Origin of the sequence: Yinghuangia sp. YIM S10712 (genome assembly GCF_051388935.1) — a bacterium.
Classification (GTDB): domain Bacteria; phylum Actinomycetota; class Actinomycetes; order Streptomycetales; family Streptomycetaceae; genus Yinghuangia.
In genome coordinates, this window is the sequence record NZ_JBPKBI010000003.1 from 497,905 (window position 1) to 584,486 (window position 86,582).

Consider the following 86,582-nt stretch of genomic DNA (forward strand, 5'->3'; position numbering starts at 1 on the left):
GTCGCGGCGCCCCCAAGTCCCGTCGGCGCCGCGGCGGTTCCGGTCTGCCGGGGCTGCGGTCGATCCGGGCCCGCATCGTCGTGCTGGTGCTGGTGCCGAGCATCGCGCTGGTCTCTTTGTGGGTCACCTACACGAGCAGCCGCTACGAGCAGGCGTCCGACCTGCGCCAGACCCTCCACGATGTCCAGCGGGTGGGCGTCAAAAGCGAGATGGCGATGGTCGCGATGCAGGAGGAACGCCGCCTGAGCATGGAGTTCCTGGCCGGGCCCCGGGGCGACCGGGCCCGCCTCGACCAGGCGCGCGGTGCCACCGACCAGGCTCTCGCGGTCATGCAGGAGGCGGCCGGCCCGGTGGTCGAGAGCAACCCCCCGGAGCTGAAGGCGATCTTCGGCCGCATCGCGGCCGGTCTGGCGGCGCTGCCGGAGTTCCGCCACCAGGTCGACGCCAGGCAGCCGGGCGCCGAGGCCGCGTACGAGTTCTACACGAACGCCCTCGCGGTGGCGATGAGCTACTTCGAGGCCGAGGCGGGGCTGACCAAGGACACCCGGACCCTGAACGAGGGTTCGACGGCGGCGGCGCTGTTCCGCGCCCTCGAATACCTCTCGCGGCAGAACGCGGTGCTCACGTCCGCGCTCGCGTCGCCGGCCGGGATGACGCCGCAGTTGCGCGCGCAGTTCGACCAGCTTGTGGGTGCCCAGCGGGCCCAGTGGTCGTTCGTACAGCCTCGCCTGCGCGGCGCCCAGGCGGAGCACTACGCGCGGATCACCGCGAGCCCGGAGTGGGCCGTACTCGCGAAGGCGGAGACGTCGGCGTCCGCGAGCAACGGCAAGGTGGCGATCGACGCGGCGGCGTGGCAGGCGGCTTTGCCCGTGGTGACCGCGCAGTTGCAGGAACTGACGCTGAACCAGGTCCGGTTCGCGGAGGACTTCGGCCAGGAACGTGTCGACGAGCTGACGAACTCGGTCATCCTGGTCGGTGCCCTGACCCTGGGTTCGATCGTCCTGGCCCTGCTGATCTCGGTGTTCGTCTCGCGGGCACTGATCCGGCGCCTGCACGGCCTGCGCGACTCCACCCGGCGCCTCGCGGGCGAGCAGCTTCCCGACGTCGTCGAACGGCTCAAGCGTGGTGACAAGGTGGAACTCGCCGACGTCACCACCGACTTCGACCACGGACACGACGAAATCGGCGAGGTCGCCGGTGCGTTCGACGACGCCCAGCAGATCGCCGTCCGGGCCGCGATCGAGCAGGCGGAGACCCGGCAGGGCGTCAACCACGTGTTCCTGAACCTCGCCCACCGCACGCAGGGCCTGGTGCACCGCCAACTCGCCCTGCTGGACGCGATGGAGCGCAAGCACGAGGACCCGGACCTGGTCGCCGAGTTGTTCCGGATCGACCACCTGGCGACCCGCATGCGGCGCAACGCGGAGAACCTGTCGGTGCTCGGCGGAACGATGCCGGCCCGCCGCTGGCGGCGGCCGGTCCGCCTCGCCGAAGTTCTGCGTGGTGCCGCGTCGCAGACCGAGGACTACTCGCGCGTCAAGCTCACCGCGGTTCCCGAGACCGCCCTCACAGGCCCGGTCGCGGGCGACGTGATGCACCTGCTGTCCGAACTCGTCGAGAACGCGACGACCTTCTCCCCGCCGCACACCGAGGTGCGCGTCAGCGCGGAACTGGTGCCGAACGGCCTCGGCATCGAGATCGAGGACCGCGGCCTGGGCATGACCCCCGAGGCGCGCGAGGAGGCCAACCGACTCCTGCGCGAGACCCCGGAGTTCAACGTCATGGGGTTCACCACGGACACCCGCCTCGGGCTGTTCGTGGTCGCGCGCCTCGCACTCCGGCACGGCATCTCGGTGCAGCTGCGGTCGTCGCCGTACGGGGGCACCTCCGCGGTCGTACTGCTGCCACCCCGGCTGCTGACCGACGACGCGCACACCGTCGCCGACGACTCCGCCCTCGGCGACGACGGCGAGCCCGGCCGCGAACACCCCTTTGCCGCCGCCGCAGCCCGGCGTCCGGTGAACGCCCTCCCCGCCCAAACGCGCATGGCCACGGTCGCCCCGCTGCCGGGACCGGCCGACCCGGGGCGTCCGCCGACGTCCACAGTGCCGGCGCGTTCCCCCGGCCGGCCGCCGACGGCCGGGGCCCCCTCCGCGGACCGGCCGCGGCCGATCGTGACCGCCGGTGCGGCCGACGGCCGGTCCGCGAGGGAAGCCGGCGCCCCGTCCGGCCGCCGGCTCCCGCGACGGGTGCGCCAGGCGAGTTTGCAGCCGCAGCTCCTGCGGTCCGCGGACTCCGGTGCGGCGCAGCCGGACACCGGACCTGAGCACCGCCCCGCGGAGGAGGCCCGCCGCATGATGGCGGCCTTCCAACGCGGTTCGTACAAGGGCCGCACGGAAGCGGGGCGCCACGCGGACGACGGCGATTCCCCGTACCGCCACGGCATGCCCGACGACCCTGACGGACAAGGACTGCGATGAGTACGACGACGTCGGCGACGAGCGACAACGCCGAGCTGAACTGGCTGCTGGACGATCTGGTCAGGCGGGTCCCGCGCACACGGAACGCCATCGTGCTCTCGGCGGACGGCCTGTTGATCGGGAAGTCCCGCGGTCTCGACCGGGACGACGCCGAGCACATGTCGGCGGTCGCCTCGGCGTTCCAAAGCCTCGCGCGCGGCGCGGGCCGGCATTTCGACGGCGGCCAGGTCCGGCAGACCATCGTCGAGCTGGAACGGGTCTTCCTGTTCGTCACCGGCGCCGGAAGAGGGGCGTGCCTGGCCCTGCTCGGCGAGGCGGACATCGACGTGGGCCTGGTGGCCTACGAGATGAACCTCATCGTCAAGCAGGTGGGCGACTTCCTCGCCGCGGCGCCGCGCCGGGCCGTCGCGGACCCGCGGCAATCGGGCTGAGGCCGGGCCATGGCCCCCGACAACGCCGACGACACCTGGTGGGACGAGGACGCCGGACCGGTCGTCCGGTCCTTCGCGACCACCGGCGGCCGGACGCGCCCCAGCCGGGACGAGTTCAACCTCATCACCCTGATCATCAACGCGGGCGAGGACGACGCGCTGCCCGGCCTGGAGCCGGAGCACCGGTCCATCCTGCGGCTCTGCACCGGCAGTCCGCTGTCCGTCGCGGAGATCTCCGCGAAGCTGAACCTTCCCGCGACCGTGGTGAAGGTCCTGCTCGGCGACCTGCTCGACATGGGGGCCATCCGCACACGCGCACCGATCGCGCTCGCGGAGGCCCCGGACATCCACGTACTCCAGGCGGTTCTCGATGGCATTCGGCGGATCTGACGCCTCGTTCGGCCCCGACCTGCCCCTGGCGGTCAAGATCCTGATCTCCGGCGGATTCGGGGTGGGCAAGACCACCATGGTCGGTGCGGTCAGCGAGGTGACACCGCTGCGCACCGAGGAACTCATCACCCAGGAGAGCCTGGGGATCGACGACCTGACCGGCGTCGAGGGCAAAACCACCACGACCGTCGCGCTGGACTTCGGGCGGATCACCCTCGACCGGGGGCTCGTGCTCTACCTGTTCGGCACTCCGGGTCAGGACCGGTTCTGGTTCATGTGGGACGAGTTGGCGCTCGGCGCGCTCGGCGCGATCGTCCTGGCCGACCCGCGCCGCCTCGCGGACGCCTTCCCCGCCGTCGACTACTTCGAACTGCGGGGCCTGCCGTTCGTGGTGGCCGTCAACTGCTTCGACGGCGTGTGCGAGTTCGGTGTCGACGAGGTCGCCGACGCTCTCGATCTCGACCCGCACGTCCCGGTCGTCATGTGCGACGCCCGCGTCCGCGACTCGGGCAAGCTGGCCATGACCGCGCTCATGGAACACGTCCTGGCCGCCCACACCCCGGCCGGCGGAGCCAGGTGACACCGCGATACCCGGGCGGTTCGGCGGAAAAATGCCCGGTGTGAAGTAGGCACGTTCCGACGGCGCCCCCCGCGACACCCGTGAGATCCTACGGCGAGCGCACGTGACCCGGTGGACGGCAACGGTCCCACGGCGGACGGGGAGTCATGCAGCCTTTGGGACCGGGTGATCCGCAGCAGTTGGGACCGTTCCGGCTGCTCGGGCGGCTGGGCAGCGGGGGCATGGGGCACGTCTACCTCGGGCGTGGGGCGGACGGCCGCACGGTCGCGGTGAAGGTCTTGCGGCTCGACCTGCACGCTGGGCAGGAGGCCGAGTTCCGGCGGCGGTTCGCCAGTGAGGTGAGTGCGGCGCGCGCGGTGGACGAAGCGTTCACCGCCCGCGTGCTGGACGCCGATCCCAACGCCGAAGTCCCGTGGCTGGCCACGACGTTCATTCCCGGGCTGACGCTGGGAACGGCGGTCGAGCGGCGCGGTCCGCTGCCCGAGGGGACGCTGCGTCATCTGGCCCGTGGTCTGGTGGTGGCGCTGCGGGGCATCCACGCCGCCGGGCTGGTGCACCGCGATCTGAAGCCGTCGAACGTCATGCTCGCGGTCGAGGGGCCGCGGGTCATCGACTTCGGTGTGTCGCTGGTGCCGGATGCGAGCCGGCTGACCCGGAGCGGCCACGCCGTCGGCACGCTGGGGTTCATGGCGCCTGAGCAGCTTGAGGGCGCGTACGGCCCGGCGAGTGACGTTTTCGCGTACGGAGCGGTCGTGGCGTTCGCCGCCACCGGCAGACCGCCCTTCGGGCGGGGGACGTTCGCCGAGGTGCTGGGGAACATGACGTTGCGCGAGCCGGATCTGACGGGTCTGCCCACGGCATACCGGGGACTGGTCTCGGCGTGCCTGGCCAAGCGTCCCGAAGACCGGCCGCCCGTCGGGGCGTTGCTCGACGGGATTCCGAACTCGGGTGCACATGCTGTGGATCCGCCGCGCGCCGAGTTGGACGCGCGCTGGCTGCCGACCGAACTCGCACACGACATCCTGGCGATCGCCGTCCAGGCGTTGGACGCGGCCCGGGACACCGGGATCCATCAGATCCCGGTGCAGTCGGGGCCTCCGCCGCGACCGGCCGAACTCCCGGCGACAGTGGGTCGTGCGGCCCGCACGGACCACGCCGTTGCCGGGCCCCCTCGGGGGCATGCCACCCCGCCGCCCCCGGGCTTCCCACCGAACCCACACACCCGGCCCGCCGTCGAACCACGAAGCCCGGCGCGCGGGCCGTCACGGCGCCAGGCGCTGCTCGGTGTCGGCGGCGTGCTTCTGGCCGCGGGCGCGGGCGCTGCCGTGTGGGCGGCCGTGCGCGACTCTTCGTCGCCGGGCGCTCAACCGTCTTCGCCGCCGCCGAGCGGACCGCCCAAACCCGAACGCCAGTTGTGGGCCTTCTCCGCGCAGGGGCCGATCGTGTCCCCGCCCGTGCTTGCCGGCCAACGGGTGCTCGTCGGCAGCGCCGACGGACCGCTGCACGCCGTCAATCTGCTCGACCCCACGCAGTCGTGGACGTTCCCCGCTCCGGGCGGGAGGGTGCAGCGCTGGAACATCACGGCCGTCGAGAACACCGCGTACGTGAACGGCGGCGACACGACGGTCCACGCGCTCGACGCGGGCTCGGGGGAGGAACAGGCCGCGTACGCCCTGGACGGCGTCCCCGGGCCCGTCGTCGGGAACGCGCAGAGCGCGCTGTACGTCGGCACCGGCAACGGAACCCTGTACTGCCTCGACCGGCGGCAGTCGGACGTCCGGAGTGCGACGTATTGGGACTGGACGTGGAAGTCGGGGATCCCTCTCGGCGAACCATCCGTCTGGGACACCGGCCGCGGCCTCGTGGTCGCGGTCGGGGCGCAGGACCGCAGCCTGCACCTCATCGCGGCCACCGCGTTCACCGACAACTCCGGGAGGGAGTACCACCAGGGCTCCCGCCTCCGCCAGTCCCAGGACGCGGGCCGCCTCAGCCGTCCGATCTGGTGGGGGCGCCGCGTCCTCTACGGCGTGGGCACGACCGTCGTCTGGGGTCTGGACGTCGATTCGACCACCGTGATCGGCGTGGACACCAAAGGACCGGTGGTCACCGTGCTCGCCGCCCTGGACGACGTGGTCCTCGTCGACAACGGCGCCGGCAAGCTGCGGTGCGTCTCCTATCCGCAGGGCAGGGAGCTGTGGTCGGCCGACGTCGGCGGCACCGTCCTCGGCTGTGCCGCGGCGGACGGCTGGGTCATCGCCCGGACGGACGACACCCTGCACGTCCTTCCGCTGACCGGACCGCCCGGCTGGTCGTTCGAAGCGCGCGGAACCACGCTGTCCACGGCGATCGTCAAACTGCCCATGGTGTATTTCGGGACGGGCGACGGGAACGTGTACGCGTTCGATGTCGGCGGCGAGGGCAAGCCGGTGTGGACCTATCCCGCGGGCGCGCCGGTCACACAACCGCTGCAACTCGGCGACGGCATCCTTTTCGCGGGCACGGACGCCGGCGTCCTGCATGCCGTGACCATCCGGTGAACCGGTCGCGCGGTACAGGCCGCGGGGTCAGCGCGTGGGTGGTCCGCTCGTGGGTGCGGGTGGGCAAACGAGTTCGCCGCGGGCGAGTTGGAGCCCCTGGGGGGAGCTGACCACGGTGGTGACGACCACGCAGACGTCGGTGTCGTCGAGGACCACGGTCAGGTCGCTGTCGCGCTCGACCAGGTGGCGCTGCTCGACCTCGCCGGTGCCCGGGGTCTGGGCGATGACGAAATAGCCGCTGACCGTCCCCGGCGAGCGCGGCGGGTCCCAGGTGACCTGGAGTTGGCCGTCGAAGACGCCGACGGCGACCGCCTGCGGGCGCAGCGCGTCCAACTCCTCGGCGGGGACCGGGCGGGCGGCGACGGCTTCGGTGGGCATGGCCTGCGGTGGCAGCGCCGACGCGGGCGGGGTCTGGGCGGTGCTGTCGCCCTTGCCGCCGTCGCCGCCGGCAACGAAGATCACCGCGATCACGATGATGAGGAGGACCAGCGAGCCGGCCATGGCGATCAGGTGCCACGGCCGCTCCTTGGGACCCTCGTCGAACCAGTGTTGCCCGGGGAGACCGGGTACGGCGTCGGGCGGCTCGGCGACGGTCAGCGGCGGTTCGGTGATCTCGGGGTTCACGTAGTGCGGCTCGGCCGGGGGTTCGGCGCCTTCGGCGTTGGGGATGCCGAGCGGTACGTACTCCCAACTGTCCGCTTCCGCACCCGAGTCCGTCTCTTCGCCGGACGGCTCGCCGGGGGGTTCGGCGGGGGCTTCGGCGGGTGGGGCCGGGGGCTCGGAGGCGGGCGTTTCCGGCTGACGCTTGGTCAGGTCCGGTGCAGGCGGGGCCGGTGAGGAGGCGCCGGTCGGCGGGGATGCCGCTGCGGTGGCACCCCCGGCCGCGACGGTCTCCCCGACCGGCGCGCGGACCGCCTCGCCGGCATCCGGCAGCCATGCGGGAGGAGCGGGCAACTCCTGTCCGGCGTAGGGGTCGTCACGCGTCCAGTCACGTTCCGTCGTCGTCACCCGTTGTTCCCGCCTTGATCAGTCGTGGCCGAACGGCCCTGGCCCGGCCGCCCGGGCCGCATGCCTGTTCGACTGGGCCCAGGGCACACGGGCATGGGGAGCCGTGTCTATCCGGTTCAGGAAACCTCACGGTTGGGCAGTGGGGCCGACGCCTCGGCACAGGGGATCCGGGGCACCGGCGGCCCGATGCGGCCTGATGCGCGTGCGACGGACCGGTCGTGGATCAGCAGTGCCAGCCACAAGTCGTGCCGTGCGCCTGGAAGTTCGAGGAGTGAGCGGCCCAACTCGCGGCTGACGCGGGCGAGGCGCTTGCGGACGGCCGACGACGACAGGCCCAGTTCGACAGCGGTCGCGGTGATGCTCGCATCAAGGGCGAGCCACGTGCGTACCGTTCGCACACTGGCGTCCGATGCGCGCCACAGCAGCGGTTGCAACTGGCGGCTCGCCCACGCCGCCGCACCGGGACCGTCGAGCAGTGTGGCCAGCTCCGGTGCCGGGGCCCGCAAGGCCTCGGGAGCGATGTACGTCTGTTCGTACACCCGCAGCGCGAGCGACACCACGGCCTGGTCGGCCATGCGGTTCAGGTCGGCACCCAGAAGTTCGCCGATGAGCCGCAGCCGGTCGCGGGCGGTGTTCCGGTGGATGTCCAGGTTGCGCGGGGCGTGTTGGGCCAGCCGCAGCCAGGCGCGGGCAGTGCGCACGAGTTCGTCGGCGTCGGGCGCGGTCCGGCGCGGGGGCTCGTACGTCAGCAGGGGGCCGAGCAGGTGTGTCGCCCACGCCCCGGCCGACGGGCCGAGAGCGAAGCTGAGTTTCGTCCGCGACTCGAAGCGGTTGCCGTTGCCGGGTCCGACGCGCGGCGCGTACAGCGCGTGCAGGGCCTGCTCGACGCCGGTCCCGGCCTCACGCAGGGGTACCACGGCGCTCACCCCCACGCGGCAGCCCCCGCCGGCGGTCACCCGTGCGACCGCTTCCTCCAGCCCCTGCTGGTCGCCCGCGGGGGCGAGGAGCAGCACCGCGTCGTGCTGCGCCGTCGTGCGGAAGGTCCAGATCGACGGGCCCAGGCTCTCGGGATGCCGCAGGTGCCGCTCACGCTCCTTGGCGGGCAGCCCTTCCACCGCGGCCAGCCGGATCGGATCGGGCAGGCTGCGGCGCAGAACCGCCGCGGTTCGCCGGGCGGCGGCGCTGTTGCCCGCGCACAGCATGTCGATGACGGCCTCGCGGACGCGCATCCGCACGTCGACGAGGACGCGCTCGGCGCGCTCGGCCCGCAGGGCCCGCAGGTAGACCCCGATGAGCCAGGTCGCCTGCGCAATGGCCGGCCACAGGTCCTCCACGGGGCGCTGGGGGTCGACGATCGCGAGGATCGTCTCCGACGCGGGGCCGCCCACCGGCGCGATCTGCACCCTGCTGCCGCGCGAGGTCACGGTCACGACGGCCGGCCGCGCGGAGCGGACGCGGTTGAGGTCGGCGCGGGACAACAGGAGGTCCACGTCGCCGAGTTCGCCCGCGATGGTGCGCGGCGCCGGACCGGACATGTCGACCAGCGCGACCCGTCCGCACAGGTCGGACCCCAGGCGGCGGACCAGCCACCGCAGCGCCTCGGCGTGATCGGTGAAGCGCATGAGTGCGGAGACGTACTCCGCGTATTCCGGACGGTCTGCGGACGATCCGGACGCGCCGGACGACTGGGAGTCCCGGCCGTCGGCGATCAGGCGGGACACGGCTGCCTCCCCTCGCACGACCGGGCCGAACGGACCGGCAACAGACATGACTCCCCCAATTGCGTATAATGAGCCCCCATCTCGGAAGTCTGCCACCCCAGTTCGAGTGCGGGAGCGTCCCCGGAAGAGTCGAGGGATCTCCCTCGACAGCGGCCAAACCCGTATTTCGCACCGGAGTTTGCCGCCCACGACGAGCGTCGCAATCTGGACAGTCGCAATGTGTATGTCCGAACTTTCTTGCGGCGCCTAGGGTCTGACTCAGGACCAGTTGACGATTCCCGTCTGCCCGCCGTCCGCGAGACCGGCCGGGAAGACGCGGCCGAGCCGAGCTCACCGACAAACGCTCAGTGGTTCGCGCCCGAGGAGCACCATGCGCATGGCGAACGGCGGCGTACCACCGGCCGCGACACCCGGCCGCGTGGCACTCACCCGTTCCGGGCAAGGCGTGCTGGCCACCGGACTCGCCCTGGTCGCGGCGGGCTGGGCGGCCGGCTACCGCGAACCGGTGGCGTTCGGACTCGCCGGGGTGTTCGCCGTGCTCGCCGCCGTCGGGTGGACGCTGGTCCCGCCCGGCATCGCGGCGTCGCGGCGCCTGGCCCCGACGCACACCACGCGCGGGGGCCACACGACTGCGACCGTCACGTTGCGGCGCACGGGCCGACGCGCCCGGCGGGGCCTGCGACTTGTGGATTCGTGCGGGGAGGTCTCCGTGGACGTGCCGGCGCCCACGCCGGGTTCGGGGGACACGGCCACCGTCGACTACACGGTGCCGACGCCGCGCCGCGGCCGGATCGCGGTGGGTCCGCTCAGGTTGGTCCTCGGCGACCCGTTCGGATTCTGCCGCCGCACCCACGCGTTCGGCGATGCCGAAGCCCTGGTCGTACGGCCGTGCACCGTCCCGATCGGCGCGCCCGCGTCGGGACAGGATGCCCACCTGGACGGCACCACTTCGGACGCCGTGAACGGCGCTCCGTCCGCCTTCCACGCACTGCGGCCGTACGTCCCCGGCGACGACCAGCGCATGGTCCACTGGCGGTCCACCGCCCGGGCAGGGACGTTGATCGTCCGTCAGCTCGCCGACCTCAACCGCCCGCACACCACCGTCGTGCTCGACACGGACCCCGCGCACTACCCGGACATCCCGGGCGATGCCGCCGACGCCCAGAGCGCGCTGTTCGAACTCGCGGTCGACGTCGCCGCGTCGGTGGCCTCCGGCGCCGCGCAACTGGCCTTCCCCGTCCGCTTGGTGGCCGACGGCACATGGCTGCCGACGGGCGGCGACGGCGGCACCGGCGCGATCCTCGACGCGCTGGCGGTCGTCCGCCCCGGTGCGCCCGGCTCGCTGGGGCAAGCCCTCGGCATGCTGGGGCGCGCCCGTACCGGCGGCTCGCTCGTCGTCGTCACCGGCGACGGCGCCGACGGAACCGTGTTGCGCCGGATCGAATCGGTGCGGCAGGTGTTCCACCGGATCCGTGTCGTGCGCGTCGGAAGCGAGGCATTCGGCGAGCCTCGCAAGCCTCGCCCGGGAAGCGGCCACATTGTCCTGGACATCACGGCGCTGGCGGAGTTGCCCGGTGCGTGGAACCGGGGACCAGGACGGTGACGATCACAAGGACCGCAGTCCGGACGGACACAGGGACCGGCACCGGCGCCCGCCCGAAGGCAGACGATCGGGCCCGGCGACCGGAGGCCGGCTCCCCCGTTGAGACCGCCGTCGGGCACCCGCAGAGCGCAGCCTGGTCACTGCTCACGGTGACGTTGTTGGCCTGGTGTACCGGCCTGGCCTACTTGCCGGTGTTCGGCTTCGACGCCCTGCTGCCGGTGATCACCGCCGCGTCGGTCGCCCCGGTCGCCCTGGCCTTCGCAGTGTCGGCGGTGCTGCGGTATCCGCTGTGGTCGGCGACCGCGCTGAGCGCCCTGGGCGCGCTGGTGGGCGTGTGCGCGACGCTGTACCGCGACCAGGCCATCGGTGGCACCCTGCCGACGCCGTCTTTGGCGCGCGAGGTGGGACGGGCACTCGTCGACGCGCCGCCGTCGCTGCTCGGCGTGATCCTGCCCGCGCCGCCCGAACCACGGCTGCTCGTCTTGGTGTTCACCACCGTGTGGGCCGTGGGGTACGCGGGGGCCGAACTCGCGCTGCGCACCGGCGGACGCGCCCTCCCGGTGCTGCCCGCCGTCGTGCCCCTGGCCGGCGTGCCGCTGCTCGGCATCGGCGGCGAGCCGCCCAAGGCACCCGTGCTGTGCGCCGCGGTGGTGGCGGCGGGTGCCGTGATCCTCGTGCGCTCCCCCGCCGGCCCCGAGCGCGCGGCGAGGCTCCTCCTGGGTGTTCCGCTCGCGGCCGGGGCCGCGCTGATCGCGGTCGGTACATCCGCCGTGCTGCCCGGCGCGTCCCGGCAGGCCGTGGACCTGCGCGGACATGTGGACCGCCCGCCTTCCGTGGAGGTCCGGGGGCTGAGCCCGCTCGACCGCATCTCGGCCTGGCTTCGCGACCCGGACCGGCCCATGTTCAGAGTCGCGGCGCCCGACGCCGCCCCCGACCAACTGTGGCGGGTCACGGTCTTCGACCGCTACGACGGAGTCGCCTGGCATCCGGTCCAGGACCTTGAGCCGTCCGGCGGGCGCGTGCCCCCTGCGGCCGAGGCGACCGCGTCCAGCCGCCGGTTGACGCAGGACATCACCCTGCGCCGGCTGCCCGGCCCATGGCTGCCGGCCGCGGAACGGCCCGTGGACGTCGACCTCGCGGGCGATGACGCCGGCATCGCGGTGGACCGCGACAGCGGCGTGGTCGCGGACGACGCCGACTTCACCGAAGGCACGCGATACACCGTGGTGTCGGACGTGCCGGTGTACGACCCCGAACGCGTGCAGTTCGCGCTGGCCGCCGACGATCCCGGGCACACCGCGCTTCCCGCCCAGGACGCGGCCGGCGGCGAGATCCCGGCGCTCGCGGCGCTGCGCGACCTGGCACAGCAGGCCACGGCGGGCAGCGGGTTCCCGTACCAGCAGGCGCTGCGACTCGCCGAGTGGCTGCGCGCGAACCACACGTTCGACCCCGAGGCGGTCCCCGGGCACGGTTACCGCAACCTGCAGTTTTTTCTGGAGACGAGCAAGACCGGAACGTCGGAGCAGTTCGCGGCGGCCTTCGCGGTGCTCGCCCGGACACTCAACCTCCCGGCCCGGGTCGTGGTCGGTTTTCGTTCGCCGCCGGCCGTCGACGGGGTGGTGGAAGTGCGTGCGGGCGACGTCCTCGCGTGGGCCGAGATCCGATTCGCGGGAACCGGGTGGGTGCCCTTCTTCCCGACTCCCGACCAGGGACAGGCGACGAACGCGGTTCCGCCGCCACCGCAATCGACGCCCGGTGAGGCCCGGCCCGAACAGATCGCACCGCCCGAGCAGCGGCAAGAGCAGACCAGAGCCGATCTCGACGCGCAGATCCGCGACGCGGAACGCCCGTCCGCCGCCCAGGGTGTGGCTCGCGACGACGGCGAATCACCCTGGTGGACATGGCTGGTGGCGTCATGCGCGATGGCCGCCGCGGCGGTTCCTCTCGGCACGCGCGGAGTTCGCGCGCTGCGTCGGAGGCGGCGTCGGCGCGGGTCTCACGATCAGCGCATCCTCGGTGCGTGGGCGCAGGCGGAGGAACGGCTCCGGCGGATCGGCATGCCGTCCGCCGATGCGATGACGGCGCATGATGTCGCGGCGTACGGCCGTCGGCGACTCGGCGACCGAGCCGGGGAGGCGCTGGTCGTACTCGCCGGAATCCACAACGAGTTGCTGTACGGGGAGCCCGAGGACGCCCGTCCCGACGACGGCGCGCGGGCCAGACTCGCCTGGCGATGCTGCCGCGAGGTCGAGATCGCCGCGCGCGCGGCAACGGCGGTCCGCACACGGTGGCGGCTTAGCCGGATCTGACAGCGAGGTATCGCACCTGGACGGCTGGGCGCGTTGCGGTGCCAGATGCGCCCGGCCACGGACCGCGAGTCGATCGCTCGGCTCGCGACGAGTCAGTGACGTGACGGACCATCATGATGCGTTGTCCAACGGGCTGTTGGTGTTGGTGCTACGCCGCCTTCGGCACCGGCACACGGCCCAGCACTTCGGTCACCAAGTCGGCGTCGGTCACACCCGCGAACTCCGTCTCAGGCGCGAGGAGCAGGCGATGTGCGAGCACGGGAACCGCCAGAGCCTTCACGTCCTCCGGCATCACGTACGCACGGCCGGCAGCCGCCGCACGGACCCGGGCCGCGCGGATCAGCGCGACGCTGCCTCGGGGCCCGGCGCCCAGACGCACGCCGGGCAACTCGCGCGTCGCGATGGCGACACGCACCGCGTAGGCGGCGACCGCCTCCGGGATGCGTACGCGTTCGCGCGCGACCTGGGCGAACTCGCTGACGTGCGCGGCCGAGGCGATGGTCGGCAGCGTCTCCACCGCGGCGCCCATGACACCCGTGGCGACCTGGAGCTCGGCCGCGAAGTCCGGATAGCCGACGGTGAGCCGCATCATGAATCGGTCGAGCTGCGCCTCGGGCAACGGGTATGTGCCCGCCGTCTCCACCGGATTCTGCGTCGCGAACACCAGGAACGGGCGCGGCACTTCGTGAGTGATGCCGTCGGCGGTGACCCTGCCCTCCTCCATGACCTCCAGCAGCGCCGACTGCGTTTTCGGTGACGCGCGGTTGATCTCGTCGCCGATCACGAAGTTCGCGAACACCGGGCCCGGCAGGAACTCGAACTGCCCGGTGTTCTGCCGGTAGACGGACGCGCCGGTGATGTCGGACGGCAGCAGGTCGGGCGTGAACTGCACGCGGTGGCACGAGCCGTCGAGCGACGCGGCCAGTGCGCGGGCGAGCGTGGTCTTGCCGGTTCCGGGCACGTCCACCACCAGAACGTGCCCTTCGGCGAACAGGCAGGTCAACGCCAGCTCCACGACGTCGCGCTTGCCCTTCACCACCCGCTCGATGTTGTCCGCGAGCGCCGCGTAGCACTCGGCGAACAACTTGAGCGGGCTCTGGGTCGGGGCGGCGCCGTTGGAATGCACGGGCACGGACGTCACGGGCGGGCAACTCCTCGTCGCTGCGGGTTCATTCGCACTGCCACAGCTCGCGCGAGTAGGCGTTCTTCCCGGAGTTCGACGTCGTGACGTACACGTCGCTGAGGTATCCGGTCGTGCCCTTGTAGGTGACCTTGTCCCAGATCGCGCTGTCGCCGCCCGTGCCGTCGAGCCGGTGTTCGGTGCTGCCCTTCACCTGGCAGTGCACGGTGATCTCGCCTTCGTACCCGGGCGGGATGGCACCGGCCCGGCCGCCTTCCTGGGAGTCCGGGACGTTGCGGATGCCCATGTCGACGTTGTCGTCGCGGTTGTGGTGCACCTCAAGGGTCTTCTTGGGCGGGGTCATGTCGACCTCGGCGGTGGCCGCCGCGCTCTTGCCCGCCGCGTTCACCGCCGAGACGGTGACGTCGTAGACCTTGCCGTTCGTCAGCCCCTTGATGGTGTACGACGTGGCGCTGGTCTCGGCCTCGCCGTCCGGCGCGGACCCCTCTCCCTTCCAGGTCACGAGGTACGTGAGCCCGGTGCCGGCGGGTGCCTTCCAGTTGACGACGACCTGGTGGTTGCTGCGGGTCTGGCCGGTGATCGTCGGCTTTCCGGGGGCGACGCACGGGCGTACGGCCGGGGACTCCGACGAGGGGAATCGCTCGGTGCCGTAGACGGCGACGACTTTGAAGCGGTACTCGGCGTCCTTCGTGCACGTGAGGCCGGTGATGTCGAACCGGAACGGGCCCTTCGCGGCCACCCTCGCCGGCTTCACGGTGGCCCCCTTTGGCGCGCCCTCCAGCTCGTACCGGTCGGGCGTCGCACCCGCGCTCGGCGTGAAGGTGATGCTGATCCCGGTGCTGCCGGTCTGCGCCTTCGGTCGGCCCGGCGGGCCCTTCGCGGGGGGCGGGGGCGTCGTCTGCGTCGGCGTCGGTGCCGGGGTGGTCGCGGGCGGGCGGCTCGTGGTCTCCGCCGGTACGACCGGGGCGGGTCCCGGGGCCGAAGTCGTCGCCGAGGGCTGGGGATTCACAGGCTGGGGATTCGCCGGCGCGGTGGTCGCCACCGGCGCGGGCGGTGCCGGTGCCGTGACCGTCACCGTCACGGCGGGCTGCGGCGGCTGTACCGGCTCGTCGGACTGTGCCGATGGCTCCTTCGTATCCCCGGCCGACGCGTCACTTCCCTGGTTCTCGGACGACGACGTGTCCGCAGGAGCCTGCGCATCGACCTGCGGCGCGCCCGCCGGGTCGTCGTACGGCCGGTCGACAGGCGCGTCGTCGTCCGGTGCGTCCGCGGTCTCCCGCGGATCCGGCTCTCGGCCCGGCGCCGACGTCGGGGGCACGGACGATGTCGGGACCGGGGAACTCCCGACGTCGGGGACATTGGTGTCGTACTTGTCGATCAGATGGACGACGCCGTCCTCGTCGACGACGGCCGCGGTCGCGTTCGCCTGGTCGTTGACCCAGAGCCGGTCGCCACGCGTGTACGCGTCGAGTTTGCCCGGCACCCCGGTGACCCGGACCGGCTGGTCGAACTTCGCGGTGAGCGTGTCGTAGACGACCAGTTGCCCGGCCGCGAGATCCGGGACGTAGACGCGCGGGCCGTGCGCCTGCGGCGGACCGTACGACTTGCCGGCCAGCTCCAGGTCGGCCGCCTGCACCACGCCGCTGTCGACGTTCGCGACCACGAGGGCGCCGGTGTCGGGGGCGAGGAGCGGCACCAGCGGGCTCACGTTGTTCTCCGGCACCAGCAGCTTCGCGGGGTCGGCGGCGAGCAGACCGCTGGGCAACCGCATCGTGAGGCCGGCGTCCTCCGCCGACAGGACGGCGAGCGTCCCGGCCTTGACGTTGACCACGGCGGCCCGGCCGTCCGCGACGGTCAGGCTCACCGGGTCGCCGGGCGCACCGACCTTCACCGGCGTGCCGGCCTTCTCCTCGCCGATGGGCACCGCCTCACCGCGGTCGGGAAGCAGCACCCACAGCACACCCTCGCCGTCGACACGGGCCGCACCGATCGGCCGACTGGCCATCGTGATGGCGTCCGCGACCGGCGCGAGCGTGACGGGGTCGATCCGCCGGACGGTGCCCGCGAGTTCGTCGACGACCCAGGCTGTGTCCTCGTCGCCGGCGACGATGCGGAGGCGACCGCCTTCGAACGACTGCGTCTGCGCGACGGACAATTGCGCGGGATCGATCCGCGTCACGACTCCCGTGGTCTGGTCGAGTACGAGGACGGTGTTGCCCTCTTCGACCACTTCGAGCGGTCCTTCGGTGCCGTTGCCCAGCTCGACACGGCCGTCGACCTGCCCGGTCGTTCCGTTCACGTGGACGAGCGACCCGCTCTTCAGGCTCGCGAGCCACGAATCCGCCTCGGAGACACGGGTCTTCGTGTCCGCCGACCCGACGCCGACGACCATCGACGTGACGATCAGCGCGCCGACGACGGCCGTCGAGATCCCGCCGACCAACCTGCCGCCGAAGCGGCGGCCGGTTCCCCTGCGCGCGCCCAGGCGCCCTCGAAGTCCGTTCACTGCCATCGTATTTGGTCTTTTCGCATGGGTGTGCTCCCGGGGCGTGCGTATTCAACTCGCGGAGCGCGCAGATGATTCGGAGATTGGCAGCCGAAACACACCGGGTCAATATCCATTAGGCGAATCGCACCCCGGATATCCGATGCCGCCCGGCCGTTGCCCGTGCAAGACGGCACCGGTCAACGGTATTCGCCGTGCGAAACGTCCCTCGCTGCGGGCGCCCCGGATCCGTAAGGTCCCATGCTGCTCAGAGTTTTCGGATCCCGCGCCTGGTCAGCCGCCCCGGCCGACCGGATATTCCGCGCTGTGCGATCGGATGGAGTTCCCGCATGAACAGATCTGCCGCCGGCGGACTTCAAACCGTCGCCGCCCCCGCCGACTTCGACTGGTGCGACCGTCCGCCGAAACACATGCGCGTTCTGCGTCGCGAACGTTTGACCACCATCACTCCGAACCGACCGGGAGTGGCCGCCGTTCCCCGCCAAAAGCCGCGTCCGGTGACAGGACCGTCCGGCCTCGGATACACCGGCAACGACATCAGCCTCTTCCAGGACGCCGTGGCCGAGAGCCTCGCCCCGTTCCGGATTCGGCCCGTCAGCCCGGGCCCTTTTCGGGGCCGTGTTGCCGTGGCCCGCTCCAGCGACGTGGTCGTGGCCACGATCTGTTGTGACGTCACCGTGCAGGCGAGCATCGAATCACTGCCGGAAAACGCCTACTTCGTCACCCTCACCGGTGACGGCGTGGCCGCCCTGGTCGACAGCGTCCCCGTCGAACACGGCTCGAACGTCGCCGGCCCCGGCCGCCAGGTGCGCATCCGCTGGGCCGCGTCCCGCCCGGTCACCGTCATCAAACTCTCGCGCCGCCTCCTCGAACGCGTATGGCGCGACCAAGGCGGCCGTTCGGCATCAGGCCCGCTGAACTTCGCCGTCCCGCTCAACCCCGTCGCCGTCCGCAGCGGCATCTGGGAAGCACTGGCCGACGCGTTCGTCGCCGCGTGCGAGTCCGGCCTGCTCGACTCCGCCGCCGTCAACGCGCACTTCGGGCAGCTCCTCGCCCAATCGCTCCTCAGCATGCAGCCGCAGACGCGCCCCCAGCCGGTGCCCGACCCGGTCGGCCACGCCCCCCATGCCGACCAGGCACCGCACGGAGCGGGGACCGCCGAGGCCAACGACGTCCTCCCGGTCCCCGCCCCCGTGCTCCGCGCCCTGGAGTTCTGCCGCACCCACGCCCGCGAACCCCTGACCGTCGCCGACATCGCCGACGCCGCCGGCATCAGCGTCCGCCGCCTCCAGGCCACCTTCCGCACCCACGTCGGCACCACCCCCATCGAATACGTCAAACGCCTCCGCCTCGCGGGCGTCCACGCCGACCTCCGCAGCATCGCCCAGGGCAACACCCACGAGACGGTCACCGACGTAGCCCTCCGCTGGGGCTTCACCCACCTGGGCCGCTTCAGCGGCACCTACCGAGCAGAGTTCGGCCAACTGCCGTCCCAAACGGCGGGGAGAAACCCTTCGGGGCGTAAGTGAGGAAACTTCTCCGGCGGATCCTGCTCTTCAAGCTCCGCTTCTGGGCGTTCGTAGCGGGAGTTCTGGCGACGGTCATCGTCGCCACGCTGCTCGCCATCACCGCGAGCATCAGCCACATGGCCGCGAAATTCGCTGAAGACTATTCCCTCGACGGCGGCACTTTCGACGTCAACCTGCTTCCCGAGCAGGCCACGCCGTATCGCCAGTGGATCTCCGGAGTCGGATCCCGCTGCACGGAAGTGACCCCCGAGATTGTCGCCGGGATCATCCAGGTCGAAAGCAACTGGAACCCCACAGCGAATCAGGGGAAGCAGGGTGTGGGCCTGGGAATGGCCCAGTTCCTGCCGTCGACGTGGGAAAGCTTCGGCGTGGACGGGGACAGGGACGGAAAGGCGGACATCTTCAACGGAGCAGACGCCATCAGCTCCGCGGAGAACTACCTCTGCTATCTGGCAGAGGCTGTCCGCAAGCACCTCTTGGATGGCAACGTCCCGAACGTCCAGCCTCCCGGCACCGAGAAAAACGTCCGAGACCTGATGATCGTCGCCTACAACAAAGGCCCGAACATCTGGCTGCTGGAGACCTGGGACAACCGCGAAATCACATTCGATGCCAACGGCATCCCGGACGCCACCCACAGCGATGGCATGACCGGACAGAAGTACCTGGAACGCGTCAACGACGCGATCCAGCAGTTTCTTCGGCCCACCGACACCAACATTCTGGGCAGCGGAGCAGTCGACGCAAGCACCTTGGGCGGGAGAGCACTCTTGGAAGCCCTGAAGGTGGTCAGGGGCGATCCGATTCGGGGGTCTTGGCCAGGTGGCCCTGTCCCGTATTCATGGGCGGGGGGCGACTTCGACGGACCGACGTACGGGACCAAACAAGGGGCTGGAACGATCGGGTTCGACTGCTCTGGACTAATGATGTACATCTTCTACCAGGCTTCCAACGGGAAAATGAGACTGCCTCACTACGCAGACAGCCAGGAGAATTACGGCACCTTCATCACGCAGGGCGTGGGTAATGTCGATACAAGCGACATGGAACCCGGGGATGTCATCTTCTTCACGGCAAGCGGGACGAACGTGGCTCACCACGTCGCGATCTACAATGGAGGAAAAGAGGTCGTCAACGCCTTCAAAACCGGCACAGTTGTGCGCGTTGACCCTTTCAGCAATTTCAGTAGAAGCGACACCTGGACCGTCAAGCGCTTCGGTGCCTCGTAGGAGTCCGCGCATGGGTGGCTTGTCTTCGTTCCCGAGACTGTTCTCGATCACGTTCGCGGTGCTCCTGACCGGTGGATGCGTCGTCGGCACACAGCCGAACGGCGAACGCACTCTGCCGTCCGATGCAAAGTCCTCCCATCGCGCCGGCAGCCCACCTCCTCCTGTGCCAGGTGCCGCCCCTGGCACCCAGCCCGCCGGCCTCACCGAAAGACCGCCGAGCCCCCCGAACTTCTCTGTTCCCCGCATCCAGGACGTCGACGGAAAGGACCCGATCGCCGTCGCGGAAGCGGCGGCCGTGACCATATGGTCGGTCGACACACTGTCCGATACGACGCTGTGGGACGCGGCCACCCGCGCCGCGCCACTCCTGGCCCCCGGATACCTTCTGCAAAACGATTGGCTCGGCACACAGGCCGCAGCCCTGTGGAACATTTGGACCTATCACCAGGCGATCACAACGGTCACGGCCGAACTCGCCGACGACATGGGCAAGCCGGAGGACACGCCGACCGAGGCATTCCACCTCTTCGCCCTCGACGTCCGCCCCCAGGGCCGCGACGCGTGGGTGGGAGAACCACTGGCTGTCATGGCTTACGTAACCCTGGCCCGGTCCACTCCGGACGACCCCTGGCGCGTCACCTCGATCAAAACCATGTAACGGGAGACGGGCGGAAAACGTCCGGCAGCGACGAACGAGGAGCACCCACATGTCCGATGCCATCGATCCCTCCGATGTACCGGCCTGGCCGGTGGTGGTCGTCGAGTTGAGGACCGACGGCCAAGTCCGCGTGGACGGCGACATGTTCGCCGTCCCGCAGGGAGCCGACGTGCGCCAGACCGCCATCGCCGCCGTGGCCGCCACGGCCTCCCTGATCGGCCGACCGGTGCGAGCCGAAGCACGCGAGCCGGACGGCACAGTCTGGCCGCTCATCGTCACCCCCAAAGGCCAGGCGATCGCAGCCGGCGCGGCGCGCCGCACGCCCCCGGCTGCCAAACGGCGCGGCTTTCGCAGCGGCGTCCTGCGTCGTCCCTCCGCCCCGCAACCGTCGGCACCACCGCCCCCGGTCGCGACGACTGCCGATGTTGCGGCGGCTTCTCATCCCGAGCCCCCACAAGGCCCGCCTGTCCCTTTGCCGCCCCCCGCGCCCAGGCCGCCCGCCGCTCCCGTATCGCCCGTACTCCCCCACGAACCGGCGCCGTCTTCCACGTCGGCTCCGGGGTCCTTTCCCGAACCTGACGACGAGGCCCGATCCGCGCTCGACCGAATCCTGGCGGAGTTGCGCAACAAGCGTCTGGCCGCCGCCCGCAGCCGGGCCCAAGCCCTGGTCGACCGACTCACCGAACAACGGGGGCGTGACAACGTCACCACCGAAGCGGCCCGCGAAGTCCTGGCGTACACCATGTTCTTGGCAGGTGACGCCGCACGCGCGGCCCGCCTGTACGCAGATCTCGCAGCTCCTCGCGTCGCGTACCCAATGCGATCTGACACGGACGGCGCCCGCCTCGCCGACAACGCGCACTTCTGCTGGTACCGGGCCGGCAGCTCACCCGACACCCAGGAAACGGGGATGCGCATTCTCGCGTTGCGCAGGGCGGGGTGGGGCGCGGACAGCGGACCGGCCCGCACCTTGCAGCACAGACTGGCGGTCGGCGGAAAAGATGAGTAATCAAGGGCCCACCGCAGGACCGACCCGGGTTAGCTCAGCCTAAAATAGTCAGGGTTTTTCCTTTTCAAGTCTGTATGCCCGGCGGACTCCGGGATCCGCCGGCTGCCTGTCTTCCGGCCGCTTCAGTATTCTGTCTCGCGCGCGACTCGCATCGCGATCGGCAGCCGCCTCCATATAGCGATGGAATTGCCCTTCCAGATGGTACAGATCACGCAGATATCCCCAGCGCTCACGCCCGGGTTCAGTTCTTGCTCGCCGGGCCTTCCGCTCCGCACCTGACTCCACCGCACCCCAATACTTGGCCTCTTTTCCCCTGGCCGCGGCCTCTTTCATCCAATAATCAATTTCGGCCAGGTCCCGGTCCCCACTTGCCTTGACATATTCTTCCGGGCTGATCTTTCGATTTTTTCGGGCGAGCCAGGAGGACAAACCAATAACGCTCAACGCCCCAGCCGCGGTGGCCGCGACGCCGCCCTTGAGCCCCGCCTCGATCACGGCATTGTCAACACCGTTCAACGCAACAAACGCGATTCCTGCCGAGGCGCCGACACCGAGCGCCGCCTTGAAGTTCCCGGAAGTCTTCGATTTCCCTGGCCGAGTATCGGACACGACGAAATTCCAAACGCTTGGACCGATGGTCTATTTCTGCAATTCAGGGGCCTTTCTCCAACATTTTCGCGGACGTTTTAACAAGGCGCCCGGCTCGGTGCACGGCGGGAACCAACCTGCCCAGCCGGGGCGCCGCGCTCAGCATCTCGGTACGTGCCTCACTAACCTTGCCAACGCCCTCCCGTACACGCTCACGCGCCTCCGTCGCGGCAGAGTTCGCATTCTCGCGCTGCTCAAGAAGGGTATTATTCCACTTCATGGCGACACGAACATTCTTTCTGAATCCCACGTCATCCCTGACATAAACTCCCAGATTCCCCATATACGTGTTGTTTGACGTGTTCTTTTCAGACTCCGACTTAATGGTGATCCTGTCGATCGCCGGACGATCCTTCGCGTAGCGTTTATCCAGATTCCTCGCCGACTTCTCGGTACCTTTGGCAGCTCGTACGAGATCATTCTGGTCCAGCACAGCGGCACGCAATTGCTGCACTTTGGGTCCGACAAATACTGCGACTATTTTCCCTACGAAACCCTTGTCGTTCTCATAGCCCTTGGCCACGCCGAACTCCATTCATCAGAAACCACAAGACTCCAGCCGTCTCGGGGTTTTTTCGGGCGTCGGAGAGCGCATCATCACTTCTCCAGACGCCTGGCCCTGGTAAGCACGGCGCCGGGTTGTTGCGTCGGCAAGTGAGCGAACCCGAGTCCCGCCGTCATTTTGGGAAGCTCGGTAGTGGTTCCGTGCCCAATGGCGACCGGAAGAGGCCGGGGAGACAGAAGCCGTTCACCAGCACTCTTATCCATTATTTGAGAAAAAGAATCACCTTTGACGTTCTTCGGCCGGTTCGCGGCTTCTTTCTTTGAAACCCCGTCCTCCAAAGACTCGACTGCTGCCTCATCCTCCACACGCTCGGCCTTTGAAGGCTCAGGGGCCTGGGCGGTCGAGGCGTCGACAGCCGGAACGCGGGTCTGCGCAGCCTCGACAGCCGGGGTCGCGCCGCTTTGTGGTGCCTCGGTATTGGAGCTATCCGCTCCCGAAACACCCTCAGTCCTGTCGCCGTCGGCGGTGTCCTCCCACCCACCATCCGCCGAAGCCTCCTCAACGTTCGAAGCCTCAGCCTTCGGAGTTTCAGCCCCCGGAGCCTCGACAACAGGAGCCCCAGCCGTCGGAGTCTCGACCTGCGGAGCCTCACCGCCCGGCGCCCCGGCATCGGAGGCACCGGCACCCGAAACATCCCCGGCCCCGCCACCCTCGCCGGCACTCCCTGGCCCACCGTCCGCCGCAGCCTCAACTCCCGAAGCCTCAATCACGGGAGGCTCAGCCATCGGAGCCTCGACCGCCGGAGCCTCCCGCGTCGGGGTTCCGGTCCCGGAACCATCGGTTCCCGACACGTCCCCGGCCCCGTCGCCCTCAGCAGCGTCGACGGGCCCAGCGTCCGCCGACGCCTCAACGTTCGAACCTTCAACCGCCGAAGCCCCCCTCTCCGGCTCGGAAGAGCCGCCGGTCTCCGGACCGTCACGCCCTGACTCCTTGGCCTCCTCGGCAGTTGTGTCGCCGGGCTCAGCGTCGCCCTCGTCTCCCCCAGACGGCGGATCGTCGTCAAGCAGCTCACTGGCGACGACCTCGCCCTCGATAATGACGGCGTGACCGTGACCGTTACCGCCGCCACCACCGCCGCTGTTGCCACCACCGCCACCACCGCCACCGTTCCCATCGCCGCCAGCGTCGTTCCCGCCGGCACCGCCGCTCCCGCTGTCGGGGAAGTTGTATGTGTAGTTGTATTGATTCACCGTGAGATTGATTTGGGTGGGCGTAGTGGGCGGAGGATTACCACCGGCATTCTTGCCCTTCTTATTTTTCGCCAAACTCTTCTTTATGAGAGCCAGGAGTTTTTTGAACCTCGCCATGAGGTCTTCGCCGATCTCGGCGGCAGCCACCTCGCCGATGGATTTGTATTCGGCGACGGGCCTGGCCATCAATCCGACGTATTCTTCCGTGAAGTCACCAGACATAACGTCGATCAACCCCTTCCGGAATCATCGTCAGTGATTCGATACAACGGGTTCTCCCATGTCCCCTCAGGGGCCGGTCGAACGGGGAGCGGTTCCAGTGGGTGCCTCGCGTGGCCATCTTCCGGATCGCACAGGGCGAATGGGCCGAAATCCGGATCGAGGATTGCGCGCAGATGGGGGTCGGCGTGGTGCAGCCACCATGTCGAAACCCCCGTTTCCGTGTCCACAACGAAGTATTCGAACGCGCGCCACAAGCCGTCGAAGCGCACGACCGCCTCCGGGTGACGCCACCATTCCGGACACCACATCGCGGTGCCCTGGCCGAGGCGACGGCAGACGACACGGGATAGGTAGGTGTTGACAAACACTTCCACTGATGCGAACAGCGGTGACGAGGCGTTGTTCGCTTGCGCTGTCGAATTCTGAGGAATCGCAGGGGCCGCCGGCGGGTGAAGCGCGTACCTTCCCTGCCCCCAGGGGTCCATGAGGTCAGCGGTCATGACGCGACCTTTGTCACAGGCACCGCCGGTTGTGGTTCATAGCGGGCCAACGATGCCCGGATCGCGTCCGCATACGGCCCTTCCCACCAAGGAACCGTGCGCACCAGCGTCGGTCGCGTTCCGCTCAACTGCACAAAGGCCCGACCGCGTGGCATGGACAGCAAGTCTGCGGAATCCAGGACCGGTTCGGATCTCGACGCGATACCGAACGAGCGGTGGTCGCCGTACTTCACGCTCATGCTGCCGGTGCGTGGTTCGAAGATGCCGCTCGTCTTCGACAAGTCCTCAAGGAACTTCATGTCGGACACCCCGCCGCCGTAGACCCGGACATTCGCCGAGCCCCACAGTTTCGACATACCCGACTCCCCCCAGGCAACCACCCCTTGGGCCCAGGACTGGAGGATCACCATGACGATGATGCCGCGGGAACCGAAGTGCGTGTATTTGTCGGGCAATGCGGTCCACGGGCAGACGTTGGCCGCTTCGTCGAGGACGAACAGTGCCGGCACCGGCAGCCGTCCGCCCGCCGAAGCCGTGGCGTAGTTCTCGGCCGCTTCCGCGATGGAAGTCGTGAGCGCGAGGACCAGCGGCGCGGCGACCTTGCTGGTTTCCTCCGACATCAGGTAGATCGTGTCGCGGTTGCGCAGGAACTCGTCGATGTCGAAGTGCGGTCGCGTCGGATCGCTGCCCGGGGTGACCCACTCGTTGATGTTGTCGGCGATGAGAAAGGACGCCATCTGGATCGCGGTGCCGTACACACCCGCGCGTTGCTTGTCGGGAGCGGTGACGACGGAGGTGACGGATTTTGCGGGAAGACGATGGCCCGCATCACGCAGAATGCGGGCCGGAGTGTCGTCGGTGGGACGAGTGAGCCACTCGTAGACCTGGGTGATCGGCTGCCCGTCGATGGACGCCGCCAGCAGAAGGTTCGCGAACAGGTCCTGAGCGGCGGGCTCGAAGTAGCCGTCGCTGCGCGCGTGGTCCTGTCGGTTGATCGAACTCATGCGTCCCGCGAGTTTGACGGCCCGCACGATGCTGTCGCCGACATACGTGAGCGGGTTCCACCAGAAGACCGGCTTGCCACCCGCCTGGTTCTGGGGATCGAAGATCCAGACGCGGCCGAGTTGTTCGCGGATGCCCCGAGTGTGGTCCACGACGTCGCGCTTATTGGAGGTGACGATGACGGCCCCGGGTGCGGCAACAATGTTGGGAATCGCGCGAGTTGCCGTCTTTCCGGTGCGTGGGCCCCAGATGTCGACGTGCATATCCTCCCACGAGCCCCACAGATCCATCCCCCCGCGAACCGTGCGTCCGACGTAGACACCGGGTGTCGCGTCTTCACGGATGCGGAGTTTTCGTGCGGTGGCCACGACACCTTGTGTGGTCATCGGTTGGAGATCCCGCGTCGAGGCGAGATACCGGCACGCCCGGTCAACGCGTTCCCGTCTGCCTATGCGTCGGGACCACAAATACGACGCCAAAAGCACGATCAACAGCAGCGCGCTGCCCATCGCCACCAGGGCCAGGGTCGCGTGCGTACCAGGCCACGTGTACTTGCCGCTGATCAGGCGTATGAGCGTCGTCACGGGGAATTTGGGCGGCCCTTCGCCCCCGGTGCGCGCGGCGCCGATCGCCGCCGCAATCGTGATGAGCAGGGAAAGACCGACGAGACCACCAAGCACGGCGAAAAGCGCAATCAGCTCACCGCGATAGTCCGGACCGCGATGACGATTGGTGGCACTCATCAGCTGCCTCCGCCACGCATCTTGCGGATGGCGCCCTTGGCGACCGTTGCGCCCGTCACCATGGGCACCAGTGCCTTTGCCGCGCCCTCACCCTGCGCCGCCGCAGATGTGAAGGGGAAGACCAGGCGCGTCAGCGTGGGCAGCAGAACTGTCCCCATCGCCAGGAATGCAGCCGATGTGAGCTGAGCCCCGTACGAACTTCCGTTCACCCTGTCTGCGAAACGCAGGGAGGTGACAAAGATGATGACGGCACAGGGTTTCATCAGAATGAAAGCGAACAGGAGGGATATTTGTTTCCCGAACCACTCCTTCCCCGCTGCCGTCGCGGTGGAGGCGGCTGACAGGGGCAGCAGCGCCGCCACCAACGTCACCACCAAAATCCGAGCAATCATGATCAGGTAGAGCACGAATGCACCGACGAGGAACAAAGCGGCACAGATCAGGAAGAGAAAGAAGTTCATATCCTTGAACTCCGTCGGAATCTCCTCTATATGATAATCAAGGATGTCGCAAGGGCCGCCCCCTCCGGAATCCGCATCAGAACCAGGCTGCAACGAGTTCACTATGAAATAGTCGCCGAACGCGTCACTCGCCTGGATCAACAGTTTGGTGAAAACCAGACCGGCTCCGGTGACCACTACAAGAATGAGCATCGCACGCACAAGTTCGCGTGCCGGTCTGGCATCGCGCTGCAACGCCATACGTCCGGCCACGAACAACAAAGAAATGACCGCCACCACGCCGGCCAAAAACAGCGTGCTGCCCAGTATGCTGGTGTAGATGGGATCCTCATACGGCACGTCGCCGCGAGCGTCCCAGAACTGGTTTATAGGAGGACACAGGACCTGCGTAAGAAGGCCGTCCGGCTCCTCACAAACCCCCGGACGCGTTCTTTGGCGCAGCGGGTCGTCGACTTCCGTCCACCAGTGAATGGATGTATTGACCAATGCGCTGAGTTCGTAACGAATCCATTCGAGTGGCTCTTCCAGAAATTTGTACGGTTCCTTCCCCGACGCTACGGCGTCGGCCCAGATCTGATTCCATTCCCCCTCAGAGTATATTTTGCATTCAACGACATTGGGCATGCCAGGAATACTCAGGAGGTCGGCCGTCGACAGTTCCGGGCCATGGTAGCCAGGGATGATATCAGTCGTGATAATTTCCGCGGGAACACGAACCTGTTCCGGCCACTCGTGGTCTTCAAGAACCCGGACACGGTTGCCATGGCAAGCCTCGTCCCAGATCATTTCGTTTCGCCCATCACCTGCAATCCAATTCCCGTCTCCCAGGATGCCGCCCAGCGTTTGTCCATCCGTAAAGCCATACATCACCGGAACGTAATCCGGCTCCGTACCCAACAGTCCCGTCGGCCTACAGCTACTCATCGGACCCACCGCCGGTTCGTGTCGTTGATCGCGTATTCGTCCTCGGTCAATTCGACATGCACCGGAATCCCCGGGCGTCCGCCCACCTTCACCATGAAGTTCCCGAGCCCCGGTGGGGGTGCGTCCTCGCCTGTACTCGAATCCCAGCTCGGCGGCGTCGACCAGTCCTCGATCATGCTTTGTTCGGCGTCGGTCATGGCGACAACCTGGTTGAGCTGAGGCATCTCGGCGGCAGGCAGACCACCGCAGATCACCATTCCGGCGCGCTCCACGAAACCCTTGGCCTTCATACGGTCCTCCTCCTCAGGCAAGGCGAGGAGGTCGGACATCGTGTGCGTGATCATCGCCATGCCCACACCGCGCTGGCGGTTGAGCCGCGTCAGCGCATCGACGCGGTCCACAAGGCCACGGGCCGCGCGCAGCACCCTCCACAGCTCGTCGAGGATCACGAAGTAACGGCGCTGTGGCTCCAGTCCGGCATCCGCAAGGGCCTGCGCGGCGGAGATCGTGCCGAAGCCGTAGCTCCAACACGAGAGCAGAGCGGCTGCCTGCATCTGGCCGTCGGCATCGTCGATGCTGCTCACGTCGAAACACACCGGCCTGTCGTGGCGCATGGGTTCGGACGTCTGCTGGGAGAACATCTCGCCGAGTCGTCCCCGCCCGAGAAGAGCAATGAGGGACGACTCCAGGTTCTCCGTGATTTCGCGGTACTTGACGATGTCTCCGCGGTCCAGCGCCACGGCACGAAGCTCTTCCGGGGCTTCCCGAATCAGGTGCAACAAGTCAGCGAGCACCGGAACTCCGACATGGCGCTCGTCCAACAACGACAACGCGGCGTTGAGGATGGTCTCTTCACGGTCGGTCGGCGGGGTGCGACGCAGGACGGTGATGAGCGAGGCCACGGTGTTGAGGCGGCGGCCGTGCGCGTCGGCCAGCAGCGCCTGGCGCTGCGTTGCCGGCAGCCGCGCCGCTGTGGCAATCACTTCACCAGGGTCGAGAACGTTGAGGAATCCTCGCCCGCGCCCGAGCGTGATGACCTGTCCGCCGAGCGCCCGAATCAGGTCGACGTAGTCCGGTTTCAGGTCGCCGAAGACCACCGGGTTGACGCCATATCCGGCCAGACCGAGGGCCTGACGACGGACCACGGTCGACTTGCCGAGCCCTGGTTTGCCGAGTACGAACTCGCTGGGGTTCAGGATGAGTTTGGCACGCTGGAACCAACTGATCGGGTCGCAGCACAGGGTCGTGCCGCCGATGAGCGACCGGCCGAGCGGAACGCCCGCCATGGGGGTGCCGGAGCCGGCGGAGAACGGCCACAGCCCGCAGACCTGCACCGACGTGCCGCGCCACTCTGGAACCGGTTCGACGTATCCGACAGACCCCGCACCCCATCCGCCCCAGCCCCGCAGCCCGGGCCGCGGCGCCACGGCCGGTGCGTCCGAGCCTTCGCCGGCAACGGCATTGAGCGGCAACCCGAAACGCCGACGGCGAGGAGCCGGACCCCGCTCCTCGCTGGACGGCCCCTCCCAGGCAGCCGCGCCTGTCACGTGTGTCCTCTTGGTACTCACATAGATTCCCGAAGGGCTTGGGGCACCCGCACATGGCGGGGCAGTACCAGACCGAGTGGCAGCGCCGCGGCGAACGACGACGCCTGGGCTCCATAGGCACGGCGCAGGACAAGGCGCGCCGAGGCCGACAAGTTCTCGACGGTCGACGCCGCGAGTTCCAGCTTGTCGACGTGGTCCACAGTCGCGGTGACCAACATGCCGAACCGCAACAGGCCGGCGCCTGTCGCCTCTTCGAGCGCGGTCTGCTCCGCCGACGTGAGCCCCACGGTGTCGCGTGCCGAGGCCCTCTTCGCCTGACTGGCTTTGAAACGGGCGTCCTTGATGTCTCGTTCGACGAGCCGGGCGGCCGTCCCCGGATCATGCGGGCGGTACAAGATCGTGACCCGCTTGCGCAGGATGTCCTCGTGCGGGGCAAGCAGCCTGTGCAGAACCGTCGCAAAGACTTCGCCGCGGGGGGCGTCCGACATCGCCCAGGTGATGGAGAACGCACCGTCATGCCGATAATGGCTCCAGGATTCCTGAGTGGCGAACGGGCCTGCTTCGTTCCACCGCAGCCCCAAACCGCCCTCCGTCCTGGCCTTGTCGACGAGAACGGCGACTGTCGGGTCGTACGCCACCCGAACCGCCGCGGCGATCTGGGCCGCGGACAACGGCACGGCCGTACCGGCACCGGTCATCGACAGGCTGGATGTCAGAGCGGGCAGACGAGTACCGATCTCCGTGGCCATCTCCTGCGCGGTGCGGCGCTTCCGAGCGGCGCGACCACGCCCTTCGAAGGTCAGCGCTATGCGCGTCGTGATGCGCGCGGCCCCCTCCGAGTAGTCGTCCATGACCTTGGTCAGGACACGGCGCGCCAGCTCGGGGGCCTCGGAATGCAGGTTGCCGGTGATCTCCTCGCGCAGCCGTTCTCCGGTGTCCGGCGCGGTCTCCACCGTGATGGACGCGGCGACCAGGCCCGACTCGTTGCCGAGATTGGCGAGCCACTGGCCCCAGTAGGCCACCCAAGTGTCCACCTGATCGTCATCCACCAGCGCCGCACCGTCGGCATCGCACTGGAGGACGACGGTGTAGTCGTCCACGGACTGGATATGCAGCAGCCCGAACGGTCGGTTGTAAGCATCGACAGCCTCGTGGAGCCTGGTCTTCGCAGCGAGGCCGGGTAGCTGACACGTCCCGGGAGGAGTACGCCCGATCGGGCCCGAACGGTACAGATGCTGTCCTCGTGCTTTAGCCATCGTCCACGCCACCCGGGCCGAGATCCATTGCATGCCGTTGCGGCCGTGTCGATCGCGCATGGTCAACGGCCCCAGCGCCAGGCACATGAGAATGACGAACAGCACCGCGAGCGCCATCGAGATGATCATGGTGAAGATCGTCACGATGAGCCCGAAGAGCATTGCGATGGTCGGGAGCATGCCGAGCCCGAGCACGCCCGGCGAGGTGGGCTTGCGCCAATTGCCGTATGTCCTCGGGGCTTTCGAGAGTGTCTCCATGCCGTGCTACTCCTCGGTGCTTTCGAGTCGCAGGGGTTCGTCGCGTCGCCGGTGCGCCGCAGCGTGGCGACGTCATCGCGCCCACCCGATCGACTCGTTCGTGATGTTGCGCATCGACGCGGAATCCCAGGGCACGAAGGCGCCTTCGAGGCTTGTCGGGGCACGCGACGGCGGCTGACCGTCGGTCGGCAACTCGATTCGCCAGTCCCCGTCAACCCACACGACCGTCCAGACGGCTTGCATGACCGGTCCGCCCTCGAACTGCTCTGTCACAATGCCGATCCGCGCATGTTCGAGACTGTGCTCCAGCACACGGAACCCACGTGGCCGGGCGATCTCTTCGCCGGTGGGAACGGATTGGGGACGCGCGTCCGGCCCACTTGTCGATGTGCGTTGCCGGATGTACGCGTCACGCCCAGGTCCGGGAGCGAGGAGGTACTGAACGGCGGCACCCCAGTCCGCCGTGTGTCGGTAGCGCCAACTGCCGTTCAGCGCGGCGAAAACAGCGCCGGCCGGTGTTCGGGCATAGCAGCGTGCGATGCCACCGGCGACCATGGCGGGCCCTACGCTGGGCGAGAAGGGCAGAAGCATTCCGTCCAGGCTCCGCCAACGTGTGTCCGGCGGTTGCGATTCGGGCGGTTCGGTTCCCTGCGCCGCCGGTGGGGCACACGATCCGGCGGATTCCAGTGCCGGAGACGAGCCTGACACTGCACCAACCTGTGTGGGGTCAGGCGGTCCCGAACCAGACCCGGCACCTGTCGGAGCCCGGTCGGAAGAGACCGAACTTGGAGGCAGCGGGTCGGCCACCAGACCGAAGAGCGCCGCGAAGGCCACCAGGCCGATAAATACGGCGGAAGCGATGAAACCCTTTTCCCTAAAAAGGCTGTCGCTGGTCCGACCGTCTTCGTCTTCACGCGATCGCCGCCACCACAACGTCAACGCCTCCAGCCCCGGCTGGTCATCAGACGAACTCGCGGATCAGGGCCGCCCCACTGCCGATGAGGATCGCCGCCGCGATGATCCACGCCAGACCGATCACGTGCTGGCCGCCCTCGGCGCCGCTCTTGTGTGCCATCGCCATTCGAGCAGCGGCCACCAGCACGGCGATGCCGCAGATCATCATGACGATCCACGTGCTCCAGTCCAGCAGCTTTGTCACGCCGTCACCGATGCCGCCGGGAGGCTTTCGCGGGACCCCATCCTCGAGTTCGTCGGGCCCTTGGTTGCCGACGCCCCCACTGGCGAGGTACCAGCGAAGGAATTCTGCCTTCATCGTGTCTCCTGTTTTGCTGAAACCAGATGCGACAGATCGGTCGCAAGACGGGCTGTCTCCCTGATTGGGGCGCCGCCGTGCCCCGGGCCCGCGGATCGCCAGGCTTCGACCCATGGAATCCGCCATAGTCGGGGAACACCACCGGCCACGAACCGCAGCGACTCACGTAGGTCTTTGGGAAGTCGCCCGGGTGCATCCGCGACTGCGACCAGGCCCAGGAGCACGACACCGTTCGCGTGCCCGGACGCCCATTGCCGGGCGGCTGTCTGAGCCGCGGTCAAGCCGCGCACATGTGTGCGGGCCACGAGAATCACATAGGTCATGCCGCTGTCCGGCCGAACGGGCCAGGCCCGGATACCGGAGTCGGCGCCGACGCCCACCGCCTGGCTGATCGTCGTCGTGCCCGCTCCGCCATGGCACCCCACCCACCACCACGGCGCCGAAGGCAGCTCATTCGGAGTCCACAACGGCAAGCCACCGTGACTGGGCGGGGTGAGGCCGGGGTGCGGTGCAGCCGGCCCAACGCGGACATATGACGGTCGTCGCACCTCCTGGGCGACAGGGGCTGCCGCCACCGGTTCCGGAACCCAGGGGTTTTTTTCGAGTGGCTCCTGCTGCCGGTTCATTCCTCCCCCGGTGGTGCTTTCAGCGGTGCAAGAGGCCGCATGCCTCTGCGGATCATAAAGAGGATCAGAAGAGAAGTTCCGTGGCGATGCTGGTCGCCGAGGTGGCGAGAAGGCATCCCGCCATGACCCAGAAAACACCGAACACCTCGCGCCGCGGATTACCTTCCAAGTATCCGACGACGATTTTTGCCGCGGCGATGATGAGTCCGAGAGCGCAGATGAAGACCGTGATCCACAGCGCATAACTGATCATTTCAACGAGAGGCTGCTTGTACGCCTTCTCATATTTCTCGACTTCATCCGCCAGAAGATATGATTGCACCTCACAACTCCACCGCCTGCCCGCAGAATCCCCCGCATCCGGCCGGCCTGTTCGACTCTCGGAAACTCAGGCTAATGCCCTCGTGCGCGCGCGATCTATCCGACTCCCGCCATATGCACGGTTGTCGCATATCGGATACCACTCGGCATGCCGGAGAAAAATGCTTGCCGCCACGATCCCTGCGCCTTCTCTCTCCAGTAAGGTCTTGCTACGAAACCTGCTTCGCCCGACACGCCCGCCGGGCGATTCTGATCCGAGTCGCCACTGATGGCAAGGCCGCAGACGGCGGAGAAAGGATGCAACTATGCCCGTGGTCGGGAGCGCCGTCCAGTCACTGCAGCAGAAGTATGAAAACTTTTGGGAGAAGCGCAATCAGCTCAACAAGCTTCGCGCCGATGCCACGTATGTGGAACTCAACGCCAGATTGAAAATGGCCCGGAACGGACTCCGCACGAAAAAAGCCTTCGAGGCTGGACAGGAACGGGACGAGCGGCGGCGGACAAAGGCTCATATCGCCGTGATCGCGAATTCCACGGGGCCCCGGCTCCTGGGGGCGCCCAAAGCTCTGAAGGCTCTCGACAACCTGAAACGATATGCGAAGGGACCTCGGGAAAAAAGAGCGGACGATCTCGTCCGCACCATGCTTGACGCCGCCTTGCGAGGCAGCTATGCCCGGAGCTCGTTCATGCTCCATGACTTGCGCACCAAATATCCGCAGGCCCCGCTCGGGCACGTGACTCGCACCCACGAAAAGTTGCGCATGGCTGTCACCAGCGACAAGGAGCTGTAATACGGCCTGCTGCACCACGCCCGGGGGTATGGCGGAAAACAACCAAAAGTTCCGGCTCCGCCGTCCCCGCCGCTCAGCCGCTGGTCATCTCGTTGAGGATCAGGTTGAACTCCTTGAAAGTCTCGGCCTCGTCGAGGCCGGCCAACCTGAGGCCTTTGCCGTTAGCGTTGGCCGTCCAGCGATTCACGGTGAAGTTGGCCGAGCACAGGCCCTCGTCCGAGATGTACGTTGCCGTCACGCTCGACGAGCCCACCATGCCGTCGCGGACGACGCTGAAGACGTAGCCCTTCTGGAACTCAGGGAGCTTGTAGAAGGGGCTGTATGTGGCTGTGGGCTGCGCCTCGTTCTTTTGCTTCAGGTGAGCGGACAAGCGGTCCTGCATCTGGTCGATGTTCGTGTACACCGGCTGGCAGTTAAAGGTGATTTCGTACTCGGCCTGGCCCGCCTTGAGGTCCTTGACGGGGACCCTTTCGGTGCGCCAGCCGACGCAGGCGTTCGTCGGCCCGTACGCGGGGACGGGCTTGGTCACCATACCGGGTTTGCCGTAGTCGGCCAGCGCGCTGGTGTAGGAGGAGCACTTTGCGGTGGCGACTCGGCTGAGGGGCATCGCCGGGTGGGGGAAGTCCTCGAATTCCAACGTCTCCCACAGTCCGGGCGAGGAACTCGGTTTTGCGTTTGTGCCTGCTCCTCCCGGCTGAGCGGGGCCGCTCGCGGAGCCTGCTTTGCCTCCGGGCGAGTCGCCGACTCCGGGCTCGCCGCCGGGGGGTCGGGTCGGATCGTCGGAGTCCCCACCGCAGGCGGTCAGGACGAGGAGCGAGCACAGCGCGGCGGCGGACAGCGACCGGCGCCTCCCGTACCGCTTGGCGGCGGAATTCCGGGGGACGATTTGGGAGTTCACGCGCATTTCCTTTCGTGCGCACGGGAGTCGGTGTCCGCAAGGGGTTGCTGCGGGGTGCCGTCGGACGACGAGGTCGGCCCCGCGGCGCTGGGCCATCGCCGCGCGGGCTCCGAGCGGTCCACGTGCGCTGTGCGCGGCGTCGACTCGGACCACACGAAACCTGCGGTCGTGGTGGAAACCGCCCGGAGTCGCGATCGCCCGGGCGACTACCGTGGCGCGGTGCCTACTTCGCCAGCGGGGCGTTGAGTTTCTTGCCGCCCTTGCCGGTCATGAGGCATTCCAGGGTGCGGTCGTTCTCGTTGGCCCAGGAGGTCGCCGTGGGCCCGCGCGAGGTGTACGCCAGCTCGTCTTTGTTGGGTTGGCGGTCGAGGATGGGGAGCAGCAGCTCCTTGCACTTGTCGCTGATGTCCTTCTCGTACGTCGCGGACGACGGGTTCGTCGAGTCGGGCAGCGTGTAGACGGCTGCCACTTCACCGAGGTGCACGACCGAACAGGGCACCTTGGTGAGAACGTCCTTCGTGAAGCTGTTGACGCAGTCGCCCACTTCGTATTTCTCTCTCGCCTCCGCCTTCGAACTCCCGGTCGGCTTCGGGGCGGTGGGCGCACCGGCGGCGGAGCCGCCGGTCGGCGATTTCGACGAGCCGCCCGTTTCGATGGTGAGGGGCGGCAGTGTCAGGGGTTTCAGAGACGGCATCGCCGGCATGGACGGCGGCGGAATCGCCGGCCCGCCCTTGTCGTCGTCGCCGCCACAGCCGGTCAACGCGAGCATCGCCGTGGCGCAGGAGGCCGCCGCAACGGTGACCAGGCGTGCGGATTTCCTCGGGGAACGCTGGGGACGCATAAGGAACGGGAACCTCTCGTGGGGGAATGACCCGCACGAGTCTGGTACCGGCGATCGGCTCGAATGTGAGGGGAATTCATCTTGATTTCCCGGCATTCACATGAGCCCGACGAAGCGCCCTATCGAACACCGTCGGGATGCGCTTCGCAATGTGACCAAGAGTATATCCACAATACGCCGAGACATGGCACCGATCTTTTACGGAGAACGCCGGCCGTGCATTCCGAGTGGAGGTTGAGCCCTACGCCCGGGGTGTGGGCAGGGCGTGCTTCGAGTCTCGGTGGGGAACGAGCTGCGGGTCGGCGGACCACGGCGCTGGTCACGGGCGGGCGGATCGTGACTTCCGAGTGCTGGATCAGCCGTTGGGGCCTCGGGCCATACGGCGGCGCCCGGTCGGCCGTCCACTCGACCACCCACCTGCTGGGGCGGCGGCACGGCACAGCCCGGGGCGAGTCGCCGTGCTTGGCGATCGCCCGGGCGACTTCCGTGGCGTGTCGTCTACTTCACCAGCGGGGCGTTGAGCTTCACGTTGCCCTTCGTGGTGACGATGCATGACAGGGTGCGGTCCTTGTCCTCGGCCCAGGACTTCTCGGTCGGGCCGCTCGGCAGGGGCGCGAGATCGCCCGCGTTCGGCTGGCGGTTGAGGATCGGAAGCAGCAACTCCTGGCACTTCGCGCGGATGTCTTCCTTGTACGTCGCGGTCGACGGGTTCATCGACTCCGGCAGCGTGAAGATCGCCGCGACCTCCCCCACGTGCTCCTCCGTACAGGACGCCTTGATGAGGCTGCCCGAGGCGGACTTGCCCAGACAGACACCCACCGTCGTCAAGTCGCCCGGTCCCAGTTTGGTGCTGCCGGCGCTGGGCTTCGGGGCGGTGGGCGCTCCGGCGGCGGTGCCGCCGGTCGACGGTTTCGACGAGCCGCTCGTTTCTATGGTGAGGGGCGGCAGCGTCAGGGGTTTCAGAGACGGCATCGCCGGCATGGACGGCGGCGGAATCGCCGGCCCGCCCTTGTCATCGTCGCCGCCACAGCCGGTCAGCGCGAGCATCGCCGTGGCGCAGGAGGCCGCCGCGACGGTGACCAGGCGTGCGGATTTCCTCGGGACATGCAGGGGACGCATAAGAAAAGGACACCTCTCGTAAGGGAATGACCCGCACGAGTCTGGTACCGGCGATCGGCTCGAATGTGAGGGGAATTCATCTTGATTTCCCGGCATTCACATGAGCCCGATGAAGCGCCCTGCCGAACACCACAGGGATGCGCTTCGCAATGTGCTCAAGAGTATATCCATAATACGCCGGGACATGGCACGGATCTCTTACGGACAACACTGAAACTGCATTCCGAGGGGCGCTTGAGAGGATGGGCACGGGGCTACGGAGGGGCATGGTCCGCGCCACTGTACGCGAACGGGACGCGGGCGAACTCGCCTGGTGTTACGCCGGGTTCGAGTTCGGCGCCCACGTGCCGAGCACCCTTGACCGTACGGTGGGCCGTGAGTGCGGCAAACATAACCCGCGTCGTGTACAAGATCGTTCTCGATCTCACAACGCGGGTGTGGGTGTTCCGCGGCCGACCCCGTACGGCCGACCCGTGCGGCCGACCGCACGGGCGACGGCAACGGATCGGCCAGGAGGCACAGATCTTCCGACAGGTCTGTCGCGTACCGCTGTCACCGGGCGACGCGTCGGCCGCACGAAACGGTGCGGCGGTCGTCAGCGATCGCCCGGCCTCCTTTCTCACCCGCCGAGCATGGCGTTCACGATGAGGCCGAACTCCTTGAACGTCTCGGCCTCGTCGAGCCCGACGTACTTCAGGCCCTTGCCGTTGTCGTTGGGTGCCCAGCGCTTCGCGGTGAAGCCCACCTGGCACAGGCCCTGGTCGGTGAGGAAGGTTGCCGTCACACCCGAGGAGCCATTGGTGCCGTCGCGGTGCACGGAGAAGGCGAAGCCCTTGTCGAACTCCGGCAGCCGATACAGGGGGCTGTAGGTGGTGCCCGGCTTGGCCTCGCTGACGTTCTTCTGGTAATCGGTCAGCCTGTCGCCGATCTGGTCGAGGTTTTCGTATACGGGGCTGCAGTTGTAGCCGATTTGGTATTCCATGTGCCCCGCTTTGATGTCGCGGATGCTGTCCTCGTCACCGGTGCGCCAGCCGGTGCAGTCGTTCGCGCCCGGGAACTCGACCGTCCCCTTGCTCTCGATCATGCCGCCCGACGGATGGTTGCCGTAGTCGGCAAGCGCCGCGGTGTAGGAGCGGCAGTCGGCGACGTTGAGCCGGGCCAGCGGCGGGGCCTGGTGCGGGAAGTCCTTGATCTGCGACTGCATCCCCTCCCACTTTCCGGGGGTGGACCCGGGTTTGGGCGGGAGGGTGGGTTTGGGAAGGGTGGGCACGGAGCCCGAGCCGGGCAGGCTCGGTCCACTCGCGTCCCCTCCCAGCTCCGGAATTTTGCCGTTGGCCGCGTCGCCGAGGCCGTCGGAGTCCCCGCCACAGGCGGTCAGGACGACCAGCGAACTGACGACGGCGGCGCAGACGGACAGACTCTTACTGCGGCGGCGTTTGACAGCGGACGCCGCCGCATGGAGAGCGCGGTTGTTCATGCGCGCAAGTCCCTTCGGATTACGGGGAGTTCGGGGGGAGTCCGCAGCGACGGGCCGGTACACGTCCGAGATACGAAGAGGACGCATGCCAAAGAGGGGCCTCCCGCGTGGGAATGACTCGCACGAGTCTGCTGCCGACGATCGGCTCAAATGTGAGGGAAACACACCTTGATTCCCGGCACTTCCCATGAACGCAGTTCGGGGTAATTCACCGAAACGAAAGCCGGGTGCGCCACGCATGATGAATGCGCAATGAACAGTGTATCCGGATTACGACGGGACGTGGCGCGGATCTCTTCCCACTTGTCGCCGGCGCGGCCCCCGCAGCGTCGCACACACGAACAACGCTGCGTTTGAGGGGTTTTCCGCTGCTTCCAACCAGTCGACTTGCGTATGCTCAGGGCCTCACGCAGGCGTGCGCATCGCGCCAGGCGGCATCGACGCAGCACGTGACAACGCGATGTGGATACGGTCGGCGGCCCGGCATGCCACGCTCCCGGCGCACGTCCCGGCCCGACGGGAGCTGAGGCCATGGTGGACGAACGCGAAGAAGCCACGGGCAGGGCGGTCCCGATGACGGGCCAAAGGTCGATGCCAGGGGTGCCCCGCGAGTCCTCCGCCACCCTGCCCGCAGACTTGTCCTCGGCCCTGCAACGCGGACACGACCTGCGTCACATGCACCGGCTCGCGACTCGGACCGGAGCCGAACAAGCACTCGTACGCTGGCTCGCGGAGCGCACCGGTTGTTGGATCGCGCTGCTGGACCAGCACGGCGTCGTACGCCAGGGCCGGGGGGCCGACCAGTCGGCGGGAGCCACCGCGCCGAGCGACGTGCTGCGCGAGGCCGATGTGGCGGAAATGCTGGCGCAGGGGCGTAGTTCGGCCGTCCTCGATGTGGGCGACCGTACCGGTGTCCTGATGTCGGTCCCCGTCTCGGGGGATGCGCCGGTCACCCCGACACGCAGAGTCCTTGCCGCCGTCGGTGCCCGGCCGTTGCCCGAGGGCATGACGCAACTCCTCGCCGACGCCGTCCCGTTGATGGCGATCGCGGTTGCCATGGCCGAGGCCGGACAAGCCGCCCGCCACGTGCAGGCGGCCGACAGCCGTATCCGGGAGTCCGTACTCCATCTGCTCATGTTCGGAGAGGTCGCGACGGCCCGCCAGGTCGCGGGCGCGTTGGGCCCCCCGCTGCCGGACTCCGCGCGCGTCCACGTCGTCGAATGCGCCGCGCCCGCACGCGATCGCGTCGCCGCCTTGTACTCCGAGGCAACCGGCGGCCAAGCCTGGGTCGTGCGCTGCCCGGTGTACGACCAGCACCTGGTCGCGGTCGTCCCCGCCGACACCGGCACCGGCGACTTCGCGCGTTCGACCACGCGCGCGATCCCGGGCATCGTCGTCGCCGTGAGCGACGTCGTCGCGCTGCGCGACACCGCCGCGGGATACGAACAGGCGTTCCATGTCCTGCCCGTGGCTCGCGAAAATCCCGACCGCCTGGGCAGCTTCAGCCCCACCACCGAACTCGCCGCGCTGGTGGGCCCGTCCGGTGCGATCTGGGCACGACGGCTCCTCGATCCGCTGTTGGGCTACGTCCCCAAACGTGCCCAGGATCCCGGGCAGGACGAACTTGTCACGACTGTCCGCGGGTGGCTTGCCTTCTGCAGCGGCGTCACGCGCTATTTGCGGCTGCACCGCAACACAGTCTCGGCCCGGCTCCGCCGCGTCGAGGAGATCCTCGGCCTCGACCTCGACCACGTTCCCCACCAGGCCGCCCTGTCCCTGGCACTGCGCGTCCACGCGCTTCCACGCACCCATGCGGCAGGGGCGCGGCCGTCAGCCGATTCGACCGGCGTCGGTTCCGCACCGAGTGGCAAATCGTTTGTCCACCCCACGCTGGACGATGTGCTGGCAGGGCCGGCGGTCGCGGAATGGGCTCGTACGCAACTTGCCCGCGTCGACGCCTTCCCCTGGGGCTCCCGCACGCTGCTCACCTGGCTGGAGGCCGACGCGCGGCTCAGCGCCACCGCCCGGGCACTGGGGATCTCCGTGACCGGCACGCGAAAGCGGCTGACGCGGCTCGAAACCGCCCTGGAACGCTCGCTGTTGCACACCCCGTCCGCACGCCACGACCTCTGGCTCGCGACGCGGTCCCTCGAACTCGCCGCCGCAGCAGAAACAGGCGGGCAGCAGCCGACGGATCTGCAACCTCCCCGGCGGACTGACAGGGCAAGCTGAACCTGCCGACGGCGACTGGGCCACGCATAACGTCGACCGCGGAGCCGCTCCGCATCCCAGTCATTCAAACCTCTTGCGAGGACGTCGGTGTCACATCACCTCGATTCCGAACTGGCCCGACAGGACCCCCGGTTGGACATCAGCGACGCCTATGTGTTCCGAGGGACAATGGGCACGGCCTTCGTCGTCGACGTCAACCCTGTCTCGGGTCCGGGCGGCTTCCACCCGGAGGGCGGCTACGAGCTCAAGATCGACACGGACGGCGACGCGGTCGAGAACATCACGTACCGCTTCACCTTCGGCGAGACCGGCTCGGACGGACGACAGGCCTGGCACCTGAGCCGTATCGACGGTGACGCGGCAACGGACCCGCTCGCGGGCGCGGCGAACCGCTGCTGGACGGTACGACCGACCCCACGGGCGGCGACCCCACGGCGATTGCGACCGGCGACGGGATCCGCGCGTGGGTCGGCACGGCTGCCGACCCCTTCTGGATCGAGGGCACGGTCGTGACCGCCGTGCGCACCGCGATAGCCGAGGGACGCCCCGTGCGGTTGGAGGACTTCGACCCTGCAGACGCCACGAACATCTTCGCCGGCACCGATGTCAACGCCATCGTGCTGGAAATCGCCGACACGGTGATGCCCGCGCCCCTGATCGGCTTCTGGGCCGCGACCGTCCTGCCGACCGACGCGGGCGGCCGGCGCCAGATCAACCGCTGCGCGCAACCGCTCGTCAACACACTCTTCGCGCTGGAAGACGCCGAACGGGACGTCGACTTCAACGCGACCCAGCCGCGCGAGGACCGCGAGCGCTACGGCGACGTCGTCGTACGCGACACCACCGCCGTGGTCACCGCGATGGGCACCATCCCGGACCCCAAGGCCCACGCGGAGGCCCTGCGGGACACGTTGTTCCCCGACGTGCTGTGGTACGAGGTGGGCACGGAAGCCCACTTCGCCACGGCCCGCCGCAACGGGCGTGGCCTGACGACGAACACCCCCGAAGTGATGTTCGAACTCGTCCTCGGCACCCCGGTCTCCCTGGGCCTCGACGCCACCGCCGCCGGCCCCTGCCGCCCGGAATTCCCCTACGTACCGAAGCCCACGACAAAGCCGGCCTGACCAAGGGCTTGTCGACGGCCCGGCAGAGAACGCTTGCGCCGCAGCCCCTCTCGGCGCAAGCACAGTGGCCCCCGTCCTCCGGAGCTGCGGGACGGGGGCCACCGCCGGCCTCTGGCCCACAACGCGAAATCGTTGCTCACCCGGGTGACGAGGCTTTTCCGGATCACAAGGCTTTTTCCGGCCCCTCACGCCCACGCTCGGTTGTCGGCGCTCCCTCCGACAGTCGAGAAATCCGACCGGTTGAGGATGTACGGTGAGGGTTGGTCTCAGGTGGGCCCGAGAGCACATCAGTTGTTTTCACTGTGCGCACATTACGTGCGTGGGCGCCCATGTCATGATGTGGAACCACTTCAGGAGATCCTTCAGCCGCGCGCCGGCGCTCTGCCATGAGTTTGGCGTCCACCTTCAAGACACAGCTCGCCGCCTCCTCCAGGAAATGCGCGAACTTCACCGTTCCGAATATTCTCTTGTTGAGGTCTCCTGTCGCAACCATTTGCCGAAGTGGCCGCTCCGCGCTCGACCGGAAGACGCCGGACACGAAAACCACCGGAACCTTCCCGGTTTTGATGACCGGAAGGAAGTCATCAAGTTTCGGACCGCTCCGACCGCCTTCGATGACGACAATCGCGCGGACACCATTCTGCAATGTCTCGTTTCGGTTCTCCCTCTGCCGGCCGCCGCCGACTTCGTACGAGACACCATCCGCGTGCTGTATGCCGCGGCGGAAGGCCTCATCGACGCCGAGGCCGCCGGCCGTGCGCCCCGCCCAACCCCAGTCAGCCATCATGACGCCGAACCAGAACGCATCTTGGTAAACAGGGTCGTGTTCCGTGACCGACTGCGGACCATAGATCGCAACAACGGGCCGGGGTATGCCGTTCGTGGTTTTGTCGGATCCGGCGATTCCTTTGTCCGTGTGGGCAGAAGCTTCCTCCGGGCCCGAGAAGTTCAAAGGCGTCGCGCCGATTTCCGCATCCGCGTTGCCCTTGGACTGTACTTCTTCTTCCCGCTTGTCATACATCCACTCATGCCCCCCTTGCCCTGGCGTCGACGTCGCCCGCATGTGGCGAATTCGGGCTCCCGGTCACCCAAATACCGTACGATCCGGGCCAGGCCTATCCGCTCCACGGTATATCCGCTTTGCGCCGCCATGTGGTGCTGCGCCTGCCGTGTCAGACTTTCCTGATCACCATGGGTATATGGACTGGACGTGCGGATGAGCTTTGACCTCGGTGTGTGGTTCGAAAGTCAGCGGATTTCCTCCGCGCAGGCTGCGAAAAAATACAACCGGTTGTGTGTCGACCAGGACTTGTCGGTTCTGGAAGCGGGTGACGTACGGCAATTCCTCGCCGATCTCACGGCACTGCACTCCGAACCGCCCGCGGACGCCGGGCCGTGGACCGCGCCGCCGGACGTCTCGGACCGGCATGTGATCATGCCGATCTCCTGGGGGCGGGCGAACGACGTGGCGCGGCAGGTCCTCGAACTCGCAAGCCGGCATGACTTGGTGTGCTTCGATCCCCAAGTCGGGGTTCTCCATGTGCCGCCGTCGCTGCGTGACCCTCGGGGATTGTTGCTGAAACCTTGCGAAGGACTTTCCGTCGCGGATCCCGAGCCGGAAGTGGTGAATGCGGCGGTACGTCGCATCTCGGCCCGGAACTGGTTCCTGATCCTGACGGAAGCGGACCAGAGGTACGTCCAAGTCGGGCTGGGACCCGACGCGGGGGTCGGGGCAGGCGAATTCTCGTTGGAGTTCCGCGACGGTTCGCAGGACCGGCACTTCCGCCGCGTCGTCGAGGATCGGGACGAAGTGCGGGCTTTCGTCGGTGGTTTCGCGGCAGATAGGCACGTGGACATGGACGTGCAGGGCTGGGAGAAGCTGGATTATTGGTAGGCCCTTGGGCGGTGGCATCCAGGCCTGACCCGTCCCCGGCGTTCCAGGTGGCTACTTGGCTCTGGCTTTCTCCATGCGCCTGGCTCTCGTCGCCCGAGGACTTTCGATGACAGCCGTCCTGTTCGATGCGGGCTGCTTCGACTGTGCGCGTCGCGCCATGCGGTTCGTCTTCCCGGCGTGTCCGCGTCGGTCGTGGTCGACGCTCGATGGATAAGGGCCGAAGTGGCAATGGGGATCCGTCCGTAGGGTGGCCCGTGCGCTTGGCGGGGCACCGGCCGGGCGCGATTCGCGGGCGGTTTCGCTGTTTTGAGGAGGGCTGGTGAGCATGACGGACACCGACGAGCAAGCGCCGGGCTGGGAGGCCATCGACGCGGCGCTGGAGCGGGTGTACGGACCGGGTGAGCCGTTCGGGCACCTCGCCACCGAGGTGCCGTACGCGCTCGGTGGGCCTGATCCGCTCGACGGGATATCCGTTTACCGTCGCGACCATCCGGCGCCGCACTGGCATTTCGTCGGCTACGGCATGTCGGAGCTGTACGAGAAGGAGACCGATGATCCGGAAATCTCCGGGTTCGGCTTCGAGTTCAGCCTGCGTGTCGCCCGCCGCGACGACAACGACGAAGTGCCGATGTGGGCTGCGGTGATGCTGCAACGCCTTGCCTCGTACGTCGTCGACAACCGCCCGTTCGCGCCTGGTCACACGATCCACGTCGCGCCGGGAACCTTCGGCGTGGACACTGAGACAGAGCTGGCCGCACTGGCGTTCGCGGTCGATCCGGACCTGGGCATCATCGACACCGCACACGGTCAGGTCGCGTTCCTCCAGGTCGCCGCGCTGACCGAGGACGAGTACGCCGCGGCCAAGGGCGGCCACACCCGGGCGGTGTTGGAGGCGATCGCGTCCCGAACCAACTCGTTGCACCTTGTGGACACCGCTCGTACGACGCTCATCTGAGCCGAACCGTATCCGTTATTCGAGCCGGTAACCGCGGTCGACGAACCCCTGCCGCAGATCGTCGAATTGCTGCTGTGTCATGTTCGCGGCTGCGCTGCCCGCGAGGCCCTTGAGGTCCTCCAGGGTCGTGTTGCGGGTGAAGCCGAGGCACGCCACGCGGCCGTTCGCGGTGAACTCCTGGAGGTGGCCGACGGCGGCGCGGTCCGGCGGCAGCGTCCCGCATGCGTTGACGTCGGTGCCCTGGAAGATGTCGACGATCCTCCAGCGCGCGTCCGGGCCGCTGCACGAGACGGGGTGGATTGGTTCCGTGACGAAGGCCGCCGCGGGCATGTCGATGCAGTCGTCGACGTTCAGGTTGGCGAGGACAGTCCGGGGATCGGGCGCGGAGGCGGTGGGCCGCCGGGTGGTCGGGGAGTTCGAAGGCGAGGTCGACGGTGACGTGGACGACGATGCGGACGGCGACGCCGACGAACTCTTGGACGCGGTGCCGGTCGCACTCTCGGTCGGGTCCGCGACCTTGCCGCTGTCGTCGTCCCCCTGGGTGATGAGGACGACCGCGACGATGATCCCGGCGATCACCACGACGGCGCCGATCACGGCGGCGATGATCGCGTTGCGGCGGCCCCCGCCCGGCGGAGGAGGAGGTCCGTACGGGTAACCGCCCGAGGGCGGCCAGCTTCCGCTCGGCGGGCCTCCCGGCGGCATTCCCGGCGGCAAGGGGCCACCGGGCGGGGGCGTCTGCCAGCTGCCGGGCGGGCCCGGCACGTTCGGGGGGCCGGCCGGGTATCCACCGCCGTTCGGAATCGACATGCACGCTCCCCTTGAGCATCGGATCCGGTCCATCAGTCGGACGCCCTGCTTCCGGCTGACCGGAGACCGCCGACAGGCGGAGGTCCGACGTCATCCGGAGCCTGTGCGCGGCGGCACAGCGAGGATAAGCTGTGCGCTCTCGCCGAGGGGACCCCGCCCTGGGACGTTCACCTGCTGGTGACTCCGTGTCCTTCTCGGTCGCCGCATCGGTGGCCGGGCCGTGACGCCCACCGGTTCCAGGTACGGAAACCCGGCTCGGGTCGTTCGACCGCGGACCGTCATGCCATCGATGTGCCGCCCTTCGTGATCTTCCGAAACGCCTGCGCAACACGCTGTCACGGTGAACGGACCTCAGGAAGCGGGGAGTTCCTCAATCTCACCGGCCTCGGAAGCCTGCGGCGACGAGCCCAGCGCCCGGGCGATGTCCTCGCCGCCCCAACCGCTGTCGGTCCACCACAGCAGGCGGACACCGAACACGTTCCGCAGGGTTTCCGTTGTCCAGTCCTCGGCGGGTGGCTCGGCCAACACCAGATACCGGCGGTCGGCGGGGCGCGGCAGAGTGTGGTCGACCTCCTGGAGCCGCGTCGCGCCCGCGCGAAGGTCCGCGTAAGCCGTCGCCCCGGCGCCGAGGACTTCGTAGAGGACGACGCCGTCCGGACCTTCCCGGACGACATCCGCAACCGGCGAGTCGGTGGGTTCCAGCCCCGCCCAATACAGGGCGGCCTTCAACGCATGCCGTACCGCCTCGTGCGTGTTCGCCTGCCGGTCGGCAACCGCGGCCGACGTCAGCGCGTCCATGAACGCGTCGCTCGGCGCGGCACGACGCGCGGTGGCGACGGGACCGGTTGCGGGCTCGTCGCGTACGGAGTCGGCGGGGTTCAGTTCGTTCTCCTCATGTGATCGTTGTCCGGGTACGCTGCCGCCCTCCGCCGCCGAGCCGTACACGTCGCCTCCCGCATCAGGCTCGGCCGTCTCCGCACTCGTTCGCTCGGCGGCGTCCGCAGTTTCGACGGTTTCCGCGGCCTCCACGGCGTCCCCTGTGTCCGCAGCCTCCACGGCAAGGGAGGAACCGCCTCCGGCTCCCCCCTGCTCAAGAACCTGCCTGGCCTCGGCCAAGGCATCAGCCCAGGCCACGAACGCCGGCGCGGAGACGAGGCCGGCGCCCGCCCGTCCCCATCGGGCCGCCTCACGCGTGCTGTGCGCGAGATCGCGCAGGCTCGCCAACCGCTCCGCGTCGGGCGAACCCAGCAGCCGCCAGACGGTCAGCCAGTCCGCGCGGTCCCGGTTCAGGCAACCGTTCGCCAGTGCCTTGAGCTCCACAAGTCGCCCGGCCGCATCGGCGGGCACATCCGAGCCGCCCTCGGCGATCTCCGCCAGAACCCCGAGCGCCGCCGCATAGCGCGCCGCCGCCGTCTCAAAGACCGGTCTGCGCCCGAAGTCGCTTGCCGAGAGCCGGTATCCGCGTCCCTCCTCGCGCTCCACCCAGCACTCCAACTCGTCGCCGACCGCGGGCGACGCCGAGCCGTGCCGCACGACGAGGTGCAGCGGCCCGGCCACGTCGGCGGATACGGCCTGAACCTTCCACACGCCGCCCGCCCCTCGGCTGACGACCTTGACCCGAAGCGTGTCCCCCACGGTCAGCCGGTCGGGCTGCGGCTCGGCTTCACCGGCCGTTTCCCCGAAACCGTCCTCGTCCGAGCCACCCGTAAGCGCCGTCGGCAGCGGCAACGTGTGGAACACGGTCAACGACTGCGTGCTGCGGGTCAGGGCCACGTACAACTGCCGCAGCCCGGCCGGTCCACCCTCCGCGATCCGTGTCGGATCGAGGACCAGCACGTGGTCGAACTCCATGCCCTTGGCCTGCGACGCCGTGAGCACAAAAACCGACGCACGAGCCGCGGACCCGATGTCGTCCGTCGCGTCGACCCGCTCGCGCACCCGGTCGTGCCATTCGGACCCGTCGGGCACGATGACCGCGATCGACCGCGGAGTGCGCCGGTCGTCGGTGCCGACGAGACGGACGACGCGGGAAACCGTCGCGTCGAGCAGCTCCATGACCGTCGTCGGCACGAGGCGTACGGCCTCGCCGTCGGCCCCGCGCACCGCGAGCGGAAACGGCGAACCCGGCGCCACGTGCCGGGCCAGTGGCCGCACGAAGTCCATGATCTGCGCCGGAACGCGGTAACTGATGTTCAGCTCCGCCACCTGCCATGCCTTCTCGTCGGCGAACAACCGGCCCAAAGACTCCCAACCCGCGTACGCGTGCGGCCCGGTCGCCTGGGCGAGATCGCCGACCACCGTCATCGACCCGGTGGGGCACCGCCGCGCAAGCGAACGCGCCTGCATGGGCGTCAGGTCCTGCGCCTCGTCCACGACGATGTGACGGTAACGCTGCGGGAGTTCGCCGGTGATGAGGAACCGCAGCTCTTCCAGGCACACCAAGTCGTCCAGCGTCCAAGCCTCTTCGGCAGCGCTCTTGGCGCGCGTACGGTGTAGCGCGGCCTGTTCGTCGTCGCCCAGCACTCCCGACGCACACTCACGCAGCCGGGCCGGGGAATGCAGCAGACTCCGCAGCGCCTCTTCGGGACTGAGCGCGGGCCAGATGCGGTCGACCACACCGACGACCTGCCGGTTGCGCTCCAGGTCCCGGCGCATGGTCGCACCGCGCCCACGACGCGGGGCGACCTGCACCAACACGTTGAGAAGTCGGTCGACGAGCAGATTGCGGAACCGGTCCCGGCGCGTGCGGTACGCCCCGCCTCCCTCCCGCGCGCGTTCCAGCAGCGCCAGCATCTCCGAACGCGGCAGCCGCAGCGACGTGCTGCCGACCGCGACCACGAACGCCGGCTCGATCTGACCGGGCGCCGGTGCGCCGAGGACGACATCGAGCGCGTCCGGCCGGCACTCCGCCTCCACGCGGCGGCCGAGAACGGCGGCCATGCGCTCGTCCGACTTGACGAGCCGCGCCTCCGCGGAGTCCGTGCCACGGATCTCCCCGGGCCACAGCAGCGCGAGCTGAACTGCCGTGACGTTCCGCGTGCCGAGGGTGGGGAGCACGCGCCCGACGTAGTCGAGGAAGCCCTGATGTGGACCGACGACCAAGATGTCCTCGGCCTTGAAGTGCCCGTTGTCGACAAGCCACGTCACACGGTGCAGGCCGACCGCGGATTTGCCGGTGCCCGGACCGCCCTGCACGACCAGGACACCTTCGGGGGCGCCGGTGACCAGCGCCATCTGGTCGCGCCGGATCGTCTCGACAATGTCGCGCATGCGCCCGCTGCGGGAGCGGTGAAGCTCCCGCAGCAGGAACTCGTCGACTTGGCGGGGCTTCTTGCGCACTTTGCGCTCGATGTCGCGCGGGGACGGCACGAAGGGACGTGGTTCATCCTCCGGCGCGGGGGTGTCGACAGCCGGTTCCTCCTGCGGAAGGGCGTCGTCGTCGTGCACCTCGGTGGGCTCCGCAGCCGAGGCGATCTCGTCGAAGTAGTCCTCAACCGTGCGGCCTGCACAGCGCAACTGTCGGCGCAGGCGTACGTCTCCGGGGTCGTCGGGCAGCGCGTTGCGCCACTTCGCAGCCATGGGATTGGTCCAGGAGACCACCACGACGTCCTTGGTCTCGGAGTCTGTGACGAGCCGGCGCCCGATGTACCAGGTCTCCAGGTCGTCGCCGGTGCGCTCCTCGACATCGACGCGGCTGATGACCAGCGCCTCGTCCCCGAGTCCGCCGTACGACTCGGCCATGGCCTCGGCGGTGCTGCGTGCGCCGATACTGTCCTTGCCACTGGCTGCGGCCTGGGCGGCCGAACTCCCGGTCAGCGCCGCCAGGGAGGCTTCATAGCAGTCGTACGCCCGGTCGACGGCCTTCTGTTCGAACGCGATGACCGCCTTGCGCGGTGTCGGGCTCACGCGCGTCCCCCTTCCCCCGGTGGCCTGCGGGTGCCACGCCACGCCTACAACCGTTCAGTGTCCTCTCCCCAGGCGACATCACTGAATCATGGCGGACGACGCATAACGTACGCCGTGTTCGGCCGACGGGTGCCAGGTACGGGCGATCACATCGGGGAAATCGGGCCTGCCAGTCCCGAACTCGGGCTCACCGACAGTTTTTTGGCACCGCCACTTCAGCGAAAACGACCTTGCCGGCGGTGGCGCCCGCGCACACGCCCCACCGGGTTGCGAGTGCGGCGACGAGCATGAGCCCGCGTCCGCCTTCGGCGTCGGTGCCGGCGTTCGGCGGACTCACGGGTCGTCCCGGGTGGGAGTCGCAAACCTCGACACGGATGCTGCTCTCGTCGCTGTCGTAGGACAGCCGGAGCTCGAACTGCCGTCCGGGAACGTGTCCGTGGAGAACGGCGTTGTTGGCGAGCTCGGCGACGACGAGCGCGACGGCGTCGGAGACGGGGACGCCGTACGGGAGCCCCCATTCTTCGAGTTGGTGCGCGGCGAGACGGCGTGCGAGGCGGGCGCCGCGTGCGGTGGCCGAGAACTGCTGGACGAACGTGTGGTTGGACGTGCTGAGTTGCTTCGGGAGCTTTGCCATGGCGCAGAGAGTTCCCAACCAGGCAAGACCCATGGCAGGGACCGGACCAGTACAAGCGGTACTGGGTGAGTTAACTCTATGGACTCTTAGAGTTGCCGTGAGTGACCATCGGGGGCAATCGGCACGCACAGGAGGGGACCCGCGATGACATCAGAGCCGGGAGGCACAAACTCTCAGCACGAACTGTCCGACAGCCTCAAGACGTTCGGCGCGGTACTCAAGGCCCTGCGCGACGAAGCCGGCCTGACACAGGAGTCTTTCGCGCCACATGTGCGGTACTCGCCCGGCTATATCGCGAAGATCGAGCAGGGAAAGAGGTTTCCACCGCTCGACCTGCCCGAACGCTCGGAAGACGCGTTGGGAGCAAGCGCCACGCGGGTGCTGAAGGCGGCGGCGAAGTCACTCACCCGCAAAACGGGACTTGTCCGAGAGTTCCTTCGATGGGCGGGAATCGAGGAAGACGCGTTGTCGCTTTGCGCATACGAATGCCGCGTAATTCCAGGGCTGCTGCAGCCCGAGGCGTACACCAGGGCGATCTTCGAGCGGAGGATGCCCCCGGCATCTCAGCAACAGATCGACCAACAGGTGGCCGCCCGGCTGGAACGGCAACGTCTTCTGGCGGATAGGCCGAACACGGCGTTCAGCTTCATCATCGAACAGGCGGTTCTGGAACGGCGCGTGGGAGGCATCGAGGTCACACGGGCTGTCCTCGGCCACCTGCTGGATCAGACCAGTAGGCGAAACGTGGAGATCCAGGTCATGCCCCTGCGTCAAGAGGATCACGCAGGAACTGATGGCGTGATCTACCTGTCGGAAACCAGCCAGCACAATTGGATCGGGTACTCCGAGGGACAGCAATACAGCGTGATCATCTCCAACCCGAAAGACGTGAGCGCCCTGTTGCAGCGTTATGCACAGTTGCGTTCACAGGCGCTCAACAGTGAAGCTACGGTGAGCCTGCTGGAAAGAATGCGAGGAGCACTGTGAGCGACCAAAAGTTGGCGTGGTTCAAGAGCAGCTACAGCGGCAGCACGGGCAACAACTGCATCGAGGTCGGCACGCTCCCCGACAGCATCCACGTCCGCGACTCCAAAGACGTACGGATCACCCCCCTCGTCCTCACTCCCGCCGCCTGGGCCGCCTTCACCACCGGGGCCTCGAACTCCTGAACTCACACCCTGGATCGGATGCGAGGCAACCCATGAGCAGCGAATCCCACTGGCGCAAGAGCAGCTACAGCGGAGGCGGCGGCGACAACTGCGTCGAGATCGCCGTCCGCCCCGAAACGATCCGCGTCCGCGACTCCAAAGACACCCGCATCACCCCCCTCACCCTCACCCCCACCGCCTGGGCCACCTTCACCGCTCGTACCTCCAAGCGCCCGCTTCCAGTCGCGTAGCAAACGCCGCCGCGACCGCCGTCGGCAGTGGGTCCCGAACCGGGCGGCCAAGAAGGTCCGCAAGGTCAGGGCAGGCCCCATCCAGGAATCCGTGACGAATACCCGTCGCGATCGAGGCGAGCATCGGTGGCTGGAACGGCAGCAGGCCCGCTGTTTCGTCGAGCAACCTGCGCCGGTACTCGCCCAACCCGATCGTGCGGTGCCGGACCGCGAGTTGATCGGCCACCTGTCCCGCCGTGATCGGCGTGCCGACGAGCTCGTAGACGCGCCCACCGTGCCGTACCGGATTCGCCGCAACGATCGCTGCGGCATCAGCAAGATCCTGCCGAGCGACCGCTGCCAGCGCGCCGGTGCCGAACGCGGACTCGACAGCATCGTCGGCCCACATCAGGAGGCTGCCGAAGAGTTCGGCGTACAGGCCGTTGCGCAGGATCGTCCACGCCAACCCGCTTGTCCGCAGCAGGCGTTCGGTCGCTCGGTGCGCGAGCGCGAAACCGAGATGGTCGCCGGCGCCCGTCAGACTCGTGTAGACGACGTGGTGCACGCCATCGCGGACCGCGGCGTCCAGGACCGCCGCATGCCGCCCCACGACCTGGTCGTCCTCCGCATAACCGGCGGAGATCAGCACCAGTGTCGACACACCCGCAAGGTCAAGGCTTCCGTGGTCGTCGAAATCGAGACGCCGCATCCCTTCGTCCGGCGTACGGCTGCCGCCCGCCGCAAAGATTCCGCGAGACCGCAGCGCGGCAAGAGTGGCCGAACCGAGGTTCCCGTTCGCTCCGGTCACCAAGATCATGTTTATCGCAGCCTTCCGCCGTGGTTCCCATCGGTAACTACGCTTGATCCTTGACCGCACGCCCACCGGCCACAAGAAGGTATTTCGATGTCACCCACGCACACCGCGGTAACCACCACCCCCGCCGACCTCGAACCCTGCGGACGCGAGGATCACCCCGACTGCGGCATCCGCGACGTCCTGGACCGCATCGGGGACAAGTGGTCGGTGCTCGTGATCGTCGAACTTGCGAGCGGACCACGCCGGTTCCGCGAACTGCAACGCGCCGTCGACGGCATCTCTCAGCGCATGCTCACCCTCACCGTCAGGAGACTCGAACGCGACGGGCTTGTCCTGCGCACCGTGTACCCGACCGTTCCGGCCCAGGTCGACTACCGCCTGACCCAGACCGGGGCCGGCCTGACCCACCTGGTCAAGGCACTCGCCGACTGGTCCCTCGCCCACCGAGCCGTCATCGCCGAAGCACGGCACGCGTACGACCGGACCCATCCCGACCACGACATTCGCTGACGACCACTGCCACTGCCATCCCCGCCGCAACCGCCAACGCCGTGCCTTCGGCTCTGCGAATCACGGCGGTCCGGCCTCAAGGCAGCGTCGGCCTCACCACCGCAAGGACCGCATCCCAAGGCCAACGACCAAGGCAGCAACCGCTGTTGCGGCCAGCGCCGCGCTGGTCCACGCGGCATGTGAGTAGTTGTTCGTCGCCTCCGTCACGGCTCCGGCCAGGATCGGGCCGAAGAACGCCCCCGAGTTCAGCGCGACCGTCGCGAACGCGCCGCTCAGAGACGGCGCTTCGGCCGCCACGACCATGACGCGATTGACGAGCGACGAGCCGACCCCGAACGACAGCGCGCCCTGCACAACCGCCATCGCGAACAACCACACCGCGTGCCCACTGGACACCGCCAGCACCGCCCATCCCGCAGGCAGCGCGCAAAACCCGACGATCAGTCCCCGCCGCAACTGCCCGTCACCGACACGCCCGGCTGTCGTGACACCGACGAACGCGCCCACACCGAAAACAGCCAGCAACCCGGGGACCACCCTGTCCGACAAATGCGCGACGTCCGTCGCGATCACGGCGAGGTAGGCGAACGTCCCGAACGTCGCCGCGTTCACGAGCGCAGCGAGCAGCATCGCCAACTGCACCTCACGCGAGCGGAGTTCCCGCGCTTCGCGCCTGATCGAGATCTCGTGCTCACGTCGCGCGGCCTCGGCGGGTGCCGATCGGAAGACGAGCCCGAGTGCGGGCAGGCACAGCACGGCGACCGCCCAGAACGCCGATCGCCACCCGGACCAGTCACCGAGCAACGCGCCCGCAGGCACCCCGGCGAGGCACGACAGGGTCACTCCCGCCAACAACGTTGCCGTGGCTCGCGGTTGCTTCGTCGGGGCCACCAACGCTGTCGCCACCGACATCGCGACCGCGAGAAAACCGGCGTTCGCGACGGCCGCGACGACGCGCGTCGCGAACAGGACCGGGAAACTCGCCGTGACCGCGCCGATCACATGGACGACAACGAACGCGACGAGGAATCCCGCCAGCGCCCGCCGACGCGGCCACCGCGCACTCAGCGCGGCCATGACCGGCGCGCCGACGATCATCCCGACCGCGTACGCGGATGTCAGGCTCGCGGCGGCCCCGACCGACACAGACATGTCGTCGGCGATGCCGGGCACGAGTCCGGCCAGCATGAACTCCGAGGTGCCCTGCGCGAAAACGGCAAGGCTGAGGACGTAAACAAACAGAGGCAAGGGTCGACTCCGGCGCTGAGCTACGCGGGCATGGACATCCGCGCGCGGGCGTCGACGTACGTCAACCGTGAACTGTGGTGAGCGTCGAAGCGGACCCCGGACACGCGGCAGCGCTTGTCCGGTCGCCGAAAGCAAGTCGACCGAGAACCGGTCGGCTACAGGTCAGAGCAGCCCTACTCGCCGCCGAACGACCGGCGGCCGGGCTCTGTCCGACTCAGGGCTCGTCACCCAAGGCACTGTAACCGCGACGGTTCGACCCATCAACGGAATACTCGCGGCGCGAAGCGTCGAGCTACTCCAGGACCTGAGGTTCCGCCGTGCGATACGCGTCGGCGCCATCCGCGCCCAATCCCGCGAGCAGGCGCAGCCCGTCCTCGGCCGGGCTGCCGTGGGCCGCCGACAGAACCAGCAGTTCCATGCCTGACTCGTCAGGCAGCGCGAAGTTCTCCTGGTGCAGTTCCAGCAGTCCGACCAGCGGGTGCCGGTACGCCTTGCGTCCGTGTGTGCGGGCCCGCACGTCCGCGCGGGCCCAGAGGCGGCGGAAGCGCTCGCTCCCCATCGCCAACTCGCCGATGAGCGAGGCCAGGCGCGGGTCCTCGGGGTATTTGCCGGCGGCCAGGCGCAAGTGCCCGACCACATCGAGGGTGCATTTCTCCCAGTCCGCGTACAGTCCGCGCTCGGCCTCCTCCAAGAAGATGTGCCGGGCTGTGTTCAGGCCCTGCGTCGGCCGGCCGTAGAGGAGCGCGGCAAGGCGGTTCCCGGCGAGCACATCCATGCGGTGGTCCATGATCAGTGCGGGTGCGTCGACGACCAGGTCGAGAACGCGCAGAAGCTCCGGCCGGACCCGTCCGCCCGGCGCCTTCGCGCGGCGGCGGCGCTGCCGGGCGAGCCGGTGAAGGTGCCCGCGTTCGGTCTCGTCGAGGCCGAGGACGCGGGCGAGCGCGTCGAGGACCTGCTCGGAGGGCTGGGTCGCGCGGCCCTGCTCCAGGCGTACGTAGTAGTCGACGCTGACTCCGGACAGGTGCGCGACCTCCTCGCGGCGCAGCCCTTCGACCCGCCGGCGGTTGTCGACGGGGATGCCGACGGCCGCCGGGTCGACCCGGGAACGCCGGGTTCGCAGGAAGCCCGCGAGATCGTCCATGCCGCCCAGTATGGGCGCGGTGGTGGCGCGCGAACGTGGCCCTGCTGTTACCAGGAAGTCCTGTCCGTCGGAAGTGGCGCCCCTGAACGCTGGGCGCCGTGGCGCCCAGTATCGAAGGCACCGATGCGAAGGAGCCCCTGTGAAGACCCTGATCGTCTACGCCCACCCCGAACCGAAGTCGCTCAACGGTTCGCTGAAGGACCTCGCGGTGTCCACGTTGGAGAACGCCGGGCACGAGGTTCGCGTGAGCGATCTGTACGCCATGAACTGGAAGGCGGTCGTGGACGCCGCCGACTACGGCCCCGAAGCCTCACGTCCGCTGCGGGTCGCCCCGGACTCGGGCCGGGCCTTCGACGCCGGGACGCTCACCCCGGATGTCCTCGCCGAGCAGGAAAAGCTGCTGTGGGCCGACATGATCATCTTCCAGTTCCCGCTGTGGTGGTACACGATGCCCGCGATCCTCAAGGGCTGGGTGGACCGGGTGTTCACCTACCACTTCGCGTACGGCGTCGGGGAGCACAGCGACACCAAGTACGGCGAGCGCTTCGGCGAAGGCACCCTCGCGGGCAGGAAGGCGCTGCTGTCGGTGACCGCCGGAGGCCCGGAGCCGCATTACGCGGCTCGCGGGATCAACGGCCCCATCGACGATCTACTGTTTCCGATCCACCACGGCATCCTCTTCTACCCCGGCGTCGAGGTGCTGCCGCCGTTTGTTCTGTACGGCGCCGACCGCATGACCTCCGAGGACTTCCCAGACGTCGCCAAGGCATGGGAACAGCGCCTGCTCACCCTGGAGAGCACAGAGCCAATCGCGTTCCGGCGACAGAACTTCGGCGACTACGAGATCCCCTCACTGCACCTCAAGGAGGGGCTGGAGCCGGCGGGCCGCAAGGGTTTCGGGCTGCACGTGCGCGGCTGACGCCGGCAACGGCCGGTTCAGGGCCGGACCGCGATCGCGTCGACCTCGAACAACATGTCCGGGAGGGCCAGCGCGGCGACGCCCAACAGCGTTTGGGCGGGCGGCTTTTCGCCCCAGATCCCGGAGATCACCGAGACCAGCGCGTTCAGCTTCGCCTCGTCGTGTCCGACGATGTACGTCCGCAGGACCGCGACGTGGCTGAAGTCCAGTCCCTCGGCGGCCAGCGCGCGGCCGACGTTGGCAAACGACTGTTCGACCTGCTTGGCGAACTCGTCCGATACGACGTGGCCTTCCGCGTCGGAGGCGTACTGGCCCGCGACGAAGACCAGGTCGGCGTTCGGGGCGTCGGCGATGTGGCTGTAGCCGTAGCCGACGGGGTTGTGCAGTCCGGCGGGGTTGGCGAGGCGGTGGGCCATGGTGTTCTCCCAAAGAAGCGACGTTCGAAGAAGTGACGTTTCCTGAGAACGACGGAACGGCCCGGAACGTGCGTGACAAACCCGGGCGTGACGCTGGTCACCCTCTCCCCGCCTCGCGCAGGTCAGCACGCGACCGCCAGCGCGAAGGGGACAGGGCCGAGATGCCGTACGAGACCGCCGACCATCAGGATGAACGCCTCCGGCCCCCGGGCGCTCTCGACCGGCCCCAAGTCGATGATCCGGTCTTGCCACCAGCCGAGTTCGGCCAACAGGCCTGCCACCGCCGCCTTGGCGTCGGCGTCGTCGCCGGACAGGAAGACGCTCGGCGGAACGGACAACGACGCGGGATCGGCCATCACCGACACATGTGCGGTGTTGAGCGACTTGACCACGCGTACGTCCGGGAGCGCCCGCTGAAGCTCCTCCGCGAGGCTGCCGCCGGGGTGGACGAGGCCCGACGCGAACCCCCGCGCGTCGAACCGCACCGCGTTCGCGACGTCCAACAGCACCTTGCCGGCGAGGTGCGGAGCGAGGCCGCGCAACACGTCGACGCTCACGTGGCCGGGCAGCGCGTTGACGACGACGTCGCCCGCACAGGCCGCCTCGGCGAGGTCGGTCACGCGTACGTCCGGACCCGGCCACGCGGCGGCGGCCTCCGTCGGGTTGCGTGAGCCGATGGTGATCCGGTGGTTGCGCGCGAGCGCGCCGCCGAGTGTGTGGGCGACGTTTCCGGAACCGAGAATCGCGATCGCGGCCATGGGTCTTGCTCCTCGCACGGGTGGGTTCGGGTGATCACCGGCGACGCTACGAGGCGGCTACCGTGGCTGGGGAGTACGTACTTCAAGGTGCCCAAGGCACCGGCTCCGAGGAGCGCGGATGACCACCCGTACCGCCGCCGAACGGCGTGCCGACGCCGCCGCCGTGCACCGCACGCGGTTCGCCGAATGCCCGTCCCACCGCCTGATGGAACGCATCAGCGACAAGTGGGTCGCCCTGGTTTCCGGGCCCTGGCCGCCGGCCCGCTGCGGCACGCCGAGCTCGCCCGGGCGATCCCCGGCGCCCGTCAAAAGGTGCTCACCGAGACGCTGCGCCGCCTCGAACGCGACGGCCTCGTGTCGCGCACGGTGACCGCGGGCGTTCCGGCCCGCGTCGATTACGCGCTCACGCCCCTGGGCGGAACCCTGCTGCCGGTCTTCGACGCGGTCTCGGCCTGGGCCGACGCCCACATGCACGAAGTGGACGCCGCCCAGGCCGAGTTCGAAGCGACAGCCGCAGTGCGTCCGCATCGTCGTCAGGACACCGGTACCGGCTCGGCCGCGAGCGTCGGACAGTCGGTGTAGCCCCTGGTGCCCCGACGTATCTCAGGTACCGGTCGCGGACCTGGTTGATCGGCGCACCGGCACGCAGGCGTGCGACCAGGTCGCGGTTCGCCAGGAACGGCCCACCGAGCGAGACCAGGTCGGCGCCGGCGGCCAGAAATGCGGTCGTCTTGGCCCGCGCGGCATCGTCGCAAGTCTGTTGAAACGCATAGAAGTCGACCGCTCTCTTTGCCTCACGATTCGACAACTCGACCGCACACGTGAGAATGGCGGCGCGCGTTTGTCCATCGACGGCGTCGGCTACGGCCACAGGGGACGCCGGGATGGACGGCGAAATCACGCGCGGACGCGGGGGGGCGGGAATACAANAGAATGGCGGCGCGCGTTTGTCCATCGACGGCGTCGGCTACGGCCACAGGGGACGCCGGGATGGACGGCGAAATCACGCGCGGACGCGTCGGCCCGGGCCTACAGGGGTGGTCCGGGCCGACAGCCCCCACGGTTTCAAAAGCGGCAGGTCACTGCGCCCAGGGCAGCGGTATCGCGTCCTGCCCCTCGGCGGTGACCTGCGAGTCGCCGGGGCCCATGCAGATCGCGGTGTACCCCGTCTCGGCGTCGGCCACGAAGCGGCGTGGAAGGCCCGCGGGGATCACGAGCGTGTCCCCTACGGCGAGTTCGGTCTTCTCGCCGTCGACCTCTGCGATTGCGCGGCCCGCCAGGATCGTCCAGACCTGCGGGCGGTTGTTGCCGTGCAGCGGTCCGGCCGCCCCCGGACCGGCCTCGACGCGCCACAGCGACTGCGGACTGTCGCCTTGTGACGGCGAGGCGAACGTGGTCATGACGGCGCTCGGCGTCTCGGTGCGTCGGGCCTCGGCGGAACGGATCACAGTCACGGACCGGGACATGGAACTCCTTCAAAAAGACAACCTGATTGACTATATAGTCAATCAGGTTGTCGATTAGGTCAAGGCCCGGTCCCTTGTCCACCCCGGACCGCCGGAAGGTACGTTCGGAGGAACGCTGTCGTGCCCCCACGGACAAGGAGCCTGTACCGCTCATGACTCGCATCCCCGGCGCCGTCGCCGCCGCCGCAGGTCTGGTCGGCGGGTACGCCGTCGCCCGCTACACCAAGAAGCGCCCTCTCGGCGGCATCGTCCTCGCCGGAGCCGGTGCGGTCGCGGCCAAGGACTGGAAGGACCGGGCCGGCACGCCGACCGCAGCCGCACTCACCGGGCTCTACACCGCGGCATTCGGCCTGTCCCACCCACTCGCCAAGAAGATCGGCGCATGGCCTTCGGTCCTCGCCGTCGCGGGCACCGTGGCCGGCGCGTCGTACGCCGTCGCCGACCGCGCGGGCCGCACACCGGCACAGGGCTCGTAAACCCTCTGCCCCCGAGGCCTTGACTTCGCGGACGCGTGCCGCCGGGCTCCAGGGCGCCCGCATGACTCCGAGCAGCAGCACTGGCGCCACGCCGCGAGGGCACGGCTCCGGTCGTCGTCACGCACAAGTGCGAGCAAGTCGCCCCGGATCAGTGCGTGTTCCCTCTCCCAGCATCGCTCCGCTTCAGCGCGAGCCGAGCATGCCGTCCAGCAACTCCCGCAGTCCTGTGGCGATGTCGCCGTGCGACGGGGGCGTCGACCAGCCGGCTCCGGCGATCGAATCGAACATGACCCCCTCGCACCACGCCACCAGGAACCGTCCTTGACGCGCCGGGTCCCGCGCGCCCAGGGCTGCCACGACCGCGACGGCCGCTTCGCGGAAGACGCGACCGGCCTCGTCGTACGCCTTGCGTAGCTCGGAACGCCGGGTCGCCTCCAGCGCGAGCTCGTAGCGGGCGATCTTCTGGTCACGGCCGTCGCGGATCGCGTCGGAGACGATCGCCGCGAGCAGGTCGACGACGCCGTCCACATCCGTCGGCAACAGCGCGGCCAGTCCCGGCGGTTCGTCGCCCGTCGCACTCGCTGCGGCGGCTTCGGCGAACTCCCCGGCTTCGAGGGTCGTCATGCGGGCCAGCGCCACTTTGAGCAGTGCGGCGCGCGTGCGCGCGTAATAGGACGTCGAGCCGAGGGGGAGCCCCGCAGCCTCATCGACGGCTCGATGCGTCAGGCCACGCATGCCGCGCTCCGCGAGCAGGTGGACGGCGGATTCACCGATGAGTTCGAGGCGTGCGCTTTTGCCGATGGTCACGGAGCCACCCTAACCAGCACCCCTACAGACGTAGAGGCATCCGGCGCTACAGGTGTAGAGTTCCAGTCGGCGGACTCTACATATGTAGTAGTCCTCAGGGCTGACGAAAGGACCCCCATGCGCGCATCCCGCCGACCCACCGCTGTCGTCGTCGGCGCCGGAATCGGCGGCCTGGCCGCGGCCTGCGCGCTCCACCGGGACGGCTGGACGGTGACAGTGCTCGAAAAGCGCCTGCCCATCGAACCGGTCGGCGCCGGAATCGCCATCGCACCCAACGGGCTTCGTGCGCTGGACACCATCGGTGTGGGCGACCGCATACGGCAGCTCGCAGCGATCCAGGGCTCCGCCGCACTACGGCGCCCCGACGGACGAATCCTCGCCACAACCAGCGCCGACGCCTTCCGAGTGCGCTTCGGCGACCCGATGGTCCTCGCCACGCGTGCGGCTGTCCTGGACGCCCTGCTCGCACCGCTGCCGTCCGACACACTGCGGGCGGGCACCGTCGTCGACGTCGACCCGGGCGCCGCCGACCGTCCCGCAGCGGTCACGACCGCGGAAGGCGACCGCTTCGAGGCCGACTTGGTGGTCGGAGGTGACGGAATCCGGTCGACGGTCCGGCGCTGCGTCCTCCCCGACCAGCCGGCACCGCGCTACGCCGGCTTCACCACGTGGCGGGCGATCTCACCCATGCCGTCGTCCCCCCTCACAGTCGGGGAGACCTGGGGCCGGGGGCGGATCTTCGGCGCGATGCCACTCGCCGACGAACGCGTCTACTGGTACGCCACCGCCAACCGCCCCGCAGGCCAACGGCTCGCCGACCTCCGTGCCGAGGTGCTTGCCGTCTTCGACGGCTGGCATGCACCGATTCCCGATCTGATCACCTCCGTCTCGTCCGACGCGATCCTCCACCTCGACGTGCACTGGACCGCGACGCCGCCTCCCGCACTGCACCGCGGACGCGTGGCCCTGCTGGGCGACGCCGTGCACGCCATGACTCCCAATCTCGGCCAAGGCGGCAACCAGGCCTTGGAGGACGCGGTGGACCTCGCCGCCGTGCTCGCCCGGCACGACGCGGTCGTCACCACCGCGTTGCCGCAGTACACGGCCCTGCGCCTGCCGCGGACCTCGGCCGTGGTCCGCAAGTCCAGACGCATGGGCGCGATGGGCCAATGGCAGTCGCGTCCTGCGGTCGGTCTGCGCGACACGGTGATCCGGTTGTCGGCCCGCGTCTCATCCGACTTCGCCCTGGTACCGCTCGACGGAGTCATGGGCTGGCGCCCGGTGCCGCGCTCCTGATCGCGGTTCCCGGCGAACGCCGACCGCCTGCGGGCCGAGGCGCACCTCACCCCATGGTTCTCTGCCCGTCGATCGCCTCTCGGATGATGTCCGCATGGCCGGCGTGCTGGGCGGTCTCGGCCACCAGATGCAGCACGACCCGGCGCACGGACCACTCAGCTCCGGGTTCGAACCACGGCGCCTCCGGCAGGGGGTGTGCGGCATCGAGGTCCAAAGTCGCCACCAATTCGTCAGTGTTCGCCGCAACTTCGTCGTACACGGTCAGCAGCCCGGCCATCGTCTCGCCCTCTCCCAGTGCGAACTGACCCTCCCAATCGATCGGTTCGGCCTCCATCGCCGCCGCCCCGCCGACGGCGAAGCGCATCCACCGGTGCTCCATGAGCGTCACGTGCTTGACCAGCCCGCCCACGGTCAGCGCGCTGACGGTGCTGCGTGTTGCGGCCTGTTCGTCGGTCAGGCCCTGTGCGGTGTAGCGCAGGAAGCCGCGGTGCTTCGCCAACGTCTCCAGCAGATCGGCGCGTTCGCGGTCGAGCGAGGAGCGCACTTCGGGCATCGAGGTCATGGCGTTCCGCCTTTCGCCTGGCAGGTGCAGTCGGGGTGTCGCAGACAGTCGGAGTCAGTGCTCGCGGACGGGCAGTGCCGCTCGCCCTTCCCGGGATCGCGGCGTCCGACGCATCCCAGGAAAACCCGAGGCGGCGGCGTCCGTCGCCTCCGTCACTCCATAGGGTGATCAAGCCGTTCGACCGTCAGTTCGAGCGCATCGGTGCAGGGCAGCCGGTCCCGGCGCACCCGATCGAGCCTCATGCCCTCCTGCCCGGCACGCGTCGGCGGGTTTTCCACAGGCCCAGCCTCACCACCGCACCCTGTGGAAACCCGGCTGCCCGCAACGCCGTTGCCGGGTCAGAATGACAAGCCTCGACGCCCGGGAAGGCGACGAGACCCGCGAAAACGATCAGTTGCGCCGCGCGGGAGCGACGGGGAGGGGAGCCACCGATGGCCGACACCATGAGGAGCCTGCTGTGGCACGCCGGGCCGATGCTCGGTGCCGAAATCCTCGGGCGACTGGGCGGAACGGTCGACAACACGAGGCAGCACCACCACGACCACATGCCGCCCGCCCTGCTGGAGCACGCCCTCCGGCGCGGCGACGCCGACGGCGTCCTCGGCACCCATCAGCGGTTCGAGGCCGGCGGGCCACCCGGCGACGTGGACGCGCTGCTGCGGCTCCTGGAGCACGACAGCCCTCAGGTCAACGAGCTCCTCTTCCGCCGGGCTCCCTGGCCGGCGCTGCGCCAGGCGGTCATCTCCCAACGCCGTTTCTCGCCGACCACGGATCCCGAGGTGGCCGACACTCCCCTGCCGCTGAGCGCGTCTCTGCGGGAGTCGATCCTCGCGCAGGGCTCGCGCGGCGACCTGCAGGCCGCATTGTCCGCCGCGGACCCGGAGCTGGTGTTCTGGGCCTTGATCAGCGGTGTCGCCGGCGGCCCGCACGGCGGTCGGCCGGCACGGATCCGGGCGTGCACGACGCTCGCCAAGGCGGGGCGCTGGGCGCAACTGCGCCGGGTTCTCGAAGTCGCGCCGGTCGACATCCCCCAGGACGCGCCCCCGCAATTGGCGGACGAACTGCGCGGCGCCCAGGCTCATAACGAGGTCAACCGCTACCTTGAGGAGGCGTACGGCGCCGCCGCGCTGTGCAAGCGGCTTCGGGCCGCCCGTCGGACCGCCCAGGGACGGGCCGCCGTGCGCAGCGTGCTGGAGCCGCCGTGGCCGAAGCTGGCCGGGTGGCATTCCGCCGAGCCGCTTCCGTGGGGGGCCGCCGTGGCGCTCCTCGAACACCCGCGCTGTCCCGCTTACCTGCGCGGCGCCCTGCTGGAGACCCACCCACGCGCGGTCCAGTCGGTCGCCCGCCCCGGGCACGAGGTGCTGACGGTCTGCCACACGCTGGGCGAGGACCAGCTCACGAAGCAGGTTCTGCTGCACGGGATCGAAAGCGGCACGATCGGTGCGACAGATCTGGTCACCGAAGTCGGTCCGGCCAGGATGGCGTTGACCGCCCTCGTGCACGGCAGCCTGCACGCCGTGGCGACCCAGGCTGCGGCAACCGGCCTGGTGCGTACGCTGCTGCACGCCCGGCTTGCCCGATCCCCCGACGCCTGGCGGGAGTTGTACACCGCACTGCCGGACTTCGACGGCACCGCCACGCAACTCATCGCCGGGCTGCCCGCAGCCTCCGCCTCCCCGGCCAAGGACCCGGGCCACGACGGCACCACCGCATCGCCCGTCTCCGCCGGGTTGCCCCACCTCGGCCGCCAGTCCGCATGGGCGTACACAGTGCTCATGGACATCGCCGGGCCCGAACACACGGCAGAGGCAGTGGCGTTCCTCGGCGACGTCGACCTCGCTGCGCTCGCCGGCAGCCGGGAGCTGCCCCAGGCCCTCGCGGATCACGTGCTTGCACACGGAGGCCCGGTCTCCCGGCGCGTTCTCGCCCAGAACCCGGCCGTCCGCGTCGACCTCCTCGAACAACTCGTGCTCGGCGGGGACCAGGCCGTCGCCTCCGCGGCCTACCGCAACCCGCGGTGCCCGCAACCCCTGCGGCAGTACATCCTCTCGGCGGACGTCATCGACGCCGACCTGCGCGCCGATCTGTTCGCCGAGGAAGACGCCACCGAGTTGTGGCCGCTCATCGCGTCCCCCGACGTGACGCTCTTGCGGCACGTGGTGTTCGCGTCCGAGGGAGAGCTCGGGCGCGCGGCGCGGCTGCGCGCGGCGCACCGGATCGCGGAATTGCACGGCGACGAGGCCCTGGCCGGTCTCCCGGACGAGCCCGAGATCACCACTGCCGACCCGCTGCCCGCACTCCGCAAAACCCTCGCGGGATACGACGAGAAGTGGCTCGACCGCCTTCAGCACACGAGGTACCTCCCCGATCGCCGCGGAGCCGAGGGCCTGCCCGGCGCGTTGGCCGACCCCGGCCTCGACTGGCAGGCCGTCATTGCCGCCACCCGGCGCGGCGCGATCTCCGACCACGTGCACAACGCACTCTCCGAACGCCCCGACTACCCATTGGAGTTGGCGAGCCTGCGCCGAACCACCCGCAAACCGCCGACGTCCGGCGCGCGCGTGCACTGCCGCGACATCGCCCGACACCGCTCCCTCGTCACCGAGATCATCGGACCCGGCCCAGGCGGCGGCCCCTGCGGCAGCGGAGTCGACGATGCCGGCACCACACTTGCCGTATCCGCAGACACCGATCACAACCGCCCGACGCGCGAACCCACGCAGCAACCACCGCAAGAGCTCGCGGACGGCCCCATACAGTGGCTCGAACCCCACCACGCCCTCGACACCGGCGCGCTCACCGTCCAGGAATTCGTGGCCACCGGCGACGCCGCCTCAGTGATCGAAACGTCCGGCGACAACCTTCCCGTGGCCCGAGCCGTCGCACGCATGCTGCACGACGGACTCGGCGAATCCGTCGACGCGTGGGTGGTGCTCGCCCGTCTCGTCCGGCAGCGCACCCCGGCCACCCTCTCCGAACTCGTGACGACCGCACGGGCGGCGGCGTGACAGCGACGAACCACCCGCTCCTGCGCCACGCCCCACCGCCCACCCGGGCGACCGCCGCCGAACGACTCGGCGTCACACCGCCCCCGCCACCCGCCCCGCCCGTCCCGGTCGACGCCGCGGACGTCATCGCCCGCCTGCGCTCAGGACGCGGGAAAGACCCCCGATACGTCCTCGACGGCGTCGCGGTCACCGACTGGGAGCTGATCGTGCGCGAGCACCGGCGCGCTCCCCTGCCCGACGTCATCGGCGGCGCACTGGTCGCGCGCGACGACTGCCCGCCCTGGGCCGCGCTGGAGCTCGTCGTCGCCCATTCGACGAGCAGGCGCGGCCTCGCCACCGTGAGCCTCACCCACGCCCTGGCTGCCGGCGCGGTGACCCCGCGCCAGGTCATGTACCAAGCCACACCCGGCTGGTCCGCCATGCGCGTCCTGGAGAAGTACGCGACCCGCCACGACGAATGGCTCGCCCCGATCCGGCGCGTCCTCGACGAGGCAGCCGAGCTCCTGCCCGGCGACGACGTGAACGCCTGGATGTGGCTGCTCGCCCACGGACCGCGCCACTGCGGGACGTACCCCGAGCTGTGCGCCCAGGCCCGCGACCCGCACCGACCGCCACCCGAGACCGGCGCCCGCCCACCGCACTGGGACTTCGCGAACCCCGTCGGCCTGCTCTCACGCGCCGACCCCGAGATCGCCGCCAAAGTGATCGCCCTTCTCCCGCCGTCCACGATCAGCGCGTTCGTGGAGACGCCGAAGCTGCCCGCCTCCGTCGTGATCCCCGCACTGCGCCGCGTGCCCGACCTGACCGGAGCCCTGGTCCGGCAGATCGACAACACGCCCGCGGACCTGGCCGCCCTGCTGCGCCTGCACAACCCCCAGGTCAACAGCGCCCTTCTGCGCCACCACGAGGACCCCGACACAGCGGACGCCGTTTTCCGTGCGGCCCGGCGCGACGCGTCCCGCAGCGTTCCGCTGACCCCGGCCACCCGGCGCGAAATGATGCTGGGCCAGACCCCGTCCCTCCGCCTCGCCGCGGCCGTCCACGGCCACTATCCGCCGCTGATCCGCGTCGCCTTCTCCGCCCTGCGCCGCAATCTGGGCACCGCACGCAGCCTGCGCGGCCTCCTCGGACTGTGGGAGGTCCAAGGCGCGGACGGCATCCGCGACCCCGCCACGACCGCCGGGCTCGACGACGCGGTCGAGGCCGCTCGCCGCAACGCCATCGCCGCCCACGACGCCGGCCACGACGGAACCTCCGTATTGCGCGCCGCCCTGGCTCACCACGAGAGGCCCGAGGTCCTGATCGAGGAGATCCGCCGCGAGCCGAACCTCGTGTCCCCGTCCTACCCTCCCGGTTTCTGGCCTGCGGCGGTCGCCGCCCACATCCGCGATCCGCTGCCCGACCACGCCCTGCTGCGCCTCGCCCGCCACCCCGACTGCCCCGACCCGATCGGCCTGTCGGCGTGCCGCATCGGGCCGGCCCGCATGTCGGGCGGCCGCTCACGGGCGTACGCGCTGACCGCGCTCCGCCACCACACACTGCCGATCCCGGAGTACATCGGCTACGGAACCGCCAACTCCTGGTGCCTCGACGCACTGACCCGGGGCCTCGTCGACATCCGCGAGATCGTCGAGCTCGGCCACGGCGCCCAACACCTCTTCGACCTCCTCGACACCGTGCGCGCCGTACTCCCCGAAGAACACGCGAAAGCCGAAGAACACATCACCGCCCTGACCACCCGAGCGCTCGGAACCGATCCCGAAGCCTGGACCGTCGCGGCCCACCTGCTCCCCGACTTCGTCGGCACCCTTCCCGAACTGCTCGCCACAGTCGCGGCGGTGACCGCATGACTCACCGCGCACTCGCCGAGCTCCTGTGCTCCGCCCCGGCCCTGGCCACCACCTTGGCGCGCCTGCCCGGACCCACCCGCCGCGACCTTCTCGCCCACACCCGCAACCTCCCGGCAACCCTGCTCGCCTGGGCCTTCGACCACGGCTCTGCGGACGAGCTCCACGCACTCGCCGACAACCCCCACACCGGCCGGGCCACACTGACCCGGCTCGCAGAAGAGATCGACGACGCCGCCATCCACACCCGCGTCTACCGGCACCGCCACACCACCGACGCCCTGCGCCGCCGCCTGCTCGCCGCCGACCCCCTGCCCGACGAGCTGCGCGCGTTCGTCCTGCGCACCACCGCCCGGCGCCTGCTCGCCCCGGCGCTCGACTGCCCCCACCCCGACCTTGCCACCCACGCCCGCCGACAGGTGACCGGCCCCCGCAGCCGTAGGCCCGCGAACACGCCGCAGGCACTCCACGACTGGTTCCACGGCACCGCGTACACATCACCGAGGGCTCGGGCCCTGCTGCGCGGACGCCGCGCACTGTTCGACCTCGGCGCCTGGACCGACGCCGACTGGGCCGAACTCACCGCGCTGCACAACCGGTCGCCACTCGACAACACCTCCCGCCTGGTCCTGCTCGAAGCCCCCGAATGCCCGACACCGACCGCGCTCGCCCTCCTGCGCACCGACAACGACGACGACAGCCAGGAAAGCGACGACACCCCCGGCGACGCCCTGGCCGCCGGACTCGCCCACGGAGCGTTCCGCCCCTACGACGTCGTCCACCACGCGCCTTACGCCGCACACGTGCTACGCGCCTGCGAATCCCTCGAACGCGACACAGCCGAGATCACCGAACCACCCGTCGCGGCCGAACTCCGGGATGAGATCGCCGCGTTGCTCCACACCTCACTCGGGGCTCGGCCGGCCCACTGGCGGGCGCTCCTCGCCCACCTGTCCGCAGGCGACTTCCCCGGCACTCTGCCGGAGTTGTGCGCCGCCGCACGCACCCGAGCGGCACCGGCGTACGCCCCACGCCCGTGGCCGCACGTCCAACAGGTGTCGTGGTCGCCCTTCACCCACCTGCTGCGCTGCGCCGAATCATCCGCCGTGTCCGGTATTTTCGGCGCACTCGATCCCCACGACCTCGGCGAACTCGCCCGTTACGACACCGGGCGACCCCTGCCGGACGCCCTCGTCGACGCGTTCCTCGACCACGCTCCACCCGAACTCACCGACGTCTTCCTCTCCCACCACGGCCACCACGCCGCGACCCAGACCAGGCTGCTGATCCGCGACGACCCGGCACTGAACGCCGCGTTGCTGCACAGCGTCGACGTGCCGTCCCGGACGTGGTACGCCGTGGCCGCCGGCACGCCGCACGGCCCCGACCGCACCGCGCCCGTGCCTCTGCACCCCCGGACTCGGGCCGCCTTGCGCGGCGGTGTCCGCACCAACCGCGGCGCCGACGTGGTCCGGCACGCGGTCCACACCCGGGACGCCGAACTGATCACGGCCGCGCTGCGGCACCCCAAGTCGGCGCTGACCACCGCCCATCAGATCACCGGTTGCCGCCACCTGGCCGCGCTCGGCCGCGTCGACGAACTCGCCGATTTGGCACAGCCATACGGCATTCTCGACCCTTTGCTCGCGACGCGGATCCGCAGCGCACTGGGCACCCACCGCGACGCCGCCCCCCGACCCGGCCGACTCGGCGTCCTGGCCGCCCAGTTGCGCGCCCTCGACCACGCCCAGTGCCTGCACGACCTGTGCCACGGCTCCCTCGACGCGATCCGCAGCCAGATGGAACGCGACGAACCGCCGCCGTGGGACGCCGTACTCGCACTTCTGACCGACGGAAAACTCCCCGAACGCGCGATCGACCTGCTCGCCGAACGACCCGACTGCCCCGACCCGGTGGCGCGCGCCCTGCTCGAACGAGACCGCGCCCACACCGCGGTCCCCCTCGCACTCACGCCACACTCCCGGACCCACGCCCTCGCCGCGCTCACCCGCCAACCCGTCGTCCCCGAGTGGCTGGCCGACAACCGATTGCGCCCGTCCCTGGTGTGGTCGGTCGCCTGCCTGCGCGCGGGAACGCTCACCCCCGACGACGTGTACGCCCTCGGCCGCCCGGCCCGGTCCGTCCTGCACCTCCTGTGGACCCTCCCGGGCGAACTCGCCCCGATCCGGGAGGCCGTCGCGGCCGACCCCGCCCTCCGGCACGACCACGCACCCGACACCTGGGCCGTGGTCGCCGCGCTGCTGCCCGACTTCGCCGGAACCCTCCCCGAGTTGCTCGCCACCGCCGCAGCCGCGACCGCACCTGTGTCGGCAGCGAACCGATAAGGGGAATCCCGCAGACATTTCCGATCGGAAACTGACCGCCTCGCTCACACGTCAATTGCTTGGACGGGTGTCAGCCCCTGCTGGAAGCATCAACTTGGCGCGAAACACCGCGCGAAAGCACGAAAGGAGGTGATCGGCATGGCCTACGGGCAGACCACGGACGCGAAGCCGCTCGTCGTCCAACTGACGGACCGCCGCGCCCTGGAGGCCTGGCAGCCCGCCGACGAGGCGGTCGTCGCGCAGGCCCGCAAGCTGAAGGAAGAAGCGCTGCTGGACTTCGGCATGCAGGCCAGCGTGATCGCCTCGTGGCTCTACACCAAGTGCCACCACCAGATACCTACCACGGCCGTCGACACCGCGGCGGTCATGGCCTCCGGAGACGGCACCTGCCTGCTGCTGTACAACCCGGACTTCTTCGTGGCGCTCGGCCTGGACGGCGTCAAGTTCGTGCTGTTCCACGAGGCTCGCCACCTCATCCAGCGGCACCTGTTCGCCGACCCCGAGCTGCGCGCCGACCCGGTGTTCACGCTCGCCGGCGAGGTGACGATCAACCACGTCGCGATGCGGCGGCTCGGCCGCAGCGACCTGCCCACGATCCGGCGCACCGACCCGGAGACCGGCGAGGTCGTCGAGGAGCCGACGGGCGTCGACCCTCGCAAGATCCACCGGTTGTACGTCGAGGACCTCACCGAGCAGGGCCTGGAGCCGCTGGCGTACGACGACTTCATCGAAACCGACGCGCTCGTCTACGCCGAGCTCAAGCGCATGAAGAACCCGCCCGTCCCGCCGCCGCTGTGCGTGCATCTCGTCCTCGGCGACGGCACCGGCGAAGGCGACGGTCTCGACCCGGAGACGGTCGCACGCATCTCGTCCGAAGTCCTCCGGGCCGTCCTGCTCTCCGCACGGCGCGGCACGCGCCTCGCCCGCGAGGAACTGCTCGAACTCCTCAAGCGCACCGACGGCGCGACCGACAACGTGTCCAAGCTGTGGGGCGACCTGGGCGCCGGGTTCCTGCGCGGCGAAACACAGAAGACGCGCCGCGTCGACTGGTGGCAGCAGTGGCTGGTCGACGTCCTCGCGTCCAAACTCCGCGACGGCGAGCGCCTGGTCTACCCCAAGAAACGCGGGGCGCTGCTCGCGACGCTCGGCCACGACCCGATGCTGGCCCGGCGCGGCCAGGAACGCACCAAGGTGGTCGTCGTCGCGTACGACACCTCCGGTTCGATGCCCGCACACGTCGTCGACTGGCTGACCGAACTCGTCGGCCACACCGACGGCGTCGAGGCGCACTGGCTCAGCTTCGACGGCGCACTCATGCCGTTCAAACCGGGTGAGCGCGTCTACGGCGGCGGAGGCACCGATTTCCAGCAGGTCGCCGACTACGTCGAAGGCCGCCTCGCCGTCGAGGGGCAGCGCTTCGAGGAGACCGCCGACGCCGTCCTGATGCTCACCGACGGCTACGCGCCGCACATCACCCCCGCCGAACCCGACAAGTGGATCTGGCTCATCACCGAAGGCGGCGACGAGTGGCCCGAAAGCCACAACCCGCCCATGGCGTGCCACCGAGTGACAACCGGCGACCGCTGAACCGCGCGAGCACGCACGCACCGCCGAACCCCCGTTTGCGGAAGGACCCATGACCATCACCGCCGACACCCCGCGCACCGGGGGTCGCACCACGCGTTGGAAGGCCACCGCCACCTTCCCCGAGCCGCCGAAGGGCTGGAAGGGCGTCTCGAAGCTCGAGGAGTTCATCGACGCGATGATCGACCTCGGCCAGACCGGGCAGATCTTCGGTGAGCACGGCATCGGCAAGACGGCGACGTTCTTCACCCACATACCGGACAAATACCCGGACACCGCCCTGGTGTTCGTGCCCGCCGCCAACCTGACCCCCGACGATCTGCTGATCAACACACCGGTCCGCGACCCCCGCACCGACGAGCTGGTGCTGCGTCAACTGATCATGCGTCAGCTGCGGCCCGGCTCGAAGTTCGTGCTCCTGATCGACGACGCGCTCCAGGCGGGCGAGACGATCCAGTCCCAGCTCATGCAGGTCGCCTGCAACTGGACCCTCGGCGAGTACGACTTGCGCGAGCTCGGCTGCATCGGCGTCTTCCTGACCGACAACGAATCACTCACCGAGACCGCGACCCGGCGCAGCGACCTGGCGATCCTCGACCGCATGGTGACGGTCAAGATCACCGCCACCGACACCTCGTGGCGCATCAAGCTCGCCGAACGCTTCCCGCGCACCGACCTGTCGGGCGTCTTCAAGATCTGGACGGCGCTGTCCCCGACGCTGCGTCAGCTCCTGTCTCCGCGCACGCTCGAACACATCCTCGACTGCGCGCTCGCGGGCTTCCCCCTCGTCTGGGGCCTTCCACTCCTCAACGGCGAACGCCTGCGTCTGATCGAGTCGTTGAAGGACGGTTCGGCCGGTCCGGACCGCACCGACGAAACCCTCGACCGCATCGCGTCCGCACTCGGCATACGCAACCCCGAGCACACCCCCGACGCCGTGCGCCGCGTGGTCCGCGAAGCGGTCGCCCGCCGCTGGGCCGTGCTCATCCAGGGCCCTCCCGGCTGCGGCAAGACCGAGGTCGTGCGCGAGGTCATTCGCGAGGAGCTCGGCCACGACCCGCTCTACTTCTCGCTGCCGGTCACCAACGTCGAAGACCTGTGCGCCCCCGTGCCGACGGTCGACGGCTCGCTGGACAACCTCCTCGCCGCGCGGTTCACCGCGCCCGGCGACAAGGTCATCGTGTGGGACGAGTACAACCGCCCCAAGGACAAGTCCGCATTCGCCAAACTGATGGAGATCACCCAGGAGTGGTCGATCGCCGGGCGCCGGATTCCCGGGCTGCGGGCACAGATCGCGCTGCAGAACCCGCCGTACCACCTCGGCCGCAAGATGCTCGTCGCGCGCAACAACATCGCCCAGGCGACCAGGTTCACCGCGTCGCTGCAGATTCAGCCCGACGACATCCCGGCGAACGAATGGCTGATCGCGACGTACGGCCCGATCGCCGAGACGGTGTTGGAGTGGTGGAAGTCCGACATCGACGACGAGGGCCGCGAATGGATCACCAAGCGCACTTTGGAGCGGCTGATCAAGCTTCACCGGCGCGGCATGAACCTGGAGATGGCCAAGGTCTACCTCGGTGACGGCGAGTACGCCCCCGTCCCCCTCGGCGCCCTCGAAGCCCGCCTCGCCGACAAGCCGCGCACGGGCCTCGGCGATCTGACCGCCAACCTGGAGGCGTGGGAGAGCAAACTCCGGGCCGGCAACGAGACGTCGGGCGAGGGGACCAACGACACCGACATCGTGCACCAGGTCCTCGCCAATGCCGAGTTGTCGCAGCTGCGCGAACACATCGACACGGTCGCCCGGCTGCTCGCCTGCCTGCCGCCCAAACTGCGGTCGAGCTACCTCGTCGGCCAGTCACCGGACAAACAGCGGTTCTGGATCGACGCCTTCGCCAAGATGCCCCGCCGGTGACCACGTGCCGATGACGGCCCACCGGTGACACTGTGGCCGCCCCGCACCCGGGCGGGGCAGCCACAGCACAACACCCGCTGCTACACGGCTCCTTCGGGCCGGTACGCCGCCGCCGCGCTCAACTCCGCGAGTTCCGGCAGCGTGCCCGCGAACTCGGGCAGAAGCTGGACGAACACCGCCCACGCCTCCGGATCACTGCCCAGCCCGCCGCCAACCTGCGCGCCGAGCGCCGCGCGCACCTCCCCGGACCGGCCGTCCGCGCACAGCAACGGCAGGGCGTCGAGAGCACGGACCGCCGGGCGCCCCCACGTCACGACGTCCCCGGGCACCGACGACCGGATCCACGTCATGTCCCCGCCCGTCGGGAGCTCGTACTCGCGCAGCCGCCGCGACGGCTCCACCGACCACTCCGGCACCTCCCCCGAGTCAGCCGGCTCCTTCTTCGCTTTCCCCGTGCCGCGATCCCAGCGCTCCCGGGCGGCGTCAAGCTCCTGCGTCGCCCCGGCCGCGAGTGCGGCGTCCACGACCTTGCGGACCGGCGCGGGGAACGCCTCCGGGGCCGAGGTGACCACAGCGGCCACGGCCTCGGGCCCGCCCCGGTCCCACAGGCTCAGCACGACATCGACCAGATCGATCCGCCGCAGCCGAGGGCGGCGGCCGAGCGCCAGACAGACCAGCACCGGATCCCCGCACCGCACCACGGTCTTCGGCTCCAGATGATCCGGGCTCTCGACGATCCACTGCCGCAGCAGCTCGTCCACCTCGCGCCGCGGCCGACCTCCCGGCCGGAATCCGGCCAGGACCTCGCCGCGCAGCGCCGCGGTCAGACCCGCACGGTTCCACACGAGCCGCCGGTCCAGGTCGATGTCGTCGCACGCTCTGATGCGCTGCGCCTGCTCGTCCCGCAGATGCTGGTGGGACGCCACCTTGCCCAGCAGCACGCGGTTCCCGGTGTCGTACGCCAGTTCCAACAGCTCCGCGGGGATCGGGGCGTCGCCCTGGATCAGGTCCTCGGTGGTCCGCTCGTCGAAGTGCGGGAGCAGTGCCCGGATGTCGTCGGCCGACAGGCGGCGTACCAGGAACAACAACGCCGGCCGGGCCTTGGCCGGCGGATCGATCCCCGGCACCTGTCCCACGGCGGCCGACTTCGCGACCTCTTCGGCGATGTCCGCGAGCAGCACGGTCAGCGGCGTCGTCGCAGTCGCCAGACGCGCCGCGAGCAGCGCCCACGCGCGCGGATCGGCCCCGACCGTACGCGCCAGCAACGGGCGGACGACCGCATCCGCGGACGCCTTGTCGGGAAACCGCGGCGCGCGCGAGCGCACGAGCCGCGCCATCGTCTGCACCGCGACCAGCGCGGGCCTCACCCGGCCGCACAGATCCTCCGGAGTCATCGCCCCTCGGCCCAGCGCGAGCGAGGCCTCGGCCGACAAGGCCGTCACCGATTCCCACGGCTGATCCAGTTGCCGGGGCACGGCGGACAGCCGCTGTCCCTGGTTCGACGACCACGCAAGCGCGGGATCGACGGTCGGCACGCGTGCGGTGTGGGCGAGCAGCGGCTGCGCCCGCAGCAGGCCGAGCGCGCGCTCGGGCGGACAGTCGTGATCCTGAAGGACCGCGACGGCCGTGTCTGGATCGACGGTGTCCGGGGCCTCCTCGGCGGCCCGGACCGCCTCCGCGCCGGGCTTCGCGCCGGCCTCGTCCGCGTCGTCGTCCGAGGACGTCCCCCAAGCCCGGGTCCGCGTCTCCGCGGCGGGCGGCGAGAAGACGGCGCGCACCACAGGCCGGCCTCCAGCCTCGATCAGCACCGTGAGCTGAAGCGGTGTCAGGCACAGGTTCTTGGCGAGAGCGACGCGTTGCCCGTCGCCGCCGTGTTCGGCGACCAGCGCGACGAAGGAGTCGGGCAGGGCGACCGCGCGCCGCAGGATCGCGTCGAACCCGCCGGGCGGCGGCAGGGCGGCGGACACCCTGGCGAGTATCTGCGCCGCGTTTTTGGGGTCCTTGTCGGTCGCGGCCGCGATGAGCAGGTGCAAAGGCGGTGCGGTGCTCATGTCTCCCCCGAGTCGCTCGCCGAAGTCGGCCCAAGATTATGTGGCCCGGACGACGGCGCGACGGCCGGCTCGGAGCACCCGCTCCGGCGGAATCCGCATCACAGCACCGACCATTCGTACTATTTCTTGCGAAACATCCGGTTCGGTCATTCGGCCGAACGGCCGGTCCCGCCCTTCCGCCTCCCGGATTAAAGCGACCAGTACGCCATGCTGGGGACCGTCGGCACCCGAGCCCCGGTAGGCTGACCCCTGTGATCTTCAAGCGGATCGGTGACGGCAAGCCGTACCCGGACCACGGGAGGTCGGGTGCCCGCCAGTGGGCCGACATCGCCCCGCGGCCGGTGCGTCTGGACCAGCTCATCACAACCAAACGGCAGCTCGACCTGGACACCCTCCTGGCCGAGGACTCGACGTTCTACGGCGATCTCTTCGCCCACGTCGTCAAGTGGCAGGGCGACCTCTATCTGGAGGACGGCCTGCATCGCGCGGTCCGGGCGGCGCTGCAACAGCGCCAAGTCCTGCACGCGCGCGTGCTCGAAGTGGGCTGATCCCGCGGCCGGTCCGACCCGGCTCCCGGCGGTCCTGTCGGCCGTACGACCAGGCACACCACCGCGGTGCGCCATCACCCGTCGGGGCTCGCCCGGACGGCCTAGCGGAACCAGGTCGCGCGCGTCGCGTCCCCGCGCGGACTCGCGCAGGTCGGCATTAGTCTCGGCTGCACTGCACCGGGACTGCCGCCAGGTTCCAGTGCGCTTGCCCTGACCAAATGGCCGGGGGTGCGAGGAGGATGGGGGCGTCTATGAGCATGCTCACTCCCCGTGGCATGCGGGGTCAGTACAAGATCACCGGCAAGCTCTACCCGCGGATGACCCGTCGCCGCCGGAAGTGGCCGATCGTCGTCGCCTGCCTGGTCGCGCTCGCCGTGCTCAGCACCGGCGCGTGGGCTTTCTACCACTACTCGCAGGACGACACGAAGACCGCCGCGGGCAGCCCGACGTGCACGCCCAATCCGTCGGGCGGCCCGTCGTCCGGCGCCCCCGCCGCGCCCGTCACCCAGCCCGTCGCCCAGAGCAACCTGCCCGCCGACCTGCCGGCCGCGAACACCGTCACGGTCAACGTCTACAACGCGACCGACCGCGCCGGACTGGCCGCAGGCGTCGCGGGCGAGCTCAAGGCGCGGGGCTTCATCGTCGGCACGGTCGCCAATGACCCGCTGCGTGCCAAGGGCGCGCCGAGCATGCCCGGCCCCGGCGAACTCCGCGCGGGCGTACCCGGCAAGACCCCGGCCCTCGTCGTGGCTGCGCACGCCTCCGGCTTCCAGCCCCGCGAGGACGCCCGCACGGACGCGAGCGTCGACCTCGTGCTCGGCGAGACGTTCCAGGCCCTCGCCACCCCCGAGGCAGCAGCAGCAGCCCTGGCCCCCCAGGCGGCCCCCAGCCCGGCGGACCCCGGCCCGGCCGGCTGCTGAGGTTCCTCCAACCCCGTTCGCATTTTCCGGATGCCCGCCTCGATCGAGGCGGGCATCCGCAGTTGAGCGGGCATCAGCCCAATATGGGCTACCGGATTCTCGCCGACGCCACGATGGCCGTGCACTTCGCATTCCTCGTGTACGTCGCCCTGGGCGGCTTCCTCGCCTGGTGGCGCCCCCGCCTCCTGTGGCCGCACCTGATCGCGGGCCTGTGGGGGATCCTCATCCTCACCACCGGCATCCAGTGCCCGCTCACCCACCTGGAGAACTGGGCCCGCGAGAACTCCGGCGGCGAACGCCTTCCGGCCAGCGGATTCATCGACCACTACATCGAGGGCACCATCTACCCCGAGGCCTACACGCCCCTGCTCCAACTTCTCACCGTCGCGGCCATCCTCACCTCGTGGATCGTCCCGCTCCGCCGCCGCATCGCCCGCCGCCGCGAGCGACACGACCCCCCGAACGACGTCAGCCCCGACCTGCGCACAGGTCGAGGCTGACGTTCGTACTACCGAGAGCGGTAGCGGTGGGATTTGAACCCACGGAGGAGTTGCCCCCTCACACGCTTTCGAGGCGTGCTCCTTAGGCCGCTCGGACACGCTACCGAGGGAGAGCCTACCCGACGTCGCCGTGTGCCTCGTAACCGGTTTCGCGGAAGAAGCTCCTGAGGATCGCGCCGCACTCGTCTTCGAGGACCCCGGAGAGCACCTCGGGGCGGTGGTTGAGGCGGCGGTCGCGCAGGACGTCCCACAGGGAGCCGGCGGCGCCGGCCTTCGCGTCCCAGGCGCCGAAGACGACCCGGTCGACGCGGGACAGCACGATGGCGCCCGCGCACATCGCGCAGGGCTCCAGCGTGACCACCAAGGTGCAGCCGGACAGCCGCCATCGGCCGACTGTCCGGGCCGCGTCGCGCAGCGCGACCACCTCGGCGTGCGCCGTGGGATCGCCGTGCGCCTCGCGTTCGTTGCGGCCCCGGCCCACGACCGCGCCGTCGCGGTCGAGGACGACGCAGCCGATCGGCACGTCGCCGGTGGCCGGGGCGAGACGCGCCTCGTCGAGGGCGAGGCGCATCCATGGTTCGTACCGGGTCCGGACCGGACCGCGACGGCGCCGGTCCGGACATGTCGGCGGAACCGTCAACGCACGGTCTCCAGTTCGTCGGCGCAGCCGAGGCGTTCGGCGATGACGATCAGCGCGTCGGCGGGCAGTCGTCCGCCGCCGCCGAGTTCGCCGAGTTCGTCGGGGTCGACGCCGAAGTCGGCCAGGACGGCCTCGTCGCCGGCCGGGCCGGTGTTCGGTGCATCCTCCTCGTCATCCGGGTCGTGGCCCAACACGTCGGCGGTCAGCAGGGTGTCGCCGTACGCGCTGCGGGCGACCGCAGCGGCGTCGGAGACGTAGATGCGCGGATCGTCCTCACCGTCCACGCGAATGACGGCGAACCAGGTGTCCTCCTGTTCCAGGAGCAACACAACCGGTTCCTCGTCGACCGACGAGGCGCGCGCGAGATCGGCGATCCCTTCGAGGTCTTCGACATCGTCGAGGTCGACCTCTTGCGCCTCCCATTGATGCTCAGTGCGCACAAGCACTGCGGCGAAGTACGCCACCGGACTCTCCCAGGTCGTCAGACTCGGCGCGGCCCAGGTCCTTGGCCCGCGCGCCCTGCCGTGTGATCGATCCCCACCGTCCCCCGGCTCCCGCGCCGGGATCGGCGGGCCCGGAACCACGGAATGTGCTTCCCTCACGCATCGTGGCAGAAACGGGGGCGCCTCCGTGCGGATTGGAGGGTCCGGGGGCCGCGTGCGTCGCGGCGGTGCGGTGGTGCGGCGGGGCGGGTCAGTAGCGGAAGGTGCGCATGCGCATCATCTGGCGCAGCCGGGCCGTGCGCGTACGCCGCGGCTGGATGCGCTCGCGGAGCTCGTGGGCCTCCGCGAGTTCGCGCAGGAACAGCGCACGGCGGCGGCGGCGTTCGGCGTCCGTCTCCTCGGGGCGCGCTTCTTGGGCGCGCACCGCCGACTCGACGCCCACGACCGGCGCGCCGGTCGCCTCGGGCTCCTCCCCGGGCAGCTCCGCGGGAGCTGCGGGCGGCAGGCCCGGCATGTCCGGGGCGCCTTCGGGGCGGGGCGTTTTCGCGTTCCGCGCCGCGGCGCGGCGGCCGGAGCGGCGCGTACGGCGGACGGGTTCCGAGGTGCCGCGGGTGTCATCCTGCGGGATGGCCGCGGTCGCGGACGGGGCCTCCGCGCCGGTCGACCGGGCGGCAGACTGCCTCTTGGGCTGCTTCACGGCCGACTTCGCGGACCGCTTCTCTGCTTCCGCCGGAGTCTGCGGCGCAGAGCGTGCCGAGGAGCGGGACGAGGACCGCGGTGATGTCCGCTTCGAGGTGCCGCGTGTCGAGGCGCCGCGTGTCGAGGCGCCGCGTGTCGAGGTGCGCCGCGGGGTCGGCTCGGAGCCGCGCTCGGGCGTCCGCGCGGCGGCGCTTTTCGAGGCGCGGCGCGGCGCGGCGGGTGCGGCCTTCGGTTCGGCCGTCCTCGGCGAGGTGCGCTTCGGCGTGCCGGAGCCGGATTCGGGCGTCTCGACCGCCGGCGCCGAAGCCGTGGCAGAGGCCGCGGGCTTCCCGTTCCGCGGCCGCCGCGCGCGCGAGTCGGCGGCACCGGTCTTGGCCACGGGTGCCGGTTGGGGTTCGGGCGCGCCGGACCCGCGGCGTGGCGCGCGCCGCGGCTCCTCGGTCGCATCGGTGCGCCTTCGCTTCTGCCCCATGGGGCCCCCTTGCGGTCCCGCTGGTGTCGACCCGACCCCTTAAACGTGCCCACTCAGCGCGTTTTACGCCACCTAGTGCGGTGGCCACAAAGGTTTGCCGGTTCTCGTTGACCGGGGCCGTGCATCGCAAGGCGCAGGGGCCGAGCTCGTACTCAGTCGACCTCGCGAGGTCCTGCAACGCCGCGAGGTGCGGTGCGCAAGAGGGCCGCCGGGCCCGGCGCGGCGAGAACCGGTGAATCTGTGTGGCCACCCCACTGGAGCCGTTCCCGGCCGAGATGTGCCGGTCGTGGCGACGTCGGGAGCCGTTACTGTCCCCCCATGCGGATTCACGTCGTGGACCATCCCCTCGTCGCCCACAAGCTCACCACCCTGCGTGACGAGCGCACGGACTCGCCGACGTTCCGGCGGCTGGCCGACGAGCTCGTGACGCTGCTGGCATACGAGGCCACCCGCGACGTGCGGGTGGACCCGGTGGACCTGCGCACGCCGGTGGCGGCGACGAGTGGGGTGAAGCTGTCGTACCCCCGCCCGCTCGTGGTGCCGATCCTGCGTGCCGGGCTCGGCATGTTGGACGGCATGGTGCGCCTGCTGCCGAGTGCCGAGGTCGGGTTCCTCGGGATGATCCGCGACGAAGGCACCTTGCAGGCGTCGACGTACGCGACGCGCATGCCCGAGAATCTCGCCGGACGCCAGGCCTTCGTCCTCGACCCGATGCTGGCCACCGGCGGCACCCTGGCCGCCGCGACGCGGCTGCTGATCGACCGGGGCGCCCGGGATGTGACCGCGCTGTGTCTGCTCGCGGCACCGGAGGGCGTCGAGGTGATGCGCAAGGAGTTCGGCGGTTCCCCGGTTCCGGTCACGGTCGTCACCGCAGCCGTGGACGAGCGGCTCGACGAGCGCGGCTATATCGTCCCCGGCCTCGGCGACGCGGGCGACCGGTTGTACGGGACGGCCTGAGCCGCGGCCGCCCGGCGGATGCCGGCGGGCATCCGCCGGATGCGCGAACGCGCGCCTCGGCGCATGCTGGTTGATGTGCCCGGGGCTGGGCAGGAGCCCCGACGGCACCCCCGGGACTCCGGGCCGATGCCTGCGACGGTTTCGACCCACCGTCGCGCCGGACGGGTCCCCAAAAGAGAGGGAGCGACCGGAACCCCCGCGGGCCGCTCCCTCTTCTTTCGCTTTTCCGGCTCTTTACCGGATGTATTTTCCGGGCCTTTCACCGTATTCACGGACATACCTTTGTGCCCCGGCGGCCCCGTGCGCGTGGAAACGACCACGCATGCTCGCCGCAGTCCGCAGGGACCGGTATCAATGAGGGTGAGCGCTTTCGGCGGCGTTCCCAGGGGAGGCGGGGCGATGCAGGTGCAGACGAAGAAGATCTTCGGCTTGCTGCTCATAAGCTTCGTCATCTATACGATCATCGCCACCCCGGACAAGGCGTCCGACCTCATCGCGCAGTGGTTTTCCGCGATCTCTTCGTCGTGCAAATGGGTCGGCACGCAAATCGGCAACCTCATCGACTGAGCCGACCGAACCGAACAGGTGCACGACTCCCGCCCCCGAAACCCCGCCGCGAGACCGACGCCGCCGATGCTCGACCCCTCGATAAAGCCGAAAACCGTGCAGCGCTACCTGCTGCCGGGCGAGAAGTGCCTCGTGGCCGTGCGCAGGCACTGGTCGGTGCTCAGCCGCCCCCTGTCGACCGCCTTCGGCGTGGCGGCCCTGGCCATCGCGATGGCCCTGTACTTCCCCGAGGAACACGCGGTCGTGCACCTCGCGCTGTGGCCGGCCGTGATCGCGGCGGCCCTGTGGGGCACGTGGCACTTCCTGGTGTGGCGGCACGACTACCTCTTCGTCACCGACCGACGCGTCATGGTCACCACCGGCGTGCTCACCCGGCGCGTGCTCATGGTGTCGCTCGCCAAGGTGACCGAACTGAAGTTCCAACGCTCGCTCACCGGCCGGATACTCGGCCACGGCACCTTGATCCTGGAGTCCGACGTCACCGAGGACGCGCTGAAGGACGTGGAGTATGTTCCGTGGCCGGACACCATCTATGTCCGCATGTGCGACCTTCTGTTCGAAGCCGAGGAATAAGCGATGATCCGTCACCTGGTGCTGTTCAAGCTCAACGAGGGAGTCGCGCGCGACGAACCGCGCGTGATCGCGGGCGCCGAGGCGTTCGAGGCACTGGGCGCCGTCATCCCCGAACTCAAGAGCTGGCAGTGCGGCTGGAACATCACCGTCCGCGACATCGCGTACGACTACGCGATCGTCAGCGACGTCGAGGACACCGACGCGCTGGGCCGCTACCTGAACCACCCCGACCACCAGGCCGCCGCCGCGCGGTGGCGCGAGTTCGCCACGTGGGTCATCGCCGACCTGGAGACGTGACGCGCGCACCTTCGAACGGCACGTCTGAAGCGGTCAACTCGCGGGTAACATCAGGAAGATGGGCCCGACCGGCGAGTAACTTCCAAAGTTTTCCGGGCTGTTCGCCCATTCTTTTGCCCGCTTCATCCCTGATGCCCCGGTGGCTACGCCCGAGTTGATGCGGTTCACCTGACAAATCCGTGATGTCGCAAGGGGTTTGGGAACCGCACGCACCGGTATGTGGGTAGCGAACGACGGCCGCCCGGAACCCAGCGGGCGGTCGGCCAGGTTCGGCTCCGATCAGGAGGTGGGCTGTCCCGTGCTGCTTCGCGACGCGTCCGCGGCAAATGCCACCAAGGTGGATCCCGCGACCCCGACTGTTACCGTGCCCCCGGCCTGCGCCGGCGAGGCATCCGGGCACTCCGCCACGGCCGACGGGGCCGACGGCGCCCCCGGCGGCATCCCCGCCCCGCGCAACGCCGACGCACCGCCCGCGCCCGCGTCCGACCAGACCCCCGCTCCGGCTCCCGCCGCGCCGGCCGCCACCGAGTCCGCGCTCGACACCCGCGTGCTCTCCCGCACGCTCCTCCTGCGACTCACCGAGGTCGAGGAGGGCTCGCCCGAGCATGCGTACGTCCGCAGCACGCTCGTCGAACTCAACCTCCCCCTCGTCCGGTTCGCGGCGAACCGCTTCCGCAGCCGCACCGACCAGTACGAGGACGTCCTCCAGGTCGGCACGATCGGCCTCATCAAGGCCATCGACCGCTTCGACCCGCACCGCGGCGTGGAGTTCCCGACGTACGCGGTGCCGACCATCATCGGCGAGATCAAGCGGTTCTTCCGCGACACCTCGTGGAGCGTCCGCGTACCGCGCCGCCTCCAGGAGCTGCGCCTCGCGCTCGCCGAGGCCACCGAGGAGTTCTCGCACAAGCACGACCGTGCCCCGACGGTCGTCGAACTCGCCGACCACCTGGGCATGTCCGTCGAGGAGATCCTGGAGGGCATGGAGGCGGCGAACGCGTACTCGCCGGCCTCGCTCGACGCCCACGACCTCGACGACGACCGCGACAACGCACTCATCGCCCGGCTCGGCCAGGAGGACGAAGCCCTCGACGGCGTCGAGTACCGCGAGGCGCTGCGGCCCCTGCTGGCCCGGATGCCACCGCGCGACCGGCAGATCATCATGCTGCGGTTCTTCGGCAACATGACGCAGTCCCAGATCGGCGAACGCCTCGGCATCTCGCAGATGCACGTGTCCCGGCTCCTGGCCCGGGCACTGGCACGGCTGCGCGCCGACCTGTCGGCGTAAGGCCGCCGGTCACACACCGCCGTCGTACCGGGCGAGCAACAGGGCGATGTCGTCCCCCAGTTCCCCGGTACGCCGGGCGATGAGATGCCCCGCGAGCCCGTCCGGGGTCATGCCCCGGCCCTGCTCAAGGGTCGCCAGCATCCACGCCACCCCGTCGTCGAGGCTGAGCCCGCGCGACTCGACGAGGCCGTCCGTGCACAACACCAGCACGTCGCCGGGTTCGAGAGCCAACTCGGTGACGGGGTACCGCGCGTCGGTGTCGATGCCGAGCGGCAGCCCGCCGGGCACATCGACCTGGCGCACCCCGCCCCGGTCCACCACCACCGGGTGCTGGTGCCCGGCACGCACCACCGCGGCACGTCCCGACGACGGATCGAACTCGACGTAGGCGCACGTCGCAAACAGGTCGACCCCCAGCCCCGCGGTCAACGCGTTGGTACGCCGCACCACCTCGCCGGGCCCGTGGCCCTCGACCGCGTACGCCAGCACCGCCGTCCGCAGCATCCCCATGATCGCCGCGGAGTCCACGCCGTGCCCCTGCACGTCCCCGATCACCAGCCCCGCCCGCCCGTCCGGAAGCGCGATCACGTCGTGCCAGTCCCCGCCGACCTGCATCCCGACCGTCGCCGGCAGGTAGCGCGTGGCGATCGTCAGTCCGGGGATACGCGCCGGCCGTCCCGGCAGCAGGCCGCGCTGCAAGCCCGACGACATCGCGTGCTCGTCGTCGTAGCGCCGCGCGCGGTGCAGCGCGCGGGCGAGCAGCGCACGCAACTGCCCGAAGAGCCGGAACTCCTCCGGACCGAACTCGCGTTCCCGGTTGTAGGACAGCACCACGGAGCCGACCGCCTCCCCCGAGGCCACCAGCGGCAGGAACACCCACGCCTGGCGGCCCGCGGCGACCGCGAGATCGCCCAGATGCGGGTAGCGCCGCTCGTATTCCGCACGCGACGTGATGGCGAACGCGCTCCGGCGACGCACCACTTCGACGAACGGCGCGTCGTCGTCCAGTTCCCACACCGGGTGGCCGGCCGCCTGCGGCGGATAGCCGGTCTGCCCGACCACGCGCAGCCGTCCGCCCTGGACCATGCCGACGACCAGGCCGTCTGCCCCGCAGATGGCCGGCAGCCGACGGGCCGCCCGTACGACGTCGTGCACCGTGAGCGACTCGGCCAGCGCCGCGGTCAGCAACTGGATGCGCGCCTGCCGCGCGGCGGTGACCTGCGCCGCCTCGCGCTGCCGCGCGTCGTCGCGGCGCTCGTCGGTGATGTCGACGCAGAACAGCACAACCTGGTCGCGCCGGGGGTGCAGGCGCACCTGAAGCCACCGGTCGTCACCGGGCAAGTGCAGCGTGACCGTCTTCGGGCGGCGCTCTTGGAGCGCGGTGAAGAACGGGCGCCCCCAGCTCTCGCTGTACGCCTCCGGCAACAGCGCGTGCAGCGCACGGCCGAGCACCTCCGCGCGGGGACGCCCGAAAATCTTCTCGCCCGCGCTGTTGCAGTACACGACCCGCCATTCCTCGTCGACGGCCACCACCATCGCCTCGACGTCCTCGACCTGCCGGGCGAGGCTCACGCGCAGGTCCGACACCTCCGTGACGTCGGCGACGACGCCCCGCAGCCGGCGCGGCCCGGTGCCCCCGGGCGGCACGACGCGGCCGCGTACCTCCACCCAGCGGTACTCCGCGTCCGGACCGAGCAGGCGCTGCCCCGAGCTGAACGGGCCGTCGGTGGCGAACGCCTCCGCGAGGTGCATGCGGAACACCGGGTAGTCGGCGGGATGCAGCAGACACAGCACCGGCTCGATCGGGCCGAGGTACGGCCCCTCCTTGCCGAGCAGCCGGGCCAGACGGGCGTCCAGCGCGATCTGCCCGGTCGTCAGGTCCCAGTCGAACGTCCCGGCCCCCGCCGCGTCCAGGGCGTCCAGCGTGGCCTGGAGTTTCACCGCGGCCCGCGACCGACGGCCCCGCCGCCCCGAACGCGCGGGCGGCGGTGACGCCTGCGAGGACGCGCCCGTCGACACCGCGTCCTCGCGCAAGGCGCTTCCGGCGTCCGGCGTGCCCGGCAGTGACCCCGGACGCGGCGGCTCCACCGCCTCCGCGACCCGTGCCCCGATGAGGTCCGCGAACGCGCGCAGGCGGGCGATCACCTGCGAACCGACGGGCATCGGGGCCTGAAAAGTGACCGTGAGTACGCCGCGCACCGGCACCGCGGCGTCCGGCGGGCCGCTCCACGGCACGCAGACGCACGCGCCGGTCAGGTCCCCCCACGTCTGCCGTTCGCGGCGCGGGTAGCGCGCCGCGCCGCCGGCCGGGTCCTCGACGGCGACGACCCGCCCTTCCCGCAGCGCCTCCGTGACCGGCAGATTCTCGTCGACGAGGATGCGGCACCACAGGTGCGAGATCGTGGGCGGCCCGACGAACTCGTGGACGAGACCGGCCACGCCGCGCAGCTCGCCGATGTCCTCGTGCCACAGGTGCACGTGCACAACACCGACCGGCGCATCGTCCCCGAACGTCTCGGCGACCTCGATCAGCAGCGGTTCCAACAGCGTCTGGAGCCCGGGCCACGACCACGCAGGGCTCAGGGCGCCGAGCGAGCGCCGGACAGCGCCTACCGCCAGGGGACCCGCGGCGTCCGCGGAGACATCCCTCGGCCCGGCTCGGGACACCGCCGGACCACGCTTCCCCCGTTCGTCCCCCATCCGGTGCCTCCTCGGTGCTACCCGCGCCGCCGTGGGGCCGCGCCAGGGCTGCGGGGCCCTCCCCCGAGAGCGAAAGCGTACGCCGGGCCGTTCTTCCGAAATCACGCGGTGCCGTGGCTTTGTCGCGCAAGGTTACGGGGCGGATACCGAAACTGTTGGACAACACACCTACAGCAATAGCCGCCCTATCACGCCACTCATGAGCATAAACAACTACGTATCTTGATCGACATTTGCCTGGATCTGATCTATCCCACTACCAATCCTGTGTGATATCAAGAGTTTTGAAGTCAAATGTCTGCTTTACCCGATGCGGTTTGATAAGACCGTGGCTTCTGGTATTGATCTGATGGACACCGACCGGTCCCGATCCGGCCAGACCGGAAAGCTGCCGGTACCAGACGAGCCTGCGATGAGGTACGGATGTCCGCTCTGCTCGACACCAAGCCCGTTCACCACGAACCAGTGCCTCGCACCCGCCCCGAGGTCCCGCACCGCCGGCGCCCCGTCGCGGACCTGGACCCCTTCGACGTCATCGGGGCCGATCTCACTCCGCACGAAGCACGCGACAGCTCGGAAGTACGCCGGATGTCGGCGGCCCTGTTCACCCGGCTCGCCGTGCTGGAGCGCGGCACCTCCGAGCACGGCCGCGTCCGCGACCAACTGATCCGCCAGAACCTCCCGCTCGTCCGGTACGCCGCGAACCGCTTCCGGCACCGCAACGAGCCCCACGAGGACGTCGTCCAGGTCGGCACGATCGGCCTGATCAAGGCCATCGACCGCTTCGACCCCGAACGCGGCGTGCAGTTCCCGTCGTACGCGATGCCGACCATCATCGGCGAGATCAAGCGCTACTTCCGGGACAGCGGCTGGTCACTGCGCGTACCCCGGCGCGTCCAGGAGCTTTGGCTGTCGCTGTCCGAGGCCATCGAAACGCTCTCCCAGGCACACGACCGCGCGCCCACGGTCGCCGAGATCGGCGCCTACCTCAAGGTCACGCCCGACGAGGTCGTCTCCTGCCTGGAGGCCACCAACGCCTACGCGCCCTCGTCACTGGACGCCGCCGACGGCAGCGATGAACGCACCCTCGCCGACCGCCTCGGCTACCAGGACCAGGCCCTCGAAGGCGTCGAGTACCGCGAGGCGCTGCGGCCCCTGCTGTCCCGCCTGCCGGACCGCGAACGCACCATCCTGCTCATGCGGTTCTTCCACAGCATGTCGCAGTCCCAGATCGCCACCGAGCTCGGCATCTCGCAGATGCACGTCTCGCGTCTCCTCTCCCGCACGCTGACCCGGCTGCGCGCCGAACTGGGTGACTGCTGAGGGCACAACGGGTGATCCTTGGCGATAGGGATCGCTGGAGGGAGGCAAATGGTTGGTTATGGCCGCCTTGTCGGGGAGCGGCATACGGAGCCATATGAGTGAATCCATGAAGAGATTTGTCGCCCCGACCGGGCCGCCGTCGCGGACCTCTCCGCACCGGCGGCCCGGTCGGGGCGAGACGCGTACGCCGACCACGCACCACGCAAGGTGACTCTTCGTCAAACCGCCTGCGATGCAAGGGACCAAGCCTGCCCCCGAGCCACTTCTCCGCCTCCCCACCCGAAATACCGACGAACGACCGGAAAAACGCCGGAAGTTGAACATCATCGGACGCGACCGAACAATGAACACCGGTAAAGCCCGGCCATTTCGTCATACGCATCACAAGATCGTGTCGACTGGTCTGTCCGGGCGAGACCCCGACGTAATCTCGGTCGCAGGCCCCGAGGTGCCCGAATCCGTGCGCGCGACCGCACGATCCGGGCAGGCTGGGACGGTGACCTGACACCCGGTCCGCAGACCGCGGTCCGCGCATCCGGGTGGTGGACCCGGGAGAAGAGGAGTGACCCGTGCCGGACGGTTTCGACAGGCGCCCCACCACCGGCGACCGACCGCCGGCGCAGAGAACGACCCCGCGGCGGTACGAAGACGCGGAATTCGACACCGAGCCGTACGACGACCCATACCAGGACGACTACGCCGGCACCTTCGACGAGGACTCCGACGACGCCGGGGGCCGGGGGGGGGGGGGGGGGAGGCG

Annotated in this window: 79 protein-coding genes and 1 tRNA gene; 42 read left to right on the forward strand and 38 right to left on the reverse strand. The window is 69.4% G+C overall.

The genetic code is table 11. The features are described from left to right. The 5 genes from ACRX5W_RS11635 to ACRX5W_RS11655 all read left to right on the forward strand — a co-directional run. A partial coding sequence (locus ACRX5W_RS11635) for a nitrate- and nitrite sensing domain-containing protein (RefSeq protein ID WP_436787949.1) occupies window positions 1-2,480 on the forward strand: 2,480 nt, incomplete at its 5' end. Beyond that, window positions 2,477-2,911, forward strand: coding sequence for a roadblock/LC7 domain-containing protein (locus ACRX5W_RS11640; protein WP_436787950.1), 435 nt, complete (start codon window positions 2,477-2,479; stop codon window positions 2,909-2,911). The genes ACRX5W_RS11635 and ACRX5W_RS11640, both read left to right, overlap by 4 nt. A gap of 9 nt (window positions 2,912-2,920) precedes the next feature. Next, window positions 2,921-3,301: a DUF742 domain-containing protein gene (locus ACRX5W_RS11645; RefSeq protein ID WP_436787951.1), complete on the forward strand. Its 381-nt coding sequence runs from the start codon at window positions 2,921-2,923 to the stop codon at window positions 3,299-3,301. Further along, the gene (locus ACRX5W_RS11650) at window positions 3,282-3,881 is read left to right on the forward strand and encodes a GTP-binding protein (protein WP_436787952.1); all 600 of its coding nucleotides are present in this window, start codon (window positions 3,282-3,284) and stop codon (window positions 3,879-3,881) included. Before ACRX5W_RS11645 ends, ACRX5W_RS11650 begins: the two co-directional genes overlap by 20 nt. Window positions 3,882-4,027: 146 nt before the next feature. Beyond that, window positions 4,028-6,418, forward strand: coding sequence for a protein kinase domain-containing protein (locus ACRX5W_RS11655; RefSeq protein WP_436787953.1), 2,391 nt, complete (start codon window positions 4,028-4,030; stop codon window positions 6,416-6,418). Between the two features lie 27 nt (window positions 6,419-6,445). Here the strand turns inward: ACRX5W_RS11655 and ACRX5W_RS11660 are convergent, their stop codons facing one another. Beyond that, complete coding sequence (locus tag ACRX5W_RS11660) at window positions 6,446-7,426, reverse strand: hypothetical protein (protein ID WP_436787954.1); 981 nt, start codon at window positions 7,424-7,426, stop codon at window positions 6,446-6,448. 116 nt (window positions 7,427-7,542) lie between these two features. Further along, entirely contained in the window at window positions 7,543-9,147 is a 1,605-nt protein-coding gene (locus tag ACRX5W_RS11665) for a helix-turn-helix domain-containing protein (RefSeq protein WP_436787955.1), read from the reverse strand. 370 nt (window positions 9,148-9,517) lie between these two features. Here ACRX5W_RS11665 and ACRX5W_RS11670 point away from each other — a divergent pair, with 370 nt between their 5' ends. Beyond that, window positions 9,518-10,750 (forward strand): DUF58 domain-containing protein, encoded by a 1,233-nt coding sequence (locus ACRX5W_RS11670; RefSeq protein WP_436787956.1) that lies wholly within the window; start codon window positions 9,518-9,520, stop codon window positions 10,748-10,750. Window positions 10,751-10,899: 149 nt separating this feature from the next. Further along, window positions 10,900-13,059, forward strand: a complete 2,160-nt coding sequence (locus ACRX5W_RS11675) for a DUF3488 and transglutaminase-like domain-containing protein (protein WP_436787957.1) — start codon at window positions 10,900-10,902, stop codon at window positions 13,057-13,059. A 148-nt stretch (window positions 13,060-13,207) separates the two neighbouring features. Here ACRX5W_RS11675 and ACRX5W_RS11680 read toward each other — a convergent pair whose 3' ends face one another. Then, on the reverse strand, window positions 13,208-14,200 hold the full coding sequence (locus ACRX5W_RS11680) for an AAA family ATPase (RefSeq protein WP_436787958.1): 993 nt from the start codon (window positions 14,198-14,200) through the stop codon (window positions 13,208-13,210). 28 nt (window positions 14,201-14,228) lie between these two features. Beyond that, the gene (locus tag ACRX5W_RS11685; RefSeq protein ID WP_436787959.1) at window positions 14,229-16,706 is read right to left on the reverse strand and encodes a fibronectin type III domain-containing protein; all 2,478 of its coding nucleotides are present in this window, start codon (window positions 16,704-16,706) and stop codon (window positions 14,229-14,231) included. A 329-nt stretch (window positions 16,707-17,035) separates the two neighbouring features. Between ACRX5W_RS11685 and ACRX5W_RS11690 the strand changes: the two genes are divergently transcribed. The 4 genes from ACRX5W_RS11690 to ACRX5W_RS11705 all read left to right on the forward strand — a co-directional run bounded on the left by ACRX5W_RS11690 (window position 17,036) and on the right by ACRX5W_RS11705 (window position 21,131). Continuing rightward, the gene (locus tag ACRX5W_RS11690) at window positions 17,036-18,235 is read left to right on the forward strand and encodes an AraC family transcriptional regulator (protein ID WP_436787960.1); all 1,200 of its coding nucleotides are present in this window, start codon (window positions 17,036-17,038) and stop codon (window positions 18,233-18,235) included. Beyond that, complete coding sequence (locus ACRX5W_RS11695; protein WP_436787961.1) at window positions 18,232-19,464, forward strand: NlpC/P60 family protein; 1,233 nt, start codon at window positions 18,232-18,234, stop codon at window positions 19,462-19,464. The genes ACRX5W_RS11690 and ACRX5W_RS11695 overlap by 4 nt, the downstream gene beginning before the upstream one ends. Before the next feature lie 295 nt (window positions 19,465-19,759). Further along, window positions 19,760-20,122, forward strand: a complete 363-nt coding sequence (locus ACRX5W_RS11700) for a hypothetical protein (protein ID WP_436787962.1) — start codon at window positions 19,760-19,762, stop codon at window positions 20,120-20,122. 49 nt (window positions 20,123-20,171) lie between these two features. Beyond that, window positions 20,172-21,131 carry a hypothetical protein gene (locus tag ACRX5W_RS11705; protein WP_436787963.1) on the forward strand — a complete coding sequence of 320 codons (960 nt, stop codon included), beginning with the start codon at window positions 20,172-20,174 and terminating at the stop codon, window positions 21,129-21,131. Between the two features lie 48 nt (window positions 21,132-21,179). Here ACRX5W_RS11705 and ACRX5W_RS11710 read toward each other — a convergent pair whose 3' ends face one another. The 11 genes from ACRX5W_RS11710 to ACRX5W_RS11760 form a co-directional block, all read right to left on the reverse strand. Further along, complete coding sequence (locus ACRX5W_RS11710; protein WP_436787964.1) at window positions 21,180-21,740, reverse strand: hypothetical protein; 561 nt, start codon at window positions 21,738-21,740, stop codon at window positions 21,180-21,182. Between the two features lie 43 nt (window positions 21,741-21,783). After that, window positions 21,784-22,302 carry a hypothetical protein gene (locus tag ACRX5W_RS11715; protein WP_436787965.1) on the reverse strand — a complete coding sequence of 173 codons (519 nt, stop codon included), beginning with the start codon at window positions 22,300-22,302 and terminating at the stop codon, window positions 21,784-21,786. A 74-nt stretch (window positions 22,303-22,376) separates the two neighbouring features. Further along, window positions 22,377-23,720: a hypothetical protein gene (locus tag ACRX5W_RS11720; protein WP_436787966.1), complete on the reverse strand. Its 1,344-nt coding sequence runs from the start codon at window positions 23,718-23,720 to the stop codon at window positions 22,377-22,379. 44 nt (window positions 23,721-23,764) lie between these two features. After that, a complete protein-coding gene (locus tag ACRX5W_RS11725) occupies window positions 23,765-24,256 on the reverse strand; it encodes a DUF4913 domain-containing protein (RefSeq protein ID WP_436787967.1) in 492 nt (163 codons plus the stop codon). Beyond that, window positions 24,253-26,001, reverse strand: coding sequence for a type IV secretory system conjugative DNA transfer family protein (locus ACRX5W_RS11730; RefSeq protein WP_436787968.1), 1,749 nt, complete (start codon window positions 25,999-26,001; stop codon window positions 24,253-24,255). The genes ACRX5W_RS11725 and ACRX5W_RS11730 overlap by 4 nt, the downstream gene beginning before the upstream one ends. Next, window positions 26,001-27,329 (reverse strand): hypothetical protein, encoded by a 1,329-nt coding sequence (locus ACRX5W_RS11735; protein WP_436787969.1) that lies wholly within the window; start codon window positions 27,327-27,329, stop codon window positions 26,001-26,003. The genes ACRX5W_RS11730 and ACRX5W_RS11735 overlap by 1 nt, the downstream gene beginning before the upstream one ends. A 53-nt stretch (window positions 27,330-27,382) precedes the next feature. Next, on the reverse strand, window positions 27,383-28,813 hold the full coding sequence (locus tag ACRX5W_RS11740) for an ATP/GTP-binding protein (protein ID WP_436787970.1): 1,431 nt from the start codon (window positions 28,811-28,813) through the stop codon (window positions 27,383-27,385). 137 nt (window positions 28,814-28,950) lie between these two features. Then, window positions 28,951-30,447 (reverse strand): SCO6880 family protein, encoded by a 1,497-nt coding sequence (locus tag ACRX5W_RS11745; RefSeq protein WP_436787971.1) that lies wholly within the window; start codon window positions 30,445-30,447, stop codon window positions 28,951-28,953. Between the two features lie 72 nt (window positions 30,448-30,519). Further along, entirely contained in the window at window positions 30,520-30,720 is a 201-nt protein-coding gene (locus tag ACRX5W_RS11750) for a hypothetical protein (RefSeq protein ID WP_436787972.1), read from the reverse strand. Between the two features lie 688 nt (window positions 30,721-31,408). Beyond that, window positions 31,409-31,720, reverse strand: a complete 312-nt coding sequence (locus ACRX5W_RS11755; RefSeq protein WP_436787973.1) for a hypothetical protein — start codon at window positions 31,718-31,720, stop codon at window positions 31,409-31,411. Continuing rightward, window positions 31,717-32,100, reverse strand: a complete 384-nt coding sequence (locus tag ACRX5W_RS11760) for a DUF6668 family protein (RefSeq protein WP_436788049.1) — start codon at window positions 32,098-32,100, stop codon at window positions 31,717-31,719. Before ACRX5W_RS11760 ends, ACRX5W_RS11755 begins: the two co-directional genes overlap by 4 nt. Between ACRX5W_RS11760 and ACRX5W_RS11765 the strand changes: the two genes are divergently transcribed. Continuing rightward, window positions 32,042-32,203 carry a hypothetical protein gene (locus ACRX5W_RS11765; protein WP_436788055.1) on the forward strand — a complete coding sequence of 54 codons (162 nt, stop codon included), beginning with the start codon at window positions 32,042-32,044 and terminating at the stop codon, window positions 32,201-32,203. The two genes, ACRX5W_RS11760 and ACRX5W_RS11765, sit on opposite strands and share 59 nt — an antisense overlap. A 207-nt stretch (window positions 32,204-32,410) precedes the next feature. Here the strand turns inward: ACRX5W_RS11765 and ACRX5W_RS11770 are convergent, their stop codons facing one another. Further along, the gene (locus ACRX5W_RS11770) at window positions 32,411-32,668 is read right to left on the reverse strand and encodes a hypothetical protein (RefSeq protein WP_436787974.1); all 258 of its coding nucleotides are present in this window, start codon (window positions 32,666-32,668) and stop codon (window positions 32,411-32,413) included. 304 nt (window positions 32,669-32,972) lie between these two features. On the opposite strand from ACRX5W_RS11770, the gene ACRX5W_RS11775 reads away from it, so the two are divergent. Next, on the forward strand, window positions 32,973-33,458 hold the full coding sequence (locus ACRX5W_RS11775; RefSeq protein ID WP_436787975.1) for a hypothetical protein: 486 nt from the start codon (window positions 32,973-32,975) through the stop codon (window positions 33,456-33,458). Window positions 33,459-33,531: 73 nt separating this feature from the next. Here ACRX5W_RS11775 and ACRX5W_RS11780 read toward each other — a convergent pair whose 3' ends face one another. The 4 genes from ACRX5W_RS11780 to ACRX5W_RS11795 form a co-directional block, all read right to left on the reverse strand. Continuing rightward, a complete protein-coding gene (locus tag ACRX5W_RS11780) occupies window positions 33,532-34,356 on the reverse strand; it encodes a hypothetical protein (RefSeq protein WP_436787976.1) in 825 nt (274 codons plus the stop codon). A gap of 223 nt (window positions 34,357-34,579) precedes the next feature. Further along, window positions 34,580-35,197, reverse strand: a complete 618-nt coding sequence (locus tag ACRX5W_RS11785) for a hypothetical protein (RefSeq protein ID WP_436787977.1) — start codon at window positions 35,195-35,197, stop codon at window positions 34,580-34,582. A gap of 498 nt (window positions 35,198-35,695) precedes the next feature. Continuing rightward, window positions 35,696-36,316 (reverse strand): hypothetical protein, encoded by a 621-nt coding sequence (locus tag ACRX5W_RS11790; protein WP_436787978.1) that lies wholly within the window; start codon window positions 36,314-36,316, stop codon window positions 35,696-35,698. 619 nt (window positions 36,317-36,935) lie between these two features. Beyond that, window positions 36,936-37,793: a hypothetical protein gene (locus tag ACRX5W_RS11795; RefSeq protein WP_436787979.1), complete on the reverse strand. Its 858-nt coding sequence runs from the start codon at window positions 37,791-37,793 to the stop codon at window positions 36,936-36,938. A 531-nt stretch (window positions 37,794-38,324) separates the two neighbouring features. Between ACRX5W_RS11795 and ACRX5W_RS11800 the strand changes: the two genes are divergently transcribed. From ACRX5W_RS11800 to ACRX5W_RS11810, 3 genes are all read left to right on the forward strand, one after another. Beyond that, a complete protein-coding gene (locus ACRX5W_RS11800) occupies window positions 38,325-40,025 on the forward strand; it encodes a helix-turn-helix domain-containing protein (protein ID WP_436787980.1) in 1,701 nt (566 codons plus the stop codon). Window positions 40,026-40,112: 87 nt separating this feature from the next. Continuing rightward, window positions 40,113-40,538: a DUF4331 family protein gene (locus ACRX5W_RS11805; protein WP_436787981.1), complete on the forward strand. Its 426-nt coding sequence runs from the start codon at window positions 40,113-40,115 to the stop codon at window positions 40,536-40,538. Further along, window positions 40,520-41,149, forward strand: coding sequence for a DUF4331 family protein (locus ACRX5W_RS11810; protein ID WP_436788050.1), 630 nt, complete (start codon window positions 40,520-40,522; stop codon window positions 41,147-41,149). The genes ACRX5W_RS11805 and ACRX5W_RS11810 overlap by 19 nt, the downstream gene beginning before the upstream one ends. A gap of 163 nt (window positions 41,150-41,312) precedes the next feature. Here the strand turns inward: ACRX5W_RS11810 and ACRX5W_RS11815 are convergent, their stop codons facing one another. After that, the gene (locus tag ACRX5W_RS11815; RefSeq protein WP_436787982.1) at window positions 41,313-42,170 is read right to left on the reverse strand and encodes a hypothetical protein; all 858 of its coding nucleotides are present in this window, start codon (window positions 42,168-42,170) and stop codon (window positions 41,313-41,315) included. Window positions 42,171-42,365: 195 nt separating this feature from the next. Between ACRX5W_RS11815 and ACRX5W_RS11820 the strand changes: the two genes are divergently transcribed. Then, the gene (locus tag ACRX5W_RS11820; protein WP_436787983.1) at window positions 42,366-43,043 is read left to right on the forward strand and encodes a hypothetical protein; all 678 of its coding nucleotides are present in this window, start codon (window positions 42,366-42,368) and stop codon (window positions 43,041-43,043) included. A gap of 325 nt (window positions 43,044-43,368) precedes the next feature. Beyond that, window positions 43,369-43,998 carry a suppressor of fused domain protein gene (locus ACRX5W_RS11825; RefSeq protein ID WP_436788051.1) on the forward strand — a complete coding sequence of 210 codons (630 nt, stop codon included), beginning with the start codon at window positions 43,369-43,371 and terminating at the stop codon, window positions 43,996-43,998. A 15-nt stretch (window positions 43,999-44,013) separates the two neighbouring features. Here ACRX5W_RS11825 and ACRX5W_RS11830 read toward each other — a convergent pair whose 3' ends face one another. From ACRX5W_RS11830 to ACRX5W_RS11840, 3 genes are all read right to left on the reverse strand, one after another. Beyond that, window positions 44,014-44,595 carry a hypothetical protein gene (locus ACRX5W_RS11830; RefSeq protein WP_436787984.1) on the reverse strand — a complete coding sequence of 194 codons (582 nt, stop codon included), beginning with the start codon at window positions 44,593-44,595 and terminating at the stop codon, window positions 44,014-44,016. Window positions 44,596-45,159: 564 nt separating this feature from the next. Then, a complete protein-coding gene (locus tag ACRX5W_RS11835; RefSeq protein WP_436787985.1) occupies window positions 45,160-48,714 on the reverse strand; it encodes a HelD family protein in 3,555 nt (1,184 codons plus the stop codon). 187 nt (window positions 48,715-48,901) lie between these two features. Beyond that, window positions 48,902-49,348: an ATP-binding protein gene (locus tag ACRX5W_RS11840; protein WP_436787986.1), complete on the reverse strand. Its 447-nt coding sequence runs from the start codon at window positions 49,346-49,348 to the stop codon at window positions 48,902-48,904. 144 nt (window positions 49,349-49,492) lie between these two features. On the opposite strand from ACRX5W_RS11840, the gene ACRX5W_RS11845 reads away from it, so the two are divergent. The 3 genes from ACRX5W_RS11845 to ACRX5W_RS11855 are packed head-to-tail and all read left to right on the forward strand — an operon-like array spanning window position 49,493 to window position 50,747. After that, window positions 49,493-50,335 (forward strand): helix-turn-helix domain-containing protein, encoded by an 843-nt coding sequence (locus ACRX5W_RS11845; protein ID WP_436787987.1) that lies wholly within the window; start codon window positions 49,493-49,495, stop codon window positions 50,333-50,335. After that, window positions 50,332-50,517, forward strand: a complete 186-nt coding sequence (locus tag ACRX5W_RS11850) for a DUF397 domain-containing protein (protein WP_436787988.1) — start codon at window positions 50,332-50,334, stop codon at window positions 50,515-50,517. Before ACRX5W_RS11845 ends, ACRX5W_RS11850 begins: the two co-directional genes overlap by 4 nt. Window positions 50,518-50,549: 32 nt before the next feature. Beyond that, window positions 50,550-50,747 (forward strand): DUF397 domain-containing protein, encoded by a 198-nt coding sequence (locus ACRX5W_RS11855; protein ID WP_436787989.1) that lies wholly within the window; start codon window positions 50,550-50,552, stop codon window positions 50,745-50,747. Here the strand turns inward: ACRX5W_RS11855 and ACRX5W_RS11860 are convergent. Continuing rightward, window positions 50,707-51,543 (reverse strand): NAD(P)H-binding protein, encoded by an 837-nt coding sequence (locus ACRX5W_RS11860; RefSeq protein WP_436788052.1) that lies wholly within the window; start codon window positions 51,541-51,543, stop codon window positions 50,707-50,709. The two genes, ACRX5W_RS11855 and ACRX5W_RS11860, sit on opposite strands and share 41 nt — an antisense overlap. A gap of 87 nt (window positions 51,544-51,630) precedes the next feature. Here ACRX5W_RS11860 and ACRX5W_RS11865 point away from each other — a divergent pair, with 87 nt between their 5' ends. Continuing rightward, window positions 51,631-52,053 (forward strand): winged helix-turn-helix transcriptional regulator, encoded by a 423-nt coding sequence (locus tag ACRX5W_RS11865; RefSeq protein WP_436787990.1) that lies wholly within the window; start codon window positions 51,631-51,633, stop codon window positions 52,051-52,053. A 93-nt stretch (window positions 52,054-52,146) separates the two neighbouring features. Here the strand turns inward: ACRX5W_RS11865 and ACRX5W_RS11870 are convergent, their stop codons facing one another. Together ACRX5W_RS11870 and ACRX5W_RS11875 are read right to left on the reverse strand one after the other, a co-directional pair. Then, window positions 52,147-53,301 carry a Cmx/CmrA family chloramphenicol efflux MFS transporter gene (locus ACRX5W_RS11870; protein WP_436787991.1) on the reverse strand — a complete coding sequence of 385 codons (1,155 nt, stop codon included), beginning with the start codon at window positions 53,299-53,301 and terminating at the stop codon, window positions 52,147-52,149. Between the two features lie 292 nt (window positions 53,302-53,593). After that, window positions 53,594-54,442, reverse strand: a complete 849-nt coding sequence (locus tag ACRX5W_RS11875) for a helix-turn-helix transcriptional regulator (protein ID WP_436787992.1) — start codon at window positions 54,440-54,442, stop codon at window positions 53,594-53,596. A gap of 139 nt (window positions 54,443-54,581) precedes the next feature. Between ACRX5W_RS11875 and ACRX5W_RS11880 the strand changes: the two genes are divergently transcribed. Further along, window positions 54,582-55,361 (forward strand): NAD(P)H-dependent oxidoreductase, encoded by a 780-nt coding sequence (locus tag ACRX5W_RS11880; RefSeq protein ID WP_436787993.1) that lies wholly within the window; start codon window positions 54,582-54,584, stop codon window positions 55,359-55,361. Between the two features lie 17 nt (window positions 55,362-55,378). On the opposite strand, the gene ACRX5W_RS11885 is transcribed toward ACRX5W_RS11880, so the two are convergent. Together ACRX5W_RS11885 and ACRX5W_RS11890 are read right to left on the reverse strand one after the other, a co-directional pair. Continuing rightward, window positions 55,379-55,777 carry a RidA family protein gene (locus tag ACRX5W_RS11885; RefSeq protein ID WP_436787994.1) on the reverse strand — a complete coding sequence of 133 codons (399 nt, stop codon included), beginning with the start codon at window positions 55,775-55,777 and terminating at the stop codon, window positions 55,379-55,381. Window positions 55,778-55,899: 122 nt separating this feature from the next. After that, entirely contained in the window at window positions 55,900-56,535 is a 636-nt protein-coding gene (locus tag ACRX5W_RS11890) for an NADPH-dependent F420 reductase (RefSeq protein WP_436787995.1), read from the reverse strand. 225 nt (window positions 56,536-56,760) lie between these two features. Between ACRX5W_RS11890 and ACRX5W_RS11895 the strand changes: the two genes are divergently transcribed. After that, window positions 56,761-57,117: a winged helix-turn-helix transcriptional regulator gene (locus ACRX5W_RS11895; protein WP_436787996.1), complete on the forward strand. Its 357-nt coding sequence runs from the start codon at window positions 56,761-56,763 to the stop codon at window positions 57,115-57,117. A gap of 497 nt (window positions 57,118-57,614) precedes the next feature. On the opposite strand, the gene ACRX5W_RS11900 is transcribed toward ACRX5W_RS11895, so the two are convergent. Further along, window positions 57,615-58,001 carry a cupin domain-containing protein gene (locus tag ACRX5W_RS11900; RefSeq protein WP_436787997.1) on the reverse strand — a complete coding sequence of 129 codons (387 nt, stop codon included), beginning with the start codon at window positions 57,999-58,001 and terminating at the stop codon, window positions 57,615-57,617. Between the two features lie 152 nt (window positions 58,002-58,153). On the opposite strand from ACRX5W_RS11900, the gene ACRX5W_RS11905 reads away from it, so the two are divergent. Next, complete coding sequence (locus ACRX5W_RS11905) at window positions 58,154-58,477, forward strand: hypothetical protein (protein ID WP_436787998.1); 324 nt, start codon at window positions 58,154-58,156, stop codon at window positions 58,475-58,477. A 183-nt stretch (window positions 58,478-58,660) separates the two neighbouring features. Here the strand turns inward: ACRX5W_RS11905 and ACRX5W_RS11910 are convergent, their stop codons facing one another. Further along, window positions 58,661-59,284, reverse strand: coding sequence for a TetR/AcrR family transcriptional regulator (locus ACRX5W_RS11910; RefSeq protein ID WP_436787999.1), 624 nt, complete (start codon window positions 59,282-59,284; stop codon window positions 58,661-58,663). A 117-nt stretch (window positions 59,285-59,401) separates the two neighbouring features. Here ACRX5W_RS11910 and ACRX5W_RS11915 point away from each other — a divergent pair, with 117 nt between their 5' ends. After that, window positions 59,402-60,580: an FAD-dependent monooxygenase gene (locus tag ACRX5W_RS11915; protein WP_436788000.1), complete on the forward strand. Its 1,179-nt coding sequence runs from the start codon at window positions 59,402-59,404 to the stop codon at window positions 60,578-60,580. Window positions 60,581-60,626: 46 nt separating this feature from the next. Here ACRX5W_RS11915 and ACRX5W_RS11920 read toward each other — a convergent pair whose 3' ends face one another. Next, window positions 60,627-61,142: a DinB family protein gene (locus tag ACRX5W_RS11920; RefSeq protein WP_436788001.1), complete on the reverse strand. Its 516-nt coding sequence runs from the start codon at window positions 61,140-61,142 to the stop codon at window positions 60,627-60,629. A 431-nt stretch (window positions 61,143-61,573) separates the two neighbouring features. Here ACRX5W_RS11920 and ACRX5W_RS11925 point away from each other — a divergent pair, with 431 nt between their 5' ends. The 5 genes from ACRX5W_RS11925 to ACRX5W_RS11945 all read left to right on the forward strand — a co-directional run bounded on the left by ACRX5W_RS11925 (window position 61,574) and on the right by ACRX5W_RS11945 (window position 71,844). Further along, window positions 61,574-64,150, forward strand: coding sequence for a hypothetical protein (locus tag ACRX5W_RS11925; RefSeq protein ID WP_436788002.1), 2,577 nt, complete (start codon window positions 61,574-61,576; stop codon window positions 64,148-64,150). Further along, the gene (locus ACRX5W_RS11930) at window positions 64,147-66,000 is read left to right on the forward strand and encodes a hypothetical protein (RefSeq protein WP_436788003.1); all 1,854 of its coding nucleotides are present in this window, start codon (window positions 64,147-64,149) and stop codon (window positions 65,998-66,000) included. Before ACRX5W_RS11925 ends, ACRX5W_RS11930 begins: the two co-directional genes overlap by 4 nt. Next, complete coding sequence (locus tag ACRX5W_RS11935) at window positions 65,997-68,342, forward strand: hypothetical protein (protein ID WP_436788004.1); 2,346 nt, start codon at window positions 65,997-65,999, stop codon at window positions 68,340-68,342. Before ACRX5W_RS11930 ends, ACRX5W_RS11935 begins: the two co-directional genes overlap by 4 nt. A 138-nt stretch (window positions 68,343-68,480) precedes the next feature. Further along, window positions 68,481-69,929 (forward strand): DUF2201 family putative metallopeptidase, encoded by a 1,449-nt coding sequence (locus ACRX5W_RS11940; RefSeq protein WP_436788005.1) that lies wholly within the window; start codon window positions 68,481-68,483, stop codon window positions 69,927-69,929. Window positions 69,930-69,978: 49 nt separating this feature from the next. Further along, the gene (locus ACRX5W_RS11945; RefSeq protein ID WP_436788006.1) at window positions 69,979-71,844 is read left to right on the forward strand and encodes an AAA family ATPase; all 1,866 of its coding nucleotides are present in this window, start codon (window positions 69,979-69,981) and stop codon (window positions 71,842-71,844) included. Window positions 71,845-71,924: 80 nt separating this feature from the next. On the opposite strand, the gene ACRX5W_RS11950 is transcribed toward ACRX5W_RS11945, so the two are convergent. After that, window positions 71,925-73,895, reverse strand: coding sequence for a hypothetical protein (locus tag ACRX5W_RS11950; protein WP_436788007.1), 1,971 nt, complete (start codon window positions 73,893-73,895; stop codon window positions 71,925-71,927). 251 nt (window positions 73,896-74,146) lie between these two features. Here ACRX5W_RS11950 and ACRX5W_RS11955 point away from each other — a divergent pair, with 251 nt between their 5' ends. From ACRX5W_RS11955 to ACRX5W_RS11965, 3 genes are all read left to right on the forward strand, one after another. Continuing rightward, entirely contained in the window at window positions 74,147-74,443 is a 297-nt protein-coding gene (locus tag ACRX5W_RS11955) for a type II toxin-antitoxin system VapB family antitoxin (RefSeq protein ID WP_436788008.1), read from the forward strand. 251 nt (window positions 74,444-74,694) lie between these two features. Then, on the forward strand, window positions 74,695-75,363 hold the full coding sequence (locus tag ACRX5W_RS11960; protein WP_436788009.1) for a LytR C-terminal domain-containing protein: 669 nt from the start codon (window positions 74,695-74,697) through the stop codon (window positions 75,361-75,363). 62 nt (window positions 75,364-75,425) lie between these two features. Beyond that, the gene (locus ACRX5W_RS11965; protein ID WP_436788010.1) at window positions 75,426-75,863 is read left to right on the forward strand and encodes a DUF2784 domain-containing protein; all 438 of its coding nucleotides are present in this window, start codon (window positions 75,426-75,428) and stop codon (window positions 75,861-75,863) included. 18 nt (window positions 75,864-75,881) lie between these two features. On the opposite strand, the gene ACRX5W_RS11970 is transcribed toward ACRX5W_RS11965, so the two are convergent. The 4 genes from ACRX5W_RS11970 to ACRX5W_RS11985 form a co-directional block, all read right to left on the reverse strand. Then, window positions 75,882-75,968: transfer RNA gene (locus ACRX5W_RS11970), tRNA-Ser, on the reverse strand. Window positions 75,969-75,978: 10 nt separating this feature from the next. Beyond that, complete coding sequence (gene tadA, locus ACRX5W_RS11975) at window positions 75,979-76,434, reverse strand: tRNA adenosine(34) deaminase TadA (RefSeq protein WP_436788011.1); 456 nt, start codon at window positions 76,432-76,434, stop codon at window positions 75,979-75,981. A 65-nt stretch (window positions 76,435-76,499) separates the two neighbouring features. Next, entirely contained in the window at window positions 76,500-76,967 is a 468-nt protein-coding gene (locus tag ACRX5W_RS11980; protein ID WP_436788012.1) for a tRNA adenosine deaminase-associated protein, read from the reverse strand. A 229-nt stretch (window positions 76,968-77,196) separates the two neighbouring features. After that, window positions 77,197-77,460 (reverse strand): hypothetical protein, encoded by a 264-nt coding sequence (locus ACRX5W_RS11985; protein ID WP_436788013.1) that lies wholly within the window; start codon window positions 77,458-77,460, stop codon window positions 77,197-77,199. A gap of 97 nt (window positions 77,461-77,557) precedes the next feature. Between ACRX5W_RS11985 and ACRX5W_RS11990 the strand changes: the two genes are divergently transcribed. From ACRX5W_RS11990 to ACRX5W_RS12015, 6 genes are all read left to right on the forward strand, one after another. Further along, the gene (locus tag ACRX5W_RS11990; RefSeq protein ID WP_436788014.1) at window positions 77,558-78,160 is read left to right on the forward strand and encodes a hypothetical protein; all 603 of its coding nucleotides are present in this window, start codon (window positions 77,558-77,560) and stop codon (window positions 78,158-78,160) included. A 275-nt stretch (window positions 78,161-78,435) separates the two neighbouring features. Further along, a complete protein-coding gene (gene upp / locus ACRX5W_RS11995) occupies window positions 78,436-79,074 on the forward strand; it encodes a uracil phosphoribosyltransferase (RefSeq protein WP_436788015.1) in 639 nt (212 codons plus the stop codon). Between the two features lie 399 nt (window positions 79,075-79,473). Then, window positions 79,474-79,641 carry a hypothetical protein gene (locus ACRX5W_RS12000; protein WP_436788016.1) on the forward strand — a complete coding sequence of 56 codons (168 nt, stop codon included), beginning with the start codon at window positions 79,474-79,476 and terminating at the stop codon, window positions 79,639-79,641. 66 nt (window positions 79,642-79,707) lie between these two features. Beyond that, complete coding sequence (locus tag ACRX5W_RS12005) at window positions 79,708-80,214, forward strand: PH domain-containing protein (protein WP_436788017.1); 507 nt, start codon at window positions 79,708-79,710, stop codon at window positions 80,212-80,214. A 3-nt stretch (window positions 80,215-80,217) separates the two neighbouring features. After that, window positions 80,218-80,511, forward strand: coding sequence for a Dabb family protein (locus tag ACRX5W_RS12010; RefSeq protein WP_436788018.1), 294 nt, complete (start codon window positions 80,218-80,220; stop codon window positions 80,509-80,511). A gap of 298 nt (window positions 80,512-80,809) precedes the next feature. Next, window positions 80,810-81,799: an RNA polymerase sigma factor SigF gene (locus ACRX5W_RS12015; RefSeq protein WP_436788019.1), complete on the forward strand. Its 990-nt coding sequence runs from the start codon at window positions 80,810-80,812 to the stop codon at window positions 81,797-81,799. A 9-nt stretch (window positions 81,800-81,808) separates the two neighbouring features. On the opposite strand, the gene ACRX5W_RS12020 is transcribed toward ACRX5W_RS12015, so the two are convergent. Further along, a complete protein-coding gene (locus tag ACRX5W_RS12020) occupies window positions 81,809-84,499 on the reverse strand; it encodes a SpoIIE family protein phosphatase (protein WP_436788020.1) in 2,691 nt (896 codons plus the stop codon). A 423-nt stretch (window positions 84,500-84,922) separates the two neighbouring features. On the opposite strand from ACRX5W_RS12020, the gene ACRX5W_RS12025 reads away from it, so the two are divergent. Continuing rightward, a complete protein-coding gene (locus ACRX5W_RS12025; RefSeq protein WP_436788021.1) occupies window positions 84,923-85,822 on the forward strand; it encodes an RNA polymerase sigma factor SigF in 900 nt (299 codons plus the stop codon). 569 nt (window positions 85,823-86,391) lie between these two features. After that, on the forward strand, window positions 86,392-86,582 hold a 191-nt coding region (locus tag ACRX5W_RS12030; RefSeq protein ID WP_436788022.1), incomplete at its 3' end, for a hypothetical protein.

Excerpts from the sequence above, each read along its gene's own strand:
- ACRX5W_RS11640 (WP_436787950.1), top strand. The coding sequence starts at position 2,477 with ATGAGTACGACGACGTCGGCGACGAGCGACAACGCCGAGCTGAACTGG.
- ACRX5W_RS11645 (WP_436787951.1), top strand. The coding sequence starts at position 2,921 with ATGGCCCCCGACAACGCCGACGACACCTGGTGGGACGAGGACGCCGGA.
- ACRX5W_RS11650 (WP_436787952.1), top strand. The coding sequence starts at position 3,282 with ATGGCATTCGGCGGATCTGACGCCTCGTTCGGCCCCGACCTGCCCCTG.
- ACRX5W_RS11655 (WP_436787953.1), top strand. The coding sequence starts at position 4,028 with ATGCAGCCTTTGGGACCGGGTGATCCGCAGCAGTTGGGACCGTTCCGG.
- ACRX5W_RS11670 (WP_436787956.1), top strand. The coding sequence starts at position 9,518 with ATGCGCATGGCGAACGGCGGCGTACCACCGGCCGCGACACCCGGCCGC.
- ACRX5W_RS11690 (WP_436787960.1), top strand. The coding sequence starts at position 17,036 with ATGAACAGATCTGCCGCCGGCGGACTTCAAACCGTCGCCGCCCCCGCC.
- ACRX5W_RS11705 (WP_436787963.1), top strand. The coding sequence starts at position 20,172 with ATGTCCGATGCCATCGATCCCTCCGATGTACCGGCCTGGCCGGTGGTG.
- ACRX5W_RS11720 (WP_436787966.1), bottom strand. The coding sequence starts at position 23,720 with ATGGCCAGGCCCGTCGCCGAATACAAATCCATCGGCGAGGTGGCTGCC.
- ACRX5W_RS11725 (WP_436787967.1), bottom strand. The coding sequence starts at position 24,256 with ATGACCGCTGACCTCATGGACCCCTGGGGGCAGGGAAGGTACGCGCTT.
- ACRX5W_RS11730 (WP_436787968.1), bottom strand. The coding sequence starts at position 26,001 with ATGAGTGCCACCAATCGTCATCGCGGTCCGGACTATCGCGGTGAGCTG.
- ACRX5W_RS11735 (WP_436787969.1), bottom strand. The coding sequence starts at position 27,329 with ATGTATGGCTTTACGGATGGACAAACGCTGGGCGGCATCCTGGGAGAC.
- ACRX5W_RS11745 (WP_436787971.1), bottom strand. The coding sequence starts at position 30,447 with ATGGAGACACTCTCGAAAGCCCCGAGGACATACGGCAATTGGCGCAAG.
- ACRX5W_RS11755 (WP_436787973.1), bottom strand. The coding sequence starts at position 31,720 with ATGAAGGCAGAATTCCTTCGCTGGTACCTCGCCAGTGGGGGCGTCGGC.
- ACRX5W_RS11765 (WP_436788055.1), top strand. The coding sequence starts at position 32,042 with ATGCCGCTGTCCGGCCGAACGGGCCAGGCCCGGATACCGGAGTCGGCG.
- ACRX5W_RS11775 (WP_436787975.1), top strand. The coding sequence starts at position 32,973 with ATGCCCGTGGTCGGGAGCGCCGTCCAGTCACTGCAGCAGAAGTATGAA.
- ACRX5W_RS11785 (WP_436787977.1), bottom strand. The coding sequence starts at position 35,197 with ATGCGTCCCCAGCGTTCCCCGAGGAAATCCGCACGCCTGGTCACCGTT.
- ACRX5W_RS11790 (WP_436787978.1), bottom strand. The coding sequence starts at position 36,316 with ATGCGTCCCCTGCATGTCCCGAGGAAATCCGCACGCCTGGTCACCGTC.
- ACRX5W_RS11795 (WP_436787979.1), bottom strand. The coding sequence starts at position 37,793 with ATGAACAACCGCGCTCTCCATGCGGCGGCGTCCGCTGTCAAACGCCGC.
- ACRX5W_RS11800 (WP_436787980.1), top strand. The coding sequence starts at position 38,325 with ATGGTGGACGAACGCGAAGAAGCCACGGGCAGGGCGGTCCCGATGACG.
- ACRX5W_RS11815 (WP_436787982.1), bottom strand. The coding sequence starts at position 42,170 with ATGTATGACAAGCGGGAAGAAGAAGTACAGTCCAAGGGCAACGCGGAT.
- ACRX5W_RS11820 (WP_436787983.1), top strand. The coding sequence starts at position 42,366 with ATGAGCTTTGACCTCGGTGTGTGGTTCGAAAGTCAGCGGATTTCCTCC.
- ACRX5W_RS11825 (WP_436788051.1), top strand. The coding sequence starts at position 43,369 with ATGACGGACACCGACGAGCAAGCGCCGGGCTGGGAGGCCATCGACGCG.
- ACRX5W_RS11840 (WP_436787986.1), bottom strand. The coding sequence starts at position 49,348 with ATGGCAAAGCTCCCGAAGCAACTCAGCACGTCCAACCACACGTTCGTC.
- ACRX5W_RS11845 (WP_436787987.1), top strand. The coding sequence starts at position 49,493 with ATGACATCAGAGCCGGGAGGCACAAACTCTCAGCACGAACTGTCCGAC.
- ACRX5W_RS11855 (WP_436787989.1), top strand. The coding sequence starts at position 50,550 with ATGAGCAGCGAATCCCACTGGCGCAAGAGCAGCTACAGCGGAGGCGGC.
- ACRX5W_RS11860 (WP_436788052.1), bottom strand. The coding sequence starts at position 51,543 with ATGATCTTGGTGACCGGAGCGAACGGGAACCTCGGTTCGGCCACTCTT.
- ACRX5W_RS11865 (WP_436787990.1), top strand. The coding sequence starts at position 51,631 with ATGTCACCCACGCACACCGCGGTAACCACCACCCCCGCCGACCTCGAA.
- ACRX5W_RS11875 (WP_436787992.1), bottom strand. The coding sequence starts at position 54,442 with ATGGACGATCTCGCGGGCTTCCTGCGAACCCGGCGTTCCCGGGTCGAC.
- ACRX5W_RS11885 (WP_436787994.1), bottom strand. The coding sequence starts at position 55,777 with ATGGCCCACCGCCTCGCCAACCCCGCCGGACTGCACAACCCCGTCGGC.
- ACRX5W_RS11890 (WP_436787995.1), bottom strand. The coding sequence starts at position 56,535 with ATGGCCGCGATCGCGATTCTCGGTTCCGGAAACGTCGCCCACACACTC.
- ACRX5W_RS11900 (WP_436787997.1), bottom strand. The coding sequence starts at position 58,001 with ATGTCCCGGTCCGTGACTGTGATCCGTTCCGCCGAGGCCCGACGCACC.
- ACRX5W_RS11905 (WP_436787998.1), top strand. The coding sequence starts at position 58,154 with ATGACTCGCATCCCCGGCGCCGTCGCCGCCGCCGCAGGTCTGGTCGGC.
- ACRX5W_RS11915 (WP_436788000.1), top strand. The coding sequence starts at position 59,402 with ATGCGCGCATCCCGCCGACCCACCGCTGTCGTCGTCGGCGCCGGAATC.
- ACRX5W_RS11920 (WP_436788001.1), bottom strand. The coding sequence starts at position 61,142 with ATGACCTCGATGCCCGAAGTGCGCTCCTCGCTCGACCGCGAACGCGCC.
- ACRX5W_RS11925 (WP_436788002.1), top strand. The coding sequence starts at position 61,574 with ATGGCCGACACCATGAGGAGCCTGCTGTGGCACGCCGGGCCGATGCTC.
- ACRX5W_RS11935 (WP_436788004.1), top strand. The coding sequence starts at position 65,997 with ATGACTCACCGCGCACTCGCCGAGCTCCTGTGCTCCGCCCCGGCCCTG.
- ACRX5W_RS11940 (WP_436788005.1), top strand. The coding sequence starts at position 68,481 with ATGGCCTACGGGCAGACCACGGACGCGAAGCCGCTCGTCGTCCAACTG.
- ACRX5W_RS11945 (WP_436788006.1), top strand. The coding sequence starts at position 69,979 with ATGACCATCACCGCCGACACCCCGCGCACCGGGGGTCGCACCACGCGT.
- ACRX5W_RS11950 (WP_436788007.1), bottom strand. The coding sequence starts at position 73,895 with ATGAGCACCGCACCGCCTTTGCACCTGCTCATCGCGGCCGCGACCGAC.
- ACRX5W_RS11960 (WP_436788009.1), top strand. The coding sequence starts at position 74,695 with ATGAGCATGCTCACTCCCCGTGGCATGCGGGGTCAGTACAAGATCACC.
- tadA (WP_436788011.1), bottom strand. The coding sequence starts at position 76,434 with ATGCGCCTCGCCCTCGACGAGGCGCGTCTCGCCCCGGCCACCGGCGAC.
- ACRX5W_RS11985 (WP_436788013.1), bottom strand. The coding sequence starts at position 77,460 with ATGCCGGGCCTGCCGCCCGCAGCTCCCGCGGAGCTGCCCGGGGAGGAG.
- upp (WP_436788015.1), top strand. The coding sequence starts at position 78,436 with ATGCGGATTCACGTCGTGGACCATCCCCTCGTCGCCCACAAGCTCACC.
- ACRX5W_RS12000 (WP_436788016.1), top strand. The coding sequence starts at position 79,474 with ATGCAGGTGCAGACGAAGAAGATCTTCGGCTTGCTGCTCATAAGCTTC.
- ACRX5W_RS12005 (WP_436788017.1), top strand. The coding sequence starts at position 79,708 with ATGCTCGACCCCTCGATAAAGCCGAAAACCGTGCAGCGCTACCTGCTG.
- ACRX5W_RS12010 (WP_436788018.1), top strand. The coding sequence starts at position 80,218 with ATGATCCGTCACCTGGTGCTGTTCAAGCTCAACGAGGGAGTCGCGCGC.
- ACRX5W_RS12020 (WP_436788020.1), bottom strand. The coding sequence starts at position 84,499 with ATGGGGGACGAACGGGGGAAGCGTGGTCCGGCGGTGTCCCGAGCCGGG.
- ACRX5W_RS12025 (WP_436788021.1), top strand. The coding sequence starts at position 84,923 with ATGTCCGCTCTGCTCGACACCAAGCCCGTTCACCACGAACCAGTGCCT.